Source organism: Halorubrum sp. PV6, assembly GCF_003990725.2.
GTDB lineage: Archaea > Halobacteriota > Halobacteria > Halobacteriales > Haloferacaceae > Halorubrum.
This window is the reverse complement of sequence record NZ_CP030064.1, coordinates 1,841,357-1,950,840: the sequence shown is the minus strand read 5'-3', so window position 1 is coordinate 1,950,840 and position 109,484 is coordinate 1,841,357. Positions and strand designations below refer to the sequence as shown.

The 109,484-nt window shown below is 69.5% G+C and carries 117 protein-coding genes and 1 pseudogene (2 of these 118 running past the window's edge); 44 read left to right on the top strand and 74 right to left on the bottom strand.

Annotated features, from left to right (window positions below):
- Positions 1-51 carry the 5' portion of a histidine kinase N-terminal 7TM domain-containing protein gene (locus tag DOS48_RS23690; protein WP_127118072.1) on the bottom strand. Its footprint begins 2,124 nt before the window's first position, so the window shows 51 of its 2,175 coding nt (coding positions 1-51); the start codon lies at positions 49-51; its stop codon lies beyond the left edge, outside the window.
- A gap of 79 nt (positions 52-130) precedes the next feature.
- Here DOS48_RS23690 and DOS48_RS23685 point away from each other — a divergent pair, with 79 nt between their 5' ends.
- Positions 131-598 (top strand): peroxiredoxin, encoded by a 468-nt coding sequence (locus tag DOS48_RS23685; protein WP_127118071.1) that lies wholly within the window; start codon positions 131-133, stop codon positions 596-598.
- 14 nt (positions 599-612) lie between these two features.
- Here DOS48_RS23685 and DOS48_RS23680 read toward each other — a convergent pair whose 3' ends face one another.
- From DOS48_RS23680 to DOS48_RS23670, 3 genes are read right to left on the bottom strand one after another with little or no spacing between them, the layout of a single operon-like run.
- The gene (locus DOS48_RS23680; protein ID WP_127118070.1) at positions 613-1,539 is read right to left on the bottom strand and encodes a DMT family transporter; all 927 of its coding nucleotides are present in this window, start codon (positions 1,537-1,539) and stop codon (positions 613-615) included.
- 45 nt (positions 1,540-1,584) lie between these two features.
- On the bottom strand, positions 1,585-2,631 hold the full coding sequence (locus DOS48_RS23675; RefSeq protein ID WP_127118069.1) for a polyprenyl synthetase family protein: 1,047 nt from the start codon (positions 2,629-2,631) through the stop codon (positions 1,585-1,587).
- A complete protein-coding gene (locus DOS48_RS23670) occupies positions 2,628-3,980 on the bottom strand; it encodes a ribonuclease J (RefSeq protein WP_127118068.1) in 1,353 nt (450 codons plus the stop codon). Before DOS48_RS23670 ends, DOS48_RS23675 begins: the two co-directional genes overlap by 4 nt.
- Before the next feature lie 261 nt (positions 3,981-4,241).
- On the opposite strand from DOS48_RS23670, the gene DOS48_RS23665 reads away from it, so the two are divergent.
- From DOS48_RS23665 to DOS48_RS23650, 4 genes are all read left to right on the top strand, one after another.
- Entirely contained in the window at positions 4,242-4,907 is a 666-nt protein-coding gene (locus tag DOS48_RS23665; protein WP_127118067.1) for a hypothetical protein, read from the top strand.
- On the top strand, positions 4,904-6,199 hold the full coding sequence (locus DOS48_RS23660; RefSeq protein WP_127118066.1) for a twin-arginine translocation signal domain-containing protein: 1,296 nt from the start codon (positions 4,904-4,906) through the stop codon (positions 6,197-6,199). The genes DOS48_RS23665 and DOS48_RS23660 overlap by 4 nt, the downstream gene beginning before the upstream one ends.
- Positions 6,200-6,268: 69 nt before the next feature.
- The gene (locus tag DOS48_RS23655; RefSeq protein ID WP_095637839.1) at positions 6,269-6,511 is read left to right on the top strand and encodes an LSM domain-containing protein; all 243 of its coding nucleotides are present in this window, start codon (positions 6,269-6,271) and stop codon (positions 6,509-6,511) included.
- Positions 6,508-6,684 carry a 50S ribosomal protein L37e gene (locus DOS48_RS23650; RefSeq protein ID WP_127118065.1) on the top strand — a complete coding sequence of 59 codons (177 nt, stop codon included), beginning with the start codon at positions 6,508-6,510 and terminating at the stop codon, positions 6,682-6,684. The genes DOS48_RS23655 and DOS48_RS23650 overlap by 4 nt, the downstream gene beginning before the upstream one ends.
- A 78-nt stretch (positions 6,685-6,762) precedes the next feature.
- Here DOS48_RS23650 and DOS48_RS23645 read toward each other — a convergent pair whose 3' ends face one another.
- The 6 genes from DOS48_RS23645 to DOS48_RS23620 form a co-directional block, all read right to left on the bottom strand.
- Positions 6,763-6,969, bottom strand: coding sequence for a hypothetical protein (locus DOS48_RS23645; protein ID WP_127118064.1), 207 nt, complete (start codon positions 6,967-6,969; stop codon positions 6,763-6,765).
- Positions 6,969-7,169, bottom strand: a complete 201-nt coding sequence (locus tag DOS48_RS23640; protein WP_127118063.1) for a hypothetical protein — start codon at positions 7,167-7,169, stop codon at positions 6,969-6,971. The genes DOS48_RS23645 and DOS48_RS23640 overlap by 1 nt, the downstream gene beginning before the upstream one ends.
- An 80-nt stretch (positions 7,170-7,249) precedes the next feature.
- A complete protein-coding gene (locus DOS48_RS23635) occupies positions 7,250-8,305 on the bottom strand; it encodes a deoxyhypusine synthase (protein ID WP_127118062.1) in 1,056 nt (351 codons plus the stop codon).
- A gap of 39 nt (positions 8,306-8,344) precedes the next feature.
- Positions 8,345-8,641, bottom strand: a complete 297-nt coding sequence (locus DOS48_RS23630) for a ubiquitin-like small modifier protein 1 (RefSeq protein ID WP_127118061.1) — start codon at positions 8,639-8,641, stop codon at positions 8,345-8,347.
- Positions 8,642-8,664: 23 nt separating this feature from the next.
- Complete coding sequence (locus DOS48_RS23625) at positions 8,665-9,933, bottom strand: TrkA C-terminal domain-containing protein (protein WP_127118060.1); 1,269 nt, start codon at positions 9,931-9,933, stop codon at positions 8,665-8,667.
- Positions 9,930-11,192 (bottom strand): potassium channel family protein, encoded by a 1,263-nt coding sequence (locus tag DOS48_RS23620; RefSeq protein ID WP_127118059.1) that lies wholly within the window; start codon positions 11,190-11,192, stop codon positions 9,930-9,932. Before DOS48_RS23620 ends, DOS48_RS23625 begins: the two co-directional genes overlap by 4 nt.
- A gap of 141 nt (positions 11,193-11,333) precedes the next feature.
- On the opposite strand from DOS48_RS23620, the gene DOS48_RS23615 reads away from it, so the two are divergent.
- Positions 11,334-12,533 carry an NAD-binding protein gene (locus DOS48_RS23615; RefSeq protein WP_127118058.1) on the top strand — a complete coding sequence of 400 codons (1,200 nt, stop codon included), beginning with the start codon at positions 11,334-11,336 and terminating at the stop codon, positions 12,531-12,533.
- Positions 12,534-12,539: 6 nt separating this feature from the next.
- Here DOS48_RS23615 and DOS48_RS23610 read toward each other — a convergent pair whose 3' ends face one another.
- The 6 genes from DOS48_RS23610 to sdhC all read right to left on the bottom strand — a co-directional run bounded on the left by DOS48_RS23610 (position 12,540) and on the right by sdhC (position 17,276).
- Positions 12,540-13,175, bottom strand: a complete 636-nt coding sequence (locus tag DOS48_RS23610; protein ID WP_127118057.1) for a uracil-DNA glycosylase family protein — start codon at positions 13,173-13,175, stop codon at positions 12,540-12,542.
- An 82-nt stretch (positions 13,176-13,257) separates the two neighbouring features.
- A complete protein-coding gene (locus DOS48_RS23605; RefSeq protein ID WP_127118056.1) occupies positions 13,258-13,485 on the bottom strand; it encodes a TrmB family transcriptional regulator in 228 nt (75 codons plus the stop codon).
- Positions 13,486-13,696: 211 nt separating this feature from the next.
- Positions 13,697-15,526 carry an FAD-binding protein gene (locus DOS48_RS23600; protein ID WP_127118055.1) on the bottom strand — a complete coding sequence of 610 codons (1,830 nt, stop codon included), beginning with the start codon at positions 15,524-15,526 and terminating at the stop codon, positions 13,697-13,699.
- A gap of 54 nt (positions 15,527-15,580) precedes the next feature.
- Positions 15,581-16,471, bottom strand: a complete 891-nt coding sequence (locus DOS48_RS23595; RefSeq protein WP_127118054.1) for a succinate dehydrogenase/fumarate reductase iron-sulfur subunit — start codon at positions 16,469-16,471, stop codon at positions 15,581-15,583.
- Between the two features lie 3 nt (positions 16,472-16,474).
- Positions 16,475-16,849: a succinate dehydrogenase gene (locus tag DOS48_RS23590; protein WP_127118053.1), complete on the bottom strand. Its 375-nt coding sequence runs from the start codon at positions 16,847-16,849 to the stop codon at positions 16,475-16,477.
- Between the two features lies 1 nt (position 16,850).
- Entirely contained in the window at positions 16,851-17,276 is a 426-nt protein-coding gene (gene sdhC, locus DOS48_RS23585) for a succinate dehydrogenase, cytochrome b556 subunit (RefSeq protein WP_127118052.1), read from the bottom strand.
- 259 nt (positions 17,277-17,535) lie between these two features.
- Here sdhC and DOS48_RS23580 point away from each other — a divergent pair, with 259 nt between their 5' ends.
- The 4 genes from DOS48_RS23580 (at position 17,536) to DOS48_RS23565 (ending at position 20,732) form a co-directional block, all read left to right on the top strand.
- Positions 17,536-17,730: a cold-shock protein gene (locus DOS48_RS23580; protein WP_004046659.1), complete on the top strand. Its 195-nt coding sequence runs from the start codon at positions 17,536-17,538 to the stop codon at positions 17,728-17,730.
- Positions 17,731-17,903: 173 nt separating this feature from the next.
- The gene (locus DOS48_RS23575; RefSeq protein ID WP_127118051.1) at positions 17,904-18,623 is read left to right on the top strand and encodes a TetR/AcrR family transcriptional regulator; all 720 of its coding nucleotides are present in this window, start codon (positions 17,904-17,906) and stop codon (positions 18,621-18,623) included.
- A 48-nt stretch (positions 18,624-18,671) separates the two neighbouring features.
- Entirely contained in the window at positions 18,672-20,021 is a 1,350-nt protein-coding gene (locus DOS48_RS23570; RefSeq protein ID WP_127118050.1) for an MFS transporter, read from the top strand.
- A 234-nt stretch (positions 20,022-20,255) separates the two neighbouring features.
- Positions 20,256-20,732 carry a 50S ribosomal protein L11 gene (locus DOS48_RS23565; RefSeq protein ID WP_127118049.1) on the top strand — a complete coding sequence of 159 codons (477 nt, stop codon included), beginning with the start codon at positions 20,256-20,258 and terminating at the stop codon, positions 20,730-20,732.
- 40 nt (positions 20,733-20,772) lie between these two features.
- On the opposite strand, the gene DOS48_RS23560 is transcribed toward DOS48_RS23565, so the two are convergent.
- Positions 20,773-21,495 (bottom strand): DUF4013 domain-containing protein, encoded by a 723-nt coding sequence (locus tag DOS48_RS23560; RefSeq protein WP_127118048.1) that lies wholly within the window; start codon positions 21,493-21,495, stop codon positions 20,773-20,775.
- A gap of 109 nt (positions 21,496-21,604) precedes the next feature.
- Between DOS48_RS23560 and DOS48_RS23555 the strand changes: the two genes are divergently transcribed.
- Positions 21,605-21,892 (top strand): transcriptional regulator, encoded by a 288-nt coding sequence (locus DOS48_RS23555; protein WP_127118047.1) that lies wholly within the window; start codon positions 21,605-21,607, stop codon positions 21,890-21,892.
- Between the two features lie 58 nt (positions 21,893-21,950).
- Here DOS48_RS23555 and DOS48_RS23550 read toward each other — a convergent pair whose 3' ends face one another.
- Both DOS48_RS23550 and DOS48_RS23545 read right to left on the bottom strand, forming a co-directional pair.
- Positions 21,951-22,403, bottom strand: coding sequence for a universal stress protein (locus DOS48_RS23550; protein WP_127118046.1), 453 nt, complete (start codon positions 22,401-22,403; stop codon positions 21,951-21,953).
- A gap of 137 nt (positions 22,404-22,540) precedes the next feature.
- Positions 22,541-24,478, bottom strand: a complete 1,938-nt coding sequence (locus tag DOS48_RS23545; protein WP_127118045.1) for an ATP-binding protein — start codon at positions 24,476-24,478, stop codon at positions 22,541-22,543.
- A gap of 102 nt (positions 24,479-24,580) precedes the next feature.
- Between DOS48_RS23545 and DOS48_RS23540 the strand changes: the two genes are divergently transcribed.
- The gene (locus tag DOS48_RS23540; protein WP_127118044.1) at positions 24,581-24,916 is read left to right on the top strand and encodes a hypothetical protein; all 336 of its coding nucleotides are present in this window, start codon (positions 24,581-24,583) and stop codon (positions 24,914-24,916) included.
- A 60-nt stretch (positions 24,917-24,976) separates the two neighbouring features.
- Here DOS48_RS23540 and DOS48_RS23535 read toward each other — a convergent pair whose 3' ends face one another.
- A complete protein-coding gene (locus DOS48_RS23535; protein ID WP_127118043.1) occupies positions 24,977-25,183 on the bottom strand; it encodes a hypothetical protein in 207 nt (68 codons plus the stop codon).
- 120 nt (positions 25,184-25,303) lie between these two features.
- On the opposite strand from DOS48_RS23535, the gene DOS48_RS23530 reads away from it, so the two are divergent.
- Positions 25,304-25,912 carry a hypothetical protein gene (locus DOS48_RS23530; RefSeq protein WP_127118042.1) on the top strand — a complete coding sequence of 203 codons (609 nt, stop codon included), beginning with the start codon at positions 25,304-25,306 and terminating at the stop codon, positions 25,910-25,912.
- Between the two features lie 6 nt (positions 25,913-25,918).
- Here DOS48_RS23530 and DOS48_RS23525 read toward each other — a convergent pair whose 3' ends face one another.
- Entirely contained in the window at positions 25,919-27,271 is a 1,353-nt protein-coding gene (locus DOS48_RS23525) for a RimK/LysX family protein (RefSeq protein ID WP_127118041.1), read from the bottom strand.
- 145 nt (positions 27,272-27,416) lie between these two features.
- On the opposite strand from DOS48_RS23525, the gene DOS48_RS23520 reads away from it, so the two are divergent.
- Positions 27,417-28,466, top strand: coding sequence for a succinylglutamate desuccinylase/aspartoacylase family protein (locus DOS48_RS23520; RefSeq protein ID WP_127118040.1), 1,050 nt, complete (start codon positions 27,417-27,419; stop codon positions 28,464-28,466).
- A 27-nt stretch (positions 28,467-28,493) separates the two neighbouring features.
- Here the strand turns inward: DOS48_RS23520 and DOS48_RS23515 are convergent, their stop codons facing one another.
- The 4 genes from DOS48_RS23515 to DOS48_RS23500 all read right to left on the bottom strand — a co-directional run bounded on the left by DOS48_RS23515 (position 28,494) and on the right by DOS48_RS23500 (position 30,574).
- Positions 28,494-29,039, bottom strand: coding sequence for a DUF1684 domain-containing protein (locus DOS48_RS23515; protein ID WP_127118039.1), 546 nt, complete (start codon positions 29,037-29,039; stop codon positions 28,494-28,496).
- Positions 29,040-29,118: 79 nt separating this feature from the next.
- Positions 29,119-29,820, bottom strand: a complete 702-nt coding sequence (locus tag DOS48_RS23510) for a helix-turn-helix domain-containing protein (protein WP_127118038.1) — start codon at positions 29,818-29,820, stop codon at positions 29,119-29,121.
- Positions 29,821-29,915: 95 nt separating this feature from the next.
- Positions 29,916-30,194: a hypothetical protein gene (locus DOS48_RS23505; protein ID WP_127118037.1), complete on the bottom strand. Its 279-nt coding sequence runs from the start codon at positions 30,192-30,194 to the stop codon at positions 29,916-29,918.
- Positions 30,191-30,574, bottom strand: a complete 384-nt coding sequence (locus DOS48_RS23500; protein ID WP_127118036.1) for a winged helix-turn-helix domain-containing protein — start codon at positions 30,572-30,574, stop codon at positions 30,191-30,193. The genes DOS48_RS23505 and DOS48_RS23500 overlap by 4 nt, the downstream gene beginning before the upstream one ends.
- Positions 30,575-30,674: 100 nt before the next feature.
- Here DOS48_RS23500 and DOS48_RS23495 point away from each other — a divergent pair, with 100 nt between their 5' ends.
- The 3 genes from DOS48_RS23495 to rnhB all read left to right on the top strand — a co-directional run bounded on the left by DOS48_RS23495 (position 30,675) and on the right by rnhB (position 33,586).
- Positions 30,675-32,309: a TrkA family potassium uptake protein gene (locus DOS48_RS23495; RefSeq protein ID WP_127118035.1), complete on the top strand. Its 1,635-nt coding sequence runs from the start codon at positions 30,675-30,677 to the stop codon at positions 32,307-32,309.
- 135 nt (positions 32,310-32,444) lie between these two features.
- Positions 32,445-32,816, top strand: coding sequence for a 30S ribosomal protein S8e (locus tag DOS48_RS23490; protein ID WP_127118034.1), 372 nt, complete (start codon positions 32,445-32,447; stop codon positions 32,814-32,816).
- Between the two features lie 65 nt (positions 32,817-32,881).
- Positions 32,882-33,586: a ribonuclease HII gene (gene rnhB / locus DOS48_RS23485; protein ID WP_127118033.1), complete on the top strand. Its 705-nt coding sequence runs from the start codon at positions 32,882-32,884 to the stop codon at positions 33,584-33,586.
- A 2-nt stretch (positions 33,587-33,588) separates the two neighbouring features.
- Here the strand turns inward: rnhB and DOS48_RS23480 are convergent, their stop codons facing one another.
- The 3 genes from DOS48_RS23480 to secF form a co-directional block, all read right to left on the bottom strand.
- Positions 33,589-34,323, bottom strand: a complete 735-nt coding sequence (locus DOS48_RS23480) for a TMEM165/GDT1 family protein (protein WP_127118032.1) — start codon at positions 34,321-34,323, stop codon at positions 33,589-33,591.
- A gap of 261 nt (positions 34,324-34,584) precedes the next feature.
- Positions 34,585-36,174: a preprotein translocase subunit SecD gene (locus DOS48_RS23475; protein WP_127118031.1), complete on the bottom strand. Its 1,590-nt coding sequence runs from the start codon at positions 36,172-36,174 to the stop codon at positions 34,585-34,587.
- Positions 36,174-37,055 carry a protein translocase subunit SecF gene (secF, locus tag DOS48_RS23470; RefSeq protein WP_127118030.1) on the bottom strand — a complete coding sequence of 294 codons (882 nt, stop codon included), beginning with the start codon at positions 37,053-37,055 and terminating at the stop codon, positions 36,174-36,176. The genes DOS48_RS23475 and secF overlap by 1 nt, the downstream gene beginning before the upstream one ends.
- A gap of 158 nt (positions 37,056-37,213) precedes the next feature.
- Here secF and DOS48_RS23465 point away from each other — a divergent pair, with 158 nt between their 5' ends.
- Positions 37,214-37,561: a hypothetical protein gene (locus tag DOS48_RS23465; protein ID WP_127118029.1), complete on the top strand. Its 348-nt coding sequence runs from the start codon at positions 37,214-37,216 to the stop codon at positions 37,559-37,561.
- Positions 37,562-37,602: 41 nt separating this feature from the next.
- Here DOS48_RS23465 and DOS48_RS23460 read toward each other — a convergent pair.
- The 3 genes and pseudogenes from DOS48_RS23460 to DOS48_RS23450 all read right to left on the bottom strand — a co-directional run bounded on the left by DOS48_RS23460 (position 37,603) and on the right by DOS48_RS23450 (position 39,548).
- A pseudogene (locus DOS48_RS23460) lies at positions 37,603-38,072 on the bottom strand (DUF5812 family protein).
- Between the two features lie 63 nt (positions 38,073-38,135).
- Positions 38,136-38,891: a DUF2064 domain-containing protein gene (locus DOS48_RS23455; RefSeq protein ID WP_127118028.1), complete on the bottom strand. Its 756-nt coding sequence runs from the start codon at positions 38,889-38,891 to the stop codon at positions 38,136-38,138.
- Positions 38,892-38,963: 72 nt separating this feature from the next.
- Positions 38,964-39,548 carry an NUDIX domain-containing protein gene (locus DOS48_RS23450; protein WP_127118027.1) on the bottom strand — a complete coding sequence of 195 codons (585 nt, stop codon included), beginning with the start codon at positions 39,546-39,548 and terminating at the stop codon, positions 38,964-38,966.
- A 149-nt stretch (positions 39,549-39,697) separates the two neighbouring features.
- Here DOS48_RS23450 and DOS48_RS23445 point away from each other — a divergent pair, with 149 nt between their 5' ends.
- A complete protein-coding gene (locus DOS48_RS23445; RefSeq protein WP_127118026.1) occupies positions 39,698-41,104 on the top strand; it encodes an ATP-binding protein in 1,407 nt (468 codons plus the stop codon).
- A 38-nt stretch (positions 41,105-41,142) separates the two neighbouring features.
- On the opposite strand, the gene DOS48_RS23440 is transcribed toward DOS48_RS23445, so the two are convergent.
- A complete protein-coding gene (locus DOS48_RS23440; protein ID WP_127118025.1) occupies positions 41,143-41,718 on the bottom strand; it encodes a class I SAM-dependent methyltransferase in 576 nt (191 codons plus the stop codon).
- Between the two features lie 83 nt (positions 41,719-41,801).
- On the opposite strand from DOS48_RS23440, the gene DOS48_RS23435 reads away from it, so the two are divergent.
- Positions 41,802-42,410 carry a GNAT family N-acetyltransferase gene (locus DOS48_RS23435; protein WP_127118024.1) on the top strand — a complete coding sequence of 203 codons (609 nt, stop codon included), beginning with the start codon at positions 41,802-41,804 and terminating at the stop codon, positions 42,408-42,410.
- Between the two features lie 4 nt (positions 42,411-42,414).
- Here the strand turns inward: DOS48_RS23435 and DOS48_RS23430 are convergent, their stop codons facing one another.
- The 3 genes from DOS48_RS23430 to DOS48_RS23420 form a co-directional block, all read right to left on the bottom strand.
- On the bottom strand, positions 42,415-42,960 hold the full coding sequence (locus DOS48_RS23430; RefSeq protein ID WP_127118023.1) for a TspO/MBR family protein: 546 nt from the start codon (positions 42,958-42,960) through the stop codon (positions 42,415-42,417).
- Between the two features lie 49 nt (positions 42,961-43,009).
- A complete protein-coding gene (locus tag DOS48_RS23425; protein WP_127118022.1) occupies positions 43,010-44,050 on the bottom strand; it encodes an AI-2E family transporter in 1,041 nt (346 codons plus the stop codon).
- A 61-nt stretch (positions 44,051-44,111) separates the two neighbouring features.
- Positions 44,112-44,708, bottom strand: coding sequence for a DUF6149 family protein (locus DOS48_RS23420; protein ID WP_127118021.1), 597 nt, complete (start codon positions 44,706-44,708; stop codon positions 44,112-44,114).
- A 158-nt stretch (positions 44,709-44,866) separates the two neighbouring features.
- Between DOS48_RS23420 and DOS48_RS23415 the strand changes: the two genes are divergently transcribed.
- The 6 genes from DOS48_RS23415 (at position 44,867) to DOS48_RS23390 (ending at position 50,749) form a co-directional block, all read left to right on the top strand.
- Positions 44,867-45,445, top strand: coding sequence for a DUF1684 domain-containing protein (locus DOS48_RS23415; RefSeq protein ID WP_127118020.1), 579 nt, complete (start codon positions 44,867-44,869; stop codon positions 45,443-45,445).
- Positions 45,446-45,584: 139 nt separating this feature from the next.
- A complete protein-coding gene (locus DOS48_RS23410) occupies positions 45,585-46,823 on the top strand; it encodes an NAD(P)/FAD-dependent oxidoreductase (RefSeq protein ID WP_127118019.1) in 1,239 nt (412 codons plus the stop codon).
- Between the two features lie 71 nt (positions 46,824-46,894).
- Positions 46,895-49,090 carry a PAS domain S-box protein gene (locus DOS48_RS23405; protein WP_127118018.1) on the top strand — a complete coding sequence of 732 codons (2,196 nt, stop codon included), beginning with the start codon at positions 46,895-46,897 and terminating at the stop codon, positions 49,088-49,090.
- A gap of 128 nt (positions 49,091-49,218) precedes the next feature.
- Entirely contained in the window at positions 49,219-49,434 is a 216-nt protein-coding gene (locus tag DOS48_RS23400; RefSeq protein WP_226929130.1) for a hypothetical protein, read from the top strand.
- An 83-nt stretch (positions 49,435-49,517) separates the two neighbouring features.
- Positions 49,518-49,934: a hypothetical protein gene (locus DOS48_RS23395; RefSeq protein ID WP_127118017.1), complete on the top strand. Its 417-nt coding sequence runs from the start codon at positions 49,518-49,520 to the stop codon at positions 49,932-49,934.
- 101 nt (positions 49,935-50,035) lie between these two features.
- A complete protein-coding gene (locus tag DOS48_RS23390; protein WP_127118016.1) occupies positions 50,036-50,749 on the top strand; it encodes a molybdenum cofactor biosynthesis protein B in 714 nt (237 codons plus the stop codon).
- Here DOS48_RS23390 and trpG read toward each other — a convergent pair.
- The 6 genes from trpG to DOS48_RS23360 form a co-directional block, all read right to left on the bottom strand.
- Entirely contained in the window at positions 50,737-51,342 is a 606-nt protein-coding gene (trpG, locus tag DOS48_RS23385) for an anthranilate synthase component II (RefSeq protein WP_127118015.1), read from the bottom strand. The two genes, DOS48_RS23390 and trpG, sit on opposite strands and share 13 nt — an antisense overlap.
- Positions 51,339-52,988: an anthranilate synthase component I gene (gene trpE, locus DOS48_RS23380; RefSeq protein ID WP_127118014.1), complete on the bottom strand. Its 1,650-nt coding sequence runs from the start codon at positions 52,986-52,988 to the stop codon at positions 51,339-51,341. Before trpE ends, trpG begins: the two co-directional genes overlap by 4 nt.
- Positions 52,985-53,629: a phosphoribosylanthranilate isomerase gene (locus DOS48_RS23375; protein ID WP_127118013.1), complete on the bottom strand. Its 645-nt coding sequence runs from the start codon at positions 53,627-53,629 to the stop codon at positions 52,985-52,987. Before DOS48_RS23375 ends, trpE begins: the two co-directional genes overlap by 4 nt.
- Positions 53,629-54,654 (bottom strand): anthranilate phosphoribosyltransferase, encoded by a 1,026-nt coding sequence (gene trpD, locus DOS48_RS23370; RefSeq protein WP_127118012.1) that lies wholly within the window; start codon positions 54,652-54,654, stop codon positions 53,629-53,631. The genes DOS48_RS23375 and trpD overlap by 1 nt, the downstream gene beginning before the upstream one ends.
- Positions 54,655-54,764: 110 nt before the next feature.
- Positions 54,765-57,182 (bottom strand): DUF2309 domain-containing protein, encoded by a 2,418-nt coding sequence (locus DOS48_RS23365; protein ID WP_127118011.1) that lies wholly within the window; start codon positions 57,180-57,182, stop codon positions 54,765-54,767.
- Entirely contained in the window at positions 57,172-58,662 is a 1,491-nt protein-coding gene (locus DOS48_RS23360) for a proton-conducting transporter membrane subunit (RefSeq protein ID WP_127118010.1), read from the bottom strand. The genes DOS48_RS23365 and DOS48_RS23360 overlap by 11 nt, the downstream gene beginning before the upstream one ends.
- A 327-nt stretch (positions 58,663-58,989) precedes the next feature.
- On the opposite strand from DOS48_RS23360, the gene DOS48_RS23355 reads away from it, so the two are divergent.
- The gene (locus tag DOS48_RS23355) at positions 58,990-60,006 is read left to right on the top strand and encodes an amidohydrolase family protein (protein ID WP_127118009.1); all 1,017 of its coding nucleotides are present in this window, start codon (positions 58,990-58,992) and stop codon (positions 60,004-60,006) included.
- 24 nt (positions 60,007-60,030) lie between these two features.
- Here the strand turns inward: DOS48_RS23355 and DOS48_RS23350 are convergent, their stop codons facing one another.
- From DOS48_RS23350 to DOS48_RS23340, 3 genes are read right to left on the bottom strand one after another with little or no spacing between them, the layout of a single operon-like run.
- Positions 60,031-60,504, bottom strand: coding sequence for an Lrp/AsnC family transcriptional regulator (locus DOS48_RS23350; RefSeq protein WP_127118008.1), 474 nt, complete (start codon positions 60,502-60,504; stop codon positions 60,031-60,033).
- Between the two features lie 53 nt (positions 60,505-60,557).
- The gene (locus tag DOS48_RS23345) at positions 60,558-61,235 is read right to left on the bottom strand and encodes a universal stress protein (protein WP_127118007.1); all 678 of its coding nucleotides are present in this window, start codon (positions 61,233-61,235) and stop codon (positions 60,558-60,560) included.
- A gap of 54 nt (positions 61,236-61,289) precedes the next feature.
- Positions 61,290-62,573 (bottom strand): tRNA pseudouridine(54/55) synthase Pus10, encoded by a 1,284-nt coding sequence (locus DOS48_RS23340; protein ID WP_127118006.1) that lies wholly within the window; start codon positions 62,571-62,573, stop codon positions 61,290-61,292.
- A 125-nt stretch (positions 62,574-62,698) separates the two neighbouring features.
- Between DOS48_RS23340 and DOS48_RS23335 the strand changes: the two genes are divergently transcribed.
- Positions 62,699-63,094 carry a DUF5830 family protein gene (locus DOS48_RS23335; RefSeq protein WP_127118005.1) on the top strand — a complete coding sequence of 132 codons (396 nt, stop codon included), beginning with the start codon at positions 62,699-62,701 and terminating at the stop codon, positions 63,092-63,094.
- Between the two features lie 78 nt (positions 63,095-63,172).
- Here DOS48_RS23335 and DOS48_RS23330 read toward each other — a convergent pair whose 3' ends face one another.
- Positions 63,173-64,720, bottom strand: coding sequence for an ATP-binding protein (locus DOS48_RS23330; protein WP_127118004.1), 1,548 nt, complete (start codon positions 64,718-64,720; stop codon positions 63,173-63,175).
- 181 nt (positions 64,721-64,901) lie between these two features.
- Here DOS48_RS23330 and DOS48_RS23325 point away from each other — a divergent pair, with 181 nt between their 5' ends.
- The 4 genes from DOS48_RS23325 to DOS48_RS23310 all read left to right on the top strand — a co-directional run bounded on the left by DOS48_RS23325 (position 64,902) and on the right by DOS48_RS23310 (position 68,264).
- Positions 64,902-65,762 (top strand): TatD family hydrolase, encoded by an 861-nt coding sequence (locus DOS48_RS23325; RefSeq protein ID WP_127118003.1) that lies wholly within the window; start codon positions 64,902-64,904, stop codon positions 65,760-65,762.
- Positions 65,759-66,928: an SDR family oxidoreductase gene (locus tag DOS48_RS23320; protein ID WP_244629329.1), complete on the top strand. Its 1,170-nt coding sequence runs from the start codon at positions 65,759-65,761 to the stop codon at positions 66,926-66,928. Before DOS48_RS23325 ends, DOS48_RS23320 begins: the two co-directional genes overlap by 4 nt.
- A gap of 152 nt (positions 66,929-67,080) precedes the next feature.
- On the top strand, positions 67,081-67,662 hold the full coding sequence (locus tag DOS48_RS23315; RefSeq protein WP_127118002.1) for a DUF2150 family protein: 582 nt from the start codon (positions 67,081-67,083) through the stop codon (positions 67,660-67,662).
- Between the two features lie 119 nt (positions 67,663-67,781).
- Positions 67,782-68,264: a DUF456 domain-containing protein gene (locus tag DOS48_RS23310; RefSeq protein ID WP_127118001.1), complete on the top strand. Its 483-nt coding sequence runs from the start codon at positions 67,782-67,784 to the stop codon at positions 68,262-68,264.
- Positions 68,265-68,335: 71 nt separating this feature from the next.
- Here the strand turns inward: DOS48_RS23310 and DOS48_RS23305 are convergent, their stop codons facing one another.
- From DOS48_RS23305 to DOS48_RS23285, 5 genes are all read right to left on the bottom strand, one after another.
- Positions 68,336-69,151 (bottom strand): DUF63 family protein, encoded by an 816-nt coding sequence (locus DOS48_RS23305; protein ID WP_127118000.1) that lies wholly within the window; start codon positions 69,149-69,151, stop codon positions 68,336-68,338.
- Positions 69,151-69,600 carry a universal stress protein gene (locus tag DOS48_RS23300; RefSeq protein WP_127117999.1) on the bottom strand — a complete coding sequence of 150 codons (450 nt, stop codon included), beginning with the start codon at positions 69,598-69,600 and terminating at the stop codon, positions 69,151-69,153. Before DOS48_RS23300 ends, DOS48_RS23305 begins: the two co-directional genes overlap by 1 nt.
- Before the next feature lie 86 nt (positions 69,601-69,686).
- Positions 69,687-70,607, bottom strand: coding sequence for a DNA adenine methylase (locus DOS48_RS23295; protein WP_127117998.1), 921 nt, complete (start codon positions 70,605-70,607; stop codon positions 69,687-69,689).
- Between the two features lie 136 nt (positions 70,608-70,743).
- Entirely contained in the window at positions 70,744-71,043 is a 300-nt protein-coding gene (locus tag DOS48_RS23290; protein WP_127117997.1) for a hypothetical protein, read from the bottom strand.
- Positions 71,044-71,149: 106 nt separating this feature from the next.
- Positions 71,150-71,554 (bottom strand): abortive infection protein, encoded by a 405-nt coding sequence (locus DOS48_RS23285; RefSeq protein ID WP_127117996.1) that lies wholly within the window; start codon positions 71,552-71,554, stop codon positions 71,150-71,152.
- A gap of 242 nt (positions 71,555-71,796) precedes the next feature.
- On the opposite strand from DOS48_RS23285, the gene DOS48_RS23280 reads away from it, so the two are divergent.
- Entirely contained in the window at positions 71,797-72,072 is a 276-nt protein-coding gene (locus tag DOS48_RS23280) for a hypothetical protein (protein ID WP_127117995.1), read from the top strand.
- 85 nt (positions 72,073-72,157) lie between these two features.
- Here DOS48_RS23280 and DOS48_RS23275 read toward each other — a convergent pair whose 3' ends face one another.
- A complete protein-coding gene (locus tag DOS48_RS23275) occupies positions 72,158-73,195 on the bottom strand; it encodes an NAD(P)/FAD-dependent oxidoreductase (protein ID WP_127117994.1) in 1,038 nt (345 codons plus the stop codon).
- 205 nt (positions 73,196-73,400) lie between these two features.
- Here DOS48_RS23275 and DOS48_RS23270 point away from each other — a divergent pair, with 205 nt between their 5' ends.
- Positions 73,401-74,714 (top strand): MFS transporter, encoded by a 1,314-nt coding sequence (locus DOS48_RS23270; protein ID WP_127117993.1) that lies wholly within the window; start codon positions 73,401-73,403, stop codon positions 74,712-74,714.
- Between the two features lie 43 nt (positions 74,715-74,757).
- Here the strand turns inward: DOS48_RS23270 and DOS48_RS23265 are convergent, their stop codons facing one another.
- The 4 genes from DOS48_RS23265 to DOS48_RS23250 all read right to left on the bottom strand — a co-directional run bounded on the left by DOS48_RS23265 (position 74,758) and on the right by DOS48_RS23250 (position 79,205).
- Positions 74,758-75,384, bottom strand: coding sequence for a class I SAM-dependent methyltransferase (locus tag DOS48_RS23265; RefSeq protein WP_127117992.1), 627 nt, complete (start codon positions 75,382-75,384; stop codon positions 74,758-74,760).
- A gap of 84 nt (positions 75,385-75,468) precedes the next feature.
- Positions 75,469-76,305 carry a hypothetical protein gene (locus DOS48_RS23260; RefSeq protein WP_127117991.1) on the bottom strand — a complete coding sequence of 279 codons (837 nt, stop codon included), beginning with the start codon at positions 76,303-76,305 and terminating at the stop codon, positions 75,469-75,471.
- Positions 76,306-76,380: 75 nt separating this feature from the next.
- Positions 76,381-76,758, bottom strand: coding sequence for a hypothetical protein (locus DOS48_RS23255; RefSeq protein WP_127117990.1), 378 nt, complete (start codon positions 76,756-76,758; stop codon positions 76,381-76,383).
- Complete coding sequence (locus DOS48_RS23250) at positions 76,755-79,205, bottom strand: penicillin acylase family protein (RefSeq protein ID WP_127117989.1); 2,451 nt, start codon at positions 79,203-79,205, stop codon at positions 76,755-76,757. The genes DOS48_RS23255 and DOS48_RS23250 overlap by 4 nt, the downstream gene beginning before the upstream one ends.
- Positions 79,206-79,299: 94 nt before the next feature.
- Between DOS48_RS23250 and DOS48_RS23245 the strand changes: the two genes are divergently transcribed.
- Positions 79,300-80,043, top strand: coding sequence for a molybdopterin-binding protein (locus DOS48_RS23245; RefSeq protein ID WP_127117988.1), 744 nt, complete (start codon positions 79,300-79,302; stop codon positions 80,041-80,043).
- A gap of 42 nt (positions 80,044-80,085) precedes the next feature.
- On the opposite strand, the gene DOS48_RS23240 is transcribed toward DOS48_RS23245, so the two are convergent.
- Both DOS48_RS23240 and DOS48_RS23235 read right to left on the bottom strand, forming a co-directional pair.
- Positions 80,086-81,159 carry a DUF4350 domain-containing protein gene (locus DOS48_RS23240; RefSeq protein ID WP_244629328.1) on the bottom strand — a complete coding sequence of 358 codons (1,074 nt, stop codon included), beginning with the start codon at positions 81,157-81,159 and terminating at the stop codon, positions 80,086-80,088.
- Positions 81,156-82,130 carry a S49 family peptidase gene (locus tag DOS48_RS23235; RefSeq protein WP_127117987.1) on the bottom strand — a complete coding sequence of 325 codons (975 nt, stop codon included), beginning with the start codon at positions 82,128-82,130 and terminating at the stop codon, positions 81,156-81,158. The genes DOS48_RS23240 and DOS48_RS23235 overlap by 4 nt, the downstream gene beginning before the upstream one ends.
- A 155-nt stretch (positions 82,131-82,285) precedes the next feature.
- Between DOS48_RS23235 and DOS48_RS23230 the strand changes: the two genes are divergently transcribed.
- The 4 genes from DOS48_RS23230 (at position 82,286) to DOS48_RS23215 (ending at position 87,366) form a co-directional block, all read left to right on the top strand.
- Positions 82,286-83,188 carry an alpha/beta fold hydrolase gene (locus DOS48_RS23230; protein ID WP_127117986.1) on the top strand — a complete coding sequence of 301 codons (903 nt, stop codon included), beginning with the start codon at positions 82,286-82,288 and terminating at the stop codon, positions 83,186-83,188.
- 59 nt (positions 83,189-83,247) lie between these two features.
- The gene (locus DOS48_RS23225) at positions 83,248-83,928 is read left to right on the top strand and encodes a helix-turn-helix domain-containing protein (protein ID WP_127118884.1); all 681 of its coding nucleotides are present in this window, start codon (positions 83,248-83,250) and stop codon (positions 83,926-83,928) included.
- Between the two features lie 122 nt (positions 83,929-84,050).
- A complete protein-coding gene (locus tag DOS48_RS23220) occupies positions 84,051-85,415 on the top strand; it encodes an MFS transporter (RefSeq protein WP_127117985.1) in 1,365 nt (454 codons plus the stop codon).
- Positions 85,416-85,566: 151 nt separating this feature from the next.
- Positions 85,567-87,366: a PAS domain S-box protein gene (locus DOS48_RS23215; protein ID WP_127117984.1), complete on the top strand. Its 1,800-nt coding sequence runs from the start codon at positions 85,567-85,569 to the stop codon at positions 87,364-87,366.
- 84 nt (positions 87,367-87,450) lie between these two features.
- Here the strand turns inward: DOS48_RS23215 and DOS48_RS23210 are convergent, their stop codons facing one another.
- From DOS48_RS23210 to DOS48_RS23195, 4 genes are all read right to left on the bottom strand, one after another.
- Entirely contained in the window at positions 87,451-88,362 is a 912-nt protein-coding gene (locus tag DOS48_RS23210; RefSeq protein WP_127117983.1) for a DUF106 domain-containing protein, read from the bottom strand.
- A gap of 147 nt (positions 88,363-88,509) precedes the next feature.
- Positions 88,510-89,133, bottom strand: coding sequence for an adenylate kinase (locus DOS48_RS23205; protein WP_127117982.1), 624 nt, complete (start codon positions 89,131-89,133; stop codon positions 88,510-88,512).
- A 111-nt stretch (positions 89,134-89,244) separates the two neighbouring features.
- Positions 89,245-89,841, bottom strand: a complete 597-nt coding sequence (locus tag DOS48_RS23200) for a GNAT family N-acetyltransferase (RefSeq protein WP_127117981.1) — start codon at positions 89,839-89,841, stop codon at positions 89,245-89,247.
- Positions 89,838-90,206 (bottom strand): universal stress protein, encoded by a 369-nt coding sequence (locus DOS48_RS23195; protein ID WP_127117980.1) that lies wholly within the window; start codon positions 90,204-90,206, stop codon positions 89,838-89,840. Before DOS48_RS23195 ends, DOS48_RS23200 begins: the two co-directional genes overlap by 4 nt.
- Positions 90,207-90,301: 95 nt before the next feature.
- Here DOS48_RS23195 and DOS48_RS23190 point away from each other — a divergent pair, with 95 nt between their 5' ends.
- The gene (locus DOS48_RS23190; protein ID WP_127117979.1) at positions 90,302-91,063 is read left to right on the top strand and encodes a DUF5806 family protein; all 762 of its coding nucleotides are present in this window, start codon (positions 90,302-90,304) and stop codon (positions 91,061-91,063) included.
- Positions 91,064-91,065: 2 nt separating this feature from the next.
- Entirely contained in the window at positions 91,066-92,598 is a 1,533-nt protein-coding gene (locus DOS48_RS23185; RefSeq protein ID WP_127117978.1) for an ATP-binding protein, read from the top strand.
- Positions 92,599-92,668: 70 nt separating this feature from the next.
- On the opposite strand, the gene DOS48_RS23180 is transcribed toward DOS48_RS23185, so the two are convergent.
- Positions 92,669-93,217, bottom strand: coding sequence for a metallophosphoesterase (locus DOS48_RS23180; protein ID WP_127117977.1), 549 nt, complete (start codon positions 93,215-93,217; stop codon positions 92,669-92,671).
- Between the two features lie 117 nt (positions 93,218-93,334).
- On the opposite strand from DOS48_RS23180, the gene DOS48_RS23175 reads away from it, so the two are divergent.
- On the top strand, positions 93,335-95,737 hold the full coding sequence (locus tag DOS48_RS23175; protein ID WP_127117976.1) for an amino acid permease: 2,403 nt from the start codon (positions 93,335-93,337) through the stop codon (positions 95,735-95,737).
- 60 nt (positions 95,738-95,797) lie between these two features.
- On the opposite strand, the gene DOS48_RS23170 is transcribed toward DOS48_RS23175, so the two are convergent.
- From DOS48_RS23170 to DOS48_RS23150, 5 genes are all read right to left on the bottom strand, one after another.
- Positions 95,798-96,241, bottom strand: a complete 444-nt coding sequence (locus DOS48_RS23170) for a CBS domain-containing protein (protein ID WP_127117975.1) — start codon at positions 96,239-96,241, stop codon at positions 95,798-95,800.
- Between the two features lie 62 nt (positions 96,242-96,303).
- Positions 96,304-96,861 carry a diadenylate cyclase gene (locus DOS48_RS23165; protein WP_127117974.1) on the bottom strand — a complete coding sequence of 186 codons (558 nt, stop codon included), beginning with the start codon at positions 96,859-96,861 and terminating at the stop codon, positions 96,304-96,306.
- Between the two features lie 83 nt (positions 96,862-96,944).
- The gene (gene cruF / locus DOS48_RS23160; RefSeq protein ID WP_127117973.1) at positions 96,945-97,826 is read right to left on the bottom strand and encodes a bisanhydrobacterioruberin hydratase; all 882 of its coding nucleotides are present in this window, start codon (positions 97,824-97,826) and stop codon (positions 96,945-96,947) included.
- Complete coding sequence (locus DOS48_RS23155) at positions 97,823-98,674, bottom strand: prenyltransferase (protein WP_244629396.1); 852 nt, start codon at positions 98,672-98,674, stop codon at positions 97,823-97,825. Before DOS48_RS23155 ends, cruF begins: the two co-directional genes overlap by 4 nt.
- Before the next feature lie 44 nt (positions 98,675-98,718).
- Positions 98,719-100,218, bottom strand: a complete 1,500-nt coding sequence (locus tag DOS48_RS23150; RefSeq protein WP_127117971.1) for an NAD(P)/FAD-dependent oxidoreductase — start codon at positions 100,216-100,218, stop codon at positions 98,719-98,721.
- A gap of 125 nt (positions 100,219-100,343) precedes the next feature.
- Here DOS48_RS23150 and DOS48_RS23145 point away from each other — a divergent pair, with 125 nt between their 5' ends.
- Both DOS48_RS23145 and DOS48_RS23140 read left to right on the top strand, forming a co-directional pair.
- Positions 100,344-101,048, top strand: coding sequence for an SDR family oxidoreductase (locus tag DOS48_RS23145; RefSeq protein WP_127117970.1), 705 nt, complete (start codon positions 100,344-100,346; stop codon positions 101,046-101,048).
- A gap of 98 nt (positions 101,049-101,146) precedes the next feature.
- Positions 101,147-102,625, top strand: coding sequence for an MATE family efflux transporter (locus DOS48_RS23140; protein WP_127117969.1), 1,479 nt, complete (start codon positions 101,147-101,149; stop codon positions 102,623-102,625).
- A 9-nt stretch (positions 102,626-102,634) separates the two neighbouring features.
- Here the strand turns inward: DOS48_RS23140 and DOS48_RS23135 are convergent, their stop codons facing one another.
- The 7 genes from DOS48_RS23135 to DOS48_RS23105 form a co-directional block, all read right to left on the bottom strand.
- Positions 102,635-103,495, bottom strand: a complete 861-nt coding sequence (locus DOS48_RS23135; RefSeq protein WP_127117968.1) for a mechanosensitive ion channel family protein — start codon at positions 103,493-103,495, stop codon at positions 102,635-102,637.
- 129 nt (positions 103,496-103,624) lie between these two features.
- Positions 103,625-104,797: a 7,8-didemethyl-8-hydroxy-5-deazariboflavin synthase subunit CofG gene (gene cofG, locus DOS48_RS23130; RefSeq protein ID WP_127117967.1), complete on the bottom strand. Its 1,173-nt coding sequence runs from the start codon at positions 104,795-104,797 to the stop codon at positions 103,625-103,627.
- Between the two features lie 67 nt (positions 104,798-104,864).
- Complete coding sequence (cofC, locus tag DOS48_RS23125) at positions 104,865-105,530, bottom strand: 2-phospho-L-lactate guanylyltransferase (RefSeq protein WP_127117966.1); 666 nt, start codon at positions 105,528-105,530, stop codon at positions 104,865-104,867.
- 13 nt (positions 105,531-105,543) lie between these two features.
- A complete protein-coding gene (locus DOS48_RS23120; protein WP_193308906.1) occupies positions 105,544-106,722 on the bottom strand; it encodes a tubulin/FtsZ family protein in 1,179 nt (392 codons plus the stop codon).
- 157 nt (positions 106,723-106,879) lie between these two features.
- A complete protein-coding gene (locus DOS48_RS23115) occupies positions 106,880-107,776 on the bottom strand; it encodes a complex I NDUFA9 subunit family protein (protein WP_127117965.1) in 897 nt (298 codons plus the stop codon).
- 107 nt (positions 107,777-107,883) lie between these two features.
- Positions 107,884-108,753 carry a universal stress protein gene (locus DOS48_RS23110; RefSeq protein ID WP_127117964.1) on the bottom strand — a complete coding sequence of 290 codons (870 nt, stop codon included), beginning with the start codon at positions 108,751-108,753 and terminating at the stop codon, positions 107,884-107,886.
- Positions 108,754-108,832: 79 nt separating this feature from the next.
- Positions 108,833-109,484, bottom strand: partial view of a hemolysin family protein gene (locus DOS48_RS23105; protein ID WP_127117963.1) — the 3' portion only. It continues 800 nt past the right edge of the window; only the last 652 of its 1,452 coding nucleotides appear in the window; the start codon falls outside the window, past its right edge; it ends in the stop codon at positions 108,833-108,835.

Here is a 109,484-nt window from a genome sequence, read left to right as displayed (position 1 = left end):
GAACGCTGCCACGAGCAACGGGAGCGTGTACGGCGTCGGTTGCCACACCATCGATACCGGAGAGAGGCTGCTTCCCTGTAAAAAGGAACCGGACCGGATCGACTAATAGCGGGGCGAAGCCACGGTAGGTATGCTTAAACCGGGCGATCCGGCACCCGAGATCACGCTGTCCGACCACCGCGGCACGGAGACCACCGTCGACCCGTCCGCGGCGCGCTACACGGTCGTCTACTTTTACCCCCGCGCCGACACGCCGGGCTGTACGACCGAGGCCTGCAGTTTCCGCGACGAGTGGGACGCGTTCGAGGGCGCCGACATCGCCGTCGTCGGGATCAGCGACGACCCCGTCGAGGACCTCGCGCCGTTCGCCGAGGCGTACGACCTCCCGTTCGCGCTCCTCTCCGACCCGGACGGCGCGGTCGCCGGCGCCTACGACTCCTACGGCGAGAAACAGATGTTCGGGAACACGTTCGACGGCGTGTTCCGGAACACGTACGTGATCGACTCGGCGGGGACCGTCGTGCTCGCCTACGAGGGCGTCTCGCCCGAGGACCACGCGGTCGAGATCCTCGACGACATCGAGTCGCTGACGGACTGACGCGCCCCGTCGACTCAGGGACGCCCGTCGACCCGCGCTCTGACCTGCCTCACCTCGTCGGCGATGGCGTGTCGCTTGAGGAGCCCGAATCCGACGACGATCACCGCGAAGCCGGCGACCGTCAGCGACGTGACCGGCTCGGCGAGGAGCAGCGCGCCCGTCACGGTCGCGACCACGGGAACGACGTAGGAGACGAGGTTGATCTCGAAGGGACCCAGCCGGGCGAGCAGCGTGAAGTAGATGACGTACGCGACCGCGGAGGCCAGCACGCCGAGGAACAACAGGGAGCCGATCGCCGGGAGCGTCGTCGACGGGAGCCGCTGCGGCTCGCCGAGCCCGAGGCTGAACCCGTGGATCAGTAGCGCACCGAACAGCATCGCCCATCCGGTGAGCGCGACGCTGGAGAAGGTCGTCTCCACCGTTCGGAGCCCGACGCTACCGATCGCGACCGCGATCACGCCGATCGAGATGAGTCCGACGCCGATCGTGACGCCGCCGGCGAGGTTCCCCGGATCCGGCTGGGCGACGAGCCCGACGCCGACGAACGCTAACACGACGCCGATCCCGCCGCGCGCGTCGATTTCGGCGTCACCGAGCCAGGCGGCCGCGACCGCCGCCGTCGCGATGGGAACGAGGCTGTACGTGATGGAGGCGATCCCGCTCGTCGTGTACTGCTGGCCGACGAAGAGCAGGCCGTTGTTGGCGGCGACGGAGAGGCCCCCGCTGAATCCGATCGCGGCCGCGTCGCCGCGAGTCCGGGGGAGTGGACCCGCTTCCATGACGAGGACGTACGACACGAGGACCAGCGCGGCCAGATCGAACCGATACGCGGCGAAGAGCAACGGGGGGTAGTACTGTAACCCGACCTCGATGGCGACGAACGAGGCGCCCCAAAGCAGCGCGAGCGCGGCGAACAGGAGGATATTTCGATACCGGGACACGGGCGGAGAGACCACGCCGGCGGGTAAAGCGGTGTCCGTTTCGGTTCAGTAGCCGCGGACGATCAGGTAGTCGGCGAGGTCGGCCAAGAGCTGTCGCGACCCGCTCTCGGGGAGGATCTCTAAGTGTTCCTTCGAGCGTTCGGTGAGGTCTTCGGCCGTCTCGCGGGCGTACGCGATTGAGCCGACCTCCTCTAAGGCCGCCACCGCCTCGTCGATGGCCTCCTCGGTCACTTCGGCGGGCGTGTCGGCGTCGACCAACCCGTCGACGTCGACGCCCTCCTGCCGGGCGTGGAGCGTGATGAGCGTCTCTTTGCCCTCGACGAGGTCTGACCCGCGCTGCTTGCCCAGCTCCTCGGAGGGGACGGTCAGATCGAGCACGTCGTCTTGTATCTGGAACGCCCGCCCGGAGTCGATGCCGTACTGATAGAGCGCGTCGACGACCGCGTCGTCCGCGCCGAGCAGGACGGCCGGCGTCGCGGCCGACGCCCCGTAGAGGACCGCCGTCTTCAGTTCGACCATCTCCAAGTACTCCTCCGGGAGGATACCCTCCCGGTTCTCGAAGGAGACGTCGAGCGCCTGCCCCTCGCAGATCTCCGTGCAGGTGGACGCGAGCATCCGCATCGCTTCCAATCCGTTCGCCGGGTTCGCGCCCGTCTCGGCCATGAACTCGAACGCTTTCGAGTACAGCGTGTCGCCGGCGAGGATCGCCGTCGAGGTGTCGTACTGCTCGTGGACGGCCGGGACGCCCCGGCGCAGGTCGTCTTCGTCCATGATGTCGTCGTGGATCAGCGTGAACGACTGGATCACCTCGATGGCGACCGCGGCCCGCATCACGTCGACGGTGTGGCCGTCGAGTCCGTCGACCTCGCGGAAGTCGACGCTCATCGGATCGTTACCGGTCACGGCCTCCGCGGCGAGCGTCGTCACCGTCGGCCGGAGCCGCTTGCCGCCCGCTTCGAGGATGTACCGCGTCGCCTCGTAGAGGCGCTCCGGGTGCTGCACCGGCAGCTCTTCGTCGATAGCGGCGTTGATCAGTTCACGCCGCTCGCGGATGGCGTCCAGCACCCGCGCCTCCTTCGTCTCGCTCGTCATTCGGCGAGTTGGATGACGTTGCCGTTCTGCGTGACGTGGACGTCACGACCGAGCTTGTACCCCTGCGACTTCGCGAGGTCGACGTACGGCGAGCGACCCTTCAGCGTCTGGTGTGCCGGGATGAGGTGCTGCGGCTGCAGCGCGTCGAGCATCTCGTAGTGCCCCTCCTCGCGGAGGTGGCCGGAGACGTGGATGTCGTCGTAGAGGCGCGCGCCCTGCATCCGGAGCAGCTGTTCGGACTGGTAGCGCTGTCCCTCGTTGGTCGGCTCGGGAATGATACTCGCGCTGAAGACGACCTTGTCGCCGTCGTCAATTTCGTAGGGGGTCTCGCCGCGGCCCATACGAGTCAACATCGCGCGCGGCTCGCCCTGGTGGCCCGTCACGATGGGGAGGAAGTTGCCCTTCCCCTCCTTCATGATGCGCTTGAACGCGCGGTCGACGGACTTCCGGTGGCCGTACATGCCGACGTCGCCCTGGAAGTCGACGAAGTCGAGTCGTTCGGCGGTGCCCGAGTACTTCTCCATCGAGCGGCCGAGCAGAACCGGCTGACGGCCGATTTCGCGGGCGTACTCGACGAGCGTCTTCACGCGAGCGATGTGCGAGGAGAACGTGGTGGCGACGATGCCGCCCGAGTAGTCCTCCATCGAGGTGAGCGTGTCCTCGACGTGTTTCTTCGCGTACGACTCGGAGGGCGTTCGGCCCTTCCGGCCGGCGTTCGTACAGTCCTCGATGTAACAGAGGACGCCCTCGTCCTGGCGGCCGATCTCACGGAACCGCTCCATGTCGATCGGGTCGCCGATGACGGGGTCGTGGTCCAGTCGCTTGTCGAGCCCGTAGACGACGGCGCCTTCGGGCGTGTGGAGGACCGGGTTGATCGCGTCGATGATCGAGTGGGTGACGTTGACGAACTCCATTTCGACCTGCTCGGAGTCGCCGATGGCCATCGTCCCGCCCGCCTTCATCTTCACGAGGTCGTTGTCGACCTGGAACTTCCCCTCGTCGGAGATCTGCTGTTTGACGAGTTCGATCGTGTACGGCGATCCGACAATCGGGGCGTCGTACCGGTGGGCGAGTTTCGGGATGCCCGCGATGTGGTCGAGGTGACCGTGGGTGGGGACGATCGCCTGAACGTCGCCTTCCAGCTCGCTCATGACGCGGTCGTCCGGGATGGCGCCCATGTCGATCAGGTCGAGGCTGTGCATGCTCTCGGTCTCCACGTTGTCGTGGATGAGGACCTTACTGAGGTTCAGGCCCATGTCGAAGATGACGATGTCGTCGCCCGCTCGCACCGCCGTCATCTGTCGACCGACCTCTTCGTAACCGCCGAGTGTCGCAATTTCGATTTCCATGATTGTGGTGTCGAACGCCGTAATTGGCGTCCATCACTGAAACCCCGCAAGGAGCCGTCAGCGCTACGTTTGTCCGCGCGTCGTTGAGGCCCCGCTACGGCCGAGCCGTCGTCGGCTCACCGTGTCCCGCGGGAGTGTGGTACCTCGGCGTACTCCCGCCCGCATTAAAAACACCGGGGTTCGGCCGTGACACCGCAGATCGCTTCCGAGCGAGTGACGGGTCCCACAAAGCGTTTGGGGCGCTCGGCCGAACGCCCGCCGATGACAGACGTTCCCCGCCGCCGCGCCCTCCTCGCGGCCGCCGCCGGGCTCGCCGCGCTGACGGGCTGTGCCGGCCGAGAGACCGCGACGAACAGCTACCCGAGCAGCGAGCGACCGATCGACGACCACGAGGTCGAGTCGGTCCGCGACGAGGGCGGCCGCGCGCTGGTCACCGCGGCCGACGAGCTCCCGTCGCTGTCTGCCGACGAGCGAGCGCTGCAGCACCGCAGCGCGCGGCGCGTGTTGGTCGCCGAAGACGACCTCGCGGCCCTCACCTTCGCGGAGACGCCCCCCGGCGAGACGCTGCGGTCGTTCTGCGCCGAGACCGAGTTCGACGCCGAGTCCGTGTACCTGCTCGCGATGCCGATCGAGGCGTGTCGGGCGGTCCGGTTCCGGTCGGTGCGCGTCGAGCGACGCCCGCTGGCCGAGGGTGACCTCCAGCCGCACGCCGCGTTCTGCCGCGCGTACCGGCCGGCCGACGTCGACTGCGAACTCGACGCGACCCACACCGTCGGGTTCGCGATCCGGATGCCCGTCGCCGCCGACAGGTCGCGCGGGAGCGGCCGGCGCATGTCCGGCTCCTGCGGGCCCGGCGCCCCGCCGGCCGCGTTCAACGCGTCGGACGCGTTCGACGCATCGGCCGCCTCCGGGGGTGAAGACGCGTGACTCGCGAGTCGCCGTCGCGCCGCGGCTTCCTCGCCGGCATCGCGACGGCCGGCGCTGGGGCGGTCGCGGGGTGTTCCACCTCGCCGCTCGGCGGCGACGGCGAGGGGCGGCGCGGCGAGGCGGCCTCCGTGCCGCCGGACCTCGTCGACGCGGTCGAGTGGCCGGCCGCGCCGTTCCCGGCGACCGTCCCCGAGTCGTTCGGCGCGGACCACGAGTCCCGCGCACGCGACCTGCTCGCCGCCGTCCCCGCGGACCCGTCGCTCCCGAACGCGGCGGTCGCCGCGGCGATCGCCGACGACCGGGAGCGGGCGGCCGAGCGCACCGCCACCGAGCCGTCCGACCCGTGGCCGACCGAGGCCCTCTCCGCCCGGCGACGGGCCCGCGGTGAGGCCGCGACGGTCCGCGGCGCCTACCGGGCGGCCACGGGCGTCGACGACGGGAGCGAACTCGCCGCCCGCCGTCGCGCCGTCCGCGAGGACCGGGCGGCGCTCGCCGCCGACCTGGAGTACCGCGCGCCGTCGACGACGGCCGCGGCGCTCGCCTACGAGCCGGTCGAGTCGCTGCTCGCGGCGTGCGAGCGGCACCTCCGCCCCACCGTCCGGTACCCCGACGACCCGGTCGCGGCGCCGTTCCGGGCCGGCGACGCGGTCGGCGACGTTGAGCGCGCGCGAGCCGCCGCGACCGACGCGGCGGGGCTCCGCGACGCGTTCCGTGGGAGCCGCGACGAACCCGAACCGCGGTGGGCGTCGCTGGTGGCGGCCGCGGACGCGCTGGACGGCTCGGTGCGCCGGACGCGCGCGGAGGTGCGGAGGCGAACCGGCGACGAGGCGGCGCCGGTCGACGCGGACCTGAGCGGGACCGTGGCACAGGAGTTAGCGGTCGCGAGCCACCGGCGGGCCGAGACGGCGGTCGGCGACGTCGAGCGGGCGTCCGACGCCGGTCACCACGCCGAGGCGGTGGCCGAGGCCGGCACCGCGCTCGCCGCCATCGAGGCGCGTCGGTGGGCCGTCGAGGGGATCGAGGAGGGGCGGTACCGCGAACCGCCGTCCGAGTCCTCGCTCCGGTCGGCGGCGGAGCGAGCGCGCGAGGCCGTCGCCGAGGCGGTCGACGGCGGCGACGGCCTCGCCTCGCGGATCGCCCTGCCGGCGGTGACATCGCTCGAACGGACCGCCGACGCGATCGATCGGGGGTACGCCGACGCCGGGCGGACGCAGGCCCGGCTGCGGTACGTCGCCCTGTACGCCGACGCGGTGCCGGCCGCGACCGCGTTCGTCCGCGAGCGACTGGAGTGAGCGCGGTCGCCGACGCGTGAGGTCGTCGTCCCGGTATTTTTATTACCGCGACGGGCGGCGGTACGGACAATGAGTGGACGACCCCTCGACGTGCTCGAAGCGTCGCTCGAGGAGCCGGTAACGGTTCACCTGAAGGACGGAACGACGTACTACGGGATCCTCGCTGGCTACGACCAGCACATGAACGTCGTCATCGAGCCGGAGTCCGATGTCGACGACCGCGTCGACGACGACCTCGACGGCGAGTTCGCCGTCGCAATCGAAGACACAACGATTATACGCGGCGATAACGTCGTCACCATCAAAGCATGACCGGCTCCGGAACGCCCTCTCAAGGGAAAAAGAACAAGACGGTTCACGTGAAGTGCCGCCGCTGCGGCGAGAAATCGTACCACGTCAAAAAAGAGCGCTGCGCCTCCTGCGGCTTCGGCGACTCGGCGTCCCGCCGCGACTACGCCTGGCAGTCGAAGAACGGCGATAACTGACGACCGCGCTCGCTTGTTGACGCTGCGTTTCTTCCCCCTTTAGCGGTAGTGCCGCGCTTTTAGCTGTCGGCTCGACGCTCATCCGCCTTGCGGCGGGTTCCGGAACAGCCCGTCGACCATCGGAAGCGACCCGGCGACGGCCGCGAGCCCGGTCGCGGTCGTCCAGGCGTCGAACGCGGCGACGCCGAGCGCGTAGCCTCCCGCGAACAGGAGCGGCATACACGCGAGAATGAGGTCCGCCCGCGAGAGCCCCTCGGGCGACTCGACGGCGCGTTTCGCCGCCATCACTCCATGTACCCCAGGTCCCGGAGCTTCTGCCCGATCTTTCGCGCCTCGGCCTCGCTGATCTCGTCGTTCGACTCCATCTCTTGGACCACCACGTGTTTCACGAACTCCTTGACCGAGCCGAACGGCTCGTCTTCGATGTACTCCTCGACGTCCGCGACGAACGTCTTCCGCAGCGAGATGGTGGTGTAGTCGCTCATTGACTCCTCGAAGCCACTCCACGGTGAAAAATCTAATTAGATGTAATTACGCGTCGCCGCGGCCGGTGATTTTTAAGCGGCTACTCGACGCGCTCGCGAGCGGCCGCCACGAGCATCGGGAGCATCACGGTCGCGTCGCCGTAGACGGAGGCGTTGCGCGCGTCCTTCTCCAACTTCCCCCAGGAACGCGCCTCCTCTAAGGTCGCGCCGGAGAGGCCGCCCGTCGCCTCGGGGTCCATCGTGATCTGGACCGCGTAGTCGTACGCTCGCGGCGTGACGAGCATCGTCTGGAGCGTGAAGTTCTTCGGGACGCCGCCGCCGACGAGCAGGCAGCCGGCGTCGTCGGCGTCGAAGGCGAGGTCGGTCAACTCGGTCATGTCGGTCAACGCGTCGAGCGTGAAATCCGCGGTCTGGGCGTACATCCAGGCCTGCAGCCCGAGCACGGAGTCTTGCACCGCGGGGCAGTATATCGGCACGTCGCACTCGTACGCCGCCGCGGCGACGCCGGGGTCTTCGGCCACGTCGTCGCGCTCGTTGACCGCAGCGTTGGCGCGCCCGAGTTCGCGCGTGAGGTCTGCGATCCCCACCGGGTCGGCCCCCTCGGCGTTCGGGTCGGCCGCAAGCGGCGGGAACACCTCCTCGCGCAGGTGGCCCTCGAAGGCCGCGAAATGCTCCTGCGGGAGGTACACGTTATAAATGCGGTCGACGCCCTCGTCGCGGAGCCCCTCGTCGTGTTCGCGGAGGCTCTTCTCCGGGTCGTGCGTCCGCCCGTGGTGGTGTTTCCCCCCGATGGCTTCGATGGCGTCGTGGGTGAGGTTCGCGCCCGTCGTCACGACCGCGTCGACGTAGCCGTCCCGGATCAGTTCGGAGACGATCCGTCGCATCCCCGCCGGCACCATCGCGCCGGCCAGCGAGAGGAAGACGGTGCAGTCGTCGTTCTCGAACATCTCCGCGAGCACGTCGCCGGCCTCGTTGACCGACGCGGCGCCGATGCCGGCGTCGCCGTACCCCTCGACCAACTCTCCGACGGTCATCCCGGCGCTCGCGCGGGTGTGGCCGACGGGGTCCTCGTGAAACTCCTCTCGCGGCGGGTCGCCGCCGTCACTCTGCTCGTGGCCGTCGTCGCTGTCGCTCATGACGAGAGGTGCAGCGTGCGACCGCTTGAAACGACCGATTTAGCGGCCGGCCGGCCGCCCGACCGCGCCCCCGCTCACCGGCGGGAACAGCGCCAACTCGTCGCCGGCTTCGAGCGTCGCGTCCATCCCGCCGTCGTGGCGGACGTTTCGGCCGTTCCGGAGGACGTTGATGTGGTCGGCGACCTCGCCGTCGTCGAGCACTCGCTCGCGGAGGTCCGGGTGGGCCGTCAACAGCGCGTCGAGGGCGTCGCCGACCGTATCGCCGGGCTCCGCGCTCACGTCGATGTCGCGGCCCCCGGCGATCTCGGCGAGGTCGGCGAACAGCTTCCAGTGCATACGCGAACTCCCGCGCGGGCGACTCAAGAGCGTTGCGCCCGGTCGGGGTCGCGCTCGGAATCGGCGCCGCGATGACCCTCTGTCACCTCCTCGACCGGTGCGTTCCCGCCCCCGTCTCCGTCCGCCGAGTCCGGCTCGGCGACCCTCGCGGCCGCCTCGAACCGGCGGATCGCGTCCGGCCGTCCGACGAGGTAGACGAGGTCGCCGGCGCCGAGCGCGTACGTCCCCGAGGGAATCGGCTGGACCGACCCCTCGTTCGGTCGCACCGCGGCGACCACGGTGTCGACGTCGGCGACGGTGCTCCCGTCGAGGGCGCTCCCCGCCGCGACGGTCACGGCGGCCATCGTCTCGTCGGCGTTCCGGAGCAGCGAGGCGAACTCCCGGTCCGCCCGCGGCTCGGCGGGAAGCGTCACCAGCCGGTACCCAGTCTCGTCGGTCAGCCGCTCGGCGTCCGACTCGTCGAGCGCCACGGTGACGGCGTCGCCGGCGACTCCACGCAGTTCGCCGGTGGCGACCCGCTTTTCTGCGTCGTCTCGCCACAGCTGTACCGCGTCGCCGGCGGTGGCGTTGTTCGGCGGGTCGGCGGCCACCGCCGTCGCCGCGGTTCCCGGCGCGAGCGTCGGCCCGATCCCCGCGGCGCGGGAGCCGACGGCGAAGTACTGCAGCGTCCCGTCGGCGTCGACGTCGACGTCGACGTAGCCGACGCCGTACTCCGATTTGATCCGGGAGACGAGTCGTTCGCGGAGGTCTGCGACCGGCAGTTTCCGCGGGAAGAGCAGGGTCTTCTCGGAGAGCTCCGCCTTCTTCTCCGGCGAGACGGGGTCGTAGGTGTCCATGTCGCGGATCTCGTCGGTCTCGGGGAGCGTCACCGCCGTGAACCGCCCCACCGCGCGTACCATCCCGCTCAGTTCGCCCTCGAGTTGCCTCGCCCCCGAGAGCGCGAACACGTCGACGGAGAGCCGGTCGCCCATGTACCGACCGACCGGGGCGATCACCATCGCGACGCCGAGCGAGACGAGGTTGAAGAACACGCTTTCGGGCGCCAAAAGCGTCGGATTGTCGCCCGCCGCCACCGACCCCAGCGAGGTCGTGTTGAGGTACAGCGCGACGACGGCCACCCCGAGGAGGGCGGCGACGCCCTCCGGAATCTCCGCGCGGAAGTACCAGCGGTAGGCCAGCGCCGCGCTCCCGGTGACCAACGCGGCGACGACGGCGAACGTGGCGAGGGTGACCGCCGCCTGCCGGGGTTGCGCGAAGCCGACGTCGACGAGCGCAGCGACGGTCGGCGTCACGCGGCCACCTCCGCGAACCGGTCGATGGCGTCGCGGCTCCCGACGACGAACAGGTCGTCGCCGGCCGACAGCGACTGCGACCCGCTCGGTGCGATCGTCCACGACTCGTGGTGTGCCGCGAGGACGGCGACGTCGTACGCTTCGCGAACGTCGGCGTCGCCGATGGTGTGGCCGTCCAACGGGCCGCCGGCGACGACCGAGACCTTCCGGAACCGCTTGCCGGCCCGCCGCAGAAGCGTCGTGAGTTCGTACTCGCGACGGGTGCCGCGAGACAGCACCAGCACGCGGCCGCGCTCGGCGCGGAGCAGCGCGGTCGCGTCGGCGCGGTCGACGGCGACGGTCACTCGCCCCTCGCCCCCCGTCGTCGTCGGCGCGGTTGCCGTCGGCGGCGGCGCGACCGGCACCGTTCCGCCGTCGGTCCGGACCGCGTCGTCGGACGGCGGGGAGTCGTCGGTCCCCGACTCGCCCCCCGCGGCTGCTTTCGGGTCCACGTCGCCGCTCGACCGCGCGGCGAGCACCGTTCCCTTCACGTCGAGGTCCGAGGCGATCACGCGGACCACGTCGCCGCGGGCGATTCCGGTCGGCACGAGCGCGGCGACCGACACCGCGCGTTTCCCCTCCGGGACCCGCTTCGAGAGCGCCCCGGTCGGCGGCGCGGCGGCCACGGTCGCGCGCGCCTGTTCGTCGATCCGGACCGTCGCGTCGGCCAAGTCGAGCTCGGTCTGCAGGCGCTCCGCGAGCCGCGACTCCAACTCCGTGAGCGGGAGGTCGGCCGGGAAGGTCCATTCGCCGTCGCGGATCGCCTGCCGCGTCTCGGCGGGCAGGGGCGGATACCCCTCCATGTCGTTCACCTCGCCGGTCACTTCGACGGAGACCCGGCCCCGCCCGCCGACGAGTTCGATCACGTCGGTCGAGAGCGTGCGGTCGCGGAGCCGCTGGAGCGAGATCCGCTTCGGGACGCTGCTTCCGAGGCGGTCGCCCTGCGCGTGAGCGTACAGCGAGAGCATCAACACCACGACGATAGCCGTCAGAACCGCCGGAGCGCGCTCCGAGGAGCGGATCGTCTCGTCGTTGAGCGCGAGCAGGCCGCCGTTGATCCCCGCGATCGCGAGCGACAGGACGACCACCCCGAGACCGGGGATGGTCACGTCGGTGACGTACTTAAAAACGAACCCGAGGGTCCCTGCCACGAGCGCGGGGACAACCCCGGTGACGATCCCGAGGTAGATCCCGAAGGCGATCTCAACGGGGAGTGACATAACCAGTCAACCGACGGCACATATAAACATATTTCGACGCCTCACGAGGTGTGTGCCCCGCTCGCCGCGCGGCGTCCGCCCCCGCGAGCGGCGGTCGCCGTCGCTCGCGAGGTTTAAGTCGGGCGTCGGCCACGAACGCCCATGGAGCTGACCCGCGACTGGGTGACCGTCCGGGCGTCTATCGCCCTGACGTTCGCGGTGGCGATCCTCTCGATCCTCGCCGGACTCGCGCAGATCGGCGGGCTCGGGGTCAACGGCCCCCTCGAACCGTACGTCCCCCTGGTCGTTCGCCAGACCGTCGGGTTCACCGGGACGATAACCGGCTTCTCGATGCTCGGAAGCGGCTTCGCGCTCCGGAACGGCTACCGCGTCGGCTGGTACTCCACGGCGGTTCTGCTGCCGCTGACGGCGATTCAGGGCCTGATGCAGACGTCGGTGCTGTCGTTTCCGCTGGTCGCGCTGTCGCTGCTCTCGATGCCGGCGTTGGTGTACAACCGGCAACGCTTCGACAGGAATTTCTCGCCGTCGCCGACGCAACTCGCCGCGGGCGCCGCCCTCGTGACCGCCATCTCGTACGGGACGGTCGGGACGTATGCGCTCCGCGAGCAGTTCAACGGCGTCGAGACCATCGTCGACGCGTTCTACTTCACCGTCGTCACGGCCTCCACCGTCGGGTACGGCGACGTGACTCCCGTCACCGGCGCGACGGCCGACATCGCCAAGCTGTTCGTGCTCTCGTCGCTCGTGATGAACGTCGCGGCGTTCGCCGTCGCGCTCGGTGTCCTCCTCACGCCCGCAATCGAGGCGCAACTCTCCAAAGCACTCGGAAAGATGACCGACAAACAGATCGACCTCCTCGACGACCACGTCCTCGTTCTCGGGTACGGGGACCTGACGGAACCGATTCTCGAAGAACTCGACGCCCGCGACGGCGTTCAGTACGCCGTCGTCACGACCGATCAGACCGCCGCACAGCGGCTCTCGGACGCCGACGTGCCGGTGCTCACCGCCGACCCCAGCGACGTCGAACCCCTCGAACGAGTCAACCTCCAGGGCGCCCGCGCGGTCGTCGTCGCGACCGAAGACGACGCGCGAGACGCGCTCGCGATCCTCACCGCCAGACAGCTCAACCCGGACGGCCGCATCGTCGCGGCGGTGACACAGCGCGAGAACCTCAACAAACTCCGGCGGGCCGGCGCGGACCAAGTCATCTCGCCGACGACGCTCGGCGGACACATCCTCATCGACTGCGCGTTCGGCGCGGACAGCGGCGACGCGACCACCGACCTGCTCGGGGACGCGATCGACGACGTAGCGGAACTCGACGACTCGGCCGACTGACGCCGTTCAGCGACTCTGTCGCCCTTTCGTCTGCCGGTAATCCCGACTCAACACGTTCTCGCGCATGTGATCGCGGAACGCGTCGGCGTCCTCGTCGGTCATCTCCGCCGGCGCTTTCATCGGAACCAACTCGAACCCCCGACCGCGGATCGTCGTCGCGTGTTCGGCGTTGATGTCGAACGAGTCCGGCCGCCGAGTGGTGTACGCCACGGCGAGTTCGCGAAGCGGTCGCTCGCCGACGGGCACGATGATCTGCGGGTTGATCATCCGGATCTCCGCGTTGAGGAACGGCTCGCAGGTGTCGACCTCCTGGGCCGTCGGCTCGCGTTCGGGGTGCCGACACCGCGTCAGATTCGTGAAAAAAATGTTCTGTACGTCGGGTTCCGCCACGTCCGGCGCCGACCGCACGAAGCCGAGGTCGGCGAATATCGACTGTACTCGCTCGCCGGTACCTGCTCCGGTGAAGGGAACGCCGTTCGTCGCCGCCGCCGCGCTGGGGCGCGTGCCGACGACGAGGAACTCGCCGCCCACGTCGCCGTACCCGTGAACGACCTGCTCGCGAGCGGCGCACAGCTCGGCGCAGTTCTCGCAGTCGGCGTCCATCCCGAACGGGTTTCGGAGTATGTCCTGGTTCGCGTCCACGGTATCGCTGAGTCCCGCGGGCTGGTAAACGCTCCGCTCAGGGGGCAGCGGGAGGCAAAAACGGGACGAGTCGTCGTCGAGTTCAGTTCAGCGCGTAGGTGTCGCCGTCGCAGGCGACCATGTCCTCTTTGCGGAGCGTCTTCAGAATGCTGTACAGCGACAGCTTCTTCATCCCCAGCGAGTCGCCCATTTCCGAGACGGTCGCGTCGCCATTCGTCGTCAGGTACAAGTACACGAGTTTTGCGCGGGGAGACTGCAGCTCCGGCGGCAGGGCCGGCGCCGCGGTGCGTGCGGTCTCTGTCTCTAACATCTTACTCGATCGATAGCGTTCGACGATAATAAATCCCCTATTCAACGATCGTCGAAACTGGCTCGACACGGGAAAGCAGGGCGGAGACGCCAGCAGACGGCGACTTACGCGACGGATGCGTTGCGCTGTCGTCGTCTAACGCGGTGTGCTTTCGACCGACGACGGATAGGAAATCGTGAACGATCCGGATCGTTCGTGATCGGATCTGCGGTCAGTACGAACGGCTCTTCGGCTCGTACGTCTTGTTTTCGCCTTCGAGGATCGTCGGCTTGTACCACAGCTCCGGCTTGCCGTCGTTCCACGAGACGAGGGTGTGTTTCAGCCAGCTCTCGTCTTTCCGCTCCTGGTGTTGCTTGCGCCAGTGGGCGCCGCGGAACTCCTCGCGAGCGAGCGCGCCCATCGTGAGCGCCTCGGCGATGTCGAGGATGTTCCGCGTCTCCATCGTGTGGATGAGATCGGTGTTGAACGTTCGCGACGGGTCGGAGACTGCCACGTCCTTGTACGCCTCGCGGGCGTCGCGGAGGTCTTCGAGGGTCTCGTCGAGTCGCCCCTCCTCGCGGAACACGTTGACGTTCGCGGTCATGGTCTCTTGGACCGCAGACCGGATCTCGGCGTGGTTGCGGCCCTTCCGGGCGAGCAGTTCGTCGACGCGCGCCTTCGCGCGCTCGACCTCCGCCTTGAGGACGCCGTCGGGGTCTGTCGCCACCGCGCCGCCGTCGGCCGCAGCGGGGCCCTGCCCGCCGGTCTCTCCGACCTCGACGCTGAACTCGTAGTCGGCGGGCTCCCACTCGCCCTCCTTCCCGGTCGATATCTCGGCTTCGCCCATCTCCTCGCCCGCCGCGTGACGGCCGGCGCGCTTCCCGAAGACGATGAGCTCCGGCAGGGCGTTCCCGCCGAGGCGATTGGCGCCGTGGACCGACGCGCAGGCGCACTCGCCGGCGGCGTAGAGGCCGCCGATCGCCGTCTCACCGAACTCGTTCGTCTCGATGCCGCCCATCGCGTAGTGCTGGCCGGGCTTGACCGGCATCGGCTCCGTGAGCCCGTCGGCGCCCTCGAAGTCCTCCGCGAGGTGGAGGATGTTCTCCAGTCGGTCGAGGATGCGCTCCTCGCCGAGGTGGCGCATGTCGAGGTGGACGTACTCGTCTTCGATGCCGCGCCCCTCGTTGACCTCGGTCAACTCGGCGCGGGAGACGACGTCGCGGGAGGCGAGCTCGCCGTCGTTGTTCGCGTAGCCGTGTTCGAACATGAACCGCTCGCCGTCCTTGTTGTAGAGGATACCGCCCTCACCGCGGACCCCCTCGGAGATCAGCACGCCCGTCGAGGGGAGCGTCGTCGGGTGGAACTGGATGAACTCCATGTCCTCCATCGGGACGCCGGCGCGGTAGGCCATCGCGACGCCGTCGCCGGTGTTCGCGACCGCGTTCGTGGTGTGGTCGAACACCTGTCCCATCCCGCCCGTCGCGAGGATGACGCCGTTCTCGGCGCGGAATCCGCTCACTTCGCCGCTCTGGATGTCGTAGGCGACGACACCGTGGCAGGTCCGCTCGGCGGGGTCCTCCTCGTCGGTGACGGCGAGATCCATCACGTGCCACTCGTCGTACACCGTGATTCCGCGTTTGACCACCTGCTCGTACATCGTGTGGAGCATCTGGTGGCCGGTCTCGGCGCCGGCGTAGGTGGTCCGGGGGAACGAGAGCCCGCCGAACGGCCGCTGGGAGACGCGCCCGTCGTCCTCGCGGGAGAAGGGCATTCCCCAGTGCTCAAGTTGGATGACCTCTTCGGGGCTCTCCTGACAGAGGGCCTCGACCGCCGGCGCGTCGCCGAGGTAGTCCGACCCCTTCATCGTGTCGTAGGCGTGGTCTTCCCAGGAGTCGGCGTCGCGCAGCGCCGCGTTGATGCCGCCCTCGGCCGCGCCCGTGTGCGAGCGGACCGGGTGCAGTTTCGAGACGATGGCCACGTCGGCCCCGGCTTCCTGTGCCGCAATCGCCGCCCGGAGTCCCGCCCCCCCGGCGCCGACAACGATAACGTCGTGTTCGTGCATTGTTGGGTATGATATTCGGTTGGTCCTGAATGCCCTTGAGCGTGTCTCCTGTCGCTACCAGAACTTCAGGTTGTTCTTGACCGCTTCGCGTTTGAGCTCCTGGATGTGCTCGGTGAGTGGGATGTCCTTCGGGCACACCTCGGTACAGGAGAACTGGGTCTGACACCGCCAGACGCCGTGTTCCTGCTCGATGATTTCGAGTCGCTTCTGTTTGATGTCCTCGCCCTCGCGTTCGTCCATCGCGAACCGGTAGGCCTTGTTGATCGCGGCGGGCCCGAGGTACTCGTTGTCGCCGGCGGCGATGTTACACGAGGACATACACGCGCCACACCAGATACACCGGGTCGACATCTTGACCTTCTCGCGGTTCTCCCGCGTCTGTCGCTGCTCTTCGAGTTCGCCGTCGGGGTACTCGTTCGTCTGGAAGTACGGCTCGACGGCCTCCATCTGGTCGTAGAAGTGCTCCATGTCGACGACGAGGTCTTTCCGGACCTCGGCGTGCGGGAGCGGCTCGACTCTGATCGGCTCTTCGAGCTCCGATATCTGCGTTTTACACGCCAGCTTCTGACCGCCGTTGACGAACATCGCGTCGGACCCGCAGACGGCCTGCCGGCAGGAGTGCCGGAAGGTGAGCGAGGAGTCGTACGTGTCCCGCGAGTACATCAGCGCGTCGAGGACGGTCATCCCCTTGGTGAACGGGACGTGGAACGTGTCGAACCGCGGCTCCTGTTTCCCCTCGATTTCGGGGTCGTACCGGAACACTTTCAGCTCGATCGTCTCCTCATCTGCGGCGGCCTGCTCGGCCTCCTCGACCTGTCTGCGCGCGCGGTCTTCGGCCGCCCGCCGTCGCTTCTCTGCGCGGCGCTCGTCGCCCTTCGAGGCGACCTCGGCCTCGGTTTCGGTCTCGCTCGATTCCTCGATCTGGGTTGGTGTCTGCGTACTCATAGTTCAGAGCAGTGGGAAGCCGCCCGCCCACGCGTTCGCCGTCCGAATCCCCTGGAACAGCAGCACGACGCTCGCGGCCACGAGCGTCCACTTGATGACCGTTCGCTTGGTGCCGGTCAGCCCTTGGTTGACGAGGGCGTTGTAGACGCCGTTGACCCCGTGGAACGTCGCCGTCACGAGGAACAGCACCATCAGCGAGTAGTAGCTCAACTGCTCCATCCGGCCCGAACTGGCGAGGAACGACACCTCGTCGGCGTGGTGGACGAAGTGGAGCAGGAAGAAGTGGAACGCTAACACGACGAGCAGGAACGCCGCCGTCACGCGCTGTAGCAGCCACATGCGACCGCCCGACTGGAACGAGGAGTAGCGTTCGGCCATCTCAGAACGCCCCCGCGATAAAGGTCGGCACGGACGCGACGGTGATCGCTCCGGTCAGGAGCAGCGACGCGTAGAAACTCTTGTCCTGTGCGTCCAGTCCGACTCCGAGATCGACGAGGAGGAGCCGGGTGCCGTTGAGCATGTGGAACACGGCGACCGCGAGGAGCCCGACCTCCAAGAGCCGAACCAAGAGCAGCCCTTCGAGGCTGACGATGGTCTGTGTGTACACGTCGTTGCCGGCCATCATCGCGGCCTCGCTCGCCCCGGCTGCTGGAATCGCGGTACTCAACACGGCGATGTGGGTGAACAGGTACCCGATGAGCACCCACCCCGTGAACTTATGAAAGATCCAGGCCCACATACCCGCCTCGAACTCCCGCCAACGGCTGAAGTCCTCGATGAGGCCTCGATTGTACGACTGACTCATACCTAACGGTTCCGCACTGGGGTGGTATAGTAGTTACTAACGTGGCGGAGCGTGCGGGGAGTCGCCTCGCGCTCGTCCCGCGCTCGCACCGACGTATTCCCGTCGTGGTCACGGCCCCCGACGAGCAACAGACCGGCCACGATCTGCGCCTCGAAACCGCCGCCTCGGCGGGCCCGCTCCCGGCGATCATGCGTATCATACCCACGCTCGTACCGCTCGCGGAAGCCTTTTATGGCGTCCACTCTCTCGTACAGTTGCAATGGCGAAAGGCGAAGTTGACTTCTTCAACGACACTGGCGGCTACGGATTCATCGAGACTGACGACGCGGACGAGGACGTGTTCTTCCACATGGAGGACGTCGGCGGCCCGGACCTCGAAGAGGGTCAGGAAGTCGAGTTCGACATTGAGGAAGCGGACAAGGGTCCGCGCGCGACGAACGTTACCCGCCTGTAACTCCGGCGACGACGTTCAGGGTTGTATCGGCTTTTCGACTGTTCTAACTCCCTGAGCCGCTGCGCCGTCGAGCGCGGTGGGCGGGTCGGCCGAGCGGTCCGGCGGTCGAGTACTCGACCGTCGACTCCGCCGACCGTCAGGAATTTATCGATTGCTGACTGACCAGTCAGTCAATGAGTGACCAGCCGAGCGCGTCCGGAGAGATCATGGAGGGAGTCTATCGCGCGCTCCGCGCCCACGGCTACGCCGACCTGACGATGCAGGACATCGCCGACGAGTGCTCGAAGAGCAAGTCGCTGCTCCACTACCACTACGACACGAAGGAGGCGCTGCTCGTCGCGTTCCTCGATCACGTCATCACGGACTCCGAAGCGCGGATCGCCGCCCACGCGTCGGAGCCGCCCGCCGAGCGCCTCGCGGGGTTCATCGGCTGGTTCGTCTTCGAGCCGGGGGCGGTCGACCGCGAGGCGTTCCACATCGCCCTCCTCGAACTCCGGACGCAGGGCCCGTTCAACGAGCCGATCCGCGAACAGCTCGCCCGGAGCGACCGCCTGCTTCGCGGGACCGTCGTCGACATCCTCGAATCGGGCATCGAGGCGGGCGCGTTCCGCGACGTCGACGCCGAGGAGACGGCGGCCCTGCTCGTCGCGACCCTCGACGGCGCGCGGACGCGACAGATCACGCTGAGCCGGGAGATGGGCGGAACCGACGGCGACGCCGGCGACGAGTCGTCGGCGAGCCGAACCGACTGTGACCCGCCCGAGCCGACGTACACGCGAGCCGTCGCGGAGGCGGCGCTCCACCGCATCGTCGAACCGCTACTCGCGCCGGGCGTCGAACCGCCGTCGCTCGAAGCCGGCATCGCCGCGATGGCCCCGGAAGACGACGAATGACCCGCGCTCCGAGTTCTCGGCGCACCCGCGTCGCCCGAGGCGGCTGAGATGCGGGGCCTCGGCGTCGAGCGCCCCCCGACCGTGTTGCTCGCGGTGATAGCCAGCACCTTCTTCGTCGGGTTCGGCGGCGGCGTCGTCTTCCCCATCCTCCCGAACCTCGGGTCGGTCCTCGGTATCTCGGCGTTCATGGTGGGCGTGATCCTCTCGGCGAACCGGTGGGTGCGACTCGTCGCGAACGCGCCCGCCGGCGCGCTGGTGGACCGGTACGGGACCCGGACCCCCTTCGTCGCGGGCCTCCTCGTGGAGGGGATCGCCACCCTCGGCTACGTCGTCGCGCTGGCGTTGCCGTCCGCGGCGTCGCTGCGCCCCCTGGCGGCGTCGCTGCCGAGCGCGTCGGTCGGCCCGGTCGCGCTCGGACCCGAGCAGTGGGTCGCCCCCATCGCGCTCGTCGTCGCGCCCGAGACGTGGTTCCTCCTCGCGCGGGTCCTCTGGGGGATCGGCTCCGCGGCGGTGTTCGCGACCGCCTACACCATCGCCGCGGACCTCTCCGACAGCGGGTCGCGGGGGACGAACATGGGCGTCGTCCGCGGCGGGATCACGATGGGGTTCCCCGTCGGGCTCGTCATCGGCGGCGTCGTCTCCGCGCTCGCGGGCAACGTCGCCGCGTTCGTCGTCGCCGCCGCGTTCGCGCTGACCGCCAGCCTCGTCGCCGCCCGCTACGTGCCGGAGACGCACGTGACCGGCGACCGCTCGGGGGACGCGGTCAAGCCGTGGGACGTCGACACCACGGTCCCCGCCGTGACGGTCGGATTGGTCAACTTCGGGCTGATGTTCGCGTACATCGGCGCGCTGTTCGCCACGCTCGTGTTGTTCCTCGACGCGAAGGACATCTCGCTCTTCGGGCTCGCGCCGCAGGGAACGTCGGGGCTGTTCATGGCCGGTACGGTCCTCTCGGCCGCCTGCTTCATGCTCGTCGGGGGGCGGGTGTCGGACACGCGGAACTCGCGGACGCCCGTCTTGCTCTCCTTCCTCGTCGTCTCCTCTGCGGGATTTCTCCTGCTCGCCCGCGCCGGATCGGTGGGGTCGCTGGCGCTCGCGTGCGCCTGTATCGGCGCCGGACAGGGCGGCACCAGCGGCCCGATGATGGCGCTGCTCGCGGACCTGACGCCGGACGAGCGGATGGGCCGGGCGTCGGGGACGAACAACGTCCTCGGCGACGTCGGCGGCGGCCTCGGCCCGTTGGTGTCGCTCCCGCTCGTCGACGCCGTCGGGTTCGCCCCGATATACGCCGCCTGCGCGGCCCTCCCGCTCGCCGCCGGCGTCGTGTTGCTCGTCGGGGTCCGGCGCGAGACGGGGACGTTCCTGCCGGGCCGCGCCGCCGCCGAGACGAGTCACTGACGGCGTCGACGCGCCGCCTCGACGACTGCGAGCCGAAACGGGTCGGTCGTCCCGTCGCCACGTCGCCGCGGACCGGTCCGCCCTCGCCGGCCACTTATAAACACGCGTCGAGCCGGACGCGTCCTTCGGGCGGGCGAACCGCCGCGCCGCGGCCGATATCCGGGGTGTGCGAACGGCTGGCTCCCCCTGCTCGAAAAAACAACCGTTAAAAGTCGCCGCCGGGTTCGTACGGATATGGCTGGAACTATCGAAGCGCTCGTCCCCGGCGGGCAGGCCACTCCAGGCCCGCCGCTCGGTCCCGAGCTCGGACCGACCCCGGTGGACGTTCAGAACGTCGTGTCACAGATCAACGACGAGACCGCTGCGTTCGACGGCATGGAAGTGCCCGTCACCGTCGAGTACGACGACGACGGCTCCTTCACGATCGAAGTCGGCGTCCCCCCGACGGCCGAACTCATCAAAGACGAGGCCGGCTTCGAGACCGGCTCCGGCGAGCCCCAGAAGGACTTCGTCGCCGACATGTCGATCGAACAGGTGAAGAAGGTCGCCGAGCAGAAGTCGAGCGACCTCCTCGCGTACGACGTGAAAAACGCCGCCAAGGAAGTCGGCGGCACCTGCGCCTCCCTCGGTGTCACCATCGAAGGCGAGGACGCCCGGACGTTCGACGACCGCGTCGACGCCGGCGACTACGACGACGTCCTCGACGAGTAACGCGGCCACCGCTGTTTTCCGTTCGGTTCTTCGCGACCGCTTAGACGGCGGGCCGTTCCGCGGGGTCGGGCTCGGCCGTGTCGCTCGTCACCGGCCGCACGTCGGTCCACGTCCAGCCGATGATCGCGGCCGCCGCGACGAGCGCGTAGAACTGCACGAACAGCCCCGCTATCGTCCCGAGAATCGGGACGACGGAGAGCACGCCGACGACCAGCGCGCCGCCGAGCACGACCACCGCGGCGGTGAGCCACCCGGTCGCGTACGCCCGCTTCGACACCACGGTCCAGAGCGCTCCGAACGCGAAGCCGTCACCGAGGCGGCCGGAGGACGCGACGGCGGCCAGCGCCGCCGGCGTCACGTAGAGGCCGACCAGCGAGACGACGAACGCGGCGAGCGCGAGCACCAACGCCAGCGTCCCGCCGATAACGCCGCCGAGGACGCCGCCCGTGCTGCCGCCGGACCCGAGGATCGCCGCGCCTACCCCGAGGAACGCGGCGACCACCAACACGACGAGCGGGACGAGCGAGTACACCAGCGTGACGACGAACCCCTTCACCCCCTCGACGAGGAGGTCCGACCATGCCTCGAACGCGGGTGGCGTGTCGTCGCCGTCCGCAGTCCGTCGCAGGACCTGTGAAACGTAGCCGAGCACCAGAATCGACGGGACGATGAGCGGGCTCGTGAGCAGCAGCAGCCCGCCAATCAGGACGGTCACCGCGATGTCGTCGCTGTCGCGCAGGTACTCGAGTGATTTTGTTATTATAAATAATCACAGTTCGGTTGGCGCCGAGACGTATTAACTACACACTGTGGTTTCGAGCGGTCTCGGCCGCAGACCGCGGTTTTATTCGCGAGTGCGACGACTCGCGAGTATGCCCGATCTCCACCCGATCGCGAAGCGAATTCACAACGTCCAGCCGCGACCCGTCCGGCTCACGCTCGACGACGGCGAGACCGGGGTCTACGAGTTCTCCTCGACCGAGTTCTTCCAGCGAGAGTTCCGCGGCGAGGGCGTCCGCACCGACGCCGACGCCGACGCCGAGTTCCGCCTGATCACGTCGGAAGACCACGAGTCGGTGCTTCTGGGGCGCTCGGGGCCGTCGGACGCGGGCTGGACCGTCGTCGGCGAGATCGTCGAAGCGGAGCGCGCCGAGGAGTGACGGCGGCGCGCGAGGCCGCTGCCCGTCTGCCCTCCCGAATCGGGTGCGCGCCGCCTCGCTACCGCACCACCGTCACCGGCATCTCGGCGCGACGGACCACGGCCTCCGCGACGCTCCCGAGGAGGACCCGAGAGAGCCCGGTCCGGCCCTGACTCGCCAACACGACGTGGTCGAACGGCTCGCCCGGCTCGTCGCCGTCGCCGGCCGGCTGCTCTCCGCCCGCGACCCCGAGGATCGTCGGCGTCGGTCGCCCGACTTCCAGCCGGGTCTCGACCCGCCGATCCACCGCGTCGGCGGCTTCGCTCAGGATCCGCTCGCCGCGCTGTTCGGCGCTTCTGTACCACTGGTCTGCGGCGCCGGGGAACCCGCCTTCCGCGCCCGTCGCCGAGTCGGCCGGGTTGATCACGTGGAGCGCCGTCAGGTCGGCGTCGGGCCACTCGTCGGCCGCGAACTGCAGCGCCTCCGCCGCCTCCGCCGACCCGTCGACCGCAACGAGGATGCGTTTCGCCATGGCGGCGCTAGGCCGGCTCGATTTAAAAAGGGCGGCGACGGCTCCAACGCCGTGACGAGGCGGGTGCGATCGCGCTCGCGGAGTCGGTCTGTGTCGCTCGGACGGCCGAACCGCCCTCTTCGGTCCGGTCCGGTCGTTCAGGCGCCGTGCCGCGTCACGCACTTCGAGAGCCCGATCAGCTCCACCGGCTCGGAGTTGTCCGGCGAGTAGACCACCATCTGTCCCTTCTCCATGTAGGGAACCTTCCCGGCGAGGTTCGCGGGGATGTTCACGCTGGAGATGGCGTCCTCGTCGCCGAGATTCAAGACGATCTTGGTGTTCACCTGTTTGAAGACGGACTCGGCCACGTCCTGCGGGTCCTGCGTGATCAAGAAGAGCCCGAGCCGCTCTTTGCGGCCCTGTTTCGCCGCCTCGGTGAACTTCTGGACGACCTTCTGGGCCTGCACGGTGTCGGCGTCGGCGAGGAAGTTGTGCGCCTCGTCCATCCCGATGAGGAGGGGCGTCTCCTCGATTCGGTCGCTCTTCGGGTCGTTGGAGAGTTTGTCGTCGACGAGCAGTCTCGACACCGCCAGGACGACGATCTCCTTCTGTCTGGAGGTCGGCAGGTGGTAGGTGGGCACGACGGAGAGGCCGCCCGGCCGCACGAGGGTGTGGTCCAACTCGGTGATCGGCTTCGCGTCCTGGTCGAAGACGCCGCCCGGAACCGCCCGGACGCGACGCTTGACGGCGTCGAACGTCGCCTCGTGAACGCGGCCGCTCTCGTCGAGCTCCTCTTTGAGCGCCGGGTCGTCGAGGTACGAGAGGAACTGGCTGTACGTCCCCGAGTCGCCGTAATCGCGGAAGAAGCGGTTTATCAGCGTCAACAGCGCGGGGTACTGGTTCTCGTTGAGCCCGGAGCCGGCGACGAGCCACGGCATGTCCCGAGCCAGCGAGAAGGGGATGGTGAACTCCACGCGCTCCGCGCGGTGTCCCTCGCCGGGGTACGTCGCGTTCGCGACGCGGGGCACCAGCGCGACGGTGTTGTCGTGGCCGCCGTGGGCGATCCCCTCCCGGTCGAGCCGGCGCGCGAAGTCGGCGCCCAGGTCCGGGTTGTCGTCGTGCATCTGCGCGTACTCGTCTTGGGGGTCGAACTGGACGACCGCCAGCCGCGACTCGCGGCCGTCGCCGGTGGGGTAGGTGCGGTCCGCATCGAGGTACTGCCGCAGGACGTTCTTCGAGGCGTGGGTCTTCCCGGACCCGGTGCCGCCGGCGACGAGGGTGTGCCGGAACGCGAGCGGGTCGCCGTCGGCGTAGTCGTCCTTCACTCGGTAGTCGACCGTCGGGGGCGTCGCCGCCGTCCGCACCTTCTCGCCGCCGACGGAGAGGTGGCCGAGGAAGACGCCGTCCTCGGGGATCTTCAGCCCGGTCTTGATCTCGGCGTCGTCGGAGGCCTCCTCGACGACCGCGCCGGGTTTGGGGACCCGGTCGGTCATCCGGCGTTTCATGTCGTCGCCGTCGCCGTACACGACCGACATCGGCTCCAGCTCGGCCATGAACTTGTAGTCGCGCTCGGCGAACTCCTCCCGGCGCATCTGCCGCCGGGCGTGGATCTCGGTAGCGTCGTCCGACCGGAACTCCTGTGCGTACTCTAACCCGGTGATCCGACAGAACAGTCGCTCGCCGTCCGGATACGGGACGAGGAGGTACTTCCCGAGCCGGACCGACTCGCGGTTGCCGGTCGTGACGAACGCCCGCAGCGTCGTCTCTTCGGCCTCCTCCGCCACGCGGAGCCCCTGTGAAACGGAGACGACGCCGAGGCCGGCGTCGGTCCCGGCCGGCGTCACGTCGTACGGGGCGAACTCCGCGTCGGCGTCGCTCGGCGCCGACCCCGTGTCCGTCGCGTCGCCGGCCTCCTCGTCGGGCGCGCCGCGGGCGTCGCCAGCGTCGTCGTCACGGGCGTCGCCGCCACCGGTTCCGGGACCCTCTTTGGCGTCTGCGGCGGCCGCTTCCCCGCGTTCGGCGCTCGCGGCGTCAGCGTCTCCGGCGTCGCCGTCGCCCTCCTCCTCGCCGAACTCGGTGAAGTCCTCCAACGTCATGGCCAATCCATCGCCGCCCGCGCCGAAAGCGTTTCCCCTCGGCGTTCGGTTCGAAGCCGGCGCCACGGACCCCTTTTTGCGTCTCGGGACCGTACCGTCGCCATGATACTCGTGCGCGGCAGCGGCGGCGGAACGAATCTCACCGGAACGGTGTTCGAGCGGGGCGAGGAGCCGCCCGCTTATAAGGGCGCGCCGGACGAGGACGCCCCGTACGTCTGGGTCTGTGACTCCTTCTACGAGGTGGAAAGCGGCGGGTCGGCGCTCCTCGTCGACGGCGAGGAGATCCGCGTCGCCTTCGAGGAGCCGATGCCCCGCGGGTTCGACACCCGCGAGCAGGCCGTCGACGCCGCGAAAGAGCACGTCCGGACGCAGTTCGCCAGGATCGGTGTCGACCCCGACGCGGTCGGCATCGAGGTGACGAAGGAGGACCCGGCCTGAGCGCGTCGCTCTCACAGAACAGGGCTTTGCAGTCGCTACCGGCCGTCTCGCCGAGCGCGGCTACTCGTCTTCGCCGGCCTCGTCGCCCTCGGCGTCGCACACCCCGAGCGGGAGGCTCTCCGCGCGGGCGACGTCGGCGTCGAGCCCCTCGTAGGCGTCGTCGATCAGCCGGGACAGCTGCGCCTCGGGGGTCGCGCCGCGGGCGGCCGCGAGCGCGGCGAGTCGCTCGTACTGCTCGTCGGGTACCGACACCGTCCGGTCGCTCATACGCGCCGGTCCGCCCCGGAGGTACAAAAGTATTGTTCGGCGCAGACACTGCCGGGGAGACCGGCGACAGCCCGCTTTCGACGGCGCGTTTATCCTCCCCGGTCACGTACGTCCTCGCGGATGTCTGACCGCCCCGCCGACGGCGACCGGGGCGCGGGGTCGGCGAGCGATTCGGTCGAGGCGACCGTCGACGCCGACTCGCGCCCCTCGGACGCCGACTCCCGCCTCCCCGACGCCGACCCGCCCCCGGAGATCGACGACGAGATACAGCGTCGGCTTCGAGCGGCGTACCTCAACGACGCCGAGCGCGAACTCATCGTCACCGGGGTGCGGTCGGGAGACGAGGCGGTCGTCGTGACGTTTCGGACCCCGCACGGCGACACCACCCACACCGAGCGGTTCCCCGCCCCGCGACACGGCTCGCTCACGGAGTCGGCGTCGTTCATGTCGTTTTTAAATACCGCCGGGGTGTCGCCGCTCGAACTCGACGACCTCGTCGGCGCGCGCGTCCCCGCCACGTACGAGGACGGGGCGTGGCGACTCGCCGACTCGTACCTGCCGGACGCCGCCGAGAGAAGCGACCGCGGCGAGGCGCCCGACGCCACCGAGCGGTCGGTCTGGGCGCGCTCGAAGACGTGGCTCTGGACGTACCGCTACTGGCTGTTCGCCGCGCTCTTCGTCGGCGGCGAACTGCTGTTCGTGGCGGTGATCATTCTGCTGTACGCGTAGCCGGCCTCACTCCTCTTCGAGTATCTCGCCTTTGTCGCGCCGCTCGGCCTCGTCGCTGTCGGCGCGCTTCCGAACGTCGACCCGGTAGTCGGTGAGGATGTCGCGGCCGAGCAGGAGCGGGTAGTCCATGTGGCCTCGGTCCTCGACGCTGGCCGTGACGGTGTGTTGGTTGCCGCCGATCCCGATGACCAGGTCGACGACCGGTCGGGCCTTCCCGCCCTTCACGCTCCCGGACTTCACGCGCGTCATGCTCTTTATCGGGCCGGCCCCGATCTCGGCGGCGAGCTGGGTGTCGATGCTGGTCCGGGTCGCGCCCGTGTCGGACTTCGCGAGCGCCTGCGTGGAGCCCGAGGTCCCGGTGACGACGACCTCCTCGATGTAGCCGATGACGGGCTGTTCGCTCGGCGTGGGCTTCGGGATCGGGGCACAGGAGGGTCGCGAGTCGTCGAGCGTCGCGGAGATGCGTTCGACCGCCTCGTCGTCGACCTCGCCGCCGACCGTCTCGATCGCGAGTTTCGCGATGTACGGGGCGGGGCTCGTCCCCGTCGCCTCGTGGAGTCCTTTAAACCCGGCCGTCGGGTTCACCTCCAGGACGTACCAGCCGTCGTACCCCTCGACGAGGTCGACGCCGGCGTAATCGAGGTCCATCACGTCGGCCGCGTACAGCGCGGTCTCGGCGGCCTCGTCGGGCATGTCGTCGGTCGCGTCCTCGACCGCGCCGCCGAGCGCGACGTTGGTCCGCCAGTCACCCTCGGGCGCGTAGCGGTACATCGATCCGACGATCTCGTCGCCGACGATGTACACCCGCAGGTCCCGGTGTTTCTCGTCGTCGCGGTCGATGAGCTTCTGGAGGAACGCCTGCCGGTTGCCGACCTTCGGGTTCACCCGCTCCGTGAGGTCGACCTTCCACGTCCCGCCGCCGTGGGTGCCGATGGCCGTCTTATAAACGCCGACCTCGCCGAAGCGCTCGCGCCCCTCGTTGAGCCGGTCGTTCGACAGCGCGAGCAGCGCGTCCGGCACGCGGATGTTCCAGTCGGCGAGCGTCGCCGCCGTGGCGAACTTGTGGATCGACGCCAGCACCGAGTCGGGGTCGTTCAGCATCGGGCGGATGCGCTCGAACGTCTTCGCCAGCCCGAGCAGCTCCGCGGGCTGGTCGGTGTTCGAGACCAGGAGCCGGTTCGCGATCACGTCGACCTGGGGTTCGACGGACACGTCGCCGTCGTCGACGCTTATCGCGGCGTTCTCCTCGCGCAGCCACACCGGCTCGTGACCGAGACCTTCGACGGCGTTGCAGATCGCCTTCGTCTCCTTGCTGTTGTGTAACGAAAGTACTCCCACTCGTACCGGATCCGAACTCATACCCACACCTGCGGGAGCGTCGGTAAAAGTTCGCCCGGTTCGTGACCGATGGCTGCACGGACCCCGGCGCCCTCCCTCGCCGACCCGTTTCGCAGCGTGATAGTCGGGTCGTCATATATATACCCCCGCGACGGTCCGTCGTAGCATGAGCGACGACCGGATGTTCACGTACAACGGCGGCTCGGTGCCGCCGGGCGAGACGCAGAACATCCGCTACGGTATCAGCGAGACGTATCTCGGCGACCCGGTTCGGATCCCGGTGACGATCGTCAACGGCGAGCGCGACGGTCCCACCGCGTTCCTCACGGCGGCCGCCCACGGCGACGAACTCAACGGGATCGAAGTCGTCCGCGAGGTCGCCCACGAGTGGGATCTCTCGGAACTCGCGGGCACGCTCGTCTGCCTGCCCGTCCTCAACGTTCCCGGCTTCATCGCCCAACAGCGGTATCTCCCGGTGTACGACCGCGACCTCAACCGGTCGTTCCCCGGCGAGCCCGGCTCGACGAGTTCGAAGCGGATGGCCGATCAGATCTACTCGAATTTCATCAAGCCCTGCGACTTCGGGCTCGACTTCCACACCTCAACCCGCGGCCGGACGAACATGCTCCACGTCCGCGGCGACATGACCGTCGACGGGGTCCACCGGCTTTCGATGGCGTTCGGTTCGAAGGTGATAATCGACAGCGAGGGCCCCAGCGGAACCCTCCGGGGCGAGGCGACCGCGAACGGAATCCCGACGATAACCATCGAGATGGGCGAGGCCCACCGGTTCCAGCGCCCGCTCATCGACGACGCGCTCGCCGGCGTTCGCTCCGTCTTCGCCGAGTACGAACTGCTCGACACCGACACGGTGCGCTGGCCCGGCTGGCGGACCATCGTCGCCGGGGCCGGCGAGAAGACGTGGCTTCGCGCGGACTCGGGCGGCATCGTCGACACCCACTTCGGGAGCGGATCGCTCGTTCGCGAGGGCGAGCGGATCGCGACGATCACCAACCCGTTTAAAGAGGATGCGGTGGGGGTCGAAGCCCCCTTCACCGGGCTGCTCATCGGCCTCCTCGAGAACCCGGTCGTGTATCCGGGGAACCCGCTCTGTCACCTCGTCGAAATCGACGAGTCGACCCGCCGGGCCATCGAAGCCGGCGACGCGCCGGAGCCGGTGGGACAGCCCGAGCCGATGGAGAGCTCCCTTCGATAGCGGGGCCGGTCGCGCGCAGCGACCCGACTACTCGATGTCCGGCGCCATCTCACCGGCAGGGACGACTATTTCAAGCCAGTTCTCCTCCGGCGGCAGCGGACAGGAGAACGTCTCGCTGTACGCACAGAAGGGGTTGTACGCGAGGTTGAAATCGACCGTCACCGCGTCGCCGTCGGCCACCGCCTCGTCGGGTTCGAGTTCCATGTACCGCCCGTTGTGGTACGTCTGTTGACCGGTCGTCTTGTCTCGGAAGGGGACGAAGATGGCGCCCTCCTCGCCCGCCTGTCGGTAGCCCGCGAGCGCGTGCTCCTCGCCGTCGACCTCGAACGCGAAGGTGACGATTCGGAGGTATCGAACCGGGTTGCTCGCCGTGGTCTCCATCTCGACCGGCTCCGGGTCGTCGTGGACGGTCACGGTCGCCTCGACGCGGTAGTCGGGGTCCGGCTCGAAGTAGTCGAGCCCCTCGAAGCCGTCGCGGCGTTCCGGCGGGATCGGGGACTGCGGGTGTTCGGCGAAGAACTCGTCCTTCTCGCGGCGGTTCGCGCGGAGGCGCTCGGCGTAGTCGTCGGTCATGGCTCCACAGAGCGTCGCCGGAGGTTTCAGGGTCGCGGTCCGGAGCCGCCGGCGGAGGCCGGTCGGCCGCACTGCCCGCTCACAGCGCCTGAAGGTCGCTCAGGCAGTCGTCGAGGTCGCGGTTCGACACCGCGAGTGAGAAGCCGTCGACGCGGGCCAAGTCCGCAGCGTGGTCCCACAGATCCCCATCTTCGATGCCGTGGAGGACGACCGCGTTCGGCGTCGGGCTCACGACCCGCAGCGCGACCAGCGGCGACTCGCCGCGCGTGACGCGGGTGAACACGAGCGCGCGGTTCGTCGACTGACCGTACAGGCGGTAGAACTCCTCGCTGGACAGGCGGGTGATCGCCTCGATGGAGTTGATGACGGTGTGGCCGTTGACGTGGTCCTGCTCGCCGCGGACGATTTCCGTCGCCCCCATCGCCTCGTAGAACGTTTCGAGCGGGACCGCGGTCGAGTACTCTCGGAGGTCGTGGACGATGTCGCTCTCGAAGCCGGCCGAGAGCACCCGCGCGTACTGCCGGAGCCGCCCCCCGCCGCGGCGCTCGTCGATGTCCAGGAGTCCCTCGACGGTCCGCCGGACGACGCCGATGCCCGGACTCTCGCGGCGCCCGCTCTCGTAGTCCGAGACGACCGACGAGGAGACGTCTAACTGGTCCGCCAGTTCGGTCTGGGACACGTCGAAGTCGGTCCGCCACTTCCGGAGCGTCGCTCCGGGGTCGTCGCTGAGCGTTATTTCGCCGGCGATCCGGCGGGAGAGCTCTTCGCGTGCGTCGCTCATACGTCGATCCGACGACGGAGCGCCGCAAAAGGCTACCGAAACCGCGGATCGTCGAACGTCGATAACTGCGTGACGCGGGGGTTCGCTCGGCCCCCTCACTCGACCGTCAGCGAGTAGACGATGACGCCGAACCCGACCGCCGTGAGCAGGCTGTTGATAGCGATGCCGACGGCCAGCTCCGACCCGATGACCTGGTGTGAGACCCCGCCGATCAGGGCCCCGACGGTGACGACGCCGAAGCCGATGCCGAGCGCGCGCAGCGACGGGTCGCCGGTCCGCCCGTACGCCCGCATGGCGTAGTAGGTGATGCTGCCACCGAGGACGAGGATGGCGGTCTTTGCGACGATGATGAGTAGGTCGATATGCGTAGTCATGTTTCCTCGCGAAGCTCCGACCACAGGTCGGCCAGTCGTTCGTCCCGGCTGCGCTCCGGGCGCGTGAATTCGATGTCGAACTCGCGGTCGTCCGCCTCTTCGACGGAGACGGTCACGGTCTCGAACGAGACGGCGTAGCGGGTCGTGTGCTGTCCGTCGCGGCGAATGTCGGTCGACTCCGACAGCAAGGAGGCGTCGGTGAGCCGCTCCAGTTTCCGGTAGGTCGTCGACAGCGGAATATCGCACTCCTCCGAGAGCTCACTCGCCGTCTTCGGCTCGGAGAGCGCCGACACGATCCGCCGTGCGTCGTCGTCTGCCAGCGCGTCCAACACGTCGTCGACTGACGGCGGATCGGGCTCGCGCGACGGGTCCCGCACCATGCGTGTTGGTTCGACCGCCGAGACTTAAACAACCGAGCTTCGGCCCGGCGGGTCTCAGAACGCGGCCCGTTTTTGTGTGGGGGTGTCGTAGGCGACCGACATGAACTCCTGGAAGCGGCGAGTCGGGGGGTACTCGGCGTTCGTCCTCTTCGTGCTGATCTTCACCGCGGTGGCCTATCGGTACGGGATGCGGGTGTACGAGGGCGACCCCCGCACGATGATCGAGGCGCTGCGCTTCTCTATCGAGATGTTCACCACGACCGGGTTCGGCGGCGACGCGCCGTGGGAAAGCCAGGAGCTGAACGCCTTCATCGCCGTGATGGACCTCGTCGGCATGGTGCTCCTGATCGGCGCCCTGCCGGTCGTGGTGACGCCGCTCCTGGAGGAGGCGTTCTCGGCGACCGTCCCGACGTCGCTGGACGAGGACCTAGCCGACCACGTCGTCGTCTGTTCGGACACCTCGCGGTCGCCGGCGCTCATCGAGGAGTTCGACAGCCACGACATCCCCTACGTGGTCGTCGAGGCCGACGACGACAGGGCGATGCGGCTCCACGAGGCCGGCAGACGCGTGGTCCGCGCGAACCCGGAGTCGACCGACGGGCTGGCTCGCGCGAACCTCGCCGACGCGCGGGCGCTGGTGACCGACGTCTCCGACCAGGTCGACGCGAGTATCGTCCTCGCCGCCAAGGAGCTGTCTCCCGACGTGCGCGTCATCAGCATCGTCGAGGACCCGAAACGCGAGCGGTACCACCGGTTGGCCGGCGCGGACGACGTGTTGTCCCCCCGCACGCTCGTCGGCGAGAGCCTCGCTGCGAAGGTGACGACCGCGCTCCAGTCCGACTTGGCCGAGACGGTCGCCATCGGCGACTCGATCCAACTCGCGGAGGTGACGGTCCCGCACGGGAGCTCGCTCGCCGGGTCCACGCTCTCCGAGAGCAACATCCGCGAACAGGCCGGCGTCAACGTGATCGGCGCGTGGTTCAACGGCGACTTCGACGCGGCGCCCCCGCCGGACGCCACGCTGTCCGCGGGCACGGTCCTGCTCGTCTCCGGGCGCCCCGACCAGCTGGAGGCGCTCGTCGACCTGACGAACTCCGCAAGCCGGCGGTTCGGCGCCGGCGAGACGGTCATCGTCGGGTACGGACAGGTCGGCGAGACGGTCGCCGACCAGCTCGGCGCGGCCGACCTCCCGGTGACGGTCGTCGACCGCGAGGACCTTCCGGGCGTCGACGTGGTCGGCGACGCGACCGAGCCGGAGACGCTGCGGGAGGCCGACGTCGAGTCGGCACAGACGGTCGTCCTCGCGCTCCCGGACGACACCACCACGGAGTTCACGATGCTCGTCGTTCGCGACCTAGCGCCGAACACCCAGGTACTCGCCCGCGTCGAGGAGGCCGAGAGCGTCCCGAAGGTCCACCGGGCCGGCGCCGACTACGTGCTGTCGCTCGCGACCGTCACCGGGCGGCTCTCCGCCTCGACGGTCATCGAGGGCCGCGACGTGATCTCGCTCACCCAGCAGATCGAAGTCGTCAGGACCACCGCGGCCCGGCTCGCCGGTCGAGCGATAGCCGACGCGGACATCCGCGAACAGACCGGCTGCACCGTCATCGCCGTCGACCGCGGCGACGAGACGGTGACGGAAATCGGCCCCGACACCCGGATCCAGTCCGGCGACGAACTCGTCGTCGTCGGCACCGACGAGGGGATCCGGGCGTTCGAAGCCCGGTTCACCTGATCGACCGCGTGCGGCCGACTGCGGCGTTCGAATCCCGGTCGTGCGAGCGACCGTCCGTCTCCTCGGGCGCTCTCGAGCGCGTCGACGCCGGCACGAGTCGAACGCTTCAAGTATTCGCTGGCTGTTCGTGTCTGTATGAAAGACCAGGGACGCTCCACGCGCAAGCGGACGGGCGGTCGACTCAAGCACGCCTCGAACAAGAAGCGCCACCAGCTCGGCCGCGAGCCGGCCGAGACCACCGTCGGCGAGACGCGAGTCCAGTACATCGACTCGCGCGGCACGGAGCGGAAGGTCCGTGCGCTCTCGACGAACGTCGCGCAGGTCGCGACCGACGGCGAGGTCAGCGAGGCCGACATCGAGAACGTCGTCGACAACCCCTCGAACGTCAACTACGCCCGCCGGAACATCGTCACCAAGGGCGCCATCATCGAGACGTCCGCGGGCCGCGCCCGCGTCACCTCCCGTCCCGGCCAGACCGGGCAGGTGAACGCGGTTCTCCTCGACTGAGCGCGCGCTCTGGTTCGCCGCCGACTTTCTGAACCTATTTATCCGTCGCAACCGACCAGCGACGCGTGTACCTCGGCGTCGACGAGGCCGGCAAAGGCCCCGTACTCGGACCGATGGTCGCCGCGGCGGTCCTCGCTGCCCCCGCAGCGCTGCCGCCGGACATCGACGACTCGAAGCGGCTCGCGCCCGCGCGCCGCGAAGCCATCGACGCGACGCTCCGCGACGCGGCCCGCGTCGCCGTCGGCGTCGCGTTCGTCGAGCCCGCCGAGATCGATCGCCCGGACACGGACATGAACACCCTCACGGTCCGCGGGCAGGCCCGAGCGATTCGGAACGCGCTCGCAACGGACCTCGCCGCCGAACTCGACGAGCCGATCCGCGTCGTGGCCGACGCCGGCGACACCAGCGAGCCCCGGTTCGCGCGCCGCCTGAGCGAGTTCGTCCGAGAGTCCGGAGACGGGACCGTCGACACCGACCTCCCCGCCGTCGACGTGTCGGCGTCTCACGGCGCGGACGAGGCGGACCCGGTGGTCGGTGCCGCGAGCGTCGTCGCGAAGGTGGCCCGAGACGCCCGGATGGCGTCGATAGACGACGACTACCCCGCCTACGACGGGCTCGGCAGCGGCTACCCGAGCGACCCCGCGACCCGGTCGTTCCTCCGCGCGTACGTCGCGGACCACGGGGCCGTCCCGGACTGTGCGCGGCGGTCGTGGGCGACCTGCGGCGACGTGCTGGCGGCCGCAGAGCAGTCGGGCTTAGACGAGTTTTAGGTCTACACCACTCCGGCGGCCGCCGCGCTCACGGCCCCGATGAACGTCTCCCAGACGGAGAACCCGGTGAGGATGGCGAGCAGCGTGTCGGCCCCGAAGAAGGCGAACAACACCGCGGAGGCGAAGTGCGCCCGACGCATGTTGAAGCGGTGGGCGAACGTGTGGAACACGTACGCGTTCGCGAGGCTGATCGGGATGATGGCCAGCATCTCGCCGAGCCAGATGGCGGAGGTCGCGCCGTACTGGACCGCCAGGCCGATCGTCACCAGCTGCGTCTTATCGCCGAACTCGCCCGTGGCGGTGAGGATGAATATCGGGATGAACCCGCCGAACGACCCGGCGTAGCGTTCGAGCGGGCCGGGGAGCCGCACCGACTCCAGCGCGCCGAACACCGCGTCGTTGGCCTCCGGGTCGGCGTCTCCCACGGCTCCCTCGCCGTCGCCGTCTCGCTCCGACGGTCGCTCCGGCATCGACCGATACAGCAGGTACGCGAAGAGGAAGAACAGCGTCGCGGTCACGCCGTCGAGAACGACGCCGGGGAGGGCCGACTGCAACGCCCGGCCGAACGCGATCTCGACCGCGGTCCACCCGGCGAACGCCGACCCCGCCGCGGCGACGACGACCCTCGGGTCGTATCGCGTCGCGAGCGCGGCGATCATAAACTGCACCTTCTCGCCGGGGAGGACGGCCAGCTGCGCGACGAACGCGACGATCAGAATCTCGGCGTACGCGGTCATACGCGCCCCGCTCGACGCGAGCCGCGCATCGCCCGACGCGAGTCGCACATCGCTCGACGCGAGTTACCCGTCGGCATCAACCGCCGGCCCGCGCTCGTCTGCCCGGCGACGGCCGGCTCGGATCGCCGGTCCGAAGCGGGGCGGTCGTCGGTTCTCATAGCCGGACTACTCGACAGCAAAGTAATAGCGTGTCGCTGTCGACCGAGCAGATTCACGCGGCAAAACGCGCCGCCGGCGCCCGGCTACCGATAGGAGAGGGCGTTACCGGATCGTCAGCAGGCGACGCAGGATGTCGCCGTACGCGGGGCGCGTGACCAGCACGCCGATCAGGACGCCGAGGACGGTGAATATCGCGAAGCCGGACAGGTCGCCGAGCGACAACACCATCAGCGGCGACATCGCGATGATCGTGGTCGCCGCGGCCGCGCCGATGACCCAGAAGGCCCGGCGGAACCGGGAGTTGAACACCGTCCGAGAGTTCACCTCGCCCTCGCTCATCACCTCGTCGGCGATGATTACGAGGTCGTCGACCCCCGTCCCGACCACCGCGATGAACCCGGCGATGACGGCCAGTTCGACCGGGTAACTCAGCAGCGCGGCGAAGCCGAGCAGCGCGTACACCTCGGCTATCGCCGTGACGATCATCGGGAGCGCGACCGCGGGCTCGCGGTACCGCAGGAACACCATGCCGGCGACCGCGAACACGGCGAGGATCCCGGTCACCAGCGAGTAGGTCTTGTAGTTCGCTCCCTGCGAGGCCGAGATGGACCGCGAGGTCCCCTGTCCGCTGATGTCGAGGTCGGCCGGCAGCGCGCCGGCGCGGAGGTTGATCGCGATCCGCTCCGCCTCGGCGAACTCGGTGGTCGTGAGCCGGAATCCGCCGTCGGTGGCCCACGAGCCGCTCGCCATGCTGTCCGCGAGGTCCGGGTCCATCCCGAAGGAGTTGACGACCTCGCCGTCGACGGTGAGCAGGAGGCACGGGTTGCTCACGTCGTCCGGGTTCTCCCGGTAGTCGCACTGGTCACGTTGGCTGTTGTACGCCTGGGCGAACCCGCGGTCCGCGACGGCCTGCTGGAACTCGTGGGCCGGCGACTGCTGGCCCTCCGGCGCGGTGTTCCGGACCGTCACCGGGACGTACGCGCCCTGGACGCGCTCCCGCTGGGAGGCGGAGCCGAGCTCCTGGAAGTCCTCGCCTCGCAGCACGCCTTCCTGGATGCCGGTCCCGTTCGCCGTCGGGTACGCGATGTCGATCTGGACGGTCCCGCGCTCTTCGAGGAGGCTCGTGACGCTGCTCCGGTTCTCACCGGGCACCTCGACGAGCATGAAGTACTCGCCGGTGAGCGACTGGACCTGCTGAACCGTGCCGCCGGAGAGCCCCGTCTCGTCGATCTTGTCTTTGATGACCTGCTGTGCGACGTCGCGCGTCTCCTGTGTCACGCCGGACCGGATGTCCTCGTAGGCGTAGCCCGAGGCGTCCATCGCCGCTCGGAACTGCGCCTCGGTGACCTCGGTCGCCGTCACGTCGACCGCGCGCTCGCTCGGGACCGCCGTGATGTCGGCCGCCGAGGCGTTCTCGAGTTCGGCCGCTATCGTGCGCGCGACCTCGTCCGGCTGGTCACCCCCGAAGTCGACCTCCATCGCCGTGTAGCCGACCAGCGGGGCGCGGACTCGCGTCCCGCCGGCGAGGTCGAGCCCGTACTGGAGGTTCGTCACCCCCTGTTGGGCCTCGGACACGTCCTCACCGGGCGCGGTCTGTGGACCGAACTGCGGGGCGAAAAGCGCCACCGTCGCGCCGAGGACGACGACGACGAGAAGCAGGATCCGCCAGTTGTTCTTGATCGGTTCCAACATTAGCGTTTCACCCCCTCGAACTTATACCAGCGAAGCAGCGAGACGTTCAGCAGGTACGTGTTCATCAGGTCGGCACAGAGCCCTACCGAGAGGATGATACCGATGTTCCGCAGGAGATCGATGCCGAAGAGCGAGGCGACGATAGCCATCACGATCATCGCCGCCATCGACGTGAGCGTCATCGTCACCCCGGTGCGCATCGCGCGGCTCACCGACTCGTAGAACTCGCCGGTCCGCCGCAGCACGGAGTTGTTCAACAGGATGTCGGAGTCGACGCTGTATCCGATGATCATCAGGAGGGCCGCGATGGTGCCGAGCGTCATCTGGATTCCGAGGAGGTTCATCACCGCGATGGGGATGACCAGATCGGAGAACGCCGACGCGACGACCGCGAGCGACGGGACGAACGTCCGGAACAGCGCGAACACGAGGACGCTCATCCCGAGGAAGGCGAGTCCGACGCCGAATATCGCGGTCTGGGCCGTGTCAGACGCGAAGCTGGGGGACACTTGGTCGATCGCGGTCGTGGACAGCCCCGCCTCGTCCGCCTGCGTCGACAGGTCCTCGGCGAGGTTGCCGGGGTCCTCGTCGGCCGCCCGGAACGTCACCACGTACACGTCGTCCGCGGGGATCGCCCGGACGGAGTCTGGCTGTCTATCGAACGCGGTCTCGATCTGCTGTTCTACGTTGCCGCTGTCGTCGGCGACCCGGAGTTCGACGCCGCCCGTGAACTCCAACCCGAGGTTCGCCGGCGCACCCGTGACGAGATACCATCCGCCGATGATCGCGAGCGCGAGGACCAACACCGCGAGCGGGACGGCCACGAGTTGCCGGTTCGAGTACTCGGTGTAGTTGACCTCCGGTACATCGATCGCTACCATAAATAGCGGTTCCCGTGCGGGCGCGAATAAGCCTTCCCACTCGGCCGTCTCGCCCGTCCGCAGGCGGTCGTCGCCCGCCACCTCCCAGGACGTGCCCGGTCCGGAGGCCAAACTCAGCGCCCACAACACATTAACCGCTGAACGACGTAGTATAGTGCATGTCGCACAATGCAACTCGCGTCGTCCTCTCGTACCCCGAGGGGCTCAGCGACTGGGGTCGCGACCAGGTCGAGACGGACCGGTACCGCGGGTACTTCAGGCGCGTCCTCGGGGACGTCGCCGTCGGCGAGACGCGGGAGGATTTCGTCGACGTCGGCTGTTGCGGCGATAGCCTCGACATCCCGTTCCGCGTCGAGCGGGTCGACGTCGGCGGCGAGTCGGTCGACGCGGCGACCGTCACCGACGCGACGGCGGTCGAGTACGAGACGCGCGCCGGCGACGTCGACGGCGGCTGGAAGGTCCAGAGCGCGGCCGGGGAGACGTGTGCGACGGTCAACCCCGAGTAAGGTCCGCGCTTCGAGCGGCTCCGACCCTTATAAACGACGCCTCACGGCATGTAGCGCACGCTGACGACGCCCGGCTCGGACCGGATCTCGACGCGGTTCACGCCGAGCCGCGCCGCCCGCGAGAGCGTCGCCTCCCGGTCGTCGAGCACGTCCGCGACCGCGTCCGCGGTGTCGTCTTCCGGCGGCGTCAACACGTGGACCTCGCCGGTGCCCGCGCGCTCCTCGCGCGCGAGTTCGCCGGTGTCGGTCTCGGCCGCCAGCTCGCGCTCGTGGACCGTCGGGGCTCGTCGCTCTCCGCGATAGAGAGCGACCGGCGCTCGCCGACCTCGATCACCTGATACGTGACCTCCATCGGCGGGTCGGGGGCGACGGTCGCCGAGACGGCGTCGTCGACGTCCAGGCCGGGGTTGGAACTCAGAGTGTGTACCTGTCCGTCGTGAACGTCTTTCAGCACCGCCGAGTCGCTCTCGACGTGCGTGACGAGGAACGTGCTCTCCTTTTCGTCGGTCATTGGTGGCTGTAGGCGGTCAGGCCTTTTTCAGGTTTCGAGCCGCGTTCGCCGCGGATCGCGGCGTCAGTCGCGCACGAGCCGCGGGCTCCCGTCCTCGACGACGACGTCGAGCCCGTGTTCGTGGACGAACGCCGCGGTGTAGTCGGGCACGACCCGCTCGGCGGCGAACCGAGCGCGGAGCAGGGGGACCGCGTCGAGTAAGTCGTCGCCGTCGACCATCGAGGGCGAGGACGCGAGGAACTCCACGTCGAGGTCGGCGTCGGCACCGCGCGCCGCGAGCGTCGGGAGGCTCGGGTCCTCGAAGGCGCCGTCGAAGTCGATCGGCGCGGTGAAGCCGGCGTAGTAGGTGCGCCCGCGGGTGGAGGGGCCCAACACGACCTCGTTCGTCCGGAGCTTCATCGCGGCGGAGTCGATCACGGTCCGCGAGAGCATGGGCGCTTGGGGGGTGACGACCGCGACCGAGTCGGCGTTCTCCTCGCGGAGCAGGTGGGTGACGGTGTTGCCGGCGCGCGCGCCGAACGAGGAGCCGACCTGTCGCTCGAAGCGGGCGTCTTCGGTGCCGCCGAGGGTGTCGGCGACGAGCGTCCGCAGTTCGGCCTCGGGGGCGGTGTCGGTGCGGTGTTCGGCGGGGAGGTCGTCGTCGACCGGGTAGTTGACGAGCAGTTCGCCGCCGGAGCGGTGGACCGCGAGGACGGCGTCGCGGAACAGCGCCTCGTACAGGTCGGCGGCTTCGGCGGTCGACAGCGGCGTCGATTCCGCGAGTCCGGTCGCGACGAGCCCCTCGCGGGGCGGGTTCGCAAGCACGGCGACGACGGTCATATCGGAGGGTGTCGCCCGCGCGCCTTCAACTCGCCGCTTCGGGTCGCGACTGTGGATGGGCTCGCCGCCCGATCAGGCGAAGTCGCGGCGCATCGCGATCTCGAACCACGGACAGAGGCGGAGCTGCCGGTACAGCGACGGGTTTTCGTGGAGGTGTTCGTAGTCGGCCCAGAGGATGCCGCCGATCTCGTCGTCGTCGGGGTCGAGCGAGGTGTCGTCGAGCGTCACTTTCAGCACCGAGCAGACCTCCCATTCGACGCCCTCGTTGGGGTAGTAGCGCTTGTACTCGAACTTATCCGTCACGCGGAGGTCGTCGTACTGATCGGGGGTGATACCGAGCTCCTCTTCGAGGCGCTGCTCGGTCGCGTCCTCTTGGGTCTGCCCCTCGACCGGGTGGGAGGCGACCGTCCCGTCCCAGTGGCCGTCCCAGAGCCGCTTCGTCGGCGCGCGCTGGCCCAGCAGGATTCGTCCCTCGGTGTCGTACACTAGGCAGGTGAACGCCCGGTGGCGGATCCCGTCGCCGGTGTGGGCGTCGAGCCGGTTCACCAGCCCCTCTTCGACGTCGTCGGGGTCGACGGCGATTACGTCCTGAAGCGCGTTCTCGTGGTCCGTGTCAGTGGCAGCCTCACCGGGCGCGGCCGCGTCCTCGGAACTCATGCGAGATAGGTCTCTCACCAGGGCTAATAAGCGTTCGATACGCCGCCCGCGGACGCCGCGGACGCAAACGGCTCGGACGCCCGGCGGATCCCCCTCGTCTCGCGCGCGGTTCGACGCGCTTAACCGCCTCCCGCGGCTACGTCGCGCGGATGAGTGACCCGGCGCTCGACGTCGTCGAGTTCGTGTTGACGACGCACCTCTACACCGAGAACCGCGACCTCGACGAGAACGACCTGCCGCCGCGCTTCAGGCAGGTGTTCTGGTCGCACGACGCCGCCGACGATGCCCCGGTGGGCGTCGAGCGGCCGCTCAAGCCGACCAGCGAGACCGCCCGGACCGCGACGGGCGTCGAACACCCGTGGGACGCCGTCTCCGACCTCCTCTTTACCCAACGGACGGAGTTCTCCGGCGAGATTTCGCTGACGCAGCCGGCGATGGCCTTGGAGTGGTACCGCGACCACGCCGACGACGAGCGGATCGCCGCCAACCCCACCATCGTCGCCGCGCTGGCCGAGGCGGACGACCTCGAAGCGCCCGTCACCGTCGACGAGGCGCGCGACAGCGTCCGCCCGATTCAGGCGGACCGAGTCTGGATAGACGCCCTGTTAGAGGAGTACTTCGACGAGGACGAGGACGCGGAGATGCTCGATCTGGTCAACGTCCGCGCGCCCGAAGAGATCGAGACGACGCTCGCGGACCTCGTGCTCACCGGCGACCAGGAGGGGGAGATACAGAAGATCGTCAAAGCGATCGAACACCGCGAGTACCTCGCGGAGATCGGGCTCCGCGAGATCGGGAAGCTCCTCTTCGTCGGCCCGCCGGGGACCGGGAAGACGACCATCTCGCGCGGGCTCGCCCACGAGCTCGGGCTCCCGTTCGTCGAAGTGAAACTCTCGATGATCACGAGCCAGTACCTGGGTGAGACCGCAAAGAACGTCGAGAAGACGTTCGAGGTCGCAAAGCGGCTCTCCCCGTGTATCCTCTTCATCGACGAGTTCGACTCGGTGGCGAAGACCCGGCGGTCCGACGAGCACGCCGCCCTGAAGCGCGCGGTCAACACCTTACTCAAGTCCATCGACGAGGTGTCGCTCGTGCGCGACGAGGTCCTCCTCATCGGCGCGACGAACCACCCGGACCAGCTCGACGCGGCCGCGTGGCGCCGGTTCGACGAGATCGTCAACTTCCCCAAGCCGGACCGCGACATGCGCGCCGACATCCTCCGGGTCGTCACCCGCGAGATGCAGATCGCCGACTTCGACCCCGAGGAGGTCGCCGACCGGACGACTGGCCTCACAGGGTCGGACCTCCGGATGGTCCTCCGGGAGGCGGTCCTCGGCGCGCTCACGGAAGACCGGATGACGATCACGCAGGCGGACGTGATGGAGGCCGTCGAGGACTTCGAGGAGCGAGACAACCTCAAGAACATGGACATGATCGACGGCGAGGGCGCGGAGGTGCTCGGCGAGACCGACCCCGACGGGCAAGACCACACGCACGAGGAGTCGGAAGACGAGGCCGCCCACGACCACGGCGCGCACAGCCACTCACACGACTGAGCGCCGCGGTCGACCTTTTTAACTAGAGCCCTCGTTCCTCACTCCCGCACGCCGACGACCGTGTAGCCGAAGCCGCGGTCGACGATCCGCGGGTCGAACCCGCAGTCGGCGAGCGCCGCGGCCAAGTCCGCGGGCGACCGAAAGCGCGACCCCATCCCGATGGCGTGTTCCGCCGCGACGAGCGCGCGCCCGAGCGGGTGTGTGGGGTCGAACTCCCGGATCACGAGCGCGCCGCCGGGCGCGATGACGCGCGCGGCTTCGTCGAGTGCGGCCGCCTGATCGGGCAGGTGGTGAAACGCGTCGACGATCACCGCGGCGTCGACCGAGCCGTCCCGGACGGGGAGCCGGCCGGCGTCTCCGGCGACCGCCTCCTGCCGTCGATGGGTCCGTGCGCGCGACGCCATCCCGAGCGAGGCGTCGACGACGGTTATCTCAGGGCCGGCGAGCGCGGCCGCCGCGCGCCCGGTGCCGCCCCCGATGTCGAGGAGCCGATCGATCGGCCGCGTCGCGTGTCGCAGCCCCGCGGCCAGCGCGTCGCCGTCCGCGGGCGGCATGGCGCGGTCGTACAGCGGGGCGATCCGATCGAAGAAGCCGACGTCGCCGAGGCCGTGCATACCGGTCGTCGGCCGCGGAGCCACTTAAAAAGCGCTCGCCCGGAGCCCGCGGTCATTTATCCCGCCGCGCCGTAGCGACTCGCATGGAGTACGCGTTCCTCGGCGAGCCGGGGTCGGGAGCGACGCTGCGGCTCGACTACCGGGCGTTCGCCTACGCCGGGAAGTTCGTCGTCGGCGCGCCGGGGAAGGCCGCGTTGCGGACCGCGGACGGGTCGCCGGCGGTCCCGTCGTGGGAGCCGGACGAGCCGCTGCCGCCGACCGTCGACGCGAGCGCGTTCGACGACGACGTGATCGCCGCCGTCTCGTTTTCGCCCGACCGGACCGACTCCGACTGCTGTCGGCTCCGGTACGTCACCGTCCACGTCGCGCGCCGCGGCGAGGGGCTCGGCCCGCGGTTGATCGATCGGACGGTCTCGCGGCTCGCGGCCGACGGGTACGAGCGGGTTCGGATTGCGGTCAACAACCCGTTCGCCTACGCGGCGCTTCATAAATCGGGGTTCGCGTACACGGGCAAGCAGACCGGCATCGCGGAGTTCGTGTTGGAGCGCCCGGCCGCCGAGCCGGCCTCGGAGGGCGAGCGGGGCGGAGAGCGGTACCGAGCGGGACTGCGCGCGTTCCGCGACGGCGACCGCGACCTCGACGCCGTGGAACGGGCGTTCGTCGCGTCGCGGCTCGAAGCGGACGGGGAGTAGGCCGTCAGTTCAGCGCCCAGATGCCGTAGTTGAGCGCGGTCGCGAAGCAGACCCACGCGAGGTACGGCCCGAGCAGGAGGGCGGCTCGCCGGTCGATCCGGGCGAACGCGACCGTCGTCGCGCCGACGAGCGGCAACAGGAGCCCGAGGACGACGAGCCCCAGGTCCGGGCGTTCGAGCCCCCAGAAGACGGGCGACCACGCGACGTTGACGACGAGTTGGACGGCGAACAGCCCGAGCGCGACCCGCGCGTCGCGCGTGAGCCGACCCGTCTCCCCCGCCCGCGCCTCGCGCCCGCCGAGGAAGACGAGCGCGGCCGCGGCGCCGATGAGCGCGTACAGTATCGGCCACACCACCCCGAACGCCCAGCCCGGCGGGTAGTACGCGGGCAGGTCGAGCCCCGCGAACCACGGGCTCTGGGTCGCGGTGAAGGGGACGCCGACGGCGCCGATCAGGTTGACCGCGACCGCGGCGGCGACGACGAACAGCGCGGTGCGACCGTCCGGCAGCCGCGCGCCGACGACGGTGCCGGGCGAATCGGGTGAGGACATATGCGTGATCGTTTATAAGCGCGCGAGAGGCTTAAAAGGCGATCTGCGCTCAGATCACGTCGTAGTCTTCGCGGAACGTTTCGAGCGTCGCCGCCAGGATGCCGATGACGATCGGTCCCACGAACAGGCCGGTGAACCCGACGGAGTAGATCCCGCCGAACACGCCGAGCAGAATCACCGCCGGGTTCAGGTGCGCCTGCTGGTCGATCACGATCGGCCGCGCGTAGTTGTCCACCATCGCGATGACGAAGACGCCGTACACCGCGAGGAACACCCCCGCGGCCACCTGGTCGACCGCGACGAGGTACGCCGCCGCCGGCCCCCAGACGAAGAACGCCCCGACGAGCGGCACCAGCGCCAGCACCGCCATCACGAACGTCCAGAAGACGACCTTGGGGATCCCGGCGGCCCACAGCCCCAGTCCCGCGACCAGCGCCTGCAGCAGCGCCACGACGATGTGGCCGATCACGACCCCGCGGGTCATCGCGTCGACGCGGTCGACGAGGTCCGCGGTGACGTTCGACGGGAGCGGACTCGTCAGCCGGACCCACTTGATAAACGCCGGCCCGTCGAGGAGGGTGTAGTACACTAAAAACAGCGCGAGCGAGAGCCCGACCGACGCCCGGAGCGTGGTGGTGACGATCCCGCCGACCCCGCCGAAGAGCGTGTTCGCGAGCAGTTGGCCGACGGTCGCGAGCAGTTCGCCGATCGCCACCTGTTCGCCGGTCAGGGCCGCGATCTCCGCCTCGATGGCCGCCACGTCGATACCGGTGTTCCCCCGCGCGATCTCCGTGAGATCGCGGATGAACACCCACGAGATGTACACGAGCGGGAGGATGACGGCGACGAGCGAGGAGCCGATGAGCACCAGCGCGGACAGCATGTTCCCGAGTCGGGTCGCGAGCGACTCGCCGAGGCGACCGCCGAGTCTCCCGCGGAAGCGCCGCGAGAGCCGCACGTGGAACGGAAACAGGATGTACGCGAGGATCGCCGAGGCGATGACGTACTCGACGAACGGGCTGATGATGAATATCGTCAGAAACGCGACCGTCCCGATGAGCAGGAGCAGGAACGATTGCCCGCGGTTCATGTGAACTCGTCACGCCCACCACGTATAAACGTGGGCGGGTTTCGCCGCCGGTGGCCGACGCTCAGGCGCTCGCTTCGTCCTCGTCGAGTCCGGGGGCGGCGGACGGGTCGACCTCGTCCGGCTCTTCCGTCTCGCCGCCGACGACCGTCTCCCCGTCGTCGGTCTCGACGTACACGTCGTCGGCGAAGCCGGCCAGCGCGTTCTCGTACTCGGCGGTCTTCAGTTTCTCCGGCGTCTCGGGGGCCTCGTCGACGCCGTCGACGGGCCGGAACTCCCCGAGCGGGTCGTCGATCGTGATCCCGTGGGCGGCGAAGAAGGACTCGTAGCGCCGGTAGTGTTCCTCCAGCTCGTCGCCGGGGATCTCCATCATCTCCGTCCAGCCGTGGTTGAAGAAGTCGAAGTTGGCCTGGACGTGGGTGATCTCGCGGGCCGCCGCCTCGGTGTGGCCGGCCTCCAACGCGGCGACGTACGTGTCCATCGTCGCGTCGAAGAAGCTATCGAGGTGGTCGCGGCGCTCCTCGCGGCGCTCCTCGTCGGCCTTGTTGAGGAAGATGCTCGTGTGGAGGTCGACGAGTTTGTCGTTGGCGACGTCGCCGACGACCGGCGTGGTCAACGCCTTCTTGGCGGCCCAGTGACGGATGTTCTGCCGTATCTTCATACGCGTCGTTGGGTCGGGACGCTCTTGAATGTGTGGCGTCGCGGGGTCGCGAGCGGCCGCCTCGGCGACCGCACAGCGAGCGAGTCGGCACGCTCGTGTGCCGAGCCGACCGCGCCGCGGAAGCGTTATTGTGCTAAAAAGACAATATCGTGACGACGATGGCAACGAGTCCGAACGGCGACGACTGGGAGGCACAGATCGAGGCGCAGCGGCGAGCGAAGGCCGAACAGTTCCGCGACTCGGGCCGGTCCCCGCTGCCGGTCTCGATGCGGGGCGACGCGTTCCCCGGCCTCGACTACTTCGAGCCCGACCCGGCGTATCGGTTCGTGCTCCCGCTCTTCGAACACGACGACCCCGAACCGGTGACCGTCGAGACGACCGCCGACGGCGAGCAGACCTACCGGCGCTGGGGCGAGTTCCGGTTCGAGGTCGCCGGCGAGTCGGTGACCCTGCAGGCGTATCGACCGACGGACGGCGGCGACCGCTTCTGGGTCCCGTTCCGCGACGAGACGAACGGTGAGACGACGTACGGCGCGGGTCGCTACCTCGATTTAACGCCCGACCACGACCGGGTCGACGGCGAGTGGGTCCTCGATTTCAACGCCGCGTACAACCCGACCTGCGCGTACAACCACGCGTACGAGTGCCCGCTCATCCCGATGGAGAACTGGCTCGACGTCCCGATCGAGGCGGGCGAACGGGCGTTCCCCGGCGAGCCCGCGGGGAGCGAACACTGACGGAGCGAGGGGCTCACCGCCCTGAGCGGCCGCGCGGTGGCCCGTCGGCGGCCGCGTCGCCGTCGCGGTCTGCGTCGGAGTCCCACACCGTCAGCCGCGGATGACAACCCACATTAACCATGAATCCGAACGCTCGACTATGAGCGATTCGTACGTGATCATCGGTGACGGTATCGCGGGTGCGTCCGCGGCCGAGACGCTCCGCGAGGAAGCGCCCGACGCCGATATCACGGTTCTCACCGACGAGGGGGAGTCCCTCTACAACCGGATCCTGATCAAAGAGTACGCGAAGGGGAAGCTCCCCGAAGCGCCGATCTCGATCCATCAGGAATCGTGGTACGACGACCACGATGTCGACCTGCGACTCAACACCGTCGTCGTCGACATCGACACCGAAAACGACGCGGTCCACACCCACGAGGGCGAGACGTTCGACTACGACTCGCTGCTGCTCGCGGTCGGCGGCACCCCTCAGCAGCTGCCGGTCGAGAACGCGGACGCCGACGGGATCCACCACTTCTGGACGTTCCAGGACGCCCGGAACATCAAAGAGAGCGTCGAGAACGCCGAGCGGGCCGTCATCGTCGGCGCCGGACTCTTAGGGATCGACTTCGCCGCCATCTGCGGCGCCCAAGAGGTCGAGGCGAAGTACCTGATGCGCGGCGACTGCTGGTGGCGCTACGCCCTCTCCGAGGAGGGCGCGGAGATCATGCACGACGCGATGCGGGAGCGCGGCGTCGAGCCGGTCTTCGACTCCGGCGTCGATCACTTCGAGGTCGACGACGACGGCCACGTCGAGGCCGCGGTCGACCCGAACGGCGAGCGCTACGAGTGCGACTTCGCCGGCGTCGCCATCGGCCTCGATTTCAACACGGAACTCGTCGAGAACACGCCGCTCGAAACCGACGACGGCATCGTCGTCGACGAGTTCATGCGCACCAACGTCGACAACGTGTTCGCCGCGGGCGACATCACGACGTTCAACGACCTCATCTTAGGCGATCGGGCGAAGAACGGCTCGTGGGGGTCGGCCAAAGAGCAGGGGACCATCGCCGCCCGCAACATGGTCGAGTACGAGAGCGAGGCGTTCAAGTGGGTCTCGTCGTACTCGATCACCCACTTCGACTTCCCGTTCCTCTCCTTTGGCCACCCGACGCTCGGCGACGACTCGGTCGAGGCGACCACCGCCGAGGGCGAGTGGCGCCGCGTGGCGCTCAAAGACGGGAAAATCGTTGGCGGCGTCCTCATCGGGGACCTCTCGCCGCAGTCCGCATTTAAACAGCTCATGCGCGAGGGGCGCGACGTGTCGGGGCAGACGGACCAGCTGATGGAGCCCGGCTTCTCCGTCGACGACCTCGCCGCGCCGACCGAACAGTAGGGGAGGCGGTCCGACCGCGCGCGCTCGCTTCCAGTACCTTTTCATTGGTCTACGGCCTACGAACCACTCTAATGGCTCCCGGAGCACAGCCCGAGACGCCGCCGGTTCCAGACGCGGGATTCTTCGCGTCGTTCGTCGAGGACTGTTCCGACCCGGTCGTCTCGATAGACGAACACGGGACCGTCGTCCACGCGAACCCGGCCACCGAGGCGGTCGTCGGGTACGATCCGGGCGTGCTCTGTGAGCAGCCGCTCGCATCGATCGTCGCGGACGACGACCCGGACGCGTTCGTGGCGTCGCTCTGCGACCGGCTGACCGAGGCCGACGGCGCGGCCGCGGTCGGAACCGTGCCCGTGTCGATCCGACACGCCGACGGCCACGCGCTGACGTTCTCGGTGCAGTTCTACCGACACAGCGTCGACGACGAGGCGGCCGGCGCCGTCTACACCGGCGTGTTCCGGGACGGGATCGAGGGGGACGGCGGCGCGGAGTTGGCGACGTTCCGGAACCTCGTCGAACACGCCGGACACGCGATATACGTGACCGACACCGACGGGACCATCGAGTACGTCAACCCGGCGTTCACCAAACACACCGGCTACGAGAAACACGAGGCGATAGGCGAGACGCCGGCGATCCTCAACTCCGGCGAGATGGACGACGCCTACTTCGAGGCGCTGTGGTCGACCGTCCTCGACGGCGAGGTCTGGGAAGAAGAGCTCGTCGACCGCCGTCGCGGGGGAGAGCTGTACCACGCCCATCAGACGATCGCGCCCGTGACCGACGACGACGGCGAGGTCACGCGGCTCGTCGCGATCCAGACCGACATCACCGACCGCAAGGAGGCGATGGCGCGGCTGAAACAGTACCGCGACATCGTCGAGCGGCTGGACGACCCGGTTCTGCTCCAGAACCGAGACGGGGGGTTCGAACTGCTCAACGAGGCGGTAAGCGAGTTCGCCGGCGTCCCCCGCGAGGAGCTGTACGGCGAGACCGAAGCGGCGTTCATGGACGACGCGACGGCCGAGGACATCGACGACCACCGCCGGGCGGTCCTCGCGACCGAGACGCCGAGGGAGTACGAGACCTCACCGGAGTTCCCTCACAGCGGAAAGGAGGCGACGTTCAGCACGCAGCGGAGCCCCTACTACGACGGCGACGGCGACCTCGTGGGGACGTTCGCCATCTGCCGGAACATCACCGACCGCAAGGAGCGCGAACGAGAGTTAGAGCGGTACGAGCGCGCGATAAACGGCGCGACAGACCTCATCGCCGCCGTCGACCGCGACAAGCAGCTGCTGTTCGCGAACCCGCAGTACCGAGAGTACCACGGGATCGGCCCCGGCGACGTGACCGGCCTGACGCTCGAAGACGTGGTCGCGCCGGAGGGGTACGAGACGGTCGACCGCCAGGTCGAACGCGCCCTGGAGGGGACGACCGTCGAGTACCGCGCACAGCGGACCCACCCGGTTCGGGGAACGCGGACGTTCGACATCCGGTACTACCCGCTTCAGGAGCCGGGAAGCGAGGAGCCGGCCGGGGTCGTCGGCGTCCTCCGAGACGTGACCGACAGCGAAAACCGCGCGCGACAGCTCCGGGTCGTCGACCGCGTGTTACAACACAACCTCCGGAACGCGCTGACGGTTATCCGCGGGCAGGCGAGACAGATCGCCTCGGGCGAGGCCCAGACGGGCGGCGCGAGCGACGTCGACGAGGGCGTGGTCGACGCGGCCGAGTACGTCATCTCGCGGGCCGACACCCTCATGGAGACGAGCGAGAAAGCCCACCACATCACCGAGGTGTTGGGCGACTCGCCGGAGATCGAACCGGTCGACGTCGGCCGCGCCGCGAGACAGATCGCCGAGACCATCGGCACGGAACACCCCGCCGCGACCGTCGAGGTGTCGGTGCCGGACGACGGGACCGCGGTCGCCGCGGCGACGGCGTGGATCTCGCGGGCGATGGCCGAGCTGGTGCGGAACTCGATCGTCCACCACGACCGCGAGGCGCCCGCGGTCGCGGTGCGGGTGACGGCGGACGACGAGCGGGTGACGGTCGAAGTCGAAGACGACGGACCGGGGCTCACCGGCATGAACCGCGACGTGCTCGTCGACGGCACCGCGGTCGACGCCCTGTATCACGGCAGCGGCCTGGGTCTCTGGCTCGTCTACTGGGTGGTCCAGCAGTCCGGCGGCGTCGCCGCGGTGCAAGAGGCGGAGCCCCGCGGCACGGTCGTGACGCTCACGCTCTCGCGGTCGGACTGCTAACCCGAGGGGGCTCCGATCGACACGTCACTCTCGCTCTCTCAGCCGTCGGTTTCGCGGCGCGTCGGCCGTCTCCGACCCGTTCCGTCGGCGACGGATTTATATTGAATAACCATGTTATATGTCACCATATGCCAGTCCGAGAGACCAACCGGCGGATGCGGCTCCGGCGCACCGGCAGAGTCCCGGCCGACACGACGGTCCGTCACTTCGACGAACTCGCCGACGAGACGCAGGCCGTGGTCGCGGAACTCGCCGACGGCCCGTGGACCGTCCCCGAGACGACGGACCTCGACGACGGCGACGTGGTGAAGTACACCGAGTACTTCGAGGTCCGCGCGCGCTGAGGCGGTCGTCGCCACCGACCTCGAAGCGCCGGGCGAGAACACGGAAGCGAAGTTGTTTTCGCTCGCCGGGAGAAGAGATGGACATGGATAGTGGCGGATCTACCGACATGACGTTGGCGTTCGAACTGAAGGCGCTGAAGGCTCTCGCGGACCCCAACGACGTGTTCAACAACGCCCGGCAGTGGACGGAGTACGTCGGCGTCGTCAGCGAGAAACCGACCTACGTCGTCACGAACTTCACCCGCAAACACCGCGTGCGACAGGACTTCTTTTCGGGGCCGCGCGGCGTCGAGGAGAGTTTAGAGAACATCGCACAGCAGTTCGACACGGATCGACACGTGTTCGTCGGCGTCGACGAAGCGGACGAGGCGCTCGCTGAGGCGACCGACTGGGAGTTCCTCCACGTCGACGACGCGGCCGAGGCCGCGGGATGGACCCTCGCGACCGGCGAGGAGGCGTCGGAGGCCGCAGAAGAGCCTACGCGCGACGACTGGCCGTAAACGGATCGGCCGCATCGCGGCCCCCTCGCGTCGACCGATGCCGGCGAAGTCGGCCGGGGCGTCGGAGAGGTGTTTTCACCGTCGGCGAGATACAGTGGCCCATGAGCGACGCGCACGACTCCGAGAGTCAGGGGCACGGCGACGACGGCGGAGACGATCACGGCCACGCACACGACAGTGGGGACGATCACGGCCACGATCACGACGGCGGGGACGATCACGGCCATCACAGCCACGACGCAGCGTCCGTCTCGGTCGCCGTCGTAACGGTAACGTCCTCGCGGACGCTCAAGGAGGACCCCTCCGGCGAGTACCTCGTCTCCGCGTTCGAGTCGGCCGGCCACGAGATCGCCGTCCACGAACTGGTCCGCGACGAGTACGACAGCGTGCAGGGGACCGTCGACCGGCTCGCGCGCCGGGACGACACCGACGCGGTCGTCACCACCGGCGGGACGGGCGTGACGCCCGACGACGTGACGCCCGAGGCCGTCGAACCGCTCTTCGCCAAGACGCTCCCCGGATTCGGCGAACTGTTCCGCCGGCTCTCCTACGAAGAGGTCGGCACGCACACGATCGGCTCGCGAGCGGTCGCCGGCGTCACGACCGCGACGCCCGTCTTCTGTCTCCCCGGCTCCGAGAACGCGGTCCGACTCGGCGTCGACGAGATCATCCTCCCCGAGATCGGCCACCTCGTCGGGCTCGCGAGCCGGGACAGCGACGACGATACGGAACCCGAAGCGGAAGACGAAGACGCCGACGCGGAACAGACGCCCGCTCCCGAGTCAGCCGACGGCGACGCCGATCAGGCCTCCTGACGGACGCCCGTGAGGAAGTTCCGGATCAGGTCGTGGCCCGCGGCGGTCAACACGCTCTCCGGGTGGAACTGGACCGCCTCGATCGGGTACTCGCGGTGCCGGATCCCCATCACGATCTCGTCGCCCTCGTGGTCGGTGGTCGCGCTCACTTCGAACGCGTCCGGGACCTCGGTCGCGGCCAGCGAGTGATACCGGCCCGCGCGGAACCCCTGTTCGAGGCCGGCGAACACCCCGACGCCGTCGTGGTCGACGGGGAACGCCTTCCCGTGAATGGGCTCTGGCGCGTGCCCGACGCTCCCGCCGTACTCGTAGACTGCGGCCTCAAGCCCGAGGCAGACGCCGAGCGTCGGCACGGTCGGCGAGAGGTCGCGTAACACCGCCATCGTCACGCCCACGTCGCGGTCGTTCTTCGGGTGGCCGGGGCCGGGACTGATGATGATCGCGTCCGGCTCGGCCGCTTCGATCGCCGCCAGCGACGCCGTGTTCTTCAAAACCGTTACGTCGATCGCCTCGCCGTCGAGCGGCTGATCGGAGACGTACTCGACGAGGTTGTAGGTGAACGAGTCGAAGTTGTCGACGATGACGACGTTCATTCGTCGGCCTCCGTGCCGGCCGGCAGCGGCTCTTCGGCCGCCGGCTCCTCGCGGATGCGGTCGATCGCGGCCAACACGCCGTCCATCTTCTGTTCGGTCTCCTCGTACTCGGCGGCCGGGTCGGAGTCGGCGACCAACCCGGCGCCGGCGCGGACCGTCACCGCGGTCTCGGTCGAGCCGTCGTCCTCTGTCGACTCGTCGAGCGTCGCCGTCCGGATCACGATGGCGAAGTCGGCGTCGCCGGTCCACGAGTAGTAGCCGACGCCGCCGCCGTACGCCTCTCGCGGGGTCGCCTCCAGCGACTCGATGATCTCCATCGCCCGGACCTTCGGCGCGCCCGTGAGCGTCCCGGCCGGGAACGTCGCCCGCGTCGCGTCGAACGCGTCGGCGTCGGCCGCAAGCGTCCCCGTCACGGTCGACTCGATGTGCTGGACGTGGCTGTACTTGAGGACGTTCATGAACTCCTCGACGCGCACGGAGCCCGCCTCGGAGACGCGCCGCACGTCGTTGCGCGCCAGGTCGACCAACATCGTGTGTTCGGCGCGCTCCTTCGCGTCGGCGAGCATCTCCCCGGCGAGGCGACGGTCCTCGACCGGGCTGGTCCCCCGCGGGCAGGTGCCCGCGATCGGATTGGAGACGATCCGGTCGCCCCGCACCGACACCAGCGTCTCCGGGCTCGCGCCGACGATGCTGCGGTCGTCGTGGCGCAGGACGTACATGTACGGCGAGGGGTTCACCTCGCGCAGCGCCGCGTAGAGGCCGAGCGAGTCGACTTCGCCGCGGAGCTCGCGGCTCCGCGAGATAACGCCCTGATAAATGTCGCCGTCGAGGACGTGCCGTTTCGCGGTCCGGACCGCCTCCTCGTACTCCTCGCGCGGGCCCGCGGTCTCGCCGTCGACCCGGATGCCGCCGGGGTCCGGCGGCGATGCATCTCGGAGTTCAGTGCGAACCCGCTCCGCCTCGGCGACGAGGTCGTCGTAGACGGCCGCGGGGTCGTCGTCGACGCCCACGACGGGGGTACAGACGAGTTCGACGGTGCCCTCCTTGTCGTCGAAGACGACGGTCCGGGTCGTCAGCGCGAACTCCGCGTCCGGGAACTCGGTCGCTGGGCGGTCGACGCCGACCTCCTCCAACCAGAGGTCGTAGACGGCCTCGTACGCGAGGAAGCCGACGAAGCCACCGGAGAGTATCTGGCGGTCGGTGTCCGGAAAGCCACGGAGGCGCACGTCGGGGAACGCCGCGCGGATCCGATCTATCGCGTCGCCCGCTGCGGGCCCCAACGCGCCGTCGTCATCGCCGTCACCGTTAATAAACTCCGCCGCCGGGGCGAGCCGCGTCACGTCGGTCCGGTCGGGGTGGACCGAGATGATCGCCTCCGGGTCGTAGCCGACGAACGAGTAGCGGGCGTGTTTGTCGGCGTCGCCGTCCGCGGTGAACGCGCCGTCCGGGTCACTGGAGGCGACCTTCTCGCCGGACTCCAAGAGGAATCCGTAGGGGCCGTCGCCGACCAGCGTGGCGTACGCCGCGAGCGGCGTCACGTCGGCGTCGAGCGACGCGGACGCGCGGACCACGACGGGCTTTTCGGCGTCGGCCGCGAGCTCGACGAACTCGGCCTTCGAGCGGTCGAGCGGGTTCGCGTCGGTCATGCCAACTCCATCTCCCGTCCCGCGTTCGCGACGAAGCGGGCCACCGCGTTGTGGTCTTTCCGGCCGTCTTCGATCTCGACCCCGGAGGCGACGTCGACCGCGAAGGGGTCGGCGACGCGGACGGCCTCGGCGACCGTGTCGGCCGTGAGCCCGCCAGCGAGGACGACCGGCGTGGTGAGCCGGGCCGCGAGGTCGCCGGTCGCGCGCCAGTCGTGCGTCTCGCCGGTGCCGCCCGCGCCCGACTCGTCGGTCGAGTCGACGACGAGCGCGTCGACCGCCCCGTCGAACTCCTCGGCGCGGGCCGGGTCGTCGGCGTCGACCGTCAACAGGACCTTCCGCGCCGTCTCCGCCCGGATGTATCGCAGTTCGTCGGGGGTCCACTCGCCGTGGAGCTGGATCGCATCTGGGGTCGTCATCCGCGCGAGCTCGACCGCGCGCTCGGCGGACTCCGGCATCGTCACGAGCGTCGCGGTGACGAAGGGCGGCACGTCGGCGAGCAGTTCCGCCGCCGTCGCCGGGTCCACCTCGCGCGGGGAGTCGACGGGCACGTCCGTGATGACGCCGATCGCGTCGGCGCCGGCGTCGACCGCGGCGCGGAGGTCGGCCTCTCGCGTCAGCCCGCAGATCTTCACGCGGGCCATCAGTTCGCCTCCGACGCCGCGGTCTCGCCGCCACACAGCGCCGCGAACTTCGCCGCGGCCGCCCCCGAGTCGATCGCTTCCGCGGCGCGCTCGACGCCCGCCGCGAGCGTCTCGGCCTCGCCGGCGACGTAGATCGCGGCGCCCGCGTTCGCGAGCACCAAGTCGCGTTTGGGGCCGGTGACGGAGCCGTCGACGATACCCCGGAGGTCGGCCGCGTTCTCCTCGGGGGTCCCGCCGGCGACGGCCTCGATCGGCGCGCGATCGAGCCCGAGGTCCTCGGGCGATATCGTGAACTCCCGGACCTCCTCGCCCGTCACCTCGGCGACGACCGTCTCGTCGTGGATCCCGATCTCGTCCATCCCCGCGCCGTGGACCACCAAGGCGTGTTCGACGGGCATGTGCGCGAGCGACCGGGCGATGGTCCCCACCAGGTCCGGGTCGTACACGCCGAGGACCTGGGCGTCGGCGCCGGCCGGGTTGGTGAGCGGGCCGAGGACGTTGAAGATGGTCCGCATCCCGAGCTCCTTGCGCGGGCCGATGACGGCCTTCATCGCCGGGTGGAAGACGGGCGCGAGCATGAAGCCGATCCCGTTCGTCTCGATCGCTTCCTCGACGGCGGGCGGCTCCGCCTCCACGTCGGCGCCGGCGACCTCCAGCACGTCCGCGCTCCCCGACGAGGAGGAGACCGAGTAGTTGCCGTGTTTGGCGATCGGCACGCCGGCGCCCGCCGCGACGATGGCGGCCGTCGTCGAGACGTTGATCGTGTCGTAGTCGTCGCCGCCGGTCCCGCAGGTGTCGACGAGCGGTTCGCGGTCCGGGTCGATCGTCCGCGCGGCGTCGCGCATCCCCTGGGCGAAGCCGGCGATCTCCGCCTCGGTCTCTCCCTTCGCCCGGAGCGCGGCGAGGAGCGCGCCGATCTGCGCCTCGGTCGCCTCCTCGAAGACCAGTCGTGCGGTCTCGCGCGCCTCGTCGACCGTCAGGTCCGTCCCGTCCGTCACGCGTTTGACCGTGTCTGTGATATTCATTGTGTACACCGATGTATTGTTTCGCGTTATGATGTACAAATCTGTACACCAATTTAACGCTGTCGCCGTCGCGGCACACGATCGCACGCCGAAAAAGTCGCCGGGAGTCGTCAGTCGTCCGCGACCGCGGGTTCGGTCGCCGCCGCTTCGGGAGTCGGCTCGACGGCGTCGCCGTCGTCCATCGGCGCCCACTCCATCTCGCCGGCGTAGTGGAACGCGCGGTGGTCCTGCGTCGGGTCGACGACCGTCAGCGAGAGCCAGCCGTTGTCCAGCAGCTTCGTCACCGACTCGTGGCCCGTCATCGCCTCAGTCACCCGGTCGACCGGCGCGTGGACGACGGTCGAGAGGCGGAGCGGCTGGTGGTACGGCTCGTCGTCGGCCGCCATCAGCGACTGGAGCGGGAGGCCCGTCATCAGGTCGCCGCCGTTGCCCTGATAGACGCCGACGTTGCCGACCGGGTTGTGGGTGATCTTCGAGCCGCTGCCGTACACCGCGTTGTCGACCGTCGAGAAGTAGTACTGCGTGTTGATCCACTGCGTGACGACCATCGGGCCGGTGAGGATCGCTTCGAGGGCGTCGCCGTCGTCGTCGGTCGTCCAGTCGTACGAGTGCAGGAACGCGCGCCCGTTGAGGTCGGCCTCGCTCGTCAGTTCGCGCGGCCCGATGACGAAGCCGGCGTTGCCCGCCAACCCCCACTCCGGACGCGTCTCGGCCCAGTCGCCGGCGCGGCGCCGCACCTCGTCGGCGCCGGCGGCGGCGTCGACGCCCATCGCCTCGGCGCGCTCGGCGGCCGCGTTCTCGCGGGCGGTTTCGAGGTCGGCGCGCAGAGTTTCCAGATCGGCTTCGTGGCTCGCCGGCACGTCGCCGTACAGTTCCACCTCGTCGGTCGTCGTGTTGTGCTGGCCGGCGAGGAAGACGGTGTCGTCGGGGATTGCGAAGCCGCGCTCGCGCAGCGCCGCCTGCACGTCCGAGTCGGCACAGATCCGAGCGAGCACGCGCGCGCTCGGCCCGCCGGGGTTCCCGGCGCAGGCGCCACAGTCCAGACTCGAGTCGAAGGGGTTGTTCGCCGTCTCGCTGGCGTGGCCGGTGAACACGACGAGGCGGCCGAACTCGGTCCAGCCCATCAGGTCGAAGGCGGTCGCGGCGTACTCCACCTTCTCGTCGTGGGTCAGCCCCACCGGGAGCCCGTCGGCGTGCGTGAACTGGTGGCTGACGAGTTGGTCGCAGAACTCGTGGTCGTCCGGCACCGCGTCGTCGGCGCTCGTCAGGAACTCGCGGACGCGACCGGGAACGAGCGTCCGCGCCGCGAGCGCCACGCCGTACCCGCTTCCGGCGTTCTCGACGAAGCCGAACGCGCTCGCGGGGTTTGTCTTCAGCGACTCCAGCACCTCGCCCGCCACCTCGCGGATGCTCGTCAGGCGGTCGTGGCGCGCCCGCGTCTCCTCGTCGACGGGCGTCTCGCTGATCCGGTGTTGCGGCTCCACGATCGGCGGACAGGCGGCGACCGGCCCCTCGGCGTCGTACCCGCTGTACTCCATCGGCACGCCGAAGAAGCCGGCGTACCCGTGGGTCTCGTACGCGCCCGTGGCTTCGAGGTGGCGCCGGAACACTTCAGAGCGCGTGTCGATACAGAAAACCAACTGGGCGTCGGGGCGCTCGGCCTCCGCGGTCTCGCGCTCGGCCAGCGCCCGGCTCTCGTCGGCGACGTGGTCGACGACCGCCGCGCGGTAGCTCGCCTCCCACGCGCTGAGGAAGGCCTCGGCGAGTTCGTCGGCGGGGTCGGCGCCGGGGGTCGCCGGGCCGGTGTCCGTCTCGATGTCGACGCCGAACGCGTCGAGCAGCGAGAGGCGGACCGCGAGGTAGTCGACGAGCGTCATCGGACAGGCCGACTGCCAGTCGCGGTCGGCGTCGGCGCGCTGCTTGATGAAGCCGGTCCAGCCCGGCAGCGCCGCCAGCTGCTCTTCGAAGATCGGTATCCACTGCTGTTCCGGGTGCGCCTCAAGGACGGCCTCGATCGCCGCAGCCGGCGTCTCGGGTAACGAGGCGACGACGCCGGCGTCGGGGATGTCGCCGTCGTGTTCGGCCACCGCGCGGAAGGCGGTATAAAAGCCCGCGTCGCGGTCCGGCATCGCCCACTTCGCGCTCCCCTCGTCGAGGAACGCGGCCAGCCACTTGGTCAGCACGTGGTCGACCCGCTCGTCGGCCGCGTCCGCCGGCTCGGATTCGACCCCGGTGTCGAGGCGTTCGAGCAGCGTCTCGGGGTCGTCGTCGAACCCGCGGGCGTCGAGCGCGTCGCGGAGCTGCTCCCGGTCGATCTGGCCGTCTTCGAGCGCCGCCCGGAACGTCTCCCGGCTCGGGTACCCGCGGCCGCCCAACAGGTCGGCCGCCTGCGTCACCGCCTCGCCGAACGGCAGGTCCTCGAACCCCGAGAGGGGGTTGGCCGTCACGAACGAGTGGATCGGCCAGACCGAGCCGACCGTCTTCGCCGCTTCGTCGATACGCGCTTCGATGGTGGGTTCAGTACTCATTGTAATCCTCCGCGTTCGTCAGCACCGTCCCGGCGGACGGGTGGCTCGCGTTCACGAGCGCGACGTAGAGCCGCCGGCTGCGCTCGTGGACGCCCGCGTCGACCCCGACGTACGCGGCGAGGAAGGCGACGGCCACGACACCGTGGAACACGGTCAGTTCGGTCGGCGCCGTGACGAGCGGGACATCGGTCAGAACCGCCGAGACGCCCCGGTACACGACCGCGTACACGGTGATGGCGGGCAGAAACACCAGGGGGATCGCCCCGTACCGGACCGTCGCCGGCAACGAGGTGCGGCGGACCACGTTGCGGGCCGCGTGGAGGGTCGTGAACACGACGAAAAGCGCCAGCAGGAGCCCGGTGTCGAAGCCCGCTCCCTTCCCGGTGACCAAGACGAACAGCGCACCGCCGGCCAGCCCGGTCAGGAGGGTCACGACGGCGCCGAGACGCCCTACCGAGTCCGTCGACGAGGGCTTCGGATTCGTCCGCTCGACCTCGCCGCCCGCCCCGAGGAAGTGGTAGGCCTTATAAAAGCCGTGGAGGATGAGGTGGGTGATCGCCGCGCCGAAGAAGCCGAGGCCGGCCTGCATGATCATAAACCCCATCTGGCCTATCGTCGAGCAGGCGAGTTTGCTCTTCACGTCCGGGCGGACGGACCTGAGGAGCTTTCCGAGGAGCGCGCTGGTCGCCCCGAGCGCGACGATAGCGAGCATGAGTCCGGCGTCGACGGTGACGACGGGCGCGAAGCGCAACAGGAGGACGCCGCCCGCGTTGACGAACCCGGCGTGCATCAGCGCGGACGCCGGCGTCGGCGCCGTCATCGAGGAGAGCAGCCACCCGTGGAACGGGACGAGCGCGGACTGGATCATCGCCGCGAGGACCAGCGCGCCGGCGGCGAGGAGCCACACCGGGCCGCCGAGCGCGTCCGCGCTCGCTGCGACGCCGGACACCGTCGTCGCGCCGGTCGTCCACCAGAGCGCGCCGAGTGCGACGCCGAGCAGCGCGCTGCTGGCGACGAAGTAGCGACGCGCGAGCGCCCCGGCCGCCTGCGCTTGGTCCCAGCCGCTGGCGATGCCGATGAGCCCCGCCATCACCAGCCCCATCGCCAGCCAGAGGAGGGCGAACAGGGCGAGGTGGTCGGCCGCGACGAGCAGCAGCACGACCGTCACGAATCCGAAGACGCCGACGAAGAACTTCGTCTCGTGGGCGCTCCCCGCCATGTACCGGCGGGAGTAGCTGTGGACGATACCGCCGAAGAAGGTGACGACGACCCACATCAGGACCGTCAGCCCGTCGACGGCGACGAAGCCGGGGATCTCCCAGCCGACGCCGACGCCGAACCCAACTCGGCCGACGAGCGCCGCGAGGCTCGCCACGAACAGCGACCACGCGAGCCACGTGCATGCGACGGGCACGAGCGACGACTCCGTCGCCGTGTCCGGAAGCGCTCCGACCGCCGAGTTCGAGGTGCGTCCTGCCATTGTCAGTCCAGTCGACCGGTATCGGCGGCCGACGCGCGTCGGCAAACCGAATTTGGTCGTCTTCACTCTGTCTGGAGAACAGATTAACTATTAAATCTATCTGTATTCCCAATTTGTTCGCAAAAGGCCTGTTTAAAGAACATTATAAAACATTACACTACTCGAATTCGGGACGGACAGGCGGTCTGTGGCGGCCTGCGCCGTCGCGCGGATCGACGCGCCGGTCGACGAGCGGATCGACGCGACGACGGCCGGGCCGGTCGGCGACCGGGGCGTTCGCTCTCCGCGGTCAGAAAACCCTATCGTTGCCCGCTCCGGTGTGTCCGTATGGAGGAACTCACGGGGACGATTCTCGCCGGGGAGTCGTTCGAGCCGATCCGCGGCCGCCTCGTCGTCGAGGACGGCCGGATCGAGGCGGTCGAGGAGACCGACACGTCGTCGGACGACATCGTCCTGCCGGCGTTCGTCAACGCGCACACGCACATCGGCGACTCCGTCGCGAAGGAGGCGGCCGTCGGCCTCTCGCTCGACGAGGCCGTGGCCCCGCCGAACAGCCGCAAACACCGTCGGCTGGCGGCCGCCGACCGCGACGACCTCGTGGCGGCGATGCGGCGCACCCTCCGGTACATGCGCCAGACGGGGACGGTATCCTGTCTCGACTTCCGCGAGAACGGCGTGTACGGAGCGCGAGCGCTCCGCGACGCGGCCGAGCCGGTCGCCGTCGACCCGTTCATCTTCGGCAGCGACGACCCGGCCGTCCTCGACGTCGCCGACGGCTACGGGGCGTCCGGCGCCAACGACAACGAGTTCTCCACGCAGCGCGCGGCCTGTACCGAACGCGGGGTCCCGTTCGCCATCCACGCCGGCGAGCCGGACGCGACCGACATCCACCCCGCGCTCGACTTAGACCCGGACCTGCTCGTCCACATGGTCCACGCCGAACGGGAGCACCTCGACCGCGTCGCGTCCCAGTCAGTCCCGATCGCCGTGTGCCCGCGGGCGAACACGGTCCTCGGCGTCGGGGACGCGCCGCTGCGTTCCCTCCTCGATCACACGACCGTCGCGCTCGGCACGGACAACGTCATGTTGAACTCGCCGTCGATGTTCCGCGAGATGGCGGACGCGGCGAAGCGGTTCGACGTGACCGACCGCGAGGTGTTGCGGATGGCGACGACCGCCGGGGCGGAGATCGCCGGCCTCGACTGCGGGGTCATCGAACCCGGCCGCCGGGCGGCGCTCGTCGTCCTCGACGGCGCGTCGAACAACTTGGCCGACTCGGTCGACCCCGTCGCGTCGGTGGTCCGCCGCGCGAGCGCGCTCGATGTCAAGCGCGTGATCGGCTGAGGGGCTATTTAAAAGGGAAGCCGGTTACTCGTCGGTCTCCGCGTCGAACTTGCCGAACGGGGTCGTCTCGTGGCTCCGAACGAGGACCTCGTCGGCGACGGTCACGCCCATGTCGAGCAGCTCCTGTGCGACGGGCGTGATGTCGCCGTCCGACTCGCCGACCACGGTGACGAGGAGGTTCTGCTCGCCGGTGACCAACTCTTGTACCGAGACGACGCCGTCGATTTCGAGGATCTTCGGCAGCAACTTCCCGCGCTCGGGTATCGCCGCGGTACAGTAGAGCAGCATCCGAAGCGGGTACCCCGACTCCTGGTAGTCGACCTCGGCGCTGTACCCCTTGATTATCTCGTCGCTCTCGAGCTGCTGGATGCGCTTGCGGACGGTGCTGTCCGAGGTGCCCGTTCGCTTCGCGATGTCCCCGGACGAGCTGTTCCGGGCGTCCTCCTGTAGCGCGTACAGGATCGCCCTGTCCACGTCGTCGATCGGGTCCTCTGCCATGCCGGATCTCCGTGGCACGGGCACTTTACCTTTCACGTCGGCCGCTCCGCCGACTACGACCCCTCTAAGGCGGCCGAGCCGTCTCCCTCGACGACGACCACGGGGACCGCGGCGTCGTCGATCACGGTGTCGGCCGTGGAGCCGAAGACGAACCGCCCGACGGTCCCGGTCGTGGGCGCGCCGATGACGACCAGATCGTAGTAGGGCGACTGCTCGACGATCGCGCCCGCCGCCGACCGGTCCTCGACGAGCCAGCGGTCGACCCGGTCGAAACTCCCCAGCCGGTCGCGGGCGGCGTCGAGCATCCCCTCGCCGGTCGCGACGTAGTCGGCTTGGTCGCCCCCGGTCTGCGGCGTATCGTCGGCGTGTGCGGCCTCGCTGCCGGCCGTCCCCGGCGGGCCGTCGGCCAGCGCGGCGTCCGAGGGGACGACGTGAAAGAGTTCGAGCCACGCCTCGGTCGCGTCCGCTATCGCCCGTGCCACGTCCACGGTCGCCCCCGAGTGCGGGCCGGGTGCGACGGCGACGAGGATCGAGGAGACGCGGTCCGGCCGCGACGCGCGATCCGCCCGTTCGAGCGACGCGTCGGTCGCCGTCGCCGTCGACTCGACCGCCGCCGCGACCGTGGCATCCACTATCGGCTCGCCGACCTGCGGGGCGTCCTCGCTCGGGGCGCCGTCGATCCCCGGTTCAGTCGCTCCGCCGCCCCCCTCGCCGGCCTCGCTCCCGTTCATACCTCTTCGTCAGACGTGCGTCTGATAAATCCCGTTGGTCACACAGTCGACAGGTCACTCGCGGAAGTACGCGTCCTGCTCGAACGGCTCGGACTCCCCCTCGACGGCGACCACGTCGAGCGCGGTGACCTCGGCGCCGACGCCGAGGAGGCCGGCGAGGCTCGGCTCCGTGCGCCCCTCGTCGCCGGAGATGAGCTCCTTGATGTAGAGGCCGCCTTCGCCGTGAATCTCGACGGTCGCGTGGCGCGCGTCCTCGCGCTCGGCGGTCGCCTCGTACACGTCGCGCTCGCGGGTGAGGCTCGCGCGCCGGTGGTCGACCCGGTTCGGCGTGTACTGTTCGACGGTCGTCCCCTCCAGTTCCTCGACCGCGGCCGCGAGGGCGTCGGCGTCCACGTCGGCGTCGAAGGCGACCTGCGCGCGGTAGCGCTTGGCCGCGTCGTGTTCTTTCACCCGCTCGACCATGTCGTAGGTCGCGAGGCGGAGCCCCTCGACCTCAACGGCGCCGTCGGCGAAGGCGTTGATGTCGGCCCGGAGGCGCTCGGTGTCGACCCGGCGGCGACGCGGCTCCTCGACTTCGATCACGAACGGCCGGCCCGTCCCGAGCATCAGGGCGTCCACGTCCTCGCGACCCGCGCCGTGGAACGTCGCCTCGGTGCCGTCCATCACGTCCTCGACGATGGGCGCGGTGTACTCCTCGACGCTGTCGTCGTAGAGGTAGCCGGAGCCGCCGCAGTGGTCACAGGGGTCGGCGCCCTGTCGCCCGGAGCCTTTACACTCGCGGCAGGGCCACTCGGTCTGGGGGATGTCGCGCTCCAGTTTCCGGTAGCGACCGTACACGAACGTGGAGTTCACCTTCGCGTCGATGGCGTCCTCGGCCAGATCGATGGTGAACTGCACGTCGGGGCGGTCGAACGAGACCTCCGCGCCCGTGAGCCGACCGAACCGCTTGCCGACCTCGCGGTTGAACTCCGATTTAAACGGCTCGCCCGCGTCGTCGTCGAGGCCGGCGTCCGCGCGGAGCAGCGCCTCGTTCTCCTCGATCAACGGCGGCGGGCGCGTGCCGACGTTGTAGGTGGCGAACTCGATGTCCTCGACCGCCTCGGCGGCGCGTTCCGCCCACGCGTCGAACTCGGTACAGCGGCCCTCACAGATCCAACAGTCCGCGGTGTCGACGGGCTCGTGGTCCTCGTCGTCGCGCAGCGCGAGCGCGGTCCGCAGCGACGACCCGCGCTCGGCGTTCGATAGCCCGAAACTCCGGTCGGCGACGAGTCGGCCGAGGCAGGCGTCACACACCGGTCCCGTCTCGGTCGCCCGCGCCGCGACCTCCAGTACGTCCATACGTCCTCCAGCGGGCCGCGTGGTAACTGTCTTACTACATCGCGGGCGGCCCGCGGGCGACCGCGGAGAGCGACCCGCGGGCGACTCCCGGCCGACTTAAGAAGGTCCGCGTTGTCTCGGCGACCGTGAACGGCCCGGCCTCGCGCGAGGAGAAACTGGAGCTCGGCGTCGAGCTGTTGGCCCACCTCGAACACGAGGAGCTGGCGCTGCCGGACGCGATAGACCGGATCGAGACGGTGACGACGAACCCCTCGCTCACGCGCGACATCTTAGACGCCGCCGAGAAGCGCGGCGTGATCGAACGCGAGGGCGCGCTTCTCAGCGTCCGGCGCGGCGGGACCTACGTGAACTACGAGCGCCAAGTGGTCCAGCGCGACGGCGAGTTCGACTGTCGCCGCTGCGGGACGACGATCACGACCGGCCACTTCGTGAAACTGGACGCCGGCGAACTCGGCCCGTTCGGCTCATCCTGTATCCGGAAGGTGACCGGGCGCGACGGCGACGACTCCCGGACGGAGTAGCGGCCGCGGGTGGCACGGCGTGCGAGACGTGGCGCGTTCAGCGGCGGGTCGTCGACAGACTCCTCGCCGAGTGGCGAGTCAGCAGGGCGTTGGTAGTCGGACCTCGATCGCCGTCCTGGCGTCTGCGTCCAGGACCTCGGTCTCGCCGTCGACCGTCGTCACGAGCCAATAGGTCAGCCACAGTCCCAGTCCCTGCCCGTGAACCAGCGGCGTCTCTTTGCCCGTCACCAGCATGGCTCGTTCCAACTCGGGCAGTCCGGGGCCGTCGTCGCTCACGCGGACGACAATCCATCGATCCGTCTCCTCGATTTCGACGTCGACCGATGCCGGATCACCGCCGTGTTTCGCGGCGTTATCGACGAGTTCGAACAGCGCCGTTTCGATGCGCGGGAGCGTCTTCGCGACGGCGGTTTCCGGCGCGTCCACGAGTATCGAGTCGTCCGGATAGCGCAGTTCGCACTCCGAGGCGATCCGCTCGACGAGGGGAACCACGTCCAGCGGCTCCAACTCGCTGGACGTGTCGCGGTTCTGTTCGATCTGTTGGGCCGATTCACTCAAGTTAAGCAACCGGGTCGCAGCGGCACAGATGAGGTCTGCTCGTTCCGCGTTCTCTTCGCTCAGCTCGTCTGCGAGCAGTTCCGCGTACCCCCTGATAATGCCCATCTCGTTTCGGACGTTGTGCCGAAGCACCCGGTTGATGACGCTTATCATCCCTTCGCGTTGGCGGCGGTCGCTCGCGTCACGAACCATCAGTTGGATTTCGACAATGTCGTCCGGAGTTCGCTGCGAGTCGGGGACGCTCCCGTCGTAGATCGGGACGCCGCGAATATCGGAATACACGATCGAGCCGAACTTCGTTTCTAAGGGGAAATCGCGGACCTCGGCCGGCTCTCCGTTCAGTATCTGCGTGATTTTCTCCCTCGCCCAGTCGGTCGCCTCCGCGTCGGGATAGGTGATCGTGATCGGCTGGCCCACAAGTCCGGCAGGCGAATAGTCGAGGAGTTCTCGGACGCTCTCCGAGGCGTAGGTGAACACGCCGTCCGTGTCCGCTCTGAACACCGAATCGAAGTTCGAATCGACGACCGCGCGGTAGATCTCTTCTTGTTCGTTCAGTCGTTCTTCGCGCCGTGTGAGCTGTCGTTCGTACGTCTGTCGTTCGAGCGCCTGTCCGGAGAGCCGAGCGATGAGTTCGACGAAGAACTGTTCGGCGTCGGTGAACGACCGGTTCCGGGGGTCGTCGTCGGCAAAACAGACGGTTCCGTGGATCACCCCATCGACGCTGACTTTTGCTCCGATGTACGCGCCGAGGTCGAACGTTCGAACGGCCGTTTCCGAAACGGCGGACGAGATGTTGGCGTCTTGGATGGCGAGCGGGCTTTCCAGTTCGACGGTTCGTCGACAGTAGGCCTCATCGAGTGGACAGCTCGCTCCCGGCTGGATCAACGGATGGTCGCCGACTGCCTGAAGAATCTCTTGGCTCTCAGCGGTGATCCGCGTGAAGAACCCGACCGAGAGGTCGAGATACTCGGTTCCGAGCTCGAGCCCCCGGTCGATCCGTGTTTCGACATCCTCGATAGGTGGTGTAAATATCTCGTAGATCTGCGCCCGATACGCCTCGGCGTCCATAGATTTCGTACGTCCAGAGCCGGCATTAGCATTTCTATCAGACAGTATCTCACACAACAATCCCCGTCGAACGAGCACTGGTAGTCGGATTCAATGCCCCGCGAGCGGCGCCGCGCTCTCGATCCGTCCTTCGACGCGCACAGCCGTTGTTTATAAGCCTCGCCCGGCCCCTCCCTCAGGCATGACCGACGACCTCGGGACGCCGGTGCTGGACGACCACCTCCACCTCGACCCGCGCCACGGGCGCGGCATCGACGCCGTCGAGGACTTCGTTCACCTCGGCGGCACCCACCTGCTCGTGGTGAACAAACCGTCGTGGCACCTCGGCGTCGAACCCGACGAACCGGCCGACTTCCGGCCCGTCTTCGAGGAGACGCTCGACGCGGTCGCGGCCGCAAACGAGGTCCTGCCGGGCCGGGCGTGGCCCGTCCTCGGCGTCCACCCTGGACTTATAAGCCGGCTCGTCGACGAGCGGGGGTTCTCGCCCGCGGACGCCCGCGACCTGATGTGCGGCGGGCTGGAGGTCGCGAGCGAGTTCGTCGCCGACGGCGAGGCGCTCGCGTTAAAGTCCGGGCGCCCGCACTACGACGTGAGCGACGCGGTCTGGGACGCCTCGAACGCCGTGACGCGGCGCGCGTTCGAACTCGGCGCCGCCTGCGACTGCGCGGTCCAGCTCCACACCGAGGCCAGCGAGGACCTCACCGATCTGGCCAGCGTCGCCGAGGAGTCGGGACTCGACCCGACGCGCGTCGTGAAACACTACGCCGAGGGGCGGCTCGCGGGCCCGACGCCGAGCGTGATGAGCGAGAAGGACCGGCTCGAACGCGCCGCCGAGTCGGGCGAGCCCTTCCTGATGGAGACCGACTTCGTCGACGACCCGGACAGGCCGGGGATGGTGTTGGGGCCGAAGACCGTTCCCCGCCGCGTCCGCTGGATGCTGGCGGAGGGGTACGACGAGGCGGTTCACACCGCGCACGTCGAGACGCCCCGCTCGGTGTACGACATCGACACCGAGGCGACGCTGGAGGAGCCCTCGCCGTGATCGGCCGCCTCCTCGCGGACGACGCCGAGGGCGACGCCGCACCCCCGACACTCCTGTTCACGGGGTTCCCCGGATTCCTCGGGTCGGCGCTGCTCCGCCGGGTCCTCGCTCGCGGCGACGGCCCCGTGGCGTGTCTGATACAGTCGCAGTACCGCGATCTGGCCGCGAAGCGCGCACGGGAAATCGTGTCGGCCGTCGGCGAGGCGGACGCCGGGACCGAGGGCTCCGCGACCGACGCCGGCGCCCCGGCGGTCCACCTCTACGAGGGCGACATCACGGCGCCGGACCTGGGCCTCGGGTCTGCGCTCGACGACCCGGATCTGCTCGCGGGCGTCGAGGAGGTGTACCACCTCGCGGCCGTCTACGACCTGAGCGTCGACGCCGACCTCGCCGAGGCGGTAAACGTCCGCGGGACCGAACACGTCCTCGACGCGGCGGAACGGCTCGGGGTCGAGCGCCTCCACTACGTGAGCACGTGTTACGTCAGCGGCCGGTACGACGGCGTCTTCACCGCCGACGACCTCCGAGCGGGACAGCCGTTCAACAACCACTACGAGGCGTCGAAACACCGCGCCGAAGTCGCGGTCCGCGAGCGGATGGCCTCCGGGCTCCCGGCGACCGTGTACCGCCCGGCCATCGCCGTCGGCGACAGCGAGACCGGCGCGACGGACAAGTACGACGGGCCGTACAACCTCCTCCGACTCCTGCTCGCACAGCCGGAGCGGTTCGCCGTGGCGTTTTCCGTCCGCGGCGCGGCCGACACCGAACTGAACGTCGTCCCGCGCGACTACGTCGTCGACGCCATCGCCGCGCTGAGCGCCCGGCCGGACACCGCGGGCGAGACGTACCAGCTCTGTGACCCGTCGCCGCTGACGGTGCCGGCGTTCGTCGCGGCCCTCGCCGACGCGGCCGGTCGCCGGACGGTGACCGTTCCGACTCCGAAGCCGGTCGCGAAGGTCGCGGCGAGCCTGCTCTCGGCCACCGCCGTCGACGTGGAGCCGGCGACGATCGACTACTTCGATCACCCGACTCGCTACCGCTGTCCGAACACCCGCGAGGCGCTGGCCGGGACCGGCATCTCGGTGCCGCGGTTCGAGTCGTACGCCGACCGGCTCGTGGCGTTCGCCCGCGAGAACCCCGCCGTCGGCGCCGACCCGATGACGTGATCGGGGCACGGCGGGGCCGGGCCGCCGGCTCGCTCGCGCCGCCCGCGGACCGACGCGCCGACGGCCGAATCCCGCCGTCGCGAGGGTGAGACGCCCTCTCGCGCGGCGATCGATAAGAAAGGCATTTGAGTAGTCCGGGCGACGTACGGTACATGACCGACGACGACGCCGTTGAAACGTTCTATACCGACGAACGCTGGCAAAACTGGCTCGACCGGCTGGAAGAAGAGGAGTTAGACCCCGAAAACGAGGACTCCGCGCGGCTCCTCTTGAACCTGCAGGACGACGCCGCCATCGCCGTCGTCAAGATCCTCGCCGCGCTCGACGACGAGCGCATCGACGACGAGCGCGCAGTCGAGGAGATCCGCTCCGTCCGCGACATCGTGCTCGCCGACGTGGCGTTCGACGACGAGGACAAGGTCATGCTGATCGACGGCGTCCAGACGTCGCTCGTCCCCGTCTTCTACGCCGCCGAGGAGTACGTCGTCGGCGGCGTCGTCGAGGGCGACGTGAGCGAGTTCGTCGGCGCGGCCGCGGACGCCGAGGCCGACGAGGACCTCGACGCCGCCCTGGGCTACGTCGTCCAGGCCGGCACCCGGATCATCGACGGCGAGGCGCTCGACATCGACCTCGTCGAAGAGCTGGAGTACGGTCTCGTCTCCGAGTGGGTCAACGGCCTCGACTCCCTGCAGTCGGCCATCGAGGACCCCGAAGTCGTCGAAGAAGAGAACTGAGTCGGGCGGTCGGCGGGCATTTCGACCGGGCCCGCCGAACCCCGCGAACCCACCGCGACCGCGTTGCGGGACGGTTCGCGGGCTGTATCGTTTTCCCCTCTCGCGACGTTGGTCCGGCCATGGCTCTCTCCGCGGCCGGACTCACCGTCGCGCTGCTCGTCGTGTGGGCGGCCACGTCGTTCGTCCCCTTCGTGCCGAGCGGTGCCCTCTCCGCGGCCACCGTCGTCGGGTACGCGTACACCACCGGCTTCGCCGAACCGGGGCTCGTCGCGCTGCTCGCGCTCGTCTTCGTCTCGCTTTTAGCCGCCGCCGCGGACGTGCTCTCCGGGCTGGTCTCCGGGCGGCTCGGGGGCGCGTCGACGCGGACCGTCGTCGCCGGCACGCTCGTGGGGATCGCGCTCCTGTTCGTCATGGGACCGATCGGCCTCGTCGTCGGGATGGCCGGCACCGTCTTCCTCGTCGGGCTCTCGGAGCACCCCGACGAGCCGCGCGTCGCGCTCCGGCAGGCCGCCTTCGCGGTGACGGGCGTCCTCGCGAGCGCGTTCGTCCAGGCGGTGTTGCTGGTCGGCGTCGCGGTCGGCTTCGCGCTCGCCGTGCTCTGATCGCCGGGAGGCCGGACGCGACTGACGGCGGTGGTGCCCGCGAATCGACCCGAAGCGCGGGTCTCGGACGCTTACGCGGCGATCGAGAACAGCAGTAGGTTGTGCGCCGCGGGGCCGATCCCCACGGCCGCCACGAAGCCGAGCAGGAGGTTCCCCTCGGCCGGCTCCTCGCGGATGTACGAGGTGAAGAGCCAGACGACGCCGCTCGCAACGACGAGTTTCACGAGGACGAACAGCCACCCGTCGCCGAGTATCGGGATCGCCGGCAGGCTGTCCAGTTCGAGGAGGAGCCGCGAGAGCGGCGTGCGCTCGCCGAAGCCCAGCTGGGTCGTCCCCACCGCGGTCGAGATGCCGTCGAGCGCGTGGGCGAACAGCGCGAGACCGCCGACCGCCCCTGTTATCCGCGTCTCGGGCCGCGAGCGCGTCAGGCCGACCCAGACGGCGCCGGCGACCGGGACCGTGAGCACGAGCGCGACCGCCGACCACCGAGTCCCCGCCGGCGAGAGGCCGAGACCGACCGCGATGGCGACGACGGGCGCGAGGAGGAGCAGGCCGCCGACCGCGAGGGCCGCCGAGACCCGATCCGGCTGAACGCGGTCGGCGACGAGCCACGCCGCCCCCGCCAGCGCCCCGACCGAGAGGTACACCGTCGGCGACCCCGCGAAGGGGGCGACGAGGGGCGGGAGCGCGTCGAGGACGTAGAGGACGTGGGCCGCCGAGCCGAGCGCCATCCACGGCGCGAGCGCGACCACGCGCCGGCCCGTGACCGCCGGTCGATCTCGGCGGAGCACGGCGACGATGCCGCTCGTCGCGAGGAGGACGACGAAGAGGTACGGGACGGGCGGGAGGGTCGTTCCCTCCGGAACGATGGGGAGACCGCCGACCATCAGACGGACAAGACGGGCTGGCTGGCGTACAGGAGGACGTACTCGGCCGCCTTCCCGAGCACCTCGCCGGGGGTGCCGGAGACGTCTTCGCGCGGGACGACGATGAAGTCGGACTCGAGCTCCTCCGCGGTGTCCAAGACGACGCTACCGGGGTGGACCGTCTTCACGTCCATGGAGAACCCGTACGCGATCGAGTTGCTGTGGGGGACGCCGGCGGCGTCCGCGCGCTGGGCCACCGAGTCGGTGAACGCCTCGGTCTCGTCGGCGATGTCGGCCTCGTCGACCACGCCGTGGTCGATGCCGCGGACCACGTCCTCGTCGAGGACGTACAGCGCGTGGACGCTCGCGTCGTACTCGGTGGCGACGGCGATCGCGTAGTCGACAGCCTCGTGCGACTCCTCGCTGCCGTCCACCGACACGAGGACGAGGTCGATGTCGAGATCGGTCATACGGCACTCGTCGGTGGGGGAGGGCAAAAAGCCCGCCCTCTGCGGTCGCCCTCGCCGCCGCCCCGCGCCCGAAGCGGTCCGGGCGCTCAGTACTCCGCGAGGTCGCGTTGCCCCGCCGCCCGGCGCTCCGACGGCGGGACGTTGGTCGCGACGATTTCGTCGACCTCGTCGCGGTTCGACGCGTCGCTGTTGATCGCGCGGGTCGCGCCCTCGGTCTCGACGCGGAAGCCCGCCTCCGCGTACGCCGCCTTCATCACGCCGCTGTTGCTCAGGATGACCCAAACGCCCGCCTCGTCGAGTTCGGCCGCGACGTCGAGCAGTCGCTGCTGGTCGTCTCGGTCGAACCCCGCGGCGCTGTACTCGTTGAAACTCGCCGTCGCGCTCATCGGCTCGTACGGCGGGTCGAAGTAGACCAGGTCGCCCGGATCGGCCGCGTCGAGGACGTAGTCGAAGTCGTCGTTGCGAATCGTCGCGTCCGCGAGCGCGTCGCTGGCTCGGCGGATCCGGTCGCGCTGGACCCAGTCGGGGTTCGCGTACCGGCCGATCGGGACGTTGAATCCGCCGTCGGCGTTCTCTCGGTAGAGCCCGTTGTAACAGGTGCGGTTGAGGTAGCCGAGCAGCGCCGCCTCTTCGAGCGGGTCGAACGTCCCCGCGTACGGCCGGCTGTTGAACCGCGCTCGCTGCTGGTAGTAGTAGTTCGTCACGTCGCGGCCGCGGGCGGTCTCCTCGGCGTACGGCAGAGACGGGTCGGGGTCGCTCTCGGGGTCGTCGAACGACTCCAGCCGGTCGATCAGCCGGTCGGGGCTGTCGCGAACCTGCTCGTAAAAGTTGACCAGCCGGGGATTCGCGTCGTTTATCCTCGCGTTCGCGGGCTCCAGATCGAAGAAGAGGGCGCCGCCGCCGACGAACGGCTCGTGATAGCAGCCGTACGAGGCCGGAAACCGGGCGTACAACGCGTCGAGGAGCTGGCGCTTGCCGCCGGCCCACTTCAGTATCGGCTCGGCCATGCGATGTCGAGAGTGACCCGCGGCGTCGTAAAAACGTCTCGGGCGAGGCGTCCCCCGCGGCGTCGTAAAAACGTCTCGGGCGAGGCGTCCCCCGCGGCGTCGTAAAAACGTCTCGGGCGAGGCGTCCCCCGCGGCGTCAGTCGTCGTCGGTGCTGCCGTCCGGGAACGGGAGGTCCTCGACGTGGTCGGCGACCTCGTCGAAGTTCGGGCCCGGCTCGATCGTTCCCGCGTCCCGGTCCCACTCGATGTACCCGGCCTCCTCTAAGGCGGGCAGGTGGACCTCGCGCAGGTCGTCGGCGACCTCCTCGGCGCTTCCCCGGACGCGAAGGTCCGCGGCCGTCTCGACCGTTCCCTCCGCGAGTCCGGCGAGGACCCGGTTGCGCTCCGCCGCGGCGCGCTCCGAACGCGCGGTCGAACTGTTTTCGGTCGTTACCATGGTCGATTCCTACTGTACCGTTCGTTTCGCGCGGAATAAATGTACGGGCCGGATCGCCGCCGAGCGGCGTCGCCAGCGCTGTGCCCGCGCTCCGGCCGCCGCCGACTCACCCGACCCGAAGCCCGCGGTGGAGGACGTACCCCGGAACGAGGAGGAACACGAGCGGCGCCCCCGCCACCGGATGCGCGAGCAGCGACCCCGCGGCGAGGATGAGGTACCCCTTCGCCGGCGGCGCCCACCCGTTCCGGGCGCGGACCGCGTCGAGTTCCGCGGCGAACGCGTAGAGGAACCCGCCGGCGACCGCGAGCCACAGCGCCCCGCCGACGACCGTCGCGGGCGCGGTGCCCGCGGCGTCGAGGACGACCGCCGGGAGTCGCTCTCGCTCCGCGGCGTACGCCGGGTCGACCATCGCGCGGGCGACGACCGCCACCGGCAGGTACAGCGCGGCGACGGCGACCATCGCCCAGAAGGGGCGGTTTCGCCGCCAACCGCTCGTCGGTGTCTCGGGCATTACCGAACGGACGCGCGCGAACGGGAGAAGCCCTCCGATTTGCTCCCCCTCGCCTCGCTTCCGGCCGCCGTCGGCTCGGTAGTTACTAGATTTCTTATAAGTGTACGAACGAGTAGCATGGTACGACTTACACCGCATGAACGACCGTTTCAGACGATATTGGTGGACGTTGCGTGTCAACTGTTCGCAAAACATATTCGCAATATGAAAGGTATTTACCGCTGGGGGACCGATCGTACAGTATGCACTCAACCAACGGTAGGCCGTCGTCCGTCGGTCGCTCGCCGGGCCCCAGCGTCGGGCCCGAAGGGAGCCTCCGCGGTTCGGTCGCGTTCCTCGCGCTGGTCGCGGTAGCGATCCTCGCGGTGTCGTACCCCCTCGCCTCGCTCGTCGCCCTCGCCGGCCTCGTCGCTCTCGGAATCCTGGCGCGCTCGCTCGCTCGCCACGTCAACCGCGAGGTCGTCGGGCACGTCACCCTCCCCGGACTGGGAACGGTCGAATATCGGTTCACCCGGTGAGCCGACACGCCGTTTCTCGCACCAACTCGTCCGAACGCACAGCCGTGCGCCGCCGTCTATCGGAGCCGGGCCGAGCGCGCTCTTTTTAAATCCCGTAGGCGACTCGCTCGCCGACGTCGAGGCCGTTCGCGAGCGCGGCGTGGAGCCGGGCTTCCCCGGCGACCCAGTCGCCGAGGAGGTACAGCCCCTCCCGTCTCGCCGAGTCGATCGGCCCCCGGTCGACGCCGCCCTCCGGCTGCGCGTACCGCCACCCCTGGTGGTCCGTCCACGCCGGGTCGGTCAGTCGCTCGTCGCCGACGATGTCGGCGGCGTGGCCTGCCAGCGCGGCGACGTTCTCGGCCGGGTCGGCGTCGTAGCGGTCGACCGACCACTCGTGGTTCGCCTGCACGACGAGGAGGCTCTCGCCGTCGGGGACGTGGCCGGGCTTGCACTCCTCGCGGGAGAGCCAGCCGACCGGGTGCGCTTTGTCCGTGTTGACCAGCCCGTAGTAGGGCACGTCGAGCGCGAACGGGTAGTGTAACACGGCGGTCCAGATCGTGCGGTACGGCACGTCGCCGACCGCGTCGACGAGCGCCTCGCGGACCGGCGACTCCCACTCCGCGCTCCGGAGCAGGTCGGCGGTCTGCGGCGCTGGGGGGTTTAAAAGCAGCGCGTCGAACGGCCCGTACGTCGCGCCGTCCGCGTCGTCGACCTCCCACCGATCGCCGGCCCGCCGGAGCGTCTCGATCCGAGTTCGCCGATGGACGGTCGCGTCGGTCTCGCCGAAGAGCCGCTTGGCGATCTGCGTGAGCCCCCGCCGGTAGCTCCACTTGTGCTCGTCGCCGTCGCGGCCGGGCGACACCGCGCCGTCGGCGTCGAACACGTGGATCGGCTGGCTGATATCGACGAGTCCCTCGTCGTCTACCGTCTCCGTGATCAGGTCGACGACGCGCTCGTCGTCGGACTTCAGGTAGTTCGCGCCGTAGTCGTAGGTGAGGTCGCCGTGACGCCGGGTGGCCGCGCGGCCGCAGAGCCCGCCGGACTTCTCGAAGACGGTCACGTCCGCGTCCGGAACCGCGCCGTCGACGGTGAACGCCGCGGCCGCCGCCCCCGCTCCCGCCCCGACGATGCCGATGTGAGTCACGACAGTACCCACGGGAGCCATCCACTTAATCGGTCGCTCGGCCGCGCCGCCGCCGGCGACGAGTGGGCAAGAACCACCCCGACGACGCGTTTTATTCCCGCGTGTCGTGACCGACCGAACACGCCTCGCCGGCCCGCCGGCCGCGACGGGTCGGCCCCGACACACATGACCCGCGACACCACTGGCCCCGCGAGCGGGGGAGACCGTGACTGACGACGCCAGCCCCTCGGCCGGCGACGGCGACACCGTCGACTACGCCGCCCGAGCCGCCGCCGTCCTCGGCTTCTCGCGCTGGTGGCAGGTCGTCGCCGCGGCCGGGATGATGGCCGCGGTGAGCCCGTACCAGTACGTCTGGTCGTCCATCTCGCCGGCGCTCTCGGAGCGCCTCGACATCGCGCTGCCGGCGCTGGGGGCCGTGTTCTCGTTTTACGTCGTCTTCCAGTCGCTCTCGCAGTTCCCCGCGGGCAAGTGGCGCGACAGCCGCGGGCCGGGCGCGCTCACCTTCCTCGCGGCGCTGCTCGCCGGCGGCGGGTATATCGGGCTCGCGTACGCGACGACCCTCTGGCAGCTGTACCTGCTGTACTCGCTCGGCGCGGTCGGCGTCGGCATCGTCTACACCGTCGCGGTCAACACCGCGGTCAAGTGGTTCCCGGACCGGACCGGCCTGACGACCGGCGTGGGGACGATGGCGTTCGCCGCCGGGAGCGCGCTGGTCGTCCCGTACGTCCGCGCGAACGCCTCCGTGGCGGCCTACAGCGACGTGCTGCGCAACATCGGGGTCGGCATCCTGGTCGTGACGCTCGTCGGCTCGCTGCTCCTCAAGGACCCGCCCGCGGACTGGTTAGACCGCCACGGCGACGACGCGGACGACGGGGACGACGAGGGGGTCGCCGCGTCGATCCGCGGCCGCAACTACTCCTCGCGGGAGATGCTCTCGACCTGGCAGTTCTGGCTGCTGTACGCGATGTTCGTCGCGATGGCCGGAGCCGACCTCCTCGTCATCGCGAACGTGGTCCGGTTCGCCGAGAACTTCGGGCTCGCGGGGCTGGTCGCGACGCTCTCGGCGACGCTTCTCCCCGTCGCTGCCGGCGTCTCGCGGCTGATCCTCGGCGAGGCGATAGACCGGTTCGACCGCAAGCGCGTGATGGCCGGGTCGTTCCTGCTCGCCGGGCTCTTCCGGATCGGACTCATCGGCGCCGGCCAGACGGGGAACGGCGCCGTCTTCGTCGCGTTCGTCCTCGGCGCGATGTTCTTCTCCTCGCCGCTCTTCGTCTACTTCCCGTCGCTGCTCACGGACTACTACGGCGCGGCCAACTCCTCCGGCAACTACGCCGTCCTCTACACCGCGAAGGTCGGCGGCGGCGTCTTCGCCGGCACGGTCGCCGGCTACCTCGTCGCGACGCTCGGCTGGACGCCCACCTTCGCGCTCGGCGGCGCGCTCGCGGTCGCCGCGGGGCTGGCCGTGTTCCTCCTCCGCCCGCCGAGCGGCTCCGGATTGGAGAGCCCGACGGCGGAGTGAGCATCGACCGCTCGTCGCCCGGCGGCCGTCGCGGGTGGTCGGGTCACTCCGCGTCGTCGGCCGCCGGCTTCCGGCCCACGACCGCGAAGAAGGGGTCGGCCTCGGGGCGCTCCGTGATCCGGTCTGTGACGACGAGCCCGCCGGCAGTCACATACCGCTCGACGAGGTCCGCCCGCTCGTCCATCGACGCGAGCCGCCACGCTCGGATCGCCTTCGTCGGGAACATCCGGTTCGAAAAGCTCACGACGACCGCGCCGCCGGGCGCGAGGACGCGGGCGAACTCCGCGAAGACGGGGCCGGGGTACTGTAGGTACTGGACCGACAGGGCACAGCAGACGGCGTCGAAGGCGCCGTCGGCGAACGGGAGCGTCTGCTCCGCGTTCAGGTCCCGCACGACGTGCTCGTCGAACCGGTCGTTCGCCGCGAGTTCGGCCTCGTTGAGCCCGTGGCCGACGACGCGCTCGAACGTCGTCGCCGGGAGGTGTGAGACCCAGCTGCTCATCGCGTCGAGGACGCGGTCGCCCGGCGCGAGCACGTCGTCGTACAGCGCCGTGAGCCGGTCGCAAAACCCGTCGTCGGCGTGGGTGACGAAGCGCGGCTCCTGATAAAACGTCTCGTCGGGGCGGTCGTCCTGTTTCAGCCGGTCGCGGTCGGAGAGCACGGTCGTCACGGCTACCGTCTATCGGGAGCGCGGCGCAAAGAGGTCGTCGCCGAGCGCCCGGCGAATCCTCGGTCCGGCCGCGCTCCGGACCGCTCAGGCGTTTCCGGCCATCGCGCGCTCGATTCGGCGTTTCACCTCGCTCAGTCGGTCGCCGACGGCGCCGACCGTCGCCAGCACGGGGTACGTCGGGGCGAGGTCCTGATAGAGGTAGGTCGGCAGATCGACGTCGTCGTCGAGCGCGAGGCCGCGCTCGTGGGACGCGAGCTCCCGCTGGCGGCGCGCGGCGATCCGGTCGCAGTCGTCGACCAGCACCTCGATGCGGGCGCGGTAGGCGTCGAGCGTCCCGAACCCGGACTCCGCGAACGCCTCGTCCTCGGTCGACGCGACCTCGCTCCGGATCGGGGCGAGCCGCGAGGCCGCCCGCTCGACCGACTCGATCTCCGACCGAACCGTCTCGACGAACCGCTCCCGCTCCTCGATCGCGGTCTCGGTCGCGTCGAGCAGCGACCGCTTACACTCCTCGTGGAACCGCGACCCGCGGGTGAGGGCGTACGCGAGTTCGGGGCTGAACTCCTCGGCGACGCTCCGCTCGTAGGTGTCGTCGTACTCGCGCTCGTAGTGGGGGACGGACATCACCGTCTCCTGATACGCGTCCCGCACGGCGACAAGCCCGGAGCCCGCGGGCGGTCCCGAGGCCGGCGAGGCGGCGCTTCCCGGCGCGGCGACGCCGAGCGGGCCACCGCCGCCCGTCGCCGGGCCCGCGCCGCCGTCGGTCCGAACCGGCTCCGCGGAGACGGACGCGACGCGACTGCGGAAGGCGCGGAACGCCTCGCGCTCGTCGCCGGCGCGCCGGCGCTCGACCCGGAGCGCCTCTCTCGCGTCGTCGAGCACCCCAGGACCTCCGTCCGTCGGCTCGGTCGTCGTTGCCATACCGCATCGATCGCCGATCGCACACGTAAACGCTTATAATAGCGATACGACCCCCACGAGACCGATATGTGCCGCTCAATAGGTCTCCGGAGACCGCCGCCCTCGGGACCGACCGCGACTAGACGACCCCCGAGCGAGCGACCCGAGAAGCGGGAGCCCGAGCGCGCCGGCGACGGTGAGGTAGACGACAGGGCGCATCTCCGGGAGGACCGCGGCCGCGGGGCCGAGCCCGACGGCGAACGTCGCCAGCGCCAGCGCGCCCGCGGCGAGGGCGTAGGCGACGCCGCGCCGGAGCGTCGGGGCCACCAACGCGGCCGCCGCGCCGGCCGCGATCAACCCGAGCCAGTGTACCGACGCGAGCGCGACGCCGAGCGCCAGCGCGACCGCGAGGGCGACGACTTGCGTCCGCGGGTCGGTCCGGACCCGGTCGCGCAGTTCGCCTGAGTCGCTCACGACGAGTCACCTCGGAACGCGACGGTCTCGTCCGCCTCCACCGCCTCGATATCGAGCGACATCGCCTTCTGGTCGTTCGCCAGCCACGCACGGAGCTGGTCGTCGTAGTGGTCGGAGAAGTAGTCGCCGGAGTTGCCGCCGGGTATCACCGCCGTGGCGTCGGTGCCGGGCCGGACGACCATCCGCCAACTCGACCCCACCGCGTCGTCCACGCGGTAGTTCATGACGGTCGCGGGCGAGCCGTCGGCCGGCAGTTCCTCGTAGTTTAAAAAGGGCGCCTCGCCGCCGAACGGGTGGGTTATCGCCCGCGTGGAGTTCCAGTCGCCGTACGTCTCCCAGCCCGCCTCGTCGATTTCGTCCAGCGCCTCCTCTAGCGCCGCGACCATGATCGCCGCCCGCGATCGGTCGTCGAAGAGCGGGTCGTCGTCGGGCAGCCTCGCGAGCACCCAGTCGTTCGGATAATAGGTCTCGTCGAGGTCGGCCGCGTCGAACGATTGGCCGAACACCCGATCCCGGTAGCGATCCAGCCACCGAGCGAACACGAGCGCGGCACGCGAGTCGGCCGCCATCCGATACTCCCACGCGTCGAGCGTCTCGGCCGCGTCGACCGCGCGCGCTGATGCGGACTCGCTCGACGCGCTCGCGTCATCTCCTCCGCCATCCGCTTCGGCCACCGCCGCGACCAGGTCGGGCACGAACTGGGCCGCCCGCCCGTCGCGCACGTCGCGCTGTAGCTCCCGGTTGAACGCCGGCGTTATCGGCTCGTCGCCGTCGACCGCCGCTTCGAGTCGGTCGGCGATCCGCGACCCGCGATAGGGGGTCGCGTACACGACGCCGACGTAGTGCCGCGGGTCGTCGATCACCCGCTGGTTCGCCGTCGAGAGCACGTCCGGATCGATCGCGTGGGGCTTCTCTTCGAAGGGGACGAACCCGTTCCACGAGGAGCGGCCGAACGGCTCGAACCCCGACCACTCCCCCTCGCCGGCGGAGCCGTCGAAGATCCGGTCGCCGGCCACGACCTCACCGTCGATCCGGCGGATCGGGAGCTTCCCGGTCGCGTAGTACATCGTGCGGCCGTCGGCGTCGGCGTACACGAGGTTCTGCGTCGGGAGGTCGAACTTCCGGGTGGCTTCGAGCGCGTCGTCGAACCCCTCGCTGCGCCCAAGTTCGTCGATGGCGACCGTGGTGCGGGTCGCGGTGTGGCCGGTCCACGCGACGCCGACCCGGCGCCCCTCGCGTTCGATCAGGGGACCGTGAATCGTCCGCTTTCGTTCGAGTTCGCGGTCCTCGCCGCCCGACACGGGGATCGTTTCTGTCTCGGTGTCGAACGCGCGCCACTCGCCGTCGTAGCGGTAGCGCTCGCCCGCCTCGTCGACCTCGTAGCGGTAGCAGTCGAGCACGTCGGCGCCGACGTTGGTGAACGACCACGTTCCGCGGTCGTTGGCGCCGGCGATGACGAAGGGGACGCCCGGAAACGTGGCCCCCCGAACCGACCGCTCGGGCGTCTCGACGTGTTGTTCGTACCACAGCGGCGGCGCCATCAGCGACAGGTGCGGGTCGTACGCGACGATGGGACTCCCGCTTTCGGTGTGCTCGCCCGCGACGACCCAGCTGTTCGACCCGACGCCGGTCGGCGACTCGAAGCCGGAGAGCCACGCAGTCAGGTCGGCGTCGACGGGCGGTGCTCCCGAAGTCGATGTCGGCGGCTCGTCGGCCGCGCTGCCGGCTTCTCGGCCGCCCAACCGCCGTTCGTCGCCGTCGAGGATCGGCGAGTCGTGGTCCAGCCGGCGCGGGAACAGGGCGGCGGCGCGGTCGGCACCGAGCCGGTCAGCGACGAGCGCGCGCCGGAGCTCGGAGAAGTCCCCGGTGAGCGTCCACGATATCTGTTTTTCCATGAGCATCGAGTCGACCGGGGTCCACGGCCGGGGCTCGTGGCCGACCAGGGTGAACTCGAGCGGGAGGGGTTCGGCGTCGATGGCGGCGTTGACCCCCTCGGCGTACGCTTCCACGAGGGGGCCGGCCGGCGTCTCGCGCACGAGCTCCCACGTCGCCTCCGCGGCCTCGGCGAATCCCATCGCGACGTGGAACTCGTCGCTCTCGACGGTCGCCTCGCCGACCGCCTCCGAGAGCCGCCCGCGCATGAGCCGCCGCTGGAGGTCCATCGAGAAGAGCCGGTCGTACGCCTGCAGGTACCCGACCGCGAAGTACGCGGCCGTCTCGTCGTCGGCCGAAACGTGCGGGACGCCGTACTCGTCGACCCGGACCGCGGCGTCGCCGTGCGGACTCGGCACGGTCTCCGGGCGCGGCCGGTCGGCCGCCGCCCACGCCTCGCCGGAGAGCGGCGCGAACGTGTCGAGCAGGTTGGCCGCGGAGGAAAGCGCGAGCCCGCCGGTTCCGCCGGCCAGCGCGGCGGCGAGAACCGCACGGCGCGTAGTGTCTCTTGTCACCGTCTCACACAGTCGTCGATACCTCATTATTATTTCGATGAGGGCGGGGGCAGACGGGAAACGCACATCCGTGCGCCGGCCGTGCGAACACCTAATGGAAGTCGCGTTGCTCACGGTCGGCGACGAACTGCTCGCGGGCGATACGGTGAACACGAACGCCAACTGGCTCGCCGCGGAACTGAGCGACCGGGGCGTCGCCGTGAAGCGGATCCTCTCGGTCCCGGACGACCGGTCAGTCATCGCGGAGCGCGTCCGCGCGTACGCCGACGCGTTCGACGCCGTCATCGTCACCGGCGGCATCGGCGGCACGCCCGACGACGTGACGATGGACGCGGTCGCCGACGCGTTCGACCGCGACCTCGCGGCGACCGACCTCACGCGCGAGGCGGTCACGGACCACTTGGCCGCGATCCGCGAGCGACTCCCCGACAGCGAGGTCGATGTCGACGTCGAGGCCGAGGCCGCGATCCCGGTCGGGAGCCGCCCGCTTTTAAACGACCCCGGCCTCGCGCCGGGGTGCGTCGTCGAGGGCGTCTACGTCATGCCCGGCATCCCCGAGGAGCTGAAGGCGATGTTCGAGTCGGTCGCCGACGAGTTCGCGGGCGACCGGCGGTCGCGGTTCCTCTACACGGTCGAACCGGAGTCGGACATCGTCCCCGCGCTGGAGACGGCGGGCGAGCGCTTCGACGTCGCCGTCGGCTGTTACCCCGACCGCGAGGCGGCACACAACCGGCTGAAGGTGACCGCGACCGACGACGACGCGCTCGACGCGGCCGCGGCGTGGCTGCTCGACCACGCGAACGCCAGCGAGACGCCGGTGCGACGGAACTGGGAATAAAAAAGCCGAGGCGGATCGCGGCCAATCGGCCGCCGGCGCGAGTTATCCGGTCGTCTGGTTCTGCGTCGGCTCGTCGCTCGACGATCCGGCGGTCGACTCGTCGCCCGACTGTCCGGAAGTCGGGGAATCACCCGTCGCTCCGGTCTCGGTCGCCGTCGTCCCGGTGCGCTCGCTCGTCACGAGGAAGTCGGCGAGGTTGCCGATCAGCGCGTCGTTATCGGCGCGCTGGGCGTTCTCGGGCGAGAGGAAGTCGCTGTCGCCGACGACCACCACGCCGTCGTTTCTGACGAGCAGGGGCGCGTCGGTCGCGGCGCGGGTCGTCGACAGCTCGCTGCCGTCGATCGGCCGCAGCACGTCGCTGCCGCCGACGGTCGTCCCGACTGGCGTCGCCGAGGGCAACACCGCGCGGTCGACCCCCTCGGTCAGCGCGGCGTCAGACTCGGGGGGCGTCGCGTAGACGCGCTGGTAGTTCAGGTCGTTCTCCGCGATGTTGTACACGTAGCCGGGCTCCGTCGTCACGCCGAGCGTCGCGTCCAGCCCGGTCGCTCCCGGCTGGTCGAACGCCGCGTCCGGCTCCGTGGCCAAGACGACGCGCCCGCCGTCGTCGACGAACGACGCTATCGCGTCGAGCTCCGCCTGGTCGTAGTCGGTCCGGAACGTCACGAACGCGTCGGCGTCGTCGAGCCGCTCGCCGAGCTGCGTCGTCTGCTCTGCGCCCGGTTCGCGGGGGCGAGGCTGCGCGTTCGGGTCCGGCACGTAGACGCCGACCTCGTGGCCGTTCTCGATCAGCGCGTTCGCCAGCGGCCGGATGTCGCGGTCGGCGACGCCCGAACTGCCGAAGCCGAGCAGCCCGAGCAGCCCCGTGGGCGCCGCGCCGCTCGGTTCGACGCCGGGGTCGACGAGGACTGTTCGCGAGGGGACCGTCGACTCCATCTCGACGTTCGCCTGCCCCGGCGTGTCGTTCGCGACCGCGTTGCCGTCGACGTAGTGGTCGTTCTGGATCTCGGGCGCGGGGGCGGCGCCGTCGGCGGTGACGTAGCCCGCGAGCGCCGCGCCGCCGGTCACGGTCGCCAGCGTCACCACGAAGGCGACCGCCAGGGTGCGGAGTTCGGTCACGCGCCGACACCTCCGGCGAGCCGCGCCGTGGCGTTCCCCGTCGCGTCGGCCCCGCCGTCGGCGGCGAGGTCGTCCTCGGAGAACCGCTCGACCGTCTCGACGTGCGGGACGGCGTCGAGGTGGACGTAGGTGAGGCCCATCGGTTTGACCTCACCGTAGCCGGGGTCGTTGGCGTGGACCGCGACGACCTGTGTGTCGGTGCGTAACAGGAACGGGAGGCCGGTGTCCGGCCCCGTCTCGCGGGTGTCGACCTGATACTCGCCGAGGTTCTCCGCGGTGGCCGCGGCGTGGATCGCCTCGGGCAGCGAGCCGATCTCGTCGGCGTAGCCGTTCTCGATCGCCTTGGTGCCGAGGTAGACGTCGGCCTTCGCGACCTCCTCGCGCGGGATCTGGAACTCCTCGCCGCGTTCGGCCATCATCGCGTCGATGAACGTGTCGGCGAGCGTCTGCTGGCGGGCCCAGCCCTGGATCTCGTTGCCGCCGGTCTTGTCGGGACCGCTCGGCCCCATCGTCGGCGCTCGCGTCTGCGGTGCGGGCGCGTTGAGGCCGATGCTCCCGACCGTCGAGGTCGGCAGGACGTATATCTCGTCTGCGGGGGCCATGGCGTAGTACCCGCCGGAGGCGCTGATCGACTGGACGCTCGCGATCACCGTCATCTCCTCGCTCGTTCGTTGAACCGCCTTGTACATCCGCTCGGAGGCGACGGGCGCGCCGCCCGGCGTGTCGAGTTTGAGGACCACCGCGCCGACCGAGTCGTTGGCGCGGATCTCCGAGAGTTCGCTCTCGACGTCGTCGGCGAGGGCCGTGTTGATGGGACCTTCGATTTCGACGACGGCGACGGTGTCTTCTGGGTCGTTGGTCGCCGCGTACACGCTGGGAGCGAGCACGGCGCCGACCACTGCCGCGGCCAACACGACGACAGCGAGTTGCTGCCGTGACGTGAGGGCCGTGGAGGGCTTGTCTAATGACATTACCGCGTGATATTTCCGACAACTACCGCATAAAATCTTTGGACAGTGCTCGCAGCAATCGAACGCGTCAGCGCGCCGGCGGGCGGCGCTTACTTATAAACTGCCGGACGCATCCGCCACCAGCCCCACCGGCGGCGGGCCCGTCGTTTCCGACGATGACAGCACAGACGACTCTCGACGCGGACCGGTCGTCGGCGCGAACCGACCCGCGGACCGCGACGACCACGGTGACGGGCGACCGCCGCCTCGCGTACGCCGAGTACGGGCCGTTCACGGGCGACCCGGTCGTGTTTCTACACGGGACGCCGGGTTCGCGGCGCCTCGCGGCGCTCTTCGACGCGCTCGCCCGCGACACCGACCACCGGATCGTCGCTCCCGACCGACCCGGATACGGCCTGTCGGCGCCGTGGCCCGACCGAACGATAGCGGACGGATCGCGGGTCGTCCGCGCCGTACTCGACCACGCCGGGGTCGACACCGCCCGGATCGTCGCCTTCTCCGGGGGTGCTCCGAGCGCGTTCGCGGCCGCGGCCGCGCTGCCGGACCGGACAGCGCGCGTGGACGTGGTCGCGGGCGTGACCCCGCCGGAGTACGCGGCCGAGCGTCCCGCCGTCCAGCGGGCGTTGAGCGCGCTCGGCTCGACGGCGCCGCCGGCGCTCGGCGCGCTGCTTCGCGCACAGCGGTGGGTCGCGACGCGACGCGGCCCCTCGTTCGTCGCGAGCCAGTACACCACGGGCGACCCGAGCGACGCGGTGTCCGACCGCGCGGCGGAACTCGTCCGGGAGGACTTCCTCGAAGCGCTCTCCCGACACCGCAGCGGCGCGGTGACCGAGTTCCGCCACGCCGCGGCCGACTGGGACGTGGATCTCGGGACGATAGACGCGCCGGTGCGGTTCTGGCACGGGGCCGACGACGCGAACGTCCCGATCGGCGGCGTTCGGCGCTTCGCGGCGGCGCTCCGGACGGCCCGACTCGAGGAGTTCGACGACGCGGACCACCTCCAGACGCTTTTGCGCGCCGTTCCCGCGATCCTCGGCGCGGGCGAGTCGCCGGCGTGACCGCGCGCCGGGGGCACACGGATTTACAAATCGACGACGCGAACGCCCTCGTCGAGGGCATGAAACGCGTCCAGTTCTCGGCGACGTACCCCGACCGACTCGTCCACCCGCTTCACCGGCGGGTCATCGCCCCCGGCCCGGTCACCCGCGCCGAACTGCTGACGTGGAGCCCGACGGCGGACGCGACGACGCTGTTCTGGTGTGACGCGGACGCGGCCGCGACGGAGTCCGTCGTCGGCGCCGTCGACTCGGTCGTCGCCAGCGAACTCGTCGAGGACGGCGACGGGACGTACGCCTTCCTCCGGCAGGACGAGTACGAGTTCGCGCCGGCGGTCTTGGACACGGTCGCGGCCGCTCGGGTGGTGTTTCTCCCCCCGGTCGTCTTCGGAGCGTCCGGGGACGTGCGGTTCGAGGCGGTCGGGGAATCGACGGCCCTCGGCGCGTTCCGCGAGGCCCTTGCCGACCTCGCCGACGTCACCATCGAGCGCGCCCACGAGTTCGAACGGACGGCGTCGCCCTCGCGGCTCACCGACCGTCAGCGGGCCGCGCTGGAGGCCGCGGTCGAGGCGGGGTACTACGCGGTGCCTCGCGGCGGGACGACCGCCGACGTGGCGGCGGCGCTCGACTGCTCGACGAGCACGGCGGGCGAACTGGTCCGCAAAGCCGAGGCCGCGGTGATCCGCGCGTTCGTCGAGCGGGCCGGGGGCGACGGGGGCTCCGGCCCGCTGCCACAGCGGTGATCGGCGGATCCCCCTCTCGCGCCGCGTGAGTTGCGGTCGCCGTCGGCCGTTTGACACCGAGACCCACGGTACCTATTTGCCCTCGCAAGCGAACACCACCGTATACGCGGCGTCCCCCGCTAATGAGCAAGCAACCCGCCGCCGACTCGGACGACACGGGCCCGTTAGCGACGTTTCGTCAGTTCTTCGCGTTGGAGCGAGACGTGCTCGCGGTCTCGTTGGCGATGTTCGCCTTCAGCCTCGGCTTCCAGATGACGAGCCGGTTCCTCCCGGAGTACCTGGTCGCGCTCGGCGCGTCCGGGTTCGTCGTCGGCCTCTTCGGCACCTTCGGGAACGTCATCTCCGCGCTGTACCCGTATCCCGGCGGGGCGGTGTCCGACCGTCTCGGCTCGCGCTACGCGCTGACGCTCTTCGGACTGCTCTCGACCGCCGGCTTCGCCGTCTGGGTCATCGCGCCGAGCCTCGGGGCCGTCACCGTCGCGGGCGTGACGCTCGATCCGTGGATCTGGGTCTTCGTCGGGTTGGCGCTCGCGCAGGCGTGGAAGTCGTTCGGCCTCGGCGCCACCTTCGCCGTGGTCAAGCAGGCGACCGATCCGTCGCGGTTGGCGGCCGGGTTCGCGAGCACCGAGACGTTCCGGCGTACCGCGTTCCTGATCGGCCCCGTCCTCGCCGCGTTTCTCATCGACCTCCACCCGTCGTTCACGGTGAGCTTTCGGTACGCGCTCGCGGCTGCGGTCGCCTTCGGCGTCGTCGGCACGCTCGCCCAACACGTCCTGTACGACGCGAGCGGCGACACGGTCGGCGGCGGGCGCTTCGCGGGCGTCTCACAGATCCGCTCCGACCTCCACGAGATGCCGGACCCGCTGAAACCCCTGCTCATCGGCGACACCCTCGTCCGGTTCGCGAACGGGATGGTGTACGTCTTCTTCGTGCTCGTCGTCACGCAGGTGTTCGCGGCCGGCGTGGAGACGACGATAGGGGTCGGTCCGGTCTCGTACGCGGTGGACCTCTCGCCGCAGGCGTTCTTCGGCTACCTGCTCGGGGTCGAGATGACGGTCGCGCTGCTCACGATGGCGCCGGCCGCGAAGCTGGCCGAGCGGGTCGGGCTCAAGCCGGTCGTCGCGCTCGGCTTCTTCGTGTACGGCGCGTTTCCCGTCGCTCTCGTCTACGGCCCCGAACTCCTCGCTCCGGTCGTCCCCGTCCAGTGGACGCTGGGACTCGTCTTCGCGTTCTCGGGGCTCCGGTTCGCCGGCCTCCCCTCGCATAAGGCGCTCATCGTCGGGCCCGCGGCACAGGGGGCCGGCGGGCGGGTCACCGGGACGTACTACCTGTTGCGGAACACGCTCGTGATCCCGAGCGCCGCGGTCGGCGGCTCGCTCTGGGCGTTCGTCAGTCCGGGGGTCGCGTTCGCCGTCGCCGCGGCCATCGGCCTCGTCGGGACGGGGTACTTCTTGGTCTTCGGCGAGGAGTTCGAGGCGTACGCCTGAGGCCGACGCGGGCGGACCGGACGCTTGAGGCCGACGCGGGCGACTTGACGCCTGAGGCCGACGCGGGCGGACCGGAGCCACCGGACCGGAGAGCGAACCGCCACCGGATTTATATTTGCGAGGAACGACCGACTGGTAGTTGGTGGCTCAGATGGACGCGGAACCTGACTCGATCGCCGTTCTCCACGTCGACGACGAGCCCGACTTCGCGGAGGTGGCCGCCGCGTTCTTAGAGCGCGAGGACGCGCGGTTCGACGTGACGACCGCGACGAGCGGGACCGAGGGGCTCGACCGCCTCGACGCCGCGGAGTTCCACTGCGTGGTCTCAGACTACGACATGCCCGGCCACGACGGGATCGAGTTTCTCGAAGCCGTCCGCGAGACGCACCCCGACCTCCCCTTCATCCTCTACACGGGCAAGGGCAGCGAGGAGGTCGCGAGCGACGCCATCTCGGCCGGCGTCACGGACTACATTCAAAAGAAGCGGAACACCGACCAGTACGCGTTGCTCGCGAACCGCATTCAGAACGCCGTCGACGCGAACCGGTCGCGCCACATCGCGCAGGAACGGACGCGACGGCTGGAGACGCTCATCAGTAACCTCCCTGGGATGGTGTACCGCTGTCTGAACGAACCCGAGTGGCCGATGGAGACCGTCAGCGGCGACGTCGAGGAGCTCACCGGTTACAGCGCCGACGCGATCGAAAGCGACGACCTGCTGTGGGGCGAGGACATCCTCCATCCGAGCGACCGAGAGGCGATGTGGACGACCGTACAGGAGGGGCTCTCCGCGGACGGCACCTTCGAGGTGAGCTATCGAATCGTCACCAAAGCGGGCGCGAGGAAGTGGATGTGGGAGCGGGGACGCGGGGTGTACGCGGACGACGGCCAGTTGGACGCCCTAGAGGGGTTCATCACCGATATCACCGCACAGAAGGAGCGAGAACGCGAACTCCAACGAACGAAGAGCCGCCTCGAGGCGCTGTACGAAGACTCCCCCGACATGATCAACGTCCACGACAGCGACGGCGCGATCCTCGACGCCAACGCGCAGCTGTGCGAGAAACTGGGCTATGCGGAGTCGGAACTCGTCGGCATGAACGTCTGGGACATCGACAAGACGATCAGCCCCGACGAGGCGCACACGCTCTGGACGGACATGGCGGTCGGAGAGCGTCGGGAGATCGGAGGCACCTACCAGTGCCGCGATGGGACGACGTTCCCCGCGAAGATCCACATCCGTCGGCTCGACAGCGGCGAAGGCGACCGATTCGTCGTGATCAGCCGGGACATCTCGGCGCAGCACGAGCGGGAGCGGAGCCTCCAGGCGGAGCGCGACCGACTCGACGAGTTCGCCAGCGTCGTCTCACACGACATCCGCAACCCGCTGAACATCGCCGAGGGACGGCTGCGACTCCTTCGCGAGGAGTGCGACAGCGACCACCTCGACCCGATGGACCGCGCGCTCACGCGGATGGACGAGCTCATCGAGAACCTCCTGACGCTGGCCCGCGGCGGCGACTACGTGAGCGAGACGGAACCAGTCGACCTCGCGGAGATCGCCGCGGCCAGTTGGCGGAACGTCGATACCGCCGAGGCGGCGATCCGAGCGCCCGTCGACCGGACGGTCCGCGCCGACCGAAGCCGGCTCACGCAGCTGCTGGAGAACCTGTTCCGGAACGCGGTCGAACACGGCGGCGACGACGTCACCGTCACCGTCGATGACTTCGCGGACGGGTTCTACGTCGAAGACGACGGGCCGGGGCTGCCGGCGGACGCGTGCGACGACGTGTTCGGCGGCGACGTGTCACCCGCCGGGGACGACACCGGCCTCGGGCTGCGTATCGTCGCCCAGATCGCTTCGGCTCACGGCTGGGACGTTCGCGCGACGGAGGGCACCGACGGCGGCGCGCGGTTCGAGATTACCCTCGCCGACGAGTCCGGCGAGTAGCGGGTCCGCGTCGTAAGAGAGTGTGCGAAGTGTGGTGGCCGAGCGAAAACAGTTCTCGACCGTCGAAGGCGGGTCGAAGCGGCGTTACGACGCCGACGGCGACATCTCGATGTTGAGGCTCTTCTGGATGAGCTGGGTGAACGCCATCGAGCACAGGAAGTACCAGACGATCCACATCTGCATCGGACCGACGATTCCCGTGTCCCACGTGACGCTCCCGGCGAGGGGTACCACCAGATTCTCGGCGGCGATGCCGGGGTACGTCGCCTCGGAACCGCGGTAGCCGACGACCCAGAACATCCACAGGAACGCCGGGATGGTCAGGAACATGATCCACACCATCGGGCGGAACTGCTCTTTAAACATGCCGAGCTGGTCGCCCATCGCGTCCATCTGCTCTTCTTGGATGGCGTCGAGTTCGGCCTGATCGTCGCGCTCTTTGGCGTCTTTCCGACGCTCCTGGATGTCTTTCATCCGCTCTTGGTAGGCGCCCATCTTCTCCATGTCCATGAGCCCCGCGCGCAACAGCGTGGAGTACAGGCCGGTCGCGAGCGCGATGACCATGATCACGGCGTAGAAGGGAACGGTGGTGAGAAGCGGCCCCAGAACCAAGTCGAAGGCGCCGGCGATGGCGTTCCGAACCGGATTGACCGCGTACCCGACGAACGCGCCGAGCGTCGCGACGCCGGCGAGTTTGTCCCACTTGGTCCACGTGGTCGTCTCCGGGGTCTCGATGTCGCTGCCGCCCCCGTCGCCGTCGTCGTCTGTCAGCCCCGCCTCGATCCCGTCTCGGTCCGCGAGCGCGAAGCCGACCTCGCCGTCGATGAGGACCTCCTTCTCGATGAGTCGGCCCCACTGACCGCTCGTGATCTTGTCGCGGACGTCGACCCACTGGACCTCCCCGTCAGTGGCGTTGTCGAGAACGACCTCGACCGCGTCTCGCATCTCGCTGTCGTTCCGGACCAGCGAGCGGACTCGTTTTTCGACCTTGCTCATTACCGTGCGGTTGTCGGCCGACAGTTAAGAACCTTGCAGGATCGACGGCGACTCGCGAGCTGGAGGCTCGGTGTCAGTACCGAAACGGCGGCAATCGCCGGTCCGCAACGCGGGTCGTCGCGGCCTACCCGTCTAGGTCGTCGCGGCTCACTCGTCTAAGACGTCGCCGATACGCGCGAAGACGTCGTCCGGCGTCGCCTCGCCGTCGACCTCGACGAGGTCGCCCTCGTCGCGGAAGTGTTCGATCACGGGCTCGGTGTTTTCGTAGAACACTTGGAGGCGCTCGCGCGCCGTCTCCTCGGTGTCGTCCTCGCGCTGGATCAGTTCGCCGCCGCACTCGTCGCAGACGCCCGCTTCCGCGGGCGGCTGGAAGTCGACGTGGTAGTTCGCGCCGCACTCGTCGCAGACGCGGCGGCCGGTGAGTCGGTCGACGAGCACCTCGTCGTCGACATCGAGGAACACCACGGCGTCGAGGTCGGTGATCTCGGAGAGGAACTCCGCCTGTTCGAGGTTGCGCGGATACCCGTCGAGCACGAACCCGTCGGCGTCCGCGAGGGCGGCCTCGACGATCTCGTTGACGACCGGGTCCGGAACGAGGTCGCCCGCCTCCATGAACGACCGCGGCGTCCCGTACTCCGTCTCCATATCCTTGTTCGCGCGGAGCGCGTCGCCCGTCGTCACGTGCTCGACGCCGTACTCGTCGGCGAGTCGCTTGCTCTGTGTCCCCTTTCCGGCTCCCGGCGCTCCCAGCAGTAGAATCCGATGGCTCATAACCGAGCGCTCGCCCGCCGCACGTAAAGGGTTAAAGATCCCGGCCAACCCTACGCCGACTCCCCCCGATCGGCGGTGCCGACTGCGGTCGCCGCGGCCGGGCGGTCGGTGCTACGCGTCGTCCGTTTCGGGTTCGTCTGCGTCCTCGTCCGACTCGGCGTTGCCCGCGCCGCCGTCCGGATTCAGCCGGAGCCCCATCTCCAGTTCGAAGCTCTCCGCGTTGGAGGTCTCGAAGCCGATCTTCTTGTACAGCGAGACAGCGGCGCGGTTCCACCGCTCGACGGTGAGCCACACCTTCCGGACGCCCTCCGTCTGTCCGTACCCGAGGAGCCCGCGGATCAGGTGGGTCCCGATGCCGGCCCGCTGGTACGTCTGGTGGACGAAGATCGCGAGTTCGTTCGCGTCTTCGTCGGGGACGAGGGTGGCGTGCCCGGCGACCTCGCCGCCGCACCACGCGATCACGTTGAGACAGTCGTCGCCGAGGATCGCGTCTAACCACTCGCGGATCCGCGCCTCGCCGCCCGGCGGGATCCCCTGTGCGCGGTCGGCCGGGTCGAAGTCGTCGTACATCTCGACGAGCGACTCGTACTCCTCGTCGGTCCCGTCGTACGGCCGGACCTCGACGGTCCGGTCCTCCCCGTCGGTGAACTCCGTCGGCGGCGCGGGGAACTCGTCGGCCACCTCGGCGGGGTATCCTCGGTCGCTCATCTGACCAGCGTCACGGACGTTTTTGCGTTGAGCAGTACGAACTCGGCGATCGACCCGATCGTGATCTTCCCCATCGGGCTCGTGTGTCCGCCGCCGAGGACGATCTGATCGAACCCTTCGGACTCGGCGATCTCAACCAGCCGGCTCCCCGGATCGCCTTCGACCTGTCGGACCTCCGCGTCGAGTCCCGCGTCGGCGACCGTCGACTCCGCCCGCGTGACGATCTCGTTCGGGTCGACCGACGAGTCCGGATTCTCGACGACGGCGACCGTGAGATCGTCGTCCGCGACCGCGGCGCGTTCGACGGTCTGATCTAACGCACGGAACGAGTCCTCGCTGCCACCGATTCCGCAAAGCACCTTCATATCTCCACGTCCGCACGGTGGTACAAAAAATGGATCTCCGATGACGGTGGCAGCCACCGACAACCCTTTTATCCGGGGAGAAACCCATACAGCGTATGAACGATTCAACCGATCCCGAATCGGAGCGGGGATCGGAGCCCTCCGGCGAGCGCGGCGGTTCCGCGCCGGAGGCCTCGCAGACGAGCGATCAGCCCCAGCAGGCGGTCGACGAGACGGCGAGCGGGCGCGTCAGCGACGAGGCCCAGCGCAGCGACACGAACGACGACGAGGCCGAGGACGGCGCCAGCGACACGAACGACGAGGACAGCGCCCCGGCGGGAGACGACGTGCCGCCAGAGGTCCGCAAGTACGAGCGGTTCAAGAAGATGGACGGCGCTCGCTACGAGCGCGTCAACGAGTTCCTCCGCGACCGGACGTACATCACGGCCCGCGAGTGGGCGATAGCGCGACTCTGCGCCGACTTCCGGACCGAGACGGGCGTCGAGATGACGAAGATCGGCGAGAACCTCCCCGAACTGGTCCCGTTCATGACGGACACCTACACCCCGCAGGCGGTCAATCAGGCGCGGTACTCCTTCGAAGAGAAAGTGACGAAAGCGGGCGCGACGTTCCTCTACGGGGCGATGTCGGGCTTTTTCACCGCCGAAGACTTAGACGAGATGATGTACGAGGTGACCGAGGTCGCGAAGTTCCTCTTGGAGGTCGAGGGCGTCGACCTCGCGGTCGCCGACGAGCTCGAAGCGGAAGACCGAATCAGCGAGGTGATGCGCGAGGTGCGCGCCTCCTCCGCGGACCTCCGGGGCGAAGAGGTCCGGTGTCCCGAGTGCGGGCACGTCCACGAGTCGAGCGAGGAGTAGTGATGGAGCGATTCCCGGAGGCGCTCGAAGGCATCCCGGACGCGGTCGTCATCGTCGACAGCGAGGGCGTCGTCCGCGCCGGCAACAGCCGGATCGAGGCGAACCTCGGATACGCGCCGGACGCGGTGGAGGGAATGTCCCTGGAGTCGCTGTTGTACGACCCCGACGACGGCACGGCCGGGGCGGAGCTACACCAATACATCCGCGACCCACAGCCGCGCTCGATGGCCGCGAGCCTGGATCTGCACGCGTCACGCGCGGACGGGACCGAAGTCCCCGTCACGATCAGCCTTGGGCCGTTCGAGCAGGGCGGCGAGCGCTACCTCGTCGTCACCATCGTCGACGTCAGAGAGAAGCGCGCGCAAGAGGCCGAACTGCACCGCCGGACACAGACGCTGGAGGCGCTTCACGAGGCGACCCAGGAACTGCTGAAGACGACCGACCGGGAGTTCGCCGCGGAGGCGGCGGTCGAGTACGTAGAGGAGGTGCTCGGCCATTCGATCGCGGCGATCTGGCTGTACGACGACGACCGCGACGTCCTCGCTCCGGCGGTGTGGACCGACACCGCTGAGGAGATCGTGGGCGATCACCCGACCTTCGGTCCCCACGACCCCAGCATCTCGTGGGCGACGTTCGAGTCCGGCGACGCGGTGTACGTCGCCGACACGCACGCCGAGACGGACCGTCACAACCCGGACTCGCCGATCCTGAGCGAGCTGATCCTCCCGCTCGGCCGGTACGGACTGCTCGACATCGGCGCGACGGAACGAGACGCGTTCGACGAGACCGACCTCGCCGTCGCTCGCCTGTGGGCCGCCACCGTCACGATGGTGTTCGTCCGGATCGAACGCGAACGCCAACTTCGCGTCCGCGAACGCGAGATTCTCCGCGAGCGCGACCGCTTAGAGGAGTTCGCGAGCCTCGTCTCACACGACCTCCGGAGCCCGCTCAACGTCGCCGCGGGGAACCTCGACCTGCTCCGCGAGAAACTTCGAGGCGAGGACGGCGACGCCGCCGAAGTCGACGCGCTGGCCCGCGCGCTGTCCCGGATGGAGGCGCTCGTCGAAGACATGCTGGCGCTCGCGAGACAGGGCGCCGCCATCGACGAGACCGAGGCCGTGTCGCTGGCCGCCGTGGCGACGGAGTCGTGGGAGGCCGTCGACGCCGGTGACGCAGCGATGGTCGTCGCGGACGACCTCGGCCTGCAGGCCGACCGGAGCCGGCTCCGACAGGCGCTCGAGAACCTGTTCGCGAACGCCGTCGCTCACGCCGGGGACTCCGTCCGCGTCGAGGTCGGCGCCCTCGCCGACGGCGAGGGGTTCTACGTCGTCGACGACGGACCGGGAATTCCCGCCGACCGCCGCGACGAGGTGTTCGACGCCGGCATCTCGACCGACCCGGAGGGGACGGGGTTCGGCCTCAAAATCGTCTCGGAGGTGGCCGACGCCCACGGCTGGACGCTCACCCTCGGCGACGGCGACGCGGGCGGCGCGCGCTTCGAGTTCCGAGGCGTCGACGTCGCCGCGGACGAGTGAGCCTCGGGCGGTGCCGTTTATAAACAGCGACCCGACGCCGCGATTCGCTATAAACCGACGCCGCGATCAGTTATAAATCGAGCGCGTGATGCGTCACCGCCTCGGCGCCGGACGCGCCGTCCGCGTCGACGTCGAGCGTCGCGACCCTGAACGTCTCGTCGGCGCCCTCGACCGGAATCGGGAGGCCGCCGGGGTTTATCCGGACCGTCCCGTCGCGCTCCTCGACGCCGTGCGCGTGGGTGTGCCCGTGAACCACGTAGTCGTAGTCGCCGCAGTCGACGAGCGCGTCGACGACGACGCCGCTCGTTCCGTGGGTGACGGCGATGTCGACGGCGCCCTGCTCGCCGCGCGCTCCCTCGCCGCCGAGCGAGAGGGTCCCGGCCTCGCCGAGGTACGTCCCGAACGACTCGACGGTCGACTGTACCGCCCACTCCCCGTCGTTGTTGCCGCGCGCGGCGTAGAAGTCGACTCCGTCCATCTCGAACGGAGTCACGGAAAAGGGCGCGACGAAGTCGCCGCAGTGGACGACGACGTCGACGCGCTCGCGTTCGAAGGCCGCTACGGCCGCCTCGACGGCGGCGAGGTCGTCGTGAGTGTCTGAGACGAGACCAACGCGCATGTCACAGCCTCACGGGGGACGCGAATAAATCCCCCGCCGATACGGATTCAATAGTATAGACGCCGCCCGAGTGACGAATCAATAGTTTTTGGTAGGGTGGTTTCAGATCTTGCGCCAATGGTAGAGCACACCCGGACGCTCGATTTCAAAATCGCCTACGCGATCGGGCTCGGGACGATGATCGCGGCGGGGATCTTCTCGCTTTCGGGCACCGCCGTCGCCGAGATCGGGAGCAGCGCCGTCATCGCCTTCGTCCTCGCGGCGATCGTCGCCGGCCTGACCGCGGCGTCGTACTCGGAGTTCGCGTCGATCTACTCCGAGAACGGCGGCGGCTATCTGTTCTCCTCGCGCACCTTCGAACACGACACCCTGATCTACGTCGTCGGCGCCATGCTGTTTTTGGGCTACACCGGAACCACCGCCTTCTACCTCGCGACGATGGACGAGTGGGTCATTCGATTCATCCTCCCAGAATCGCTGCACTTCCTCCCGCACGGGACCTCCGGCGTCCTCGCGGCCCTGTTGCTCGGCGCGCTCAACGCCAGAGGGACCGAAGAGAGCGGCACCTTCCAACTGTTCGTCACGGGCGCGAAGGTGGCCGTCCTCTTAGCGTTCGTCGGCGGCGCGGTCGCGTTCCGAGGCCCGGCGGTCGCCGCAGACACCTTCGCCGCCGGCTTCACGACCGACCCGGTGGGGATCGTCTCGATCGCGGCGCTCGCGTTCATCACCTTCTTCGGGTTCTCCGCCATCGCGGCGAGCGCCGGCGAGATCATCGAACCCCGCCGGACGGTTCCGCTCGCAATCGGCGCGAGCATCCTCACGGTCACGGTCCTCTACGCGCTCGTCATCGTGTCGATGGTCAACTCACCGGTCCCGGCCGAGGTGATCGCACAGGAGGGCGAGACCGCGATGGGTCGCGTCGCCGCCGGGTTCCTCGGCCCCGCGGGGCGGTCGCTCATCGTCGCGGGAGCGATCTTCAGCATGGTGAGCGCGTCGAACGCGAGCATCCTCGCGGCGAGCGGGATCGGGTCGCTGATGGGCCGGCAGGGGCAGGCGCCGCGGCCGTTCTCGCGGATTCACCGGCAGTACGGGACGCCGTTCTGGAGCGTGATGTCCGCCACGGGGGTCATCGTCGCGCTCATCGTCGTGTTCATCGGGCTCTTCCCGGCCGAGGGGGGGCTGATCCCGTTCGACCTCACCGTCACGCTGCCGGCCGTCGGACAGCTCACGCTCACGGAGCTCGGACTGACGACGCTCACCGGCTTCGCCACGCTGAACCTCCTCCTGCCGCTCTCCGTGGTGAACATCGCGCTCATCTACTCGCGGCGCCGGTTCCCCGACATCGAGCGCGGCTTCAGCGTGCCGGGCGTCCCCCTGGTCCCGATCGTCGGCGTGATCGCGAACGTCGGACTCATCACTAACCTCCCGCCGAAGGGCGTCCTCGTCGGCAGCGTCCTCATCGTCGGCGTGCTCGCGGTCTACCTGATCTGGGGCGGCGAGCCCGACATGGACGAGCTGTACGAGGAGGTCGTCCCGTCCACGCCCTCGACCGAGACCGCCGCGGGAGCCGGCGCCAACCTGACGGACGAGGCGGCAACCGACGCGACGGCCTCGGAGACGCCCGGAGACGACTCGTTCCGCATCCTCGTTCCGGTGGCGCGCCCGGAGCGCGCCGTCAGATACGTCCGACTGGCAGCGTCGATCGGGCGGTTCCAGGAGGGCGAGCCGTTCGTCGACGTGATGACGGTCACGCAGATCCCGGAACAGACCCCCTACGAGGCGGTCGAGGAGGTCACTCGCGGTCGCGTCACGCGGATTCAAGAGCTGCTCGCCGCCGAGGACCTCGACGTGTCGTACGCCGTTGAGGGCCACACCTGTCGCGACGTCGGCTTCGACATCGTCCAGACGGCGCGAAACGAGGAGTCCGACCTCGTGTTGATGGGCTACCCCGAGGAACACACCGAGGTCGCCGAACACGTCGAGTACAAGTCGCCGTGCGGCGTGCTGTTCGCCAGCGGCGTGGTCGACCCCGACGCGCTCGACGTGGTCAACGTCGGCGCGGGCGGCGGTCCACACCACATGGACCTCCTCTCGATTATCAACCGGATGGGCGAGCGGGGCGCGGAGATAAACGTGATCAACATCACGCCCGAGGGCGGCGAGGGGCGCCCGGAGAACACGGAAGCGACCGTCTCCGGCCTCCCCGACGCGTCGACGGTGCAGATACAGAACATCACGGCCCAGACCATCGCCGACGGCCTGGTCGAACAGGCGAGCGAGAACGGGGGGCTCCTCCTCATCGGCGCCACCCGAACGCGTCGGCTCCGCCGGCGCGTCTTCGGGAGCACCCCCGACAACGTGATCCAACTCGCCCGCGGGAGCGGGCTTCCGGTGTTGGTGTACTCCAGTCCGCGCGGGGTCCAAGGCCCCATCGAGGAGTACGTCTACCCGGTGTACCGGTACCTCCGTGGAATCCAGCGTAGCCCGACGCAGGCCGCGGAGTCGGAGACGGGCGAGTAAGGCGTCGCGCCGCCGGCGAACTATATTCGACCCCGGCGAACTATCCTCGACCCCGACGACTCACTCGTCGATGCTGCGGTTCCGGCTCAACCAGCCGTCCGCCTCGGCCGCTAGGTCGCGCACTTCGCGCCTGATCGCGGAGTAGTTGTTGACGATGTCGCCCGTCGTGAGGATACCGACCGGCGTCATGCCGTCGACGACGACGAGCTTTTTGACCTCCTCCGTGCGCATCCGGTCCGTGGCGACCCGGAGCGTCTTCGTCGGTTGCACGGTGACGAGCGGGCTGCTCATCGCCTTTCGAAGCGGGATCTGTGAGAGCGGGTCGTCGGTGACGTACCCGGCGTACAACACGTCGGACTCGGTGGCGATGCCGGCCGGCGACCCCTCGTTCGTGACGACCACGCTGCCGACGCGGTTCCTGAGCATCCGCTCGCTCGCGTCCCTGACCGACGCACCGGCGTCGCAGGTGACCAGATCCGTCGTCATCACCTCCTCTACGAGCATACCACGCCCTACTCGGAGCGCCTACTTGACACCGAGGGTCGGGCCGGACGCGCTCGCGGCCCTCACTCGGCGCGCCACGGGCCGCCGAGCTCGTCGCGCGTCATCGAGTCGGCGTCGCCGTCGCGGAACACGCTCACTCGCCCCGTCTCCTCGCTCAGCGTCACCGTCGCGACGACCTCCGGGCGGACCGAGGTCTCGATGGCGCTCATGTGTCGCGACCCCATCCACGGTTCGTAGCCCACGTCGTCGACTAGCTCCGTCTCGTCGCGGCGAGTCCCCAGATCACGGAACCGGACCATCTGCGCCTCGATTTCGCCGTCGACCGCGACGACGACGCCGCCGTCCTGCTTGCGGCTCACGGACTCCGCGGCCTCGATGAACCCGTCTTCGGCGAACGTCGTCGAGCACCGCGTTCGCGGCCACGTGTTGTCGCCCATCGGGTCGGCGTAGGCGCCGTAGTCGCGGTCGGCGACCACCGCGAAGTAGAGTCCCGGCCCCTTGACGTGCGGTTCCTCCCACTCGCCGAACGAGAGGCTGACGTGTTCGGCACAGTAGGTCAGCCGGTCGATGACCTCTCGGACGCGTTCGTGGCTGCCGTACTCGACCGCGAGGTCGCTCATTCGACCCCCTCCGTTCGGCGACCGGCGTTGTCGGGACTGCGCATACGTTCACGACGGGCGGGGCGCATATAAGGGGTGCCGGATCACCGCCACTGAGCGAACAGGCTGGCGTCGAACCGGTCCGCGCGGACCAGCCCCACGCCGAACGCGACGGCGACGGCGGCGGGGATGAGATTCCCGTACCAGAGGTTGATCCCGCCCCAGAGGATCACGAAGCTCACCATGTCGTCGAGCATGAACTCGCAGTTGCGCAGCCGGTCGCCGAGCGCGTCCAGCGAGAACGCGCGGTCGAGCGTCACCACCGCGACCGTCGCGGACAACACCCAGCCCGCGTAGTTCGAGAGCGGGACGCCGAAGAAGGCGCCGCCGCCGAAGCTCCAGAACCCGAGCGCGACCGCGCCGGGATCTAAGACCACGTCCATCGCGACCACCGCGGCGATCACGGTCGCGAGCCGCAGCCAGCCGTTCGCCGCCCGCGAGCCGAGCAGCAGCAGACAGAGCAGGTAGGCGTTCACCACGAGCGGGATGAAGAAGACGGGGAGCGCGACCGGCACCCCGCCGAGCATCGGCCCGAGGCTGACGGTGTACTCGAAGGAGCCGTACGGCCAGCCGGTGGCGACGCCGAGCAATTCGATGGCGTAGGTGTAGGCGATGAGGACGCCGATCCAGCCGAGAGCGCGCCGGTCTATCGCCGGCAACACCCCGACGACGAGCGGGGAGCGCATCACCAACACGCCGAACAGGACGAACCACGGGTTAAACGCGAACGGGTCGGGGACCCACCCCTCTGCGCTGCCGACGAGCGCGAGCGCGCCGACGAGCGGGAAGAGCACCGCGATGGTAAAGCGGTTCTCGCGGACGGTCCGGTCGAGCAGTCGCTCCGCCTCCCCGCGCGTGTCGGGGAGCCGGGCGCGGAGCGCGTCGAGGCCGCCCGAGGTCGGGGCGGAGCCGCCGGGGTCGCTCACGCGAGCGCCTCCGAGAGCGGGTAGACGCGCCACAGGCCACCCATCGCCAACAGGGTGCCCACGGCGGTGTTCAGCGCCGGGAACCACCAGTACGCGCGGTCGACCGCGATCGACGACCGGGCGACCCACGCCGCGAAAATCGGGTACACCGAGAGGAGCGCCCCGAGTCGCACGTCGACCGCGGCGAAGGCGGCGGCGGCGGCGACCCAGCAGGCGATACAGTACGCGAACGTCCGCCCCTCGCCCAACACGGTCGCCGTCGTCCGGATCCCGGCGGCGCGGTCCGGCTCGATGTCGGGGATGGCCGAGAACGTGTGCATCCCCATCGCCCAGAGCCACGCGCCCGCGAGCGCCGCGACCGGCGGGTGCGACCCGGTCACGGCGGCGTACGCGGCCGCGCCGGGGAGGATGTAGAGCCCGTTCGAGACGGAGTCGAGGAACGGGGTCGTTTTAAACCGGACCGGCGGCGTGCTGTAGGCGGCGCCGAGCAGGAGAAAGCCGGCGAGGTACGGCCACGCGACGGGCGGCGTGGCGGCGAACGCGACGAGCCCGAGCGCGAAGGCGAAAGCCACGGCGAGCGCGACGGGGCGACTCCCCTGCCAGCGCGCTTCGCGGCCCTCCTTTTTCGGATTTAACTCGTCGATGTCGGCGTCGAAGGCGTCGTTGACGCCGTATAAAAAGACGTTCGCCGGCACCAGGAAGTACCCCGCGAGCCCGACCGTCATCGGCGTGAACAGCCCGCTCACGTCGGAGATGCCGTAGGTGACGCCGACGGCGACGGGGCCGGCGAGGTAGAGCCAGAACCGCGGTCGCGACAACACCAGCAGGTACCGGAACAGCTCGGACATCGAGCGTCGGTCGGTGGGGGTCGCGGTGTCGCTCACGGCTCCGATCACGTGGCGTTGGTCACCGACTCCGCGGTCAGCTGTCCGCTGATGAGACACATCGGGACGCCGATGCCGGGGGTCGTTGTCGACCCGGTGAAGTAGAGCCCGTCGACCGTCTCCGAGCGGTGCGGAGGCCGGAGCAGCGAGGTCTGCCGGAGCGTGTGTGCTAAGCCGAGCGCGCTTCCTTGGTAGCTGTTGTAGCGGTCGGCGAAGTCGTCGACGCAGAACGTCTCTTCGAAGACGACGCGGTCGTGCAGCTCCGTGCCGGTGTTCTCGGCGATGTCGTCTAAGACGAGGTCACGGTACTCTGCGCGCAGTTCGGGCGTGTCCTCCAGTCCGGGGGCGATGGGGACCAAGGCGAACAGGTTGCTGTGTCCCTCCGGCGCGACCGTGTCGTCGGTCTTCGAGGGGACACAGAGGTAGTAGGCCGGGTCGTCGGGCCAGGCGGGGTCGTCGAAGATCTGCTCGAAGTGGTCGTCCCAGCCGGTCGGCAACACCAGCGTGTGGTGTTCGAGGTTCGGCACGTCGCCCTCGACGCCGAGGTACAGGAGGAACGCCGAGGGGGCGTACGTCCGCGACTCCCAGTACTCGTCGCTGTACTGGCGTTTGTGTTTCGGGAGGAGTTCCTGCTCGGTGTGGGCGTAATCGGCGTCCGAGACGACCAGGTCGGAGAGGTACCGCTCGCCGTCTGCGGTGTCGACCGCGAACGCCCCGCGGCGGCCTTCGATCCCCGTCACCTCGGCGTCGGTGACGTACTCCACGCCGAGGTCGGCGCCGAGTTCGACGATGCCGTCGACGACGGCGCCGATCCCGCCCTCGGGGTAGTAGACGCCCATGTTGTAGTCGACGTGGCTCATCAGGTTGTACAGCGCCGGGGTGTTGTACGGCGACCCGCCGAGGAACACCAGCGTGTACTGCATCAGCTGTTGGAGCTTCGGGTGATCGAAGTAGCTCTCCACGTGCCCCTGCATCTTGCCCAAAAGCGAGAGCCCCCACGAGTAGCGGAGCACGTCGGTGTCGACGTAGTCGCGGAGCCGCGGGCGGTCCTCGTACACGAAGTGTTCCATCCCGATCTCGTAGGTGCGCTCGGACTCTTCGAGGTACTCCTCGAACGCCTCGCCCGCGCCGGGCTCGTACTCCTCGAAGAGCGCCTTGTTCGCCTCGCGATCGGGCAGCACGTCGACCTTGTCGCCGTCCTTCCAGAACACCCGATAGTGCGGGTCGAGCCGCTCCAGTTCGTAAAACTCCGACTGCTCGCGACCGAAGTGTCCGAAGAAGCGCTCGAACACGTCCGGCATCAGGTACCACGACGGCCCCATGTCGAATCGGAACCCGTCGGCTTCCAGCCGGCTCGCGCGCCCGCCGAGCTGTTCGTTCTTCTCTAAGAGGGTGACGTCCGCGCCGGCGTCGGCGAGGTAGCACGCGGTCGAGAGACCGCCGAATCCGCCGCCGATCACGATGACGGATTCGCCGGCCGCGGCGTCGATATTGGGGGCCACGTCCATGGATCGCCGTACGGGCGGCAGCGGTATAAATACCGGCCAGACGCCCGCGGAATTGCGGCAACGGCGGCCCGGATCGCCCCCGAGTGGGTACGCCTAAGTCGGCGACGGCCGTACCGGATATCTACATGGATCTCACGGTCGCGATCACCGGCGCAACGAGCGGGATCGGGCGGGCGATCGCCGAGGCGTTCGTCGACGAGGGGGCGTTCGTCGCCGTCTCCGGACGCGACGGCGACGCGGTCGACCGAACGGTCGCGGCGTTGAACGAGCGCGCGGCGGACGGTGCCGGGACCGCGTGGGGAGCCCGCGTCGACGTGCGCGACGAGTTCGACTTAGAGCGCTTCTTCGAACGGGTCGCTCGCGAGGGCGGCCCGATAGACGCGGTGTTCGCGAACGCGGCGGTCTTCCACGGCGCCCCCGGCGAGCGCCCGGTCGACGAGACGAGCTACGCCGACTACGACGATACGATGCGAACCAACGCCCGCGGCGTCTTCGCGACGATAACCGAGGCGGTGCCGCACCTCGCCGAGGACGCGCGAGTGATCGTCCCCTCCGGCGGGATCGCCCACGAATCCCGGCCGGGAATGGGCGCGTACGCCGTCTCGAAGGCGGCCGCCGAGGCGGTCGCGCGCGGGTTCGCGGCCGACCTCTCGGTGACGGTCGGCGTCGTCGATCCCGGCCTCGTCGCGACCGACCTCACGGGAAAAGAACGCGCCCGCGACCCCGAGAGCGTCGCGCCGCTCTTCGTCTGGGCGGCGACCGACGTGCCCGCCGAGGAGGTAAACGGCGAACGGCTCGGCCTCCGGGAGTGGAAGTCGGCGACGCGGTGAGGAGGCCGTTCTACTTTTGAACTGACGCGACCGGCCTCAGGGGCGCGGTCGACGCGGCGGTGAACAGACCCAAGCGGCTGTAGCTCTTACCGACGGTAATGCGTTCACGACTCCGGGCGGCGGCGGTCCGGCTCCGCGGCGCGCTCTCCCGCCTCGGCGGCGCGACCGCGGACGCGCTCTCCCGCGCCGGCGTCATCGACCGGGGACGGCTGCGCGAGACCCTCGATTTGGCGTGGCCCCGGATCGTCACCGGCTTCGCCATCATGTCGAAGAACACGGTGGATCTGGCCGTCGTCGGCGTCGCACTCGGCGCGCCGTCCGTCGCCGGGTTAGCCTTCGCGTTCGCCTACTGGCAGCTCGCGAAGTTCGTCTCTATCGGGCTCGCGGGCGGCACGGTGTCGCTCGTCTCGCAGAACTACGGCGGCGGCGAGAGCGACCGCGCCGCGCTCGTCGTCAAGGCGTCGCTGCTCGTCGCCGTCGCGCTCGTGGCGCCGCTCATCGTCGCGTTCGTCGCGTTCGCCGAGCCGCTGATCGCGCTCGTCGGCGGCGAGGGGACCGCGCTCCGGGCCGGCAGCGTCTATCTCGCCGTCACCGCGCCGGCGCTCGCCTTCGAGTTTTTCAACATGATCGCGAGTCGCACCTACGCCGGCGTCGGCGACACGGTCACGCCGATGGTGCTGCGGGCCGGCGGAGCGCTTTTAAATGTCGTGCTCACGGTCTGGCTCGTCCTCGGGGTCGGTCTCGGGGTGTTGGGCGCGGGGCTCGGCACCGCCGCCTCCATCGTCGCCGTCGGCCTCGCGCTCTCGTGGGGGATGACCGGCCGGTCGTACTTCGGGCGCGGCGCCTCGCCGGTTCCGATCGGTCGCGGGGGGCCGTGGATCGACGGGGAGCTCGTCCGGCAGCTCCTCCGGGTCTCCGCTCCGCTTATCGGCCGCCGAGTGGCCGAGGGCGTGGCCGTCTTCCCGCTCCTCTGGATCGCCTCCTCGTTCGGCGACGCGACCGTCGCGGCCCTCGAAGTGGGACGGCGCGTCCGGGGGTTACTCGGCAGTTTCAGTTGGGGCTTTTCCATCGCCGCGAGCACCCTCGTCGGCCAGCGGCTCGGCGCGGGCGAGGAGTCGCTCGCGACCGAGTACGGGCGCGACGTGATCCGGCTGTCGGCGCTCGTCTACGTCGTCGCCTCCGCGGTGGTCCTCCTCGCCGCGGGCCCGATAGCGGGCGTGTTCGTCGACGACCCCGCCGCCGTGGCCGCGACCGCGACGTTCGTCGTCGTCGCCGCCGTCTCCGCGATACCGCTCGGCGTCGACGGCTCCGTCACCGGATCGCTGCGCGGCGCCGGCGACACGCGGTGGCCGTTCCTCGCCTCCATGGTCGGCCTCTACGTCGTCGCGCTTCCCGCCGCGCTGGTCGGGCTGGCGACGCCGCTGGGCGTCGGCGGGCTGTACGTGGCGGTGATCGCGGAGAAGCTGGTGCCGGCGGGGATCAACCTGCGGCGCTTCCGATCGAACCGCTGGCAGGCGGTCAGCCGGCAGTACCGTCCGGAGGGCGCCGACGCCCCCGACGACGCGTCGGCGAAGTGACCGACCGCCTTACTCGTCGTCTGCGACTGATTCGAGGACCTCGACGCTGCCGGTGAGCTGCCGGTGGACGTACGGCATGTCGATGCCGGCCTCGTCGAACGCCTCCTTCACCGCGGTGACGTACTCGGAGCGAACGCGAACGAAGTCGCCGCGACCGGGCTCGTCGATCCACCAGCGCGACTGGAGGCCGACGGCAGAGTCGCCCAGTTCGACGACGCGGACGGAGGGGGCGGGGTCGTCGAGGATCTCCTCGTGGGCCGCCGCCTTCTCGACGATGATGTCGGTCGCCTGCTCGATGTCGTCGTCGTACCCGATCCCGAAGACGAACTTCTGGCGCAGCGTGTCGTACGCGACCGGGTTGGTGACGGCGTTGTTCGCGAGGTCGCCGTTCGGCACCGTGATCCGCTCGTTGTCGAAGGTGCGGACCCGCGAGACGCGCAGGTCGATGTCCTCGACGCGCCCGCTGTTCCCGTCCCACTCGATCCAGTCGCCGACCTCGAACGGCTTGTCTTTTAAGATGAAGACGCCGGCGACGAAGTTCCCGAGCAGGTCCTGTGCCGCGAAGCCGACCGCGAGCGCGATGGCGCCGCCGAAGACGGCAAACGCCGAGAGGAACGCGCCGTACCCCGCGATCGTGAACCCGATCGCGACCGCGGCGACCCACACGACCGCGTTGGCCACGCTCTTCGTCAGGCTCCGGACCGCCTCGTCTAACCCCCGCGACGCGATGGCTCGGTCCACGCCGGGCACGAAGACCGCCTTCCCGATCACCAGGGTCGCGGCGAAGCCGACGACGAACAGCAACGCCGTTATCAGGAACCCGAACGCCGTCGCTGCAATCCCCGTCAGTCCGAACTGTAGCGGTAGCATCGTCACCCCATTTCGGAGTGTACTTAAAGAAAGTACTGGCAGCGCAGTTGTTTACCCGCGGTCCGGCGCCGCGTCCGCTCGTCGCGGCACCGCGGTCAGTCGCCGGTCCGCACGTCGCGGCCCCTCGACTCAATCGCCGTGCGACGGCCGAGGAGAGAGCGGTCCGTCACCGCGCGCGACCGCCCTGAGTCGTCGACCGTGCGGGTCGTCCGCGCGCATCCGGTCGCGGACCGCCGCCGGCACCCACGCGTCGCGGTCGCTCGGCGTCGCGTGCGCCTCGACGCCGGCCGGCCTGAACTCGTCGGGGAGGTACCGGACGTAGGTGGGGAGTCGCTCGCGCAGCGCCATCCCGCCGGCGTCGGCGACCTCGCGGAGTCCGTCGAGGTCGGGCCACGCGTAGTCGGGGTTGATGTAGTCGTCCGTCACCGGCGAGACGCCGCCCAGGTCGTCGATGCCGCAGTCGACGAGTTCTGCCGCGGGCGAGAGGTTCGGCGGGACCTGCACCGACACTGCAGCCGGGAGCGCGGCCCTGGCCATCGCGACCACGCGACGCATCGTCTCGACGCTCGGCTTCGCGAAATCCGACCGTTCGTTCGGAACGACGTTCTGGACGATCACCTCCTGGACGTGGTCGTACCGCTCGTGTAGCGCGCGGATCGCGAGCAGGCTCTCGGCCCGGTCGCGCCAGTCTTCGCCGATACCGACCAGGATGCCGGTGGTAAATGGCACCCCCTGTCGGCCTGCGGCGCGGATCGTGTTGAGCCGCTGGCCGGGGGTCTTCCGCCGCCCGCCGCTGTGCGCGTCGACCTCTGCGGTCGTCTCCAGCATGACGCCCATCGAGGCGTTCACCTCGCGGAGGGTCGCGAACTGCGCCTCGGTGAGGTCGCCGGGGTTCGAGTGGGGAAGCAGCCCCTCCTCTAAGGCGATCTCACAGGCCCGGTAGAGGTAGTCGTGGATCGAGTCGAACCCCCACTCGTCGAGCTGGTCGTGGACCGCGGTGTAGCGGTCGTCCGGCTCGTCGCCGAAGGTGAAAAGCGCCTCCGTACAGCCGGCGTCGGCGCCGACCCGACAGCGCTGGCGTACCTCCTCGGGCGCGAGCAGCGACGCCTCGCCGGGCACGTCGTAGTACGTGCAGTACGTGCAGGTGTACCGGCAGGCGGTCGTCAGCGGGATGAAGACGTTCCGCGCGAAGGTGAGCCGATCGGCCGGCTCGACGTCGTCCGGGGTGACGGAGAGCAGTCGCTCGACGCGCGCCGGGTCGGGCTCGATGTCGATTCCGTACGCTTCGGCGGCCGCGAACACGTTCGGTTCTCGCCGCCCGGACTCAAAAAGGATCGCGGTCGCGGATCCGGGCGCGGCTCCGCGTCGCCTACTCCCGTCTCACGCCGACCCGGCCGTCCGCCGTGTCGAGCGCGAAGCCGGCGTCGGCGAGCCACTCCGCCGCCCTCCCCGCGTCGGCGTCGGCAGCCGCGTGAATCAGCACCTCCGCGAGGTCGCCCGGTTCGTCCACGTCGGTCGCGAGGCGATACGAGTCGACGACCGCGACCGAGAGCCCCGCGCTCGCGGCGATCTCGCGATGGTCGAGGTAGGAGGCGCCGTGGTAGTCGACCGAAAAGCGCGGATCGCCGGCGACGAACGCGTTCGTCCCGCCGCCGCGGCCGGGCGCCAGCGCGAGGTCGGCCTCGCGGCCCGCGTCGAACAGGTCGCGGAGCCGCTCGGGGGTCGCGAGCGCGAGGTCGGCCATCACCACCGCGACGCGCTCCGCGTCGCCCTCGCGGTCGCCCCCGCCGAGCCGCGCGTCCAGCGCCGCGTTGACCGCCGCCGTGAGCGGTCGGTCGTCGACGGTCACGCGACAGCCCACGTCCTCGTCGAGCGGGCCCGTCGCGAGGACGCGCGGGTCGCCGCCGGCGGCGTCGACCGCGTCGAGGACGTCTCGGAGCATCGCCCGCGCGAACCGGTCGCGCTCCTCGGCGTCGAGAACCGCGGAGAGTCGCGACTTCGGGTGGTCGGTCGAGAACGGAACGAGAACCTCCATCAGGAGGGGCGCGTTAGAACAGGGATTCCAGCTCGTCGCTGTCGTCGCTGACGAGTTCGTCGAGGTTCTCGTCGCTCTCCTCGCGGATCTCGTCTAAGTTGTCCTGCGCCTCGATGGCGACCTGCTGGAGCTCCTTGATCCGCGGGACGTTCGTGACGCCCGCGAGCAGGATGACGGTCGCGACGAAGCCGGCGCCGCGGTAGGGGTAGTCCCCGCCGCGGACCTCCATCGAACCGGTCTGCTCTTCGAGCCACTTCCGCCCGCGCTCGATACCTTTCCGGTTGAGGTACTCCGGCGGGCCGGCGAGCACGAGCAGCGCGCGCTCCGCGCCCTCGATCTCACAGGGCAGCGTGAGCCGCCCCAGCGCCGCCTTCCGGACGAGGCTGGTGATGCGGTTCGTGGTGTGTGCGCTGTCGAGTTCGTCGCCGCCCTCGTCGTTGCGGAGCCGCGAGAGCAGCCCGCCCGAGGTGCGCTCCTCGACTTCCTCCTCGGCGTAGCCCACGGTGGAGACGCCGCCGCCGGAGAGCGTGTTGATGATCTCCGAGGAGTCGACGACGCTCTCTGCGACCTCCTGGCCCTGCTGGATCTCGCCCGCGCCGAATAAGATTCCGAACCGCCGGACGATCTCCTCGTTGATCTCGGCGTAGCCGCCCTGGACGGACTCGCCCGTCTTCCGCCAGGCGTCGTTGTCGAACACCATCAGGTTGTCCACCTCGCGGACGAACGTCTGGAACGACCGGGCCGCGTTGAGGGTATAAATACCGCCCTCGTCGCTGCCCGGCAGGATGCCGAGGCCGTACACCGGCTCGGTGTAGATCCGCTTGAGGTGTTTCGCCAGCACCGGCGCGCCGCCGGAGCCGGTCCCGCCGCCGAGCCCGGCGACGACGAGGAACGCGTCGACCTCGTGGACCGGGATCGAGTCGATCGCTCCCTGTACCTCGTCGATGTCCTCCTCGGCGATCTCCGCGCCGAGCTCGTTGTCCGCGCCGACACCGTGGCCCTTGACGCGCGACTGACCGATGAGTACGCGCTGGTCCTCGGCGATGTGTTCGAGTCCCATGAGATCGGCCTTGGCCGTGTTGACGGCCGCGGCCGCACGAACGATCTCCGATCCCGTTCGCTTGTCGTACTCCAGGAACTTGTCGACGACTTTTCCCCCCGCCTGTCCGAATCCGATCATTGCAAGTTTCATCGTGTGCTCCCTCCGCCTTTGAAATGAACAGAGCGTGATCGTATATTTAAACCTTCGGTTGGCGTTACCACCATTGATACGGTGTGTGTCGGCGCGAACGGCGCCGCGGAACGGCCCGCAGTCACCGAATCGCCGTCGCGTCCGGCGGTCGGTCGCCTCATCGCACCCCGAGGTGGCCGCCGAGTGTCGTCAGATCCGCCGGATCCACGCCGAAGGCGGCCACGTCGTTGTCGGCCGTCGTGTTATCGAACTGTAACGAACGGTACTGGTCGGACCCCATCGGGAACCCCGGAACGGCGCCGAGGACGCCGAGGCCGATTCGGGCGAGCGGCATCGGAAGCGGCACGATCGTGATGCCCTTCTTCTCGGCCTCGTACACGAGGTCGGTCACCTGCCGGAGCGTCAGGACCTCCGGGCCGCCGATCTCGTACGTCTCGCCCACGTGGTCGTCGGTGTCGACGGCGTCGGCCAACATCGGGACGAGGTCCTCGACGTGGATCGGCTGGAACCGCGTCTTGCCGCCGCCGGGAAGCGGGTACAGCGGGACGCCCGGCGCGAACATCCCCTTGAGCCGCTTGGTGAAGGAGACGAACTCGCCGCCCTCGCCGAAGACGACCGAGGGGCGGAAGATCGTCCAGTCGAGGTCGCTGTCGCGGACGATCGTCTCCGCCTGCCCCTTCGCACGGATGTACGCGGTGTCGCCGTCCGGGTCGGCCCCGAGCGCGCTCAGTTGGACGAACCGCGTCGCACCGCCCTCCTCGGCCGCTCGAACGAGGTTCTGGGTGCCCTTCCGGTGGACCCGGTCGTGCATGACGTTGCCCCCCTTGGGCTCGAACAGCGGCGAGAGCGCGACCAGGTTCACGACCGCATCCTGCCCCTCGACCGCCCCGACGACCGATTCGTAGTCGCTGACGTCGCCCGTCGCGGCGGCGACGCCCTCCGGCGTGTCGCCCGGAGAGCGCGAGAGCGCCGTCACCTCGTGTCCCTCGTCGGCCAGCGCGCGACAGAGGTACGACCCGATGAATCCGGTTCCGCCGGCTACCAACAATTTCATGCACAGCCGATCGAGCGGAACGCCCGTAAACCTACCGCGATGTCAGACGCGCCCGCGGCGAGCGCGGACGCCCGGCGGCCGGCGGGTGCGTCACATCTCGGCCCGAGTCACGCCTCGTCGCCTGCGTCCGGCACCGTCAACACCGGCACCGGGGCGGTACGCACGGTGTGTTCGGCGACGCTCCCGAGGAGGTACCGCTCCACGCCGGTCCGCCCCCGCGTCCCCATGACGACGAGGTCGACGTCGTGGTCCGCGACGTAACTGTGGATCCCGTGGGCCGCGGCGGCGCCGACCTCGACGGCCTCGACGGCCTCGACGCCCGCCGCCTCCGCGGTCGCCGCCGCGTCTGCGACCGTCTGTTCGGCCCCCGATATCAGGGCGTCCACGCCGGCGTACCCGTCGGCGCCGATGATTCCGACGTCGACGACGGCGAGGGCGTGTACCGTCGCGCCGTCGTGTCGGGCGATCTCCAGCGCCCGGTCGAAGGCGGCGCCGGCGCGGTCGCTCCCGTCGGTCGGCGCGAGGATGTTCCGGTAGGGGTAGTCGGCCGGCACGTCGTCGGGACCGATGCTGAGCACCGGCACGGGCGACCGGCGGACGACGCGCTCGGTGGTGCTGCCGAGGAGGAGCCGGTCGAGCCCCGTCCGCCCGCGCGTCGGCATGGCGATGAGGTCGGCGTCGCGGTCCGTCGCGTACGCGATGATGGTCTCGGCGACGCCACCCTGCTCGACCGCCGTCTCCGTCTCGACGCCGCGGTCCGCGGCGCGCTCCGCGGCCGCCTCGACGAACGTCTCCCCCTGCCGTTCGAGCACGTCGATGACGTCGCCGCCGATCCGCGTGACGCTGTCGTGGGTCGTGTCGGCGACGTTGAGGATGTGGACGGTCGCGCCGGTGTCGGCCGCCACGTCCAGAACGTGCCCGAACGCGGCGTCCGCCCCTTCGCTGCCGTCGGTCGGAAACAGGATTCGGTTGAACATACCCCCACGGTCGCGGCGTACAGATAAAAAGGTCCGCGGCGGGCGGACGCGTCGACCGTCTCGGTCGACAGCCCCGGCGTCAGGCGCCGTCTCCGCGCTCGTCGCCCTCGTCGCGCTCGTCGCCCTCGTCGCGCTCGTCGTCCCCGTCTCCGCGTTCGTCGTCGCCCGCCCCGCTGTGGCTCGCCTCGTCGCCGCTTTTACTCCCGTCGCCTGTGGTCTCGTCGCCGGTCTCTTCGATCCGAACGGTCGAGATCCGCGCGCCGTCTGCGGCCGTGACCGCGAAGGCGTAGTCGCCCGCGGTGACCGAATCGCCGACCTCCGGACTCCGCCCGAGCCGGTCGAGGACGAGGCCGCCGAGCGTCTCGAAGCCGTCGCCGTCGAACTCGGTTCCGAGCGCGTCGTTGACGGCGGACAGCGACACCGAGCCGTCGGCCTCGTAGGCCCCGGCACCGCTCTTCCGGACCGCGTGGTCGCCGCTCTCCGGGTCGAACTCGTCGCGGAGGTCGCCGACGAGCGTCTCGACCGCGTCCTCGACCGTGGCGATGCCCTCGAAGGCGCCCCACTCGTCGACGACCGCGGCCATCTGCCGGCGTTCGTCCCGGAACTGCACGAGCAGGTCGCTCAGCGACGTGGTCTCCGGGACGATCACGAGGTCGCGAGCGAGGTCGGCCGCCGTCGTCGACGCCTCGCCCGCCTCGCCGGCGCGGAGCACGTCCTTGGTATCGACGAAG

Coding starts and splice junctions, on each gene's coding strand:
- DOS48_RS23245 (WP_127117988.1), top strand. CDS start 79,300: ATGGAAGTCGCGTTGCTCACGGTCGGCGACGAACTGCTCGCGGGCGAT.
- DOS48_RS23285 (WP_127117996.1), bottom strand. CDS start 71,554: ATGCCCGAGACACCGACGAGCGGTTGGCGGCGAAACCGCCCCTTCTGG.
- DOS48_RS23475 (WP_127118031.1), bottom strand. CDS start 36,174: ATGTTGGAACCGATCAAGAACAACTGGCGGATCCTGCTTCTCGTCGTC.
- DOS48_RS23220 (WP_127117985.1), top strand. CDS start 84,051: ATGAGCAAGCAACCCGCCGCCGACTCGGACGACACGGGCCCGTTAGCG.
- DOS48_RS23390 (WP_127118016.1), top strand. CDS start 50,036: ATGAGCGACGCGCACGACTCCGAGAGTCAGGGGCACGGCGACGACGGC.
- DOS48_RS23670 (WP_127118068.1), bottom strand. CDS start 3,980: ATGGAAATCGAAATTGCGACACTCGGCGGTTACGAAGAGGTCGGTCGA.
- DOS48_RS23545 (WP_127118045.1), bottom strand. CDS start 24,478: ATGACGTTGGAGGACTTCACCGAGTTCGGCGAGGAGGAGGGCGACGGC.
- DOS48_RS23410 (WP_127118019.1), top strand. CDS start 45,585: ATGAGCGATTCGTACGTGATCATCGGTGACGGTATCGCGGGTGCGTCC.
- DOS48_RS23570 (WP_127118050.1), top strand. CDS start 18,672: ATGCGGGGCCTCGGCGTCGAGCGCCCCCCGACCGTGTTGCTCGCGGTG.
- trpE (WP_127118014.1), bottom strand. CDS start 52,988: ATGACCGACGCGAACCCGCTCGACCGCTCGAAGGCCGAGTTCGTCGAG.
- DOS48_RS23630 (WP_127118061.1), bottom strand. CDS start 8,641: ATGCACTGGAAGCTGTTCGCCGACCTCGCCGAGATCGCCGGGGGCCGC.
- DOS48_RS23145 (WP_127117970.1), top strand. CDS start 100,344: ATGGATCTCACGGTCGCGATCACCGGCGCAACGAGCGGGATCGGGCGG.
- DOS48_RS23185 (WP_127117978.1), top strand. CDS start 91,066: ATGGAGCGATTCCCGGAGGCGCTCGAAGGCATCCCGGACGCGGTCGTC.
- DOS48_RS23595 (WP_127118054.1), bottom strand. CDS start 16,471: ATGAGTACGCAGACACCAACCCAGATCGAGGAATCGAGCGAGACCGAA.
- DOS48_RS23170 (WP_127117975.1), bottom strand. CDS start 96,241: ATGCTCGTAGAGGAGGTGATGACGACGGATCTGGTCACCTGCGACGCC.
- DOS48_RS23590 (WP_127118053.1), bottom strand. CDS start 16,849: ATGGCCGAACGCTACTCCTCGTTCCAGTCGGGCGGTCGCATGTGGCTG.
- DOS48_RS23530 (WP_127118042.1), top strand. CDS start 25,304: ATGTCTGACCGCCCCGCCGACGGCGACCGGGGCGCGGGGTCGGCGAGC.
- DOS48_RS23675 (WP_127118069.1), bottom strand. CDS start 2,631: ATGACGAGCGAGACGAAGGAGGCGCGGGTGCTGGACGCCATCCGCGAG.
- DOS48_RS23635 (WP_127118062.1), bottom strand. CDS start 8,305: ATGAGCGACAGCGACGACGGCCACGAGCAGAGTGACGGCGGCGACCCG.
- DOS48_RS23350 (WP_127118008.1), bottom strand. CDS start 60,504: ATGGCAGAGGACCCGATCGACGACGTGGACAGGGCGATCCTGTACGCG.
- DOS48_RS23540 (WP_127118044.1), top strand. CDS start 24,581: ATGATACTCGTGCGCGGCAGCGGCGGCGGAACGAATCTCACCGGAACG.
- DOS48_RS23415 (WP_127118020.1), top strand. CDS start 44,867: ATGGCAACGAGTCCGAACGGCGACGACTGGGAGGCACAGATCGAGGCG.
- DOS48_RS23315 (WP_127118002.1), top strand. CDS start 67,081: ATGACCGACGACGACGCCGTTGAAACGTTCTATACCGACGAACGCTGG.
- DOS48_RS23515 (WP_127118039.1), bottom strand. CDS start 29,039: ATGACCGACGACTACGCCGAGCGCCTCCGCGCGAACCGCCGCGAGAAG.
- DOS48_RS23575 (WP_127118051.1), top strand. CDS start 17,904: ATGAGTGACCAGCCGAGCGCGTCCGGAGAGATCATGGAGGGAGTCTAT.
- secF (WP_127118030.1), bottom strand. CDS start 37,055: ATGGTAGCGATCGATGTACCGGAGGTCAACTACACCGAGTACTCGAAC.
- DOS48_RS23365 (WP_127118011.1), bottom strand. CDS start 57,182: ATGAGTACTGAACCCACCATCGAAGCGCGTATCGACGAAGCGGCGAAG.
- DOS48_RS23235 (WP_127117987.1), bottom strand. CDS start 82,130: ATGTCATTAGACAAGCCCTCCACGGCCCTCACGTCACGGCAGCAACTC.
- DOS48_RS23505 (WP_127118037.1), bottom strand. CDS start 30,194: ATGACTACGCATATCGACCTACTCATCATCGTCGCAAAGACCGCCATC.
- DOS48_RS23395 (WP_127118017.1), top strand. CDS start 49,518: ATGGATAGTGGCGGATCTACCGACATGACGTTGGCGTTCGAACTGAAG.
- DOS48_RS23155 (WP_244629396.1), bottom strand. CDS start 98,674: ATGTCCGAGCTGTTCCGGTACCTGCTGGTGTTGTCGCGACCGCGGTTC.
- DOS48_RS23520 (WP_127118040.1), top strand. CDS start 27,417: ATGAGCGACGACCGGATGTTCACGTACAACGGCGGCTCGGTGCCGCCG.
- DOS48_RS23525 (WP_127118041.1), bottom strand. CDS start 27,271: ATGAGTTCGGATCCGGTACGAGTGGGAGTACTTTCGTTACACAACAGC.
- sdhC (WP_127118052.1), bottom strand. CDS start 17,276: ATGAGTCAGTCGTACAATCGAGGCCTCATCGAGGACTTCAGCCGTTGG.
- DOS48_RS23210 (WP_127117983.1), bottom strand. CDS start 88,362: ATGAGCAAGGTCGAAAAACGAGTCCGCTCGCTGGTCCGGAACGACAGC.
- DOS48_RS23180 (WP_127117977.1), bottom strand. CDS start 93,217: ATGCGCGTTGGTCTCGTCTCAGACACTCACGACGACCTCGCCGCCGTC.
- DOS48_RS23375 (WP_127118013.1), bottom strand. CDS start 53,629: ATGGCCCGCGTGAAGATCTGCGGGCTGACGCGAGAGGCCGACCTCCGC.
- DOS48_RS23400 (WP_226929130.1), top strand. CDS start 49,219: ATGCCAGTCCGAGAGACCAACCGGCGGATGCGGCTCCGGCGCACCGGC.
- DOS48_RS23280 (WP_127117995.1), top strand. CDS start 71,797: ATGCACTCAACCAACGGTAGGCCGTCGTCCGTCGGTCGCTCGCCGGGC.
- DOS48_RS23550 (WP_127118046.1), bottom strand. CDS start 22,403: ATGGCGAAACGCATCCTCGTTGCGGTCGACGGGTCGGCGGAGGCGGCG.
- DOS48_RS23665 (WP_127118067.1), top strand. CDS start 4,242: ATGACAGACGTTCCCCGCCGCCGCGCCCTCCTCGCGGCCGCCGCCGGG.
- DOS48_RS23580 (WP_004046659.1), top strand. CDS start 17,536: ATGGCGAAAGGCGAAGTTGACTTCTTCAACGACACTGGCGGCTACGGA.
- DOS48_RS23420 (WP_127118021.1), bottom strand. CDS start 44,708: ATGAAGATACGGCAGAACATCCGTCACTGGGCCGCCAAGAAGGCGTTG.
- DOS48_RS23405 (WP_127118018.1), top strand. CDS start 46,895: ATGGCTCCCGGAGCACAGCCCGAGACGCCGCCGGTTCCAGACGCGGGA.
- DOS48_RS23225 (WP_127118884.1), top strand. CDS start 83,248: ATGAAACGCGTCCAGTTCTCGGCGACGTACCCCGACCGACTCGTCCAC.
- DOS48_RS23330 (WP_127118004.1), bottom strand. CDS start 64,720: ATGGACGCCGAGGCGTATCGGGCGCAGATCTACGAGATATTTACACCA.
- DOS48_RS23480 (WP_127118032.1), bottom strand. CDS start 34,323: ATGACCGCGTACGCCGAGATTCTGATCGTCGCGTTCGTCGCGCAGCTG.
- DOS48_RS23360 (WP_127118010.1), bottom strand. CDS start 58,662: ATGGCAGGACGCACCTCGAACTCGGCGGTCGGAGCGCTTCCGGACACG.
- DOS48_RS23110 (WP_127117964.1), bottom strand. CDS start 108,753: ATGTTCAACCGAATCCTGTTTCCGACCGACGGCAGCGAAGGGGCGGAC.
- DOS48_RS23165 (WP_127117974.1), bottom strand. CDS start 96,861: ATGAGCGACCTCGCGGTCGAGTACGGCAGCCACGAACGCGTCCGAGAG.
- DOS48_RS23295 (WP_127117998.1), bottom strand. CDS start 70,607: ATGGCCGAGCCGATACTGAAGTGGGCCGGCGGCAAGCGCCAGCTCCTC.
- DOS48_RS23565 (WP_127118049.1), top strand. CDS start 20,256: ATGGCTGGAACTATCGAAGCGCTCGTCCCCGGCGGGCAGGCCACTCCA.
- DOS48_RS23455 (WP_127118028.1), bottom strand. CDS start 38,891: ATGACCGTCGTCGCCGTGCTTGCGAACCCGCCCCGCGAGGGGCTCGTC.
- DOS48_RS23445 (WP_127118026.1), top strand. CDS start 39,698: ATGAGTGACCCGGCGCTCGACGTCGTCGAGTTCGTGTTGACGACGCAC.
- DOS48_RS23535 (WP_127118043.1), bottom strand. CDS start 25,183: ATGAGCGACCGGACGGTGTCGGTACCCGACGAGCAGTACGAGCGACTC.
- DOS48_RS23640 (WP_127118063.1), bottom strand. CDS start 7,169: ATGAGCGACTACACCACCATCTCGCTGCGGAAGACGTTCGTCGCGGAC.
- trpD (WP_127118012.1), bottom strand. CDS start 54,654: ATGAATATCACAGACACGGTCAAACGCGTGACGGACGGGACGGACCTG.
- DOS48_RS23120 (WP_193308906.1), bottom strand. CDS start 106,722: ATGAAACTTGCAATGATCGGATTCGGACAGGCGGGGGGAAAAGTCGTC.
- DOS48_RS23510 (WP_127118038.1), bottom strand. CDS start 29,820: ATGAGCGACGCACGCGAAGAGCTCTCCCGCCGGATCGCCGGCGAAATA.
- DOS48_RS23495 (WP_127118035.1), top strand. CDS start 30,675: ATGAACTCCTGGAAGCGGCGAGTCGGGGGGTACTCGGCGTTCGTCCTC.
- DOS48_RS23555 (WP_127118047.1), top strand. CDS start 21,605: ATGCCCGATCTCCACCCGATCGCGAAGCGAATTCACAACGTCCAGCCG.
- DOS48_RS23650 (WP_127118065.1), top strand. CDS start 6,508: ATGACCGGCTCCGGAACGCCCTCTCAAGGGAAAAAGAACAAGACGGTT.
- DOS48_RS23345 (WP_127118007.1), bottom strand. CDS start 61,235: ATGAACGGGAGCGAGGCCGGCGAGGGGGGCGGCGGAGCGACTGAACCG.
- DOS48_RS23645 (WP_127118064.1), bottom strand. CDS start 6,969: ATGGCGGCGAAACGCGCCGTCGAGTCGCCCGAGGGGCTCTCGCGGGCG.
- DOS48_RS23490 (WP_127118034.1), top strand. CDS start 32,445: ATGAAAGACCAGGGACGCTCCACGCGCAAGCGGACGGGCGGTCGACTC.
- DOS48_RS23430 (WP_127118023.1), bottom strand. CDS start 42,960: ATGTCCTCACCCGATTCGCCCGGCACCGTCGTCGGCGCGCGGCTGCCG.
- DOS48_RS23605 (WP_127118056.1), bottom strand. CDS start 13,485: ATGTTAGAGACAGAGACCGCACGCACCGCGGCGCCGGCCCTGCCGCCG.
- DOS48_RS23620 (WP_127118059.1), bottom strand. CDS start 11,192: ATGTCACTCCCCGTTGAGATCGCCTTCGGGATCTACCTCGGGATCGTC.
- DOS48_RS23290 (WP_127117997.1), bottom strand. CDS start 71,043: ATGGTAACGACCGAAAACAGTTCGACCGCGCGTTCGGAGCGCGCCGCG.
- DOS48_RS23305 (WP_127118000.1), bottom strand. CDS start 69,151: ATGGTCGGCGGTCTCCCCATCGTTCCGGAGGGAACGACCCTCCCGCCC.
- DOS48_RS23175 (WP_127117976.1), top strand. CDS start 93,335: ATGGTAGAGCACACCCGGACGCTCGATTTCAAAATCGCCTACGCGATC.
- DOS48_RS23310 (WP_127118001.1), top strand. CDS start 67,782: ATGGCTCTCTCCGCGGCCGGACTCACCGTCGCGCTGCTCGTCGTGTGG.
- DOS48_RS23260 (WP_127117991.1), bottom strand. CDS start 76,305: ATGGCAACGACGACCGAGCCGACGGACGGAGGTCCTGGGGTGCTCGAC.
- DOS48_RS23190 (WP_127117979.1), top strand. CDS start 90,302: ATGAACGATTCAACCGATCCCGAATCGGAGCGGGGATCGGAGCCCTCC.
- DOS48_RS23685 (WP_127118071.1), top strand. CDS start 131: ATGCTTAAACCGGGCGATCCGGCACCCGAGATCACGCTGTCCGACCAC.
- DOS48_RS23500 (WP_127118036.1), bottom strand. CDS start 30,574: ATGGTGCGGGACCCGTCGCGCGAGCCCGATCCGCCGTCAGTCGACGAC.
- DOS48_RS23205 (WP_127117982.1), bottom strand. CDS start 89,133: ATGAGCCATCGGATTCTACTGCTGGGAGCGCCGGGAGCCGGAAAGGGG.
- DOS48_RS23355 (WP_127118009.1), top strand. CDS start 58,990: ATGGAGGAACTCACGGGGACGATTCTCGCCGGGGAGTCGTTCGAGCCG.
- DOS48_RS23140 (WP_127117969.1), top strand. CDS start 101,147: ATGCGTTCACGACTCCGGGCGGCGGCGGTCCGGCTCCGCGGCGCGCTC.
- DOS48_RS23150 (WP_127117971.1), bottom strand. CDS start 100,218: ATGGACGTGGCCCCCAATATCGACGCCGCGGCCGGCGAATCCGTCATC.
- DOS48_RS23135 (WP_127117968.1), bottom strand. CDS start 103,495: ATGCTACCGCTACAGTTCGGACTGACGGGGATTGCAGCGACGGCGTTC.
- DOS48_RS23115 (WP_127117965.1), bottom strand. CDS start 107,776: ATGAAATTGTTGGTAGCCGGCGGAACCGGATTCATCGGGTCGTACCTC.
- DOS48_RS23440 (WP_127118025.1), bottom strand. CDS start 41,718: ATGCACGGCCTCGGCGACGTCGGCTTCTTCGATCGGATCGCCCCGCTG.
- DOS48_RS23325 (WP_127118003.1), top strand. CDS start 64,902: ATGACCGACGACCTCGGGACGCCGGTGCTGGACGACCACCTCCACCTC.
- DOS48_RS23230 (WP_127117986.1), top strand. CDS start 82,286: ATGACAGCACAGACGACTCTCGACGCGGACCGGTCGTCGGCGCGAACC.
- trpG (WP_127118015.1), bottom strand. CDS start 51,342: ATGAACGTCGTCATCGTCGACAACTTCGACTCGTTCACCTACAACCTC.
- DOS48_RS23655 (WP_095637839.1), top strand. CDS start 6,269: ATGAGTGGACGACCCCTCGACGTGCTCGAAGCGTCGCTCGAGGAGCCG.
- DOS48_RS23215 (WP_127117984.1), top strand. CDS start 85,567: ATGGACGCGGAACCTGACTCGATCGCCGTTCTCCACGTCGACGACGAG.
- DOS48_RS23465 (WP_127118029.1), top strand. CDS start 37,214: ATGTCGCACAATGCAACTCGCGTCGTCCTCTCGTACCCCGAGGGGCTC.
- cofC (WP_127117966.1), bottom strand. CDS start 105,530: ATGGAGGTTCTCGTTCCGTTCTCGACCGACCACCCGAAGTCGCGACTC.
- DOS48_RS23435 (WP_127118024.1), top strand. CDS start 41,802: ATGGAGTACGCGTTCCTCGGCGAGCCGGGGTCGGGAGCGACGCTGCGG.
- DOS48_RS23200 (WP_127117981.1), bottom strand. CDS start 89,841: ATGAGCGACCGAGGATACCCCGCCGAGGTGGCCGACGAGTTCCCCGCG.
- DOS48_RS23600 (WP_127118055.1), bottom strand. CDS start 15,526: ATGCACGAACACGACGTTATCGTTGTCGGCGCCGGGGGGGCGGGACTC.
- DOS48_RS23450 (WP_127118027.1), bottom strand. CDS start 39,548: ATGAGTTCCGAGGACGCGGCCGCGCCCGGTGAGGCTGCCACTGACACG.
- DOS48_RS23300 (WP_127117999.1), bottom strand. CDS start 69,600: ATGACCGATCTCGACATCGACCTCGTCCTCGTGTCGGTGGACGGCAGC.
- DOS48_RS23195 (WP_127117980.1), bottom strand. CDS start 90,206: ATGAAGGTGCTTTGCGGAATCGGTGGCAGCGAGGACTCGTTCCGTGCG.
- DOS48_RS23425 (WP_127118022.1), bottom strand. CDS start 44,050: ATGAACCGCGGGCAATCGTTCCTGCTCCTGCTCATCGGGACGGTCGCG.
- DOS48_RS23615 (WP_127118058.1), top strand. CDS start 11,334: ATGGAGCTGACCCGCGACTGGGTGACCGTCCGGGCGTCTATCGCCCTG.
- DOS48_RS23340 (WP_127118006.1), bottom strand. CDS start 62,573: ATGGACGTACTGGAGGTCGCGGCGCGGGCGACCGAGACGGGACCGGTG.